We start from the raw sequence: 115,343 nt of genomic DNA on the forward strand, positions 1-115,343 counted from the left end.
ACGTCACAGCGCTCGCCCCCGCCACCGCCACACCGGGTGAGCGGACGCCCGCGTACGGCTCGTCCCGGCCGCGCGTCACCCGGGCCGGGTGATATCCGGAAGGCCGACGGCGGCGGTCACAGGCAGCCTTCGAACTGGGGCACCTCGACGATGGGGCGCCGGTCGAGCCCGGTGCCGCCGAACCACTTGCGCAGCAGCGCGGCGGTGGTCCCGTCCTGGTACATGCGGGTGATGGCGCCGTTGAGCGCCTCGCAGCCGTCGGGGTCGCCGCGGCGCATTCCGATTCCGCTGTTCTGCTCGCTGATCTGCGCGCCGATCAGCCGCATTCCCCCGCCCGCGCGTTTGGCCAGTCCCGCGAGGATCACGTCGTTGGTGGTGATCGCGTCGACGCCGTTCGCGCGGATCAGGGACATGCAGCGGTCGTAGTCCTTGGCGGGGACGAGCGCGGCGGTCATTCCCCGGACCGCCATCAGCCGTTTGGTGGTGTCCGAGCCCTCCACCGCGCAGAATCTGCGGCCCTTCAGGTCGCGCAGTCCGGTGACGCCTCTCATGTCGTCGCGTACCAGGACGTCCTGGTAGGAGGTGAGGTAGGGGCCGGCGAAGGCGATCCGGGTCTTGCGTTCGGGCGTGACCGAAAGGGTGGCGAGCACCAGGTCGGCCTTTTTCGTTTCCAGCGCCGGAATGCGGTCGGCGGCCAGCACCGGGACGAAGGTGACCATCCGACCCAGGTCGCGGGCGATATACCGGGCCACGTCGATGTCGAATCCCTCGAACGTGCCGTCCGGTCGCCGCAGCCCCAGCCCCGGCAGGTCGGGCCGCACGCCGACCACCCAGGTCTTCTTGTGGAGCAGCGACTCGCCGCCGCCGTTCCCGCACGCGGACAGCAGCGCACCCGCCAGCGCGGTCAGCAGGACGATCAGCGTCGGCAGGCGCACTCCGGCCTCCAGTAAAGGTCACGCCGGCGTACCAGGGGCCGGGGGCATGAGTGATGATTCCCGTTCCACGGCCGCAGTCAAGCCCCTGGCCGATCATGGACGGCCGTCGTGGCGGCCGGGGCGCGCGGAAGGCGGCCGCGCGCGGCGGGGACGCGCGGCCGCCCGCGCGTCACGTGCGGAACGGTCCGGTGACGCAGTAGGTGATGCCGCCGGACGAGGACCCCGACGTGCCGCGCTGGGAGGAGAAGTACAGGCGGTCGCCGGCGGGGTTGAAGGCCGGTCCGGTGATCTCCGAGCCGCTCTGCCCGTTGATCCGCAGGAACACCGAGATGGTGTCGTCCGGCGTGATCACGCAGATCTCCATGTTGCCGCCGTCCTCGGCCACGTACAGGTCCCCGAAGGACGATCCGGTGACGTTGTCGACGCCGGTCAGCGGCGCGGGGCCGGGGTTGACGAGGTTGTCGTCGTAGGCCAGGTCGTAGGTGCCGCCGGCCAGGTCGAGCTGCCAGACGCGGTTGTCGCCCTTGGTGGTGAACCAGACCGTGTCGTCGGCGTAGTAGCAGCCCTCGCCTCCGTTGAACACCTTCGCTCCCGGCACCTGGTAGCGGGTGGCGGTGGGAGAGCCGTCGGGGTCGGGCACGTTCGCCCAGGAGAACGAGCCGGACGTCGCGGAGCCCGCCACGAGGACCTGCAGGGTGCCCGACGACAGGTCGCCCCAGGTGGACGGGACGAACCGGTAGAACCGTCCGTCGCTCTTGTCCTCGGTCATGTAGATGACCTTCCGCACCGGGTCGGCGGCGGCGGCCTCGTGGGTGAAGCGGCCCATCGCCGGACGCGCCACGGCCGTGCCGCCGAAGGGGTAGGTCTCCCAGACCTGCCCGTTGGAGACCTCCTCGCACGACAGCCAGGTGTTCCAGGGCGTGGCGCCGCCCGCGCAGTTGGTGTTGGTGCCGCCGAGCAGGCGGTAGGCGGAGGTGACGTTGCCGCCGGCGTCGAAGCGCAGGGCGGAGGCGCCGCCGGCGCCGCCGCCGACCTCGGAGTTGGACACGTAGATCCAGCCGGTGCCGTCGGCGAAGCAGGCGCCGCCGTCAGGGGCGTCGTGCCAGGTGTAGGAGGTGCCCGGCACCGTCTGCCTGGACCGGGCCACCACCCGGCTGGTGAACCCGGCGGGGAGCTGGATGCCGTTGGCGTCGGCGGCCTGCAGCGGGCCGTAGGGGCCGGCGGCGTTCTGCGCGGGGGCGGCGAGCGCGGCGTTCTGCCAGAGCCCGCCGGAGAAGGCGACGGCTCCGGCCCCGGCCACCGTGGCGCGGAGGAATGTGCGACGTTCCATGGACGATGTCTCCTCAAAGGGGGGTTGCGAAGACGATCTGCTGCCGCGGCCTCGCCGAGTGTAAGCCGGGCGCGGCGAAATTCCGGTGGCCGCTTCGATGAACGCCGCCTGTACCAGGAATGGCCGATCCTCATCGCGGCTTTTCCACCGCTCTTCTCTCCGTCCGCCGGTACCGAATTCCGTCCTCACCGCACGAATTGGCCAGCGAAAAGACGCCCGGCACACCCCGTCCTTCCAAGGCCATTCCCGCGATCGCACCCGCCGGATTGATCACCTGCCGGCGAACGTGTTACGGCGAGGCTGATCACGACGCGGTCGGCGAATCGCCGAATGCCCCGGTATGTCCCGATCCGTCCGCCGACGCCCCCGTGGGCGCCCGGCAGCAGGCGCCCCCTGCCCGGAAGACGGCCCGTGCGACCTTCCGCGAGCGGCGGCGGACACACGGCCGTAATGGCTATAGTCTCTCTTGACCGGTTACAGTGACGGAGAATCCGCGACCATGAACATCCCCCTCAGCGACTACACGACCGGCGCGACCGTGGCGTCCGACCTGGTCAACACCTCCCCCACGGTGCGCGTCACCACCGGCGACGCCCTCCCCGACACCGCCGCGCTCGCGCGGTTCCTCGCCGAGCACGACGTGCGGCTCGACGCGCCGCCGCCGACCGACGACGACCTCCGCCTGGTGCACGTGCTGCGCATGCAGATACGCGTCATCCTGGAGACCGAGACCGAGGAGCATGCCGTCGCGGGCGCGTCCGTGCTGGTCAGGCGCGCCGCCCTCGCCCCGGTGCTGCACCGCGACGACGACGGCCGGTGGCAGTGGCACGTCCCGACGGCCCCCGGCGCCCCGCTGGCCGACGAACTGGCGGCGCTCGTCGGCGTCGGGCTGTTCGGCGTCGTCCGCACGCTGGGCCGCGAGCGTTTCCGTTCCTGCGCCGCCCCGGGCTGCCGCGGCGTGTTCGTCGACACCAGCCGGGCCGGGAAACGCCGCTACTGCATGCCCGACCTGTGCGGCAACCGTCTCAACGTCGCCAACCACCGCGCCCGGCGGCGCCTGGGGAGCGTGGCCCGGTGAACGCCCCGCGACTGCACGGCGCCATCCGGCTCCCCGACGGCACGTGGATCCGCGGCCGCGGACTGCGCCACCCCGCGCCCGACGGCCCACCGCCCGACTTCGGCCTGTACCTGGGCACGTCCCGCCTGCGCCGCCGTCACGAGGACCTGCTGACGTGGCCGTCCCACTGGATCGACTGGCCCGACTTCCTGCTCCCCCGCGACCGCGACGACGCCGTCCGGCGGATCCGCGCGCTGCACGAACGGGCACGCGCGGGCGAGGCCGTGGAGGTCGCCTGCGGTGGCGGCGTCGGCCGCACCGGCACCGTCATCGCCTGCCTGGCCGTCCTGGCCGGTCTCCCCCCGTCCGACGCCGTCCCCTGGACGCGCGAGCACCACCACCCCCGCGCCGTCGAAACCCCCTGGCAACGCCGCTGGGTGACGCGGTTCCCCCGTTGAGGACCAGCCGGTCCGGCGCGGTGGCGCGCCGCCGCGCCGGACCGGTAGAAACGGGCGGGACGCTTTGATCACCGGGACGGACGGGAGCCGGGTCATGGAGGCGCTCGCCGCGCAGGATCCTCGCAGCATCGGCCGCTACCGCCTGCAGGCCAGGCTGGGCGCCGGCGGCATGGGCCGGGTGTATCTCGGCCACTCCCCCGGCGGCCGGGCCGTCGCCGTCAAGGTCGTCCACCCGGACCTTGCCGCCGACCCGCAGTTCCGCCGCCGCTTCGCCGCCGAGGTGCAGGCCGCGCGCACCGTGGGCGGTTTCCACACCACGCCCGTCGTGGACGCCGACCCCGACGCCGACCCGCCGTGGCTGGTCACCGCCTACATCGCCGGCCCGTCGCTGGCCGAAGTCCTCTCCGTCCACGGTCCGCTGCCCGAACCCACGGTGCGGCGGCTGGGCGCCGGACTGGCCGAAGCCCTGGAGGCCATCCACGCCGCCGGGCTGGTGCACCGCGACCTCAAACCGTCCAACATCCTGCTCGCCGACGACGGGCCCCGCGTCATCGACTTCGGCATCGCCCGCGCCCTGGACGCCACCGCGCTCACCCGCCCCGGCGCGGTGCCCGGCACCCCCGGTTACCTGGCCCCCGAGCAACTCACCGACGGGCCGGCGGGCCCGCCCGCCGACGTGTTCGCCCTCGGCACCGTCCTGTGCCACGCCGCGGGCGTCCAGCCCTTCGGTGACGGCCCCGTCCACGCGCTGCTGTACCGCACCGTCCACCAGGAACCCGCGCTGGACGGCGTGCCCGCCTCCCTGCGCGACGTCGTGGCGGCATGCCTGGCCAAGGACCCCGACCACCGTCCCACGGCCGCGCAGGTCCTCGGCCGCCTGTCAACGGCCCCGCCCGCGGAGACGCCGACGGCCTGGCTGCCCGGCCCGATACGCACCATGGTCACCGAACGGATCACCCCGGTGCCGCCCTCGGATGAACCCGCCGGGACGCGTCAGATCACCGAACCGCCCCGCGAGCCCGCCCCGGCGGGCCCGGCCCCTTCTCCGCGACCGCCCACTCCCGAATGGGTCAGCCTCACAGGACGCAAGGCGGCGCAGGCGATGAGCCTGACCGGGTCCCTGGTGCTGATCGGCCTCTGCGCGTTCATCCTCGTGGCCGGGCTGGTGAACAACCCGGACTGGACGCCCCCGGAGCTGATCCTCGCGGCCGTCTTCGTGGTGGGGCTGGCCGGCGGCCTGCGCAGCGCCATCTACCACCTGGCCGCCGTGACGCAGCCGTACGAACTGCACGTCGGCACACCCGGTATCCAGGTGCAATACGGCGGACGCACCACCTTCTACGGCTGGGAGCATCTCGCCCAGGTGTCGGTGCGGCGCGGCGGTGTCGGCGGAACCGGCCCCTGGGCGCTGGCGGTGGTGCCCGCGCCGGGCGTCCGCACCCCCCGCCACCGCACCCCCCTCGTCCGCCCGTACACGCACATCTACCGCACGGGCCTGGAACGCAGGTGGGTGGTGCTCGCCCACGTCCGCGAACTCCACCGCGACCACGACCACGTCGCCCGGATCGTCCGCGCCTACGCCGGCACCCGCTGGCGGACCTGACCCCCGTCCTCCCGACCAGAGAGCGTGCGGGCGGTCCGGGTCTGGCAGTCGTCGTTGGTGCTGTCGGAGGCGCCGGAGGGTTTCGGCTCCCACCGCATGGCGCTCGACGGAAGGAAGGCGTAGGTCTCGCCCGCTGCGGTAGTGCTCAGCGGGCGCCGGGCCAGGGGCCTGGGGGGTGGTGGGGCAGGGCCTCGGTTTCGACCTTGGTGTCGTAGAGGCGGAAGCCGCGGGACTGGTAGTTGCGCAGGGCGGCGGGGCCGTCGAGGGAGCAGGTGTGCAGCCAGACGCGGGTGGTGGGTTTGCGGTCGGGCCAGCGGTCGGCCAGGTCCCAGGCGCGGGAGGCGGCGACGGTCAGCAGGTGGCCGCCGAGGCCCTGGCCGAGGAAGGGGCGCAGGAGGCCGAAGTAGGCGATCTCGACCTGGCCGTCGGGCTGCGGGTCGAGTTCGGCGAAGCCGGCGGGGGTGCCGCGGACGTAGGCGATCCAGGTCTCGACGCCGGGGCGTTCGAGCCAGTTGCGCCACTGCTCGTACGTCCAGGACAGGCGGTCGATCCAGTACCAGTCGCCGCCGACGGCGCTGTAGAGGAAGCGGCTCAGTTCGGGGAGGACGACCTCGGCGCGGACGATGTCGGCGGAGGTCTCGGGGGCGGGACACAGGTCGCCGGGGTCGCGCTGCTCCAGGTACCAGGTGGTGACGTCGATCCGGCGGCTCGGCATGCGGTTCCCCCCTTCGTGGCGCGACCATGGTTGAGGCCGGCCCCGGGCGCCGGGGCCGGCCTCGAACGTTTCCTACCCGATGGTACGTGAAACTTTTACGCGATTGGACGCGCGGTCGGGGGGATCGGGTACGGCAGCGTCGTGTCGCCGGACAGGTACTTGTCGACGCCGTGCGCGGCGGCACGGCCCTCGGCGATCGCCCAGACGATGAGGGACTGGCCGCGGCCCATGTCGCCGGCGGCGAACACGCCGTCCACGGAGGTGGCGTAGTCGGCGTTCCGGACGACGTTGCCGCGCTGGTCGAGCTCGACGCCGAGCTGCTCCAGCAGGCCCTCGCGCTGCGGGCCGAGGAAGCCCATGGCGAGGGTGACCAGCTCGGCGGGGATCTCCCGCTCGGTGCCGGGGATCGGCTTGAACCCGCTCTGCGGGCCCTCCACCTCGACCAGGCGCAGGGCGCGGACGTTGCCGTCCTCGTCGCCGAGGAACTCCTGGGTCGACATGGCGTACAGCCGGTCGCCGCCCATGTCGGCGAGCTCCTCGTGGGCGCTCTCCATCTTGAACAGCATCGGGTACGTCGGCCACGGCTGGTGGCCGGGCCGCGTGGCGGGCGGCTGCGGCATGATCTCCAGCTGGGTGATCGAGCGCGCCCCCTGGCGGATCGCGGTGCCGATGCAGTCGGCGCCGGTGTCACCGCCACCGATGACGACGACGTGCTTGTCCTTGGCCGTGATGGGCGACTCCGCCAGGTCGCCCTCCTGCACCTTGTTGGCCAGGGGCAGGTACTCCATGGCCTGGTAGATGCCCTTGAGCTCGCGGCCGGGGACGGGCAGGTCGCGCCAGGCGGTGGCGCCGCCCGCCAGCACCACCGCGTCGTACTGCGAGCGCAGCTCGTCGGCGGTGATGTCGACGCCGACGTTCACCGAGGTCTTGAAGTCGGTGCCCTCGGCGCGCATCTGGGCGATGCGGCGGTCCAGGTGCCGCTTCTCCATCTTGAACTCGGGGATGCCGTAGCGCAGCAGCCCGCCGACGCGGTCGGCGCGCTCGTACACGCGGACCTCGTGCCCGGCGCGGGTGAGCTGCTGGGCGGCGGCCAGGCCCGCCGGGCCCGACCCGATGACGGCGACCTTCCTGCCGGTCTTCACCGGCGGGGGCAGCGGGCGCACCCAGCCCTCGGCCCAGGCGCGGTCGATGATCTCGACCTCGACCCGCTTGATGGTGACCGGGTCCTGGTTGATGCCCAGCACGCAGGCGCTCTCGCAGGGGGCCGGGCACAGCCGCCCGGTGAACTCGGGGAAGTTGTTGGTGGCGTGCAGGCGCTCGATCGCCTCCTGCCAGTCCCGCTTGTACACCAGATCGTTCCACTCGGGGATGAGGTTGCCGAGCGGGCAGCCCTGGTGGCAGAACGGGATGCCGCAGTCCATGCAGCGGCTGGCCTGCTTCTCCAGGCGGTCGCGGCCGAAGTCCTCGTAGACCTCGCGCCAGCTCTTGATGCGCACGTCGACCGGGCGGCGCTTCGGGAGCTCCCGCTGGACGGTCAGGAAACCCTTCGGGTCTGCCATGTGGTGGAAACCCCCTTCCTCAGGCCTTGGCGGCGGCCATGACGGCCTCGTCGACGTCGCGTCCCTCGGCCTCGGCCTTGGCCATGGCCTCCAGGACGCGCCGGTAGTCACGCGGCATGATCTTGGTGAACCGGGCGGCGGAGCCCTCCCAGTCGGCCAGCAGCTTCTCGGCCACCGTGGAGCCGGTCTCGGCCAGATGCCTCTCGACGAGGCCGCGGACGAAGTCGGAGTCCTCGGCGGTGAGCGGTTCCAGGTCGACCATCTCCGGGTTGACCAGCTGCGGGTCCAGGTCCAGGACGTAGCCGATGCCGCCGGACATGCCGGCCGCCAGGTTGCGTCCGGTGCGGCCGAGGATGACCGCGCGGCCGCCGGTCATGTACTCCAGGGCGTGGTCGCCGACGCCCTCCACCACGGCGGTGGCGCCGGAGTTGCGCACGCAGAACCGCTCGCCGACGACGCCGCGGGCGAACAGCTCGCCGGACGTCGCCCCGTACAGCAGGACGTTGCCCGCGATGATCTGGTCCTCGGCGGCGAACGGCGCGTCGGGGTGCGGCCGCACCGTGATGCGTCCGCCCGACAGGCCCTTGCCGACGTAGTCGTTGGCGTCGCCCACCAGCCGCAGCGTGATGCCGCGCGGCACGAACGCGCCGAACGACTGCCCGGCCGAGCCGGTGAAGGTGATGTCGATCGTGTCGTCGGGCAGGCCGTCGGCGCCGCGCGCCCGCGTCACCTCGTGGCCGAGCATGGTGCCGACGGTGCGGTTGACGTTGCGGATCGGCATCTCCAGGCGTACCTGGCGGCCGTGCTCGATGGCGCCCTCGGCGAGCTGGATCAGCGTGTTGTCCAGGGCCTTCTCCAGGCCGTGGTCCTGCTGGACGACCTGCCGCAGCGCGGTGCCCTCGGGCAGCTCGGGCCGGTGCAGGATCGGCGACAGGTCCAGGCCCGAGGCCTTCCAGTGCTCGACGGCGCGGGTGGTGTCGAGCAGCTCGACGTGCCCGATCGCCTCGTCCAGCGAGCGGAAGCCCAGGGCGGCCAGGTACTCGCGGACCTCCTCGGCGATGAACTCGAAGAAGTTGACCACGAACTCGGGCTTGCCGTTGAACCGCTTGCGCAGCACCGGGTTCTGGGTGGCCACGCCGACCGGGCAGGTGTCCAGGTGGCACACCCGCATCATCACGCAGCCGGACACCACCAGCGGCGCGGTGGCGAAGCCGTACTCCTCGGCGCCGAGCAGCGCGGCGATGACCACGTCGCGGCCGGTCTTCATCTGCCCGTCGGTCTGCACGACGATGCGGTCGCGCAGGCCGTTGAGCAGCAGCGTCTGCTGCGTCTCGGCCAGGCCCAGCTCCCACGGCGCGCCCGCGTGCTTGATGGAGGTCAGCGGGGACGCGCCGGTGCCGCCGTCGTGCCCGGAGATCAGCACCACGTCGGCGTGCGCCTTGGACACCCCGGCCGCGACGGTGCCGACGCCGACCTCGGCGACCAGCTTGACGTGCACCCGCGCGGACGGGTTGGAGTTCTTCAGGTCGTGGATGAGCTGCGCCAGGTCCTCGATCGAGTAGATGTCGTGGTGCGGCGGCGGCGAGATCAGGCCCACGCCCGGGGTGGAGTGCCGGGTCTTGGCGATCCACGGGTAGACCTTGTGGCCGGGCAGCTGGCCGCCCTCGCCGGGCTTGGCGCCCTGCGCCATCTTGATCTGCAGGTCGTCGGCGTTGGTCAGGTACTCCGAGGTCACGCCGAACCGGCCGGACGCCACCTGCTTGATGGCGCTGCGCCGCAGGTCGCCGTTGGGGTCGGGGGTGAACCGCTCGGGGTCCTCGCCGCCCTCGCCGGTGTTGGACTTGCCGCCCAGGCGGTTCATGGCGATGGCCAGGGTCTCGTGCGCCTCGGCCGAGATGGACCCGTAGGACATCGCGCCGGTGGAGAACCGCTTGACGATCTCGCTGACCGGCTCGACCTCCTCGATCGGCACCGGCGGCCGCTCGCCCTCGCGCAGCCGGAACAGCCCGCGCAGGGTCATCAGCTTCTCGGCCTGGGAGTCGACCCTGCTGGTGTACTCCTTGAAGATCTCGTAGCGGCGGGTGCGGGTGGCGTGCTGGAGCTTGAACACCGTCTCGGGGTTGAACAGGTGCTCCTCGCCCTCGCGGCGCCACTGGTACTCGCCGCCGACCTCCAGGGTGCGGTGCGCGGGCTCGACGCCGCGCGGCGGGTAGGCGCGGCGGTGCCGCTCGGCGACCTCGCGGGCCAGCACATCGAAACCGACGCCGCCGAGGCGGGAGGTGGTGCCGGTGAAGCACCGGTCGATCACCTCGGCGCCCAGGCCGATCGCCTCGAAGATCTGCGCGCCGGTGTACGACGCGACCGTGGACACGCCCATCTTCGACATGACCTTCAGGATGCCCTTGCCGTACGCCTTGATCAGGTTGCGCACGGCGGTGGCCGTGTCCAGGGCGATGTCACCGGTGCGGACCAGGTCCTCGACGGTCTCGATGGCCAGGTACGGGTTGATCGCGGACGCGCCGTACCCGATGAGCAGCGCCATGTGGTGGCACTCGCGGGCCTCGGCGGTCTCCACGACCAGGCCGACACGGGTGCGGGACTTCTCCCGGATCAGGTGGTGGTGCACCGCGCCGGTGAGCAGCAGCGCCGGGATCGGCGCGCGGGCCGAGTCGGCGCCGCGGTCCGACAGCACGATGAGGCGGGCGCCGGCGGCGATCGCGCGCGACACCTCGGCGCAGATCTCCTCCAGGCGGGCCTGCAGGGCCTCCCCGCCGCCGCTCACCTCGTACAGGCCGTGCACGACGTGGGCCTGCAGATGCGGCAGGGCGCCCTCGTCGTTGATGTGGATGATCTTGGCGAGCTCGCCGTTGTCCAGGATCGGGGTGGGCAGCACGAGCCGGCGGCAGGAGTCCGGGCCGGGCTCGAGCAGGTTGCCCTCGGGGCCGAGCGTGGACTGCAGGGACGTCACCAGCTCCTCGCGGATCGCGTCCAGCGGAGGGTTGGTGACCTGCGCGAACAGCTGCTTGAAGTAGTCGAACAGCAGGCGCGGCCGCTGCGAGAGCACCGCCAGGGGCGTGTCGGTGCCCATGGAGCCGATCGGCTCGGCGCCGGTGCGGGCCATCGGGGTGAGGATGATCCGCTGCTCTTCGAGGGTGTAGCCGAAGGTCTGCTGCCGCTTGACCAGCGTCTCGTGGGTCGGGACCTCGCGCTGGCGGGCGGGCAGCTCCTCGAACCGCACCAGGCCCTCGTGCAGCCACTGCCCGTAGGGGTGCTGGGCGGCCAGTTCGGCCTTGACCTCGTCGTCCTCGATGATCCGCCCGGCCTCGGTGTCGACCAGGAAGATCCGGCCCGGCTGCAGGCGGCCCTTGCGGACGACCTTGTCGGCGGGGATGTCCAGCACGCCCGCCTCGCTGGCCAGCACGACCAGGCCGTCGTCGGTGACCCAGTAGCGGCCGGGGCGCAGGCCGTTGCGGTCCAGCACCGCGCCGACCACGGTGCCGTCGGTGAACGACACGCTGGCCGGGCCGTCCCACGCCTCCATCAGCGTGGAGTGGAACTCGTAGAACGCGCGGCGGTCGGGGTCCATCCCGGTGTGGTTCTCCCACGCCTCCGGGATCATCATCAGCACCGCGTGCGGCAGCGACCGGCCGCCCAGGTGCAGCAGCTCCAGGCACTCGTCGAACGAGGCGGTGTCACTGGCCTCGATGTCGATCACCGGGTAGACGCGGGACAGGTCGCCGGGGATCAGGTCGGACTTCAGCAGCGCCTCACGGGCCCGCATCCAGTTCCGGTTGCCCTTGACGGTGTTGATCTCGCCGTTGTGCGCGATGAACCGGTAGGGGTGGGCCAGTTCCCACGCCGGGAAGGTGTTGGTGGAGAACCGCGAGTGCACCAGCGCGATGGCGCTGGAGAACCGGCGGTCGGACAGGTCGGGGAAGAACGGCTCCAGCTGCGGGGTGGTGAGCATCCCCTTGTAGACGATCGTCCGCGCCGACAGGCTGGGGAAGTAGACCTTGACGTCCTGCTCGGCGCGCTCGCGCATGCAGAACACCACGCGGTCCAGCTCGATGCCGGTCTTGCCGGCGTGCTCGCCGCCCTCGGCGGCGGTCACGAACAGCTGGGCGAAGTGCGGCATGACGCGGCGCGAGGCGGGCCCGGCGAAGGTCGGGTCGTGCGGCAGCGCACGCCAGCCGAGGACGGTCAGGCCCTCCTCCACGCACAGCGTCTCGACGTGCGCGACGGCCGCGGCCCGCTCCTCGGGGTCGGTGGGCAGGAACGCGATGCCCGCCGCGTACGCGCCGGCCGGGGGCAGCGCGAAGTCGCAGACCTCGCGGAAGAACGCGTCGGGGATCTGGGTGAGGATGCCGACGCCGTCGCCGTCGTCGGGCTCGGCGCCCACGGCGCCGCGGTGGTCCAGGTTCTTCAGGACGGTCAGGGCCTTGCGAACGATGTCATGGCTCTTGCGACCGTGCAGGTCGGCCACCATGCCGACGCCACAGGCGTCGTGCTCATAAGACCGGTCGTACAACCCCTGGTTCTGGGGCGCACCCGGTGTGAGCGCAGCAGCAGCCATCAACCCTCCCGTCGTCGTCGTGTCACTGCTAAGGCGTCAGTGCAGGCTCGGGACGACGTTGGCCCTGCTGCGGTGAGATGACATTACATCACTGTCGGGATCATGCCCGACACGCCCTGATCGCGAAACTTCTCTGTGTCCGCGTTCCCGGAGCGTCCGTGAGTAGTCAGTTCAACCAAGGATACCGGCGACATACCACCACAAATCGCCCGCATCGCGGTGATGATCATCACCGGATCCGGATGTTTCAGGTGGTGAACGCCGCAACACCCCGGCAATCCGCATCATTCCCCATGAAAGCGGTGCCGAACCATGTGCGTGCCGGGCTTTCCGGCCGTCGCCCCGCCGTCACCGGCCCGTGACGGAGGATTCTCCCGCAGGTCACGGGCCGGGCGGCGGCGACGGCCGGTCGGCCCGCGCGAGGCGGGGCGGACGGGCCCGCGCGAGGCGGGGCGGACGGGCCCGCGCGAGGGCGGGCGGGTCAGGAGGCGCGGGCCGCGCGGCCGAGCGGACCCGGGGCCTTGCCGCCCTCGATCAGCAGCGACAGCAGCGTCTCGTCGGTCTCGTCGCCCTTGCCGTCCAGGCGCTGCGCCCAGGCCACCACCGCGTAGTGCCCCATCGCCAGGCCCCGGGCCATGCCGAAGCCCTGGCCGAAGCGGTCCAGCGGCGACGCGGCGGGCAGCGGGCGCACGAACCCGCCGCCGCGTCCCTGGCCGATCTCGTCGACGAACCGGTCGGCGTCCGAGGCGGTGTTCAGGTTGAAGACCGTGACCGACAGCGCGTACTCGCCGTCGTCGTCGGCGTACAGCGTCCGGGCCGCCTGGGTGCAGCCGTGTTCGCGCAGCTGCCCGCCCATGCTGGTGCCCCACACCGCGAGGGAGCAGTCGGTGTCCAGGCTCTTGACCTTCAGGGTCAGCCGCTTCGTCCCGGCGTCCTGGACGGTGATCTTGTTGGCGGACTCGGGGAACGCCTCGCCCACGGTCAGCGGCGCCCGGTCGGCCGAACGCTGCGCGATGCCCCGGTACGCCTCGGTCGACGGCGAGCTCGAGTAGGACGCGGGCGCCGGTCCGCTGACGGCCGGGCTGCGGCCCATGCTCTGCGGGGCCTGCCGCCCGTCCGGGCCGCCGTCGTCGCCGCCGCCCACGACCACCACGGCCAGCGCCCCCACCAGGAAGATCACGGCGAGGGCGCCGGCGGCGCCGTAGAAGACCCGGGGCGGCAACGACCCCATCCGCGCCGCCAGTCCCGCGTTCTTCGGCCGCTGTGCTCCGGACGGGTCGAGGACCGGCCCGTCCGGCCCTCGCGCGGGACGTTCGGCGTCCGTCCGGCCCGCCGGCCCTCGCCGGCGCCCGGCGCGCTCACGCCCCTTACCCCGGGGCCGCTTCTTCGCCGGCTCGTCGGGCGCGGCGTCCTGGCGTCCGCCGCCGTCCGGCCCGTCCTGCCACTCGGCCGCGTCCTGCCACCCGGCCCCGGCGTCCTGCCACCCGGCGGGCGCCTCCTGCCACTGTTCGTCCTGGCCCGCCCACTCCGCGGCCGTCTGCTGCCAGTCCGGGACGGGCTGCCCTCCGGTGGTCCGCCAGTCCTCCGCCTGGCCGCGCCACTGCTCGTCGGCCTCCTGCCAGTCGGCGGGTGCTCCCTGGCCGTGGGGCGCGTGGCCCTGCCATTCGTCCGTCTGCCCGTGCCATTCGTCGTGGGGCGCCTGCGCGGCGGCCTGGGCGTCGGGTTCCTGCCGCTTCCTGCCCCAGCGGCGCTCGCGGCCCGCGGCCCCGGCCTCCGGGGCGGGCGTCCGGTCGCGTGACCGGCGCTTCTTCGGGTCCGCGGCGGGCGGCCGGCCTTGCGCGCCGCGTGGACGGCGGTCGCGGCCGGGAGCCTGGCGGGGGTCCCGCTCGGGGCCCGGCTCGGCGGCGCGCGGCCGGGCGGCGGGCTTGGCCGGACGCTTGCCCGAAGCGGGCGGACGGGCGCCGTCACGGGCGGCGCGGTCACGGCCGGGGCCGGGCCGTTCGCCCGGGGCGGGAGCCTTGCCGCGTGAGCGCCGTCCGAGGCCGAACGGGATCCGGGCGTCCTGGTCCGGCCCCGGCTCGGCCGGGGACTGCCGCCGGTCCCGCCGGTCGGCCGCGGCGGGCGGGCGGCCCGGACGGGCCCTGCGGTCGGGCGGCTGCTGCGGCTGCCGGGGGCCGCCGGACCGCCGCTCGCCCCGCGGGGGCTGGCGCTCCCCCCGCGGAGGCTGGCGGTCGTCGGGGCGGCCCGGCCGCTCACCGCGCGGCGGCGGCCGCTCCTCCCGGGGCGGCCGCTCCTCCCGGGGCGGCCGCTCCTCCCGGGGCGGCCGCTGCCCCGCGGCGGGGCGGCGTTCGCGCGGGCCGGGACGTCCGTCGGCGGGACGGGGCTGGCGGGAACCTGAGCGGGGAGCCGCGCCGGGCCGTCGGGGGCCCGGGACGCGGCCGGGTTCTTGGCGGTCCACGAGGGCGCAGACTAACGTCCGCGCGCCGGTCGCGGGGCCGTTCCGGGCCGAACCGCCGGTCCGCGCCGCGTCAACGCCCGTTCCCCTCGTCGGGCAGGCGGCCCCACACGAAGTCGGCGGGCTTCTCGACGGCCAGGCTGATGTCGATCATCTCGTTGAGGGAGGCGGGCCTGGCGCCGCCCGCGCGCTGCACCCAGGTGACGATCGTGTAGTGCCCGTACGCCTGGGCGTAGGCGGCGCTGAACCCGCCGCCGAACTTCGGCGCGCCCGGCGCGACCAGCGGCAGCACGAAACCGGCCTTGGTGGCCGGGTCCATCACCCGCACGATCTGGTCGGCGCCCTCCTGGCTGGCCAGGTTGATCGCGGCGAACTGCCCGACGTACTTGCGGTCCTGGCTGACGTACGTGCCGCGGGCGATCTGCGAGCAGCCCGCCTTGGCCAGGTCGTCGTGCAGCCGCTGCCCCCAGGTGACCGACTTGCAGTCCCCGGACAGCTGCGCCCCCGCCAGCGTGAACGAATAGTTCTGGTAGGTGACCGTCTTGGTCTCGCCCGAGAAGACCTCGCCCTGCGTCATCGGCCGCTGGTCGGCCGAACGCTGGGCGATGCGGGCCATCTGACGGTCGGCCATCTGCGGGGTGTAGGCGGTCGGCAGCACGCCGGGCCCGTTGCTCAGCCCGGTCGCGGCGCCCTCCTCGTCGTCGCCGCCGGTCAGCACCACCACGCCCGCGGCGGCCGCCGCCACGACGGCCACCGCTCCCGCGACGGCGCCCCACAGCAGTTTGGGACTGCGCTTCTTCTTCCTCCTGCCGCCGGGCTTGCTGTCGTCCTCCGGCCAGAAGTCCCGCCCACCGGCCGGACGACCGGTCTCCGGCGCACCTGTGTCACGAGCCTCGATCACAGCACGCGAGCCTATCGACTACACCGCCTCCCGCGGGGGCAAACGAGCGGTTCCTCACCGTTTGTCGTTCGATCCCGCCGGGCCCCCAGCTAGGAGACGCCGCCCGCTCCGATCAGCGAGCCGACCACGTAGGTGACCCCCGCCGCGGCGGCGCCGAAGCCCAGCTGGCGCAGCCCGCCGAACCACCAGCTGCGCGTGGTCAGCCGCGACACCACCGCGCCCGCGGCGAACAGCCCGACGGCCGCGATGACGGCGGCGGGCCACAGGCTGGCGGCGCCGAACGCGTACGGCAGCACCGGCAGCACGGCGCCGACCGCGAACGACAGGAACGACGACACCGCCGCCAGCAGCGGGGACGGCAGGTCGTCCGGCGTCACCCCGAGCTCGGCGCGGGCGTGCACCTTCAGGGCCTGGTCCGGGTCGCGCGACAGCTGCCGCGCGACCTCGGCCGCCAGCTCGGGGTCGACGCCGCGCTCGACGTACAGGCCCGCCAGCTCGGCCTGCTCGGCGCTCGGATGGCGGGCCAGCTCCCGGCGCTCCACCTCGATCTCGGCCTCGGCCAGCTCCGCCTGCGAGGCCACCGAGACGTACTCGCCCGCGGCCATGGAGAACGCGCCCGCCACCAGGCCCGCCAGCCCGGCCAGCAGCACGACCTGCCGGCTCGCCTGACCGCCCGCCACCCCGGCGATCAGCGCGAAGTTGGAGACCAGGCCGTCCATGGCCCCGAACACCGCGGGCCGCAGCCAGCCGCCGGTGACGTCACGGTGCTGATGATGGATCTCCGCGGGCACCCCGGTCCCCTCGCCGTCCTACTTCGCGTCCTTGACGGCCTCCGCCTTGCCCCGCTCGCCGGCGTCCTCGGCGCCCTCGGTCTCCTTCGGTTCCTCGGGCTTCTCGGCCTTGACGGGCTCGTCGGCCTTCTCGGCCGTCCCCGCCGTGCCGGGCTCGGCGTCCTCGGCGTCCGCCTCCGGGTCGTCCGCTTCGGTGGTCTTGGCGTCGGTTTCACGGTCATTCTGCCGGGACGCCTGGTCCGCACCGTCGCCGGGGTCGTCCGCTCCGGCCGCCTCGGTGGATCCGGACGGCTCGTCCTCGGCGGCGTCCTTCTCCACCGTGTCGTGCGGCCGCTCGTCCTGCTCGGGCGCGTCCGCTCGCGGTTCGGCCGCCTCCTCGGCCTCCTTGGCGGGCGTCGCGGTCTCTTCGGCGTCCTCGGCCGCCTCGGCCTTCGCTGGGGGCTCGGCGTCCTCGGGGTCCTCCGCCTTCTCGGCGGGCTCGGCGGGCTTCGCGGGCGTGCCGCTCTCCGGGACGCTCTCCGGGGCGCTCTCCGGGGCCTCGGCGGTCTCGGCGGGGGCGGGCGGGGTCGCGGCGGGCGCCGCGTCCGGGCCCACGGTGACGGTCTCGGGGCCGGTCTTGGTCCGCGTCAGGTACAGGTACGCGACGGCGCCCAGGAAGACGACCAGCGCCGTCCAGTCGTTGAGACGCATGCCGAGGACGTGGTGGGCGTCGTCGATGCGCAGGGCCTCGATCCAGAACCGCCCGACCGTGTACGCGGCGACGTACAGGGCGAACACCCGCCCGTGCGCCAGCTTGAAGCGGCGCTGGGCCCAGATGACCAGGATCGCCACACCGACGCACCACAGCGACTCGTACAGGAACGTGGGGTGGTAGGTGGCGACGTCGGCGTAGCGGGGGTCCAGGTTGCCGTTCTCGAGGCGCGGCCGGTGCCCCTGGTCGATCTCCAGCGCCCAGAACGCGTCCAGCGGCCGCCCGTACAGCTCCTGGTTCCAGTAGTTGCCCCATCGGCCGATGGCCTGGGCCAGCGCGATGCCGGGCGCCACCGTGTCGGCCATCGCCGACACCGAGATCCCGCGCCGGCGGCAGCCGATCACCGCGCCCAGCGCGCCGAGCAGGATGGCGCCCCAGATGCCGAGGCCGCCCTCCCAGATCTTCAGCGCGTCCACCGGGTTGCGTCCGGAGCCGAAGTAGCGCTGGTAGTCGGTGATCACGTGGTAGAGCCGCCCGCCGAGCAGGCCGAACGGCACCGCCCAGATGGCGATGTCCATGACGACGCCCGGCGTCCCGCCGCGGGCGGCCCAGCGCCGCTCGCCCAGCCAGACCGCGACGACGATGCCAATGATGATCATCAGGGCGTAGGCGCGGATCGGGACGGGTCCGAGGTGCCAGACGCCCTGGGAAGGACTCGGTATGAAGGCCACCGGCTGCATGTCCGTTGACGTTACCGCCTCCGGCGTCCCCGAGTGCCCCGGAAGCCCCGGTAACCCGATATGCCGTGCCGGAAGGCCTGCCCTGACGGCGCGGTCAGCCGCGGCCCGCGTCGAGTACGGCCCGTTCGAGCGCCCCGGCGTCGAGCAGCTGGGCCTGCAGGTCCAGGGCGCGGCCGTTCAGGAACACGGTCGGAGTGGCGTCCACCTTCCGGGTCCGGGTGGCGTACCGCGTCATCACATCGACCTGGGCGGCCTTCTGCATTCTCTCGACGCAGGCGGCGAAGCCGGCGTCGGTGATGCCGGTCTCGCGGCCCCAGGCGACGAGCTGGGCCGGTTCGAAGCCGGCGACGCCCTCCTCCGGCTGGTGGGCGTACAGCGTGTCGTGGTAGGCGGGCCAGCGGTCGACCGGGGCGCACAGGGCGGCGTTGGCGGCCCGGCGGCTGTTGGACGCCAGCGGTTCGCTGCCGGGGCCGCGGAACAGCTGGAACGGCCAGTAGACGACCCTGACCCTGCCCTCGGCGGCCAGTTTCTTGATCGTCGGGCCGACGATGTGCTCCATGGCCCGGCACACGGGGCACTGGAAGTCCTCGAAGATCTCCAGCACCGGCCGGGTCACCCCGGCCCGGGTCATGACGGTGGCGCCGTCCGGGGTGCGGGACGCGGGCGCCAGCGGCCCCCGGTAGGTGCCGGGGCCGGTGGACTCCCCGCGGCCGTCACGGCCCCGCAGCGCCACGACCACCGCCACGGCCACGGCGATCACCGCGACGGCGCCGAGGACGGCCAGCAGCACCCGCTGCCGCCGCCGGCCCTCGGCCGTCCGGCCCGCCCTGTCCATCGCTCCCCCGATCGACGACGGCCACCTCCCCCGGAGTCGCCGGTAGAGACGCTACCGAGGGAACGTTCCAGGGCAGGTAAAACGACACCGTGGACCCGCACAGGGGGTCCACGGTGCTCGTCGTCGGCGCGGGACGGGCGCCCGCGGGGTCAGCGGCCGGACTGGGCGGCGGACTCGATCGCCTGGCGCAGGGTCTCGCCGCTGCCGATCTCGTTCTCCAGCTTGCGGCCGTCGAGGAAGACGGTGGGCGTGCCGGTGACCTTGCGGTCGTCCAGCGCGTACTTGGTCATCTCGTCGACCTGCGACTTCTTCTGCTGGTCGGTGACGCACTTGTCGAAGTTCGGGTCGGTGACGCCCACGTCCTTGCCCCAGGCGACCAGGTCGTCGGTGGCGAAGCCGTCCCGGCCCTCCACCGGCTGGAACTTGAACAGCGCGTCGTGGTACGACAGCCACTGCGCGGCCGGGACGCACAGCGCCGCCGCGGCCGACCGCAGCGAGTTCGACCTGATCGGGTCGCGCTGCTGGCCGAACAGGTGGAACGGCCGGTAGACGACCTTGACCTTGCCCTCGGCGGCCAGCTGCTTGACGGTCTTGCCGGTGGACTCCTCGAACTGCTTGCAGGCCGGGCACTGGAAGTCCTCGAAGATCTCCAGCACCGGCTTGGTCACACCCTGCTTGGCCATGACGATGGAACCGTCGGCCTCGCGGGTCACCGGCGCCTGCGGGCCGGTGTAGGCGACCGCCTTCTGGTCGCGCCGGCCCTGCTGGTCAACGATGATCACGATCGCCGCCACGACCGCCGCCACCGCGACCACCGCGCCCAGCACGACAGCCAGCAGCCGCCGCTGGCGCTGCCGCGCCTGCTCGCGCTTGCGCTGCTCGGCCAGGCGCTCGCGCGCGGACCGCTCCCGTGCGGCCTTGCTCATCAGCTCTCTCCTCGGCGGGAACGCCGCGGGCGCGCCGTGGCGCCGCGCGGCCGGGCGGACCTAGTCGACCTGACCGGCCCGCCGGTATTCATCGAACAGGACAAGTGCGAACAGCAGGATAGTGACGATGTGCACACCGGTGCACCACTGGCAATACTTGTGCAGGATCGCCGCCTCGACGGTCACCAGGTAGACCACGAACAGCACGCCGACGCAGACCGACAGCAGCCGTCCCCACCGCAGCGGGGGCCACGGCGATCTCAGCGCGGGCGGGCTGACCAGCGCGGCGAACCCGACGAAGAACGCCAGCCCCAGCCACGGCAGCGGGATGCCCAGCAGTTCAGAGTACTTGCTGCTGGTCACCGAGTGGCAGTCCAGCTTGCCGCTGGTGGTGCACAGCAGGGCGCCGTCGTCGTAGTGCGCGTAGACCAGGTAGCCCGAGATGCCCAGGCCGACCAGCGTGAGCACCCACACGGTGGGCGCGAACCACGGCGGCCGCGACGGCACGGCGGGCGCCGCCTCGCCGTGCCGCGTCTCGACGGATTCCTGCACGATCCTGATCCTTCCGCCACGGACGTCGTCCAGGGGCCGGGTCGCGGGCGGAGCTGGTCACGCGTCCGCCCGGACGCGACGCGACTTCACCTTAGAGGACGACGCATAAGTTGGGCGTTGGAAAGCGGCCTCGACGCGGCGCTTCCACACCGGACGGCGGCCCGCGGACGGGCCGGCCGTGTCAGCGCGGGTTGCGGACGCCGTCGGCCAGCTCGGCGGCGAGGGCGCGGACGGCCTCGACGCCGGTGCGCTCGTCGGGCGCGTCCAGCAGGCGGCGGATGAACGCCGAGCCCACGATGACGCCGTCGGCGAAACCGGCGACCTCGGCGGCCTGCGCCCCGTCGCTGACGCCCAGGCCCAGCCCGACCGGCAGCGTGGCCCCCCGCGCGTCCAGGACGGCGCGGGTGCGCTCCACCAGGCGGGGAGCGCCGGTGTCGACGGCGGCGCGGGCGCCGGTGACGCCCATCAGCGACGCGGCGTACACGAATCCCCGGCACACCCGGGTGATCTTGTCGAGGCGCTCGTCGGTGGAGCTGAGCGCGACGAGGAACACCCGGTCGAGGTCGTGGGCGTCGGACGCGGCGAGCCAGGGCCCGGCCTCTTCGGGGGTGAGGTCGGGGGTGATGAGGCCGGCGCCGCCCGCGGACTTCAGGTCGCGGGCGAAGGCGTCGGCGCCGTAGTGGTCGACGGGGTTCCAGTACGTCATCACCAGGGTGTGCGCGCCGGTGGCGGCGACGGCCTCCACGGTGCGGAAAACGTCGGCGATGCGGATGCCGCCGACCAGCGCCCGGTGCACGGCGTCCTGGATGGTGGGGCCGTCCATCATCGGGTCGGAGTAGGGCAGGCCGATCTCGATGACGTCGCAGCCCGCCTCGACCATCGCGGTGGCGGCGGCCACGGCGCCGTCGAAGCTGGGGAACCCGGCCGGCAGGTAGCCGACGAGCGCGGCCCGGCCCTCGGCCTTGGCCTTCTCGAACGCGATCTGGACGCTCACTTGCCCTCTCCTTCCGGCATGAGCCCGAAGAACTGGGCGGCGGTGTGCATGTCCTTGTCGCCGCGGCCGGACAGGCACACGACGATCGTGGCGTCCGGGCCGAGCTCCCGGCCGACCTTGAGGGCGCCGGCCAGGGCGTGCGCGGACTCGATGGCGGGGATGATGCCCTCGGTGCGGCACAGCAGCGCGAAGGCGTCCATGGCCTCGGCGTCGGTGATGTCCCGGTACTCGGCGCGGCCGGTGTCGCGCAGCCAGGAGTGCTCGGGGCCGACGCCGGGGTAGTCCAGCCCGGCGGAGATCGAGTGGGTCTCCAGGGTCTGGCCGTCGTCGTCCTGCAGCAGGTAGGTGCGCATGCCGTGGATGACGCCGAGCGACCCGCCGACCAGGGTGGCGGCGTGCCGGCCGGTGGCCACGCCGTCGCCGCCGGCCTCGAACCCGTACAGCTTCACGGACTCGTCCGGGACGAAGGCGTGGAAGGTGCCGATGGCGTTGGAGCCGCCGCCGACGCAGGCCACGACGGCGTCGGGCAGCCGTCCGGTCATCCGCAGGCACTGCTCGCGCGCCTCGACGCCGATGACGCGCTGGAAGTCGCGCACCATCATCGGGAACGGGTGCGGGCCCATGACCGAGCCGATGCAGTAGTGGGTGTGGTCGACGGAGGCGACCCAGTCGCGGAACGCCTCGTTGCAGGCGTCCTTGAGGGTGCGGCTGCCGGTGCGGACGGGGATCACCTCGGCGCCCAGCATCCGCATCCGCGCGACGTTGAGGGCCTGCCGCTCGGTGTCGACCTCGCCCATGTAGACGGTGCACTCCAGGCCGAGCAGGGCGGCGGCGGTGGCGGTGGCCACGCCGTGCTGCCCGGCGCCGGTCTCGGCGATGACGCGGCGCTTGCCCATGCGGCGGGTCAGCAGCGCCTGCCCCAGCACGTTGTTGATCTTGTGGGAGCCGGTGTGGTTGAGGTCCTCGCGCTTGAGCAGGACGCGGGCGCCGCCCGCGTGCTCGGCGAAGCGGCGGGCCTCGGTCAGCCGGCTGGGCCGTCCGGCGTACTCGGCCAGCAGGCGGTCCAGCTCGCCGGTGAAGGCGGGGTCCCGCCGGGCGGCCTCGTACTCGCGGGTCAGCTCGTCGAGGGCGGCCATGAGGGCCTCGGGGGCGAAGCGTCCGCCGAACACGCCGAAGTGGCCGGTGGCGTCGGGCACGACGGCACCGTTCGAGGTGGTGGCGATGGTCATGGGGATCCTGTCGTGGGAGAAGGGCTCATCCGGGCTGCTGGGTCGTCGGCCGAGCGCGCCATCGTTCGCGCAGGGTCTCGACGGGAGCCCCGGACGGGCCCGCTCCCAGGGACGGCTCTCTCCGCATGACGCTCACCCTATCGCGATCGCGTCAGCCGCTCTGCCGCAGGGCCGGATGCGCGCCCGCGGCCACCAGGTCGGCGACGGCGCCGCGCGGGTCGCGGCCCATCACCAGGCTCTCGCCCACCAGCACCGCGTCGGCGCCCGCCGAGGCGTAGGCGAGCAGGTCGTGCGGGCCGCGCACGCCCGACTCGGCGATCTTGACGACGTCCTTGGGGATCAGCGGGGCCAGCCGGGCGAACACGCCGCGGTCGACGCGCAGGGTCTTCAGGTCGCGCGCGTTGACCCCGATGACCTTGGCGCCCGCGTCGACCGCGCGGGTCACCTCCTCCTCGGTGTGCACCTCGACCAGCGGGGTGAGCCCGATCGACTCGGCCCGCTCGACCAGCGACACCAGCGCGTCCTGCTCCAGCGCGGCCACGATCAGCAGGGCGAGGTCGGCGCCGTAGGCGCGGGCCTCCCACAGCTGGTAGGAGGTGACGATGAAGTCCTTGCGCAGCACCGCCACGTCGACGTCGGCGCGCACGGCGGCCAGGTCGTCCAGGCTGCCGCCGAACCGGCGCCGCTCGGTCAGCACGCTGATCACCTTGGCGCCGCCCGCCTCGTAGTCGCGGGCCAGCGCGGCCGGGTCGGCGATGGCGGCCAGCGCGCCCTTGGACGGGCTGCTGCGCTTGACCTCGGCGATGACGGACACGCCCGGGGAGCGCAGCGCCGCGAGCGCGTCGCGCGGCGGCTCGGCCCGCTCGGCCTTGGCCTTGAGGTCGTCGAGCGTCACCGTGCGCTGCCGGTCGGCCAGATCTGCCCGGACGCCGTCGATGATCTCGTTCAGCACGCTCACGACCTGACCCCCGCTCCCCTACGCACCGTGCTCACGGCGCGGCCTTCCTTCCTTGCGGGCCGGTCGGTCCCGGCGGCGCGCCACTCCGGCGCGCTCACGCCGCAGCGCTCGGGCTCGCTCACGGGAAGGCCCCCTATATTCCGGTCGATCCGTGCACCGATCGTAGCCGCAGCCGCCGACGGCCCTCGAACCCGGGCCGGTCTCAGGACGCCCGAAACCGCGTCATGGGGCCAGCGCGTGAGCGAACGGCAGGTTCCGGACGATCCAGTACACGACGATGAGCCCGAGGAACGGGTAGATCACGCGCGGCCGCACCAGGGCCGAGGCGAACGGCACGCCCTTGGCCGCGCAGGCCGTCCAGCGCGCCCACAGGTAGGCGAAGACGGGCAGCAGAAGGAAGACCATGGGGTTGAGCCCGAACGCCTCCCAGACGCGGCCGTGCGTCAGCGAGTTCACCATGCGCATGCCCCCGCAGCCGGGGCAGTACAGGCCGGTTGCCCACAGGAACGGGCAGGTCGGGTAGTGGCCGGGCTCGTGCGGGTCGACGACGCTGACCAGCGTCACACCGGCGGCGGTCGCGGCCAGGACGATGCCGGGGCCGGCCAGCGCCCGCCTGCGGCGGCGCTGTTCCGCCGGGGCGGACGCGCACGGGTGCGGGGGCGGCTGCGTGGCGTGGGCGGGTGCGCCGGTCGCGTCGTCCACCGTGGGGTTCCTCTCCGGGAGCTCAGGGGTCAAGGACGTAGCCGACGCCGCGGACGGTGCGGATCGGGCTGCCGTCGCCCAGCTTGCTGCGCAACTGGGCGATGTGCACGTCCACCGTGCGGCTTCCGGCCCCGGCGCCCGGGCCCCAGGCGGCGTCGAGGAGCTGTTCGCGCGTGAAGACCCGGCCGGGGTTGCTCATCAGGAACTCCAGCAGGTCGAACTCGGTCACGGTAAGGGCCACGGCGCGGTCGCCCACGCTGACGGCGCGTCCCTGCGGGTCGAGGCTCACCCGGCCGGCCCGCAGCGGCCCCGGGTCGTGGTCGCCGGTGCCGTGGCGCAGCGCCTCGGCCACCGCGCCGACCAGGACACGGGGGCCGAACGGCCGCGTCACCTGGTGCTCGCCCAGCGCGCGCCGCGTGAGCGCGTCGATCGGCCCGGTCACGGCCACGACGGGCGCGGGACGGGCCGCCTCCGCCACCCGGCGGTACAGCTCGGCGGGCAGCGGGGTGTCGGACACGTCCAGCACCACCGCGTCGGGGCGGACGCGGGCCACGGCGGCGGCCGCACGCGAGGGGTCCGGTTCGATCTCGACGGCGAAGCCCTCGCGGGCGAGGTAGCGCCGCTCCAGTTCCGCCACGTCGGGTTCGTGCTCGGCGACCAGGATGAGCCCGCCGCCGTCGGCGCCCGTCGCGCGGCTCACGGCCGCTCCGTACGTCCGCGTCCGGTCTCCTGGGATACGGGGGCGTCCCCCTCCGCGGGCCGCGTGGGGTCAGCAGGAGGGTCGGCGGGGGCGGTGGGGTCCTCGCCGCGGTCGAGGGACTTCCACAGGCTGGAGGGGTCGTCGGCCCTGGGCGGGGTGCGGGGGGCGGCCGTGACGGGGCGTTCGTAGCGGGCCGACATGCCGGGCCAGCGCGCGCCGCGCAGCAGCGTCACGAGCCCCGCGGCCAGCAGCAGCAGGCCGCCGGCGAGGGACACGACCCACCACAGGTTGACGTCGACGGACGGGTGCGCGGCCAGCCGCAGCAGGGCGCTCTTCTCGTCCGCCGCCGCCCGGACGTGGGAGGCGCGCACGGACGCCACGGAGGCGTAGCCGATGGCGGCGCCGAACAGCACAAGCAGCACGCCGACCCCGGCCCGTACCTTGCCGCGGGTGGCGAACAGGGCCGCCAGCCCCGCAAGCCCGGCCCAGCCCAGGGCGCCCGCCGCTCCGCCCAGGTCACGCCCTGTGAGCTCCTGTGTGAACGGGGTGATGGCGCCGGTGGCCCGCACGTGCGCCCAGGCGCGCCCCGCGGCCAGCAGGGTCAGCGCGGCACCGGCCGCGCACAGCAGGGCGGCCAGGGCGCGTTCCCGGGCGGGGGTCACGAGCCTGCGGCGGGCCGTTCCCCGACGACGACGTCCAGCACGTCGGCGTCCCAGCAGGTGCGGTCGCCGGTGTGGCAGGCGGCGCCGACCTGGTCGACCTTCACCAGGATCGCGTCGCCGTCGCAGTCCAGGGCGACCGACTTGACCCACTGCTGGTGGCCGGAGCTCTCGCCCTTCACCCAGTACTCCTGGCGGCTGCGGGACCAGTAGGTGGCGCGGCCGGTGGTGAGGGTGCGGTGCAGGGCCTCGTCGTCCATCCACGCCAGCATGAGCACCTCTCCGGTGTCGTACTGCTGGGCGATGGCGGGCACGAGGCCGTCGGGCGTGCGCTTGAGACGTTCGGCGATCTTGGGGTCCAGGTTGGACGGGCGAGCGGACATGTGCTCCATTCTGCCGGGTCGGAGCGCGAGCCCCGTACCGGGTTCCCATCCGCCCGCGACGCCCGGGCCCGGCACCGGGCCCGGGAAACCACAGGGCCCGCACCCCTGGCGTGGGGAACGGGCCCGGCGGTACGACTACGGGTTACGAGAGGGGGACGACGTTGTCGGCCTGCGGGCCGCGCTGACCCTGCGTCACCTCGAACTCGACGCGCTGGTTCTCGTCGAGGGTGCGGTAGCCGGACGACTGGATGGCCGTGTAGTGCACGAACACGTCGGCGCCACCGCCGTCCACGGCGATGAAGCCGTAGCCCTTCTCGGCGTTGAACCACTTCACGGTGCCCTGCTGGGGCATGTCTTTCTCCTTGCGGCAAAACTCGGGCCCACACCGCGCGGGTCCCGCGCCGGTCGCTGCGGGACGTCTTCGCCCCCGGCACTGCCCCGGAAAAGCCAAAACGCCCGCTGCCATCAGTCCGCGGGCGTTCCTTACAAACGATCGAGAACCACGACTGCAACCGACCGCTCCACCGTATCACCGGATCCGCGTAAACCCCAGGAGCTACAACCCTCCCGATTCTCCTGTGGGCGAAGTGACGCGTTAATGGCCGCGGGCCGCGCCGCGGGGGGCCTCGCGGGCCCCGGGACGCCCGCGGCGGCCCGCCGCGGCGGGCTCCGCGGCCGCCGCGGCCGCCGCGCGCGGACGCCGCCGTCCGGCCCGCCGGGCGGGATGGCGGCCGATGATTTTCGGGCGTGCGAATCAGGTGATTTTGAACAAAGAACGCCGCCGTGTTGACGATTTCCTCGCCGCCGGACGGTGCGTACACGGAAAACCGGGGCGGGCTGGAACGAATCGGCTCCGATCACCCTCCACGGTCCGGCGGCGGGGCGGCCGCTGCGCCCGCCGTGCGCTCTGGCGGGCGCGGGCGGCCCGGCCGCGGGCCGCCCGGCGCGCGCGTGTTCCGCAGAGGGGGGAATCACCTGACTTCGGCAGCTCGTCCGAGTATGCCCGGGAATAAGCGATCAGTACGGATGGTAGGCATTGGGCGAGCCCGCCGGCCCCGGTGGTTCCTCCCATCGGGGTGTGCGGGCGCCGCCGTCTACAAGGAGATGCCGTGCCATCAGGGTCGACACGCGCCAGCCGCCGTCATGGGGCCCGCCCCCGGGCCAGCCGCCGTCCTGATGGAGAGCATCCTCTGAGACCCCGCGTCACCCCCGGCGTCCTGCGCGAGGGGATGCGGGTGCTGTGGGTCGCGGTCAAGGCCGAGCCGCGGGTGTTCACCCTGTCGGTGCTGGCCAGCGGGCTGTACGCGGCGATGACCGTGGGCACCGCGCAGGTGCTGGGCTGGGTCACCGAGGAGGTGGTGCTCCCGGTGTTCCGCTCCGGCGACACCACGGCGGGCGCGCTGGCCGGGGCCGCGACGGCGATCCTCGCGGTCGCGCTGTTCAAGGCGCTCGGCGTGGCGGGCCGCCGGTTCTACGCTGGGCTCATGCAGTACCGCATGCAGGCCCGCTACCGGCGGGCGGTCACCCGCCAGTACCTGCGGCTCCCCCTGGCCTGGCACCACCGCCACCCCACCGGGCAGCTGCTGTCGAACGCCAACGCGGACGTGGAGGCGGTGTGGGCGCCGATCGCGCCGCTGCCGATGGCGGTCGGCGTGGTGTTCATGCTGCTGATCGCGGCCGTGTCGATCCTGCTCACGGACGTGATGGTGGCCGTCGTCGGCTTCCTGGTCTTTCCGGCGGTGGCGCTGCTGAACGTCCTGTACCAGCGGCGTCTGTCGCCCGTCGCCACCCGCGCCCAGCAGCTGCGCGCCGAGGTCAGCGAGGTCGCGCACGAGAGCTTCGAGGGCGGCCTGGTGGTCAAGACGCTGGGGCGCGAGCAGGACGAGACGGAGCGGTTCGCCGAGCGCGCGCGGGCGCTGCGCGACGCCAACGTGGCGGTCGGCCGCATCCGGGGGCTGTTCGATCCGGTGCTGGAGGCGCTGCCCAACCTGGGGGTGCTGGCGGTGCTGCTGGTGGGGTCGATCCGTCTGGAGGCCAGGGCCATGACGGAGGGCGACCTGGTGCACGTGGCGTATCTGTTCACGTTGCTGGCCTGGCCGATCCGCGCGCTGGGCTGGGTACTGGCCGAGGTGCCGCGCAGCGTCGTCGGCTGGAAGCGTGTCCGGGGGGTGCTGGACGCCACCGGTTCCCTGCCGTACGGCGACCGTTCCCTGGGCCAGGGCAACGCGGCGGCGCTGGAGGTGCGCGACGTCCGCTTCGCCTATGAGTCCGCAGACGAGGACGGGGACGCCTCCGTCAACGTGCTGCACGACGTGTCGTTCTCCGCCGCCCCCGGCCGGACGCTCGCCGTGGTCGGCCCCACGGGTTCGGGCAAGTCGACCCTGACGTCCCTGCTGGTACGGCTGGTCGACCCGGCCGACGGGTCGGTGCTGCTGGACGGCGTGGACGCCCGCGACCTGCGACGCGGCGGCGTGGCCGAGACGGCGGCCCTGGTGCCGCAGCAGACGTTCCTGTTCGACGACACCGTGCGCGGCAACGTCACCCTGGGACTGGACGTACCGGACGAGCGCGTGTGGGAGGCGCTGCGTCTCGCCCAAGCCGACGGCTTCGTCGCGGCCCTTCCCGACGGTCTCGACACCCGCGTGGGGGAACGCGGAGCGACCCTGTCGGGCGGGCAACGGCAACGTCTGGCGCTGGCACGTGCCGTGGTGCGGCGCCCCCGGCTTCTGGTGCTGGACGACGCGACGTCCAGCGTCGACCCACAGGTGGAGGCGCGGATCCTGGGGGCGCTGCGGGACGCGCAGTCGGCCGGCGGGAGCGGCGCGACCGTGGTGGTGGTCGCCTACCGCAAGGCCACGATCGCGCTCGCCGACGAGGTCGTCTACGTCGAGCACGGCCGCGTCGCCGCCCGGGGCACCCACGCCGAGCTGCTGGAACGCTCCGAGGGCTACCGCGCGCTCGTCAACGCCTACGAGCGCGCCGAGGTCGAGCACCAGCTCATGGGCGAGCAGGCCGGCCCCGGGGAGGCCGACAGCGAGGAGGCTGTGGCGTGACCACGCTCAACGAGACGGCCGTCGGCGAGGGCGCCCTGACCACGCTGCGCCGCGGACTGCGGCTCAGCCCCGAGTTCCGCGCGGGCCTGGCCGGGACGCTGCTGCTGGCGCTGCTGGCGACGGCGGGCCGGGTGGTGGTGCCGATCGCGGTGCAGCAGACGATCGACAAGGGGCTGGGCGGGCCCGACGGCCCCGACATCGGGTTCGTCCGCACCGCCGTGCTGGCGTGCGCGCTGGCGGTGGCCGTGACGGCGCTGAGCGCGTACGCGATGAACGTGCGGCTCTACCGGACCACCGAGTCCGGGCTGGCCACGCTGCGGATCAAGGCGTTCCGGCACGTGCACGACCTGTCCATGCTCACCCAGAGCTCCGAGCGGCGCGGGGCGCTGGTGTCGCGGGTGACCGGCGACGTGGACCAGATCAGCCAGTTCATGCAGTGGGGCGGGCTGCTGATCATCGTGTCGACGGGGCAGCTGGTGGTCGCCAGCGTGCTCATGGCGGTGTACTCCTGGCCGCTGGCGCTGCTGGTGTGGGCGGCGTTCGTGCCGCTGGCGTTCGCGCTGCGCCGCTTCCAGCGGCTGATCTCCGGCGCCTACACCCGGGTCCGGGAGCGGATGGGCGACCTGCTGGCCGTGGTGAGCGAGGCGGTGGTGGGCGCCTCGGTGATCCGCGCCTACGCGGCCGAGGACCGCACCGCCCGCCGCGTCGACGAGACCGTCGAGGAGCACCGGCGGGCGCAGACCCGGGCGCAGGGCCTGGTGGCGCTGACGTTCCCGTCCAGCGAGCTGGTGGCGGCCGTGGCGACCGCCGCCGTCGTCGTGGCGGGGACGCTGCTGGGCGTGGGCGGCGACCTGACCGCCGGGGAGCTGGTGGCGTTCCTGTTCCTGGTCACCCTGTTCGTCAGCCCGATGCAGACCGCCACGGAGGTGCTCAACGAGGCGCAGAACGCGATCGCCGGGTGGCGGCGGGTGCTGGGCGTGCTGGACACCGTGCCGGACGTGGCCGACCCGGGCGGCGAGGGCGAGGTGCTGCCGCGCGGGCCCATCGAGGTGCGGTTCGAGGACGTCGAGTTCGCCTACCCCGGCGGGCCGCCCGTACTGCACGACGTGAACGTGGACATCGCCCCCCGCAGCCGCGTCGCGGTCGTGGGCGAGACGGGCTCGGGCAAGACGACGTTCGCCAAGCTGCTGACCCGGCTCATGGACCCGACGTCCGGGCGCGTGCTGGTGGACGGCGTGCCCCTGGACCGGGTGCGGTTCTCCTCCCTGCGCGAGCGCATCGTCATGGTGCCGCAGGACGGCTTCCTGTTCGACGCCACCCTCGGCGACAACATCCGCTACGGGCGGCCGGACGCCACCGACGAGGAGGTGCTGCGGGCGCTGACGGAGCTGGGCCTGGGCGACTGGCTGGAGGGCCTGCCCCGCGGCCTGGACACGCCCGTGGGGCAGCGCGGCGAGTCCCTGTCGGCGGGCGAGCGGCAGCTGGTGGCGCTGGCGCGCGCCTACATCGCCGACCCGGATCTGCTGGTGCTGGACGAGGCCACGTCCGCCGTCGACCCGGCCACCGAGGTGCGCATCCAGCGCGCGCTGGACGGGGTGACGCGGGGCCGCACGGCCATCTCCATCGCCCACCGGCTGTCCACGGCCGAGGCCGCCGACGAGGTGCTGGTGTTCGACGCGGGACGGATCGTCCAGCGCGGCCCCCACGCCGAGCTGGTCGCCGTCCCCGGCGTCTACGCCGACCTGCACGCGTCCTGGATCGCCCAGCGCCGCATCTAGCCGTACCGAGCCGGAGGGCCGCCGCGGTCCGCTCCCGCGGTGGCCGGCGATTCGCCGAGGTAAAGCACTTGCCGGTTTTGTGGTCGGGTGCGCATTCTGCTTGGGTGAGCAACGAGGTCGTGTTGGAATCAGCTGGCACGCTGCACGGACAACTGCAGCGGGGCCTGGGACGGGCCGCGCGTCGCGCGGCCGACAAGCCGGGTGCGGGCGAGTTCGTCTACGACTGCATACGCCGGGACCCACGCTGGGACCCGCTCTGTGAAGCACGCGGCCTCTATTACGCGCGTTTGATGGTGGACCTGGAACTGCCCGTCGGCCCGGTGGCCGAGCACCTGTTCGACCCGTCCGACCATACCGACGGCGACGGCCGGCGGGTGCAGCTGGCGCTGGACGTGCTGGCGGACCTGGTGCGGCTCAGCCGCCGGGAGGCGGCGTCGGCGCTGTACCGGTACGCCGAGGAGGGCACCCACTGGTTCGACGCCATCGACACGCTGGTCGACCTGGGCGATCCGGCGTTGACGCACGGCCTGGACGAGCTGGTGACGGCGCGGTGCAACGAGTCCGCGCTGGACGCCCTGGTGGCGGGCCCGCACAATCCGGTGATCGAGAGCTGGGCGGCGCGGCAGCCGCGGATCGCCGACGCCCTGGCCCGGCGCCGCGAGACCGGCCGTGCCCGCCGCCCCGGGGTCGGCGGCGACCGGGCCCAGCGGACCGAGGCCGAGCTTCTGGAGGCCGCCCGGCGGCGCGACGACGGGGCCGTGGCGGCCATATTCGAGCTCGGCCGCAGACGCGCCCCGGCCCTGCTGGACCTGGCCGAGGAGCTGCTGCCGCAGCGGCCGAGCCGATGGGGCGGGGCGGTGTGCCGGGCGTTGCGCGAGTACGGCCCCGAGGCGGTGCCTCGGGCGCGGGCGTGGGCGACGGCCCGCGGCGGGTGCCAGGACATGGCGCTGGACATCCTGGCCCGCTACGGCACCCGCCAGGACATCCCGTTGTTGATGAGCGAGCTGCGCGACGCCCTGGACCGGCGCGACTGGGGCGACGCGGCCGGGCCTATCGAGGGCCTGGGCAGGTTGCGCGCCGGTGAGGCCGTGCCGTTGCTGAAGACCGCTTGGACCGAGTCGACCTACGCGTTCCTGCGTCCGCGCGTGCTGACCGCCTTGACCCGTACCGCGCCGCACACCGCCGAGTCCTACACCGTCGAGGGGCTGTGGGACTGCGAGGAGGGCGTGCGCCAGGTCGCCGCCGAAACCGTCCCCCTCACCCGTGAGACCCGCATCCGCCTGCAGCGCCTCCATCACGACGCCGCCGAGGAACCCTCCGTGCGCGCCTCCGCCGCCGGGCGTCTCATGACCTGAACCACCACGCCCCCTCCCCCGGCCACGGCTGAACCCCGTGGAAGCGTCCACCCGTACCTGTGGGCGAATCGCTCAACTCTTCCCGGGGAGGACGGGCCATGGTCTCCGACAATCACCGATCGCCCTTGAGGGCCGCCCTGCTGTGCGGTGCCGCCGCGGTCCTGCTGCCGCTGGCGGCCGGCTGCACGGGGCAGGCGGACGGCAGCGAGGCGGGCGGGCAGGGCCAGGTGAAGCAGGCCCAGCCCGCCACCGCCGAGCAGCTCGCCCAGCAGACAGGGTGCACGCTGAGCGGCGTCCGCAAGGTGGCGGACCTGTCCCAGGGCGCCTGCCAGACGGGCAAGGGACGCTTCACGGTGGTCAGCTTCACCACCGACCAGGGGCAGCAGGCCTGGCTGGAGGAGGCCAAGCCCTGGGGCGGGTCGTACCTGGTGGGGCCGCGGTGGGTCGTCGTCAGCACCGAGCAGACGCTGAAGTCGCTGCAGGAGGACCTGGGCGGGCAGATCCAGCACGGCGCCGACCACAGCGGCGGAGGCCACCAGGGCGGCGGCGCGGGCCACCAGGGCGGCTGACACGCCAGGGCTGGCGCACAGGGGCTCGCGGGAAGGCGCGGGCATCGCCGCCGGGTACTACTTTCGGCCTCGGGGAGTTCACTCTCCAGGAGGGGCGGCGGGCGGGGGCCCGGCGCCTAGACTCACGGGCATGTTCCCCTCTGTTCGGCGAGCACTGACCGTACTGCCGTTCGCGCTGCTGCCCCTGACCGCCGTGGCGGCGTGCAGCAGCGAGGGCGCCACGACCGACTGCAACGTGAACTCCTGCACCATCACCTTCGACCGCGGTGTCGAGGCCAGCGCGTCCATCCTGGGCGTCAAGGCGGAACTGGTGAGCGTGCAGGGCGACACCGTCACGCTCAAGGTGGCCGGCCAGCAGATCACCGTGCCCCGGGGCGAGGCCGAGCAGGCCGAAGGCTTCGACGTCTCCATCCAGTCGGTCACCCAGGACAAGGTCGTCGTCAAGATCTCCAACAACGGCTGACACGACGGCGGGGCGGGCCGGCCTCCGGCGGATGTCGGTCCCGCCCCCTAGGATCCGCTCATGCGTTCGATGACCCGTTCGATGGGGGATGCCGCGCGCCGCGCGCGGGCGGCGGCACGGCACCGGCTGGCCCCGGCGGCGCGCACCGACGACGTCGCCGAGATCGCCCGGTCCCTCGTGGCGCTGCACGCCACCGACCCGGCCACGGTGTTCCTGTCGGTGGCCGCGCGCAGCCGCACCGCGACGCACGAGGCGGTGGAGAAGGCCCTCTACGACGACCGGACGCTGCTGCGGATGCTGGCGATGCGCCGCACCATGTTCGTCGTCCCCGTCGAGCTGGTCCCGGCGCTGCAGGCGTCCTGCGCCACGCCCCTGGCCGCCAAGCAGCGCCGCACCTACAGCCGCATCATCGAGCGGGCCGGGGTCGTCGACGACGTGGACGCCTGGTTCGGCGAGGTGCTGGAGGCGGCGCACCGCGCGCTGCTGGCGCGCGGCGAGGCGACCGGGGCGCAGCTCAGCGCCGACGAGCCGCGCCTGCGCACGCAGGTCGACCCGGCGCCGGGCAAGTCGTACTCGCGTCCCACCAGCATCACCACGTGGGTGCTGGTCACGCTGGGCTGCGAGGGACGGGTCGTGCGGGGCCGCCCCAACGGTTCGTGGATCAGCAGCCAGTACGTGTGGTCGCCCGTCGAGACGTGGCTGCCCGGCGGCATCCCCGAGATGCCCGCGGACGACGCGCGCGCCGAGCTGGTCGCCCGCTGGCTGCGGTCGTTCGGCCCCGCCCCCGTCTCCGACCTGAAGTGGTGGACGGGCTGGACCGCGGGCGAGGTGAAGAAGACCCTGGCCAGCCTGGACGTCGTCGAGGTCGGCCTGGACGGCGGCGGCACCGGCGTCATGCTGGCCGCCGACGCCGACGCCGACGCGCCCGCCGGGGGCCGGGACGCCGACCCGTGGGCGGCGCTGCTGCCCGCCCTGGACCCCACCCCCATGGGCTGGCAGGAGCGCGGCTGGTTCCTCGGCGGGCACGCGCCGATGCTGTTCGACCGCAGCGGCAACATCGGCCCCACGGTCTGGTGGGACGGCCGCGTCGTCGGCGGCTGGGCGCAGCGGCCGGACGGGGAGGTCGTCACGCGCCTGCTGGAGGACGTGGGCGCCGACGCCCGCGCCGCGATCGACGCCGAGGCCGCCCGCATCGCCGCCTTCCTCGGCGACGTGCGGGTCACTCCGCGTTTCCGCACGCCGCTGGAGCGTGAACTCTCGTCCTGACGGGGGCCGCAGGGGGCCGCCCCCCTCACCGAACGCGCGGATGATCCGTCAAGATGGGGGCATGCCCGCCGAACGCATGCTTCCCACTCCCGAGGCCGAGGACCTCCTCGCGCTGACCCGCGAGATCGTCCGCAAGGAACTGGCGCCGCGCGCCGCGCCCGCCGAGGAGGCAGAGGACTTCCCGCGCGAGATCTTCCGGCTGCTCGGCAGGTCCGGGCTGCTGGGCCTGCCCTACCCGGAGGAGGTCGGCGGCGGAGGCCAGCCGTACGAGGTCTACCTGCAGGTGCTGGAGGAGATCGCGGCGGTGTGGGCGTCGGTGGCGGTGGGCGTCAGCGTGCACACGCTGTCGTGCTACCCGCTGGCGGTGTTCGGCACCGACGAGCAGCGCAAGCGGCTGCCCGAGCTGCTCGGCGGCGAGCTGCTGGGCGGGTACGCGCTGTCGGAGGCGCACGCCGGCTCGGACGCGGGCGCGCTGAGCACCCGGGCCGTGCCGGACGAGGACGGCGCGGCCTACCGCGTCACCGGCACCAAGACCTGGATCACCCACGGCGGCGAGGCCGACTTCTACACGCTGTTCGCCCGCACCTCCGACACGGGCTCGCGCGGCATCAGCTGCTTCCTGGTCGAGGGGCGGATGCCGGGCCTGACGTTCGGGCCGCCCGAGCGCAAGATGGGGCTGACCGGCTCCACCACCGCGCAGCTGCACTTCGACGACGTGCGGGTGCCGGCGGAGCGGCGGGTCGGCGACGAGGGCCAGGGGTTCCCGATCGCGCTGTCGGCGCTGGACTCGGGCCGCCTGGGCATCGCCGCCTGCGCGGTCGGCCTGGCGCAGGGCGCCCTGGACCACGCGGTCGGGTACGCGGCGCGGCGCGAGCAGTTCGGCCGTCCCGTCATCGCCAACCAGGGGCTGGCGTTCATGCTGGCCGACATGGCGGCCGCGGTGGAGTCGGCGCGGGCCACGTACCTGGAGGCGGCCCGCCGCCGCGACCGGGGCCTGCCGTTCTCCCGCCAGGCGTCGGTGGCCAAGCTGGTGGCGACGGACGCGGCGATGCGCGTCACCACCGACGCGGTGCAGGTGCTCGGCGGGTACGGCTACACCCGCGACTTCCCGGTCGAGCGGTACATGCGCGAGGCCAAGGTCATGCAGATCTTCGAGGGCACCAACCAGATCCAGCGCATGGTGATCGGCCGTCACCTGGCCCGCACGGCGGCGCTGCACGACGCGACGTGACGGCGCCGGCACCGGCGACGGCACCGGCGGCGGCCCGCCGATGCGGGGCTCAGGGCATGCCGTAGAACAGGCGGCGCCGGGTGAGACGACGCCGCACGAAGATCACCACGAGGCTCACCGCGCCGGCGCCGGCCAGGGCCATGGCCGCCAGGGCGGCCAGTCCCAGCAGGCCGTGCACGGCGTCGTCCGGCGCGATCATGAGGCGGGAGACGGCGCCCGCGCAGGTGAGCCGGGTCGGCCCGGACGCCGGAGCCCGGAACGAGGCGACGAAGCGGTAGCCGTGCCGGCGGGTGGCGCTCCACGGGTCCGTCCTGGTCAGCGCGAGCGGCACCGACCACGCGCCGACGGTGGCCGCGCACGAGGCGGGCTCCGGCGTCCCGCTCGGGACGTACAGCAGGTAGCGGCGTCCGGCGGCCAGGTCGGGCCGCATCGTGCCGCGCCCGTCGACGACGACCGGGTCGGCCTGGGCGGCCTCGGAGGCGTCCCAGGTGGCGGCGATCACGGCCGTCATCCCGATGACCGCGGCCAGCAGCAGCACGACGGGCAGGGCGTACCAGCCGGCGGCCGGGCGGACCGGCGGCGGGCCCGCGCTCCGCAGCGCCCCGCGCGCACGCGGCCCTGTCGGCGAGTAGTGCCCGGCCCACATTGTCGGCCCTCCCCGTACCCGTGATCGCCCGATGCCAGCCGTCGGGACCCCTGCCTCCGTGTTGACCTGCCCGAATTCACGGTCACGTCACGTAAGGAAATGATGGCGAAGCGTCGCCGCGCGGGCCTCGGCGGGGGTCCTGGCCAGGAGAAGGGCGGCCATGGCCAGACACCGCGCGAGCGGCTACCGTTATTACCAGGTAGTAGCCACGAGATGCGGAGTTCCCATGGCCCTCAGGGACCGCCTGGATCGACTGCCGCCGCCGCCGATCCGCCTGACCCGCTCCCTCCCCCGCTACACCGTCGAGCGCGACATCCCGGTCGCCATGCCGGACGGGGTGACGCTGCTGGCCGACCGGTACGTCCCGCGCGGCGTGCGCTCCGCGCCCACCATCCTGGTGCGGACGCCGTACGGGCGGCGCGGCCCCGCCGCCGTGCTGAACGGCCTGCCGTTCGTGCCGTTCGGGTTCCAGCTGCTGGTGCAGAGCGTGCGCGGCACGTTCGGGTCGGGGGGCGAGTTCGACCCGCTCGGCAACGAGCGGGAGGACGGGCTGGCCACGGTCGCCTGGCTGCGCGAGCAGCCGTGGTTCGACGGGTCGTTCGCCACCTACGGGGCCAGCTACCTGGGCTACTCGGCGTGGGCGCTGGCGGCCGAGGCCGGGCCCGGGCTGAAGGCGATGGCCCTGCAGATCACCGCGTCGTCGTTCCGGGAGGCCGCGTACGTGGGCGGCTCCTTCGCCCTGGAGTCCACGCTGGGCTGGACGGAGCTGACCCGCCGCCAGACCTCGACGCTCGGCCTGCTCACCGCGCCGCTGCTGTCGCGGCGCCGCGCCCTGCGCGCGGCCCGCTCGCTGCGCCCGCTGTCGGAGCTGGACGTGCTGGCGGGCGGCGAGCCGATGCGCTTCTACCGCGACCTGCTGGCCAACCACGAGTCCGGTGCCGACTACTGGCGGCGCCGCGACTTCAGCGGCACGGTCGGGCAGGTCGGGGCGCCCGTCACGCTGCTGGGCGGCTGGTACGACGTGTTCCTGCCCTGGGAGATCAAGGACTACCTGGCGCTGCGGGCCGCGGGGCACCGCCCGTACCTGACCATCGGGCCGTGGTGGCACGCCGACGCCCGGCACAACCTGGTGTCGTTCCGCGAGGCGCTGGCCTGGTTCAAGGCGCACCTGCGCGGCGACTTCTCCGCCGTGCGCGCCAACCCCGTCCGCCTTTACGTGACGGGGTCGCGCGAGTGGCGCGACTACCGCGACTGGCCGCCCCCCGGGATGCGGCAGGAACGCTGGCACCTGCACGGGGGCGGGGGGCTCGGCGAGGACGGCCCCCAGGACATCCGGCCCAGCGCCTACCGCTTCGACCCGTCCGACCCCACGCCCGCCCTGGGCGGCCCCTCGCTGCTGGGTTCGTCCAAGCCGGTCGACAACCGGCCCCTGGAGAAGCGGCGGGACGTGCTGGTGTTCACCTCGGCCGTGCTGAGGAAGGACCTGGATCTCATCGGGCCCGTCGTCGCGGACCTGTTCGTGCGGTCCAGCCGCGAGCACACCGACTTCCTGGTCCGGCTGTGCGATGTGGCGCCCGACGGCACGTCGCGCAACGTCTGCGAGGGCGGGCTGCGCCTCGATCCGGACCATCCGGTCGCCGACAAGCCGGTGGGGACGGAGGGCGTGCGGCGGGTGGCGATCGACCTGTGGCCGATCGGACACCGCTTCTGCCGCGGCCACCGCGTCCGGGTGCACGTCACCAGCGGCGCCTACCCGAAGGTGGCCGTCAATCCCGGCACGGGCGAGCCGCTGGCCACCGCGGCGGCCCCCGGCGTCCCCGCCGACCAGGAGGTCTTCCACGACCCCGACCACCCGTCGGCGATCCTGCTGCCCGTCGTGGAACGCTCCCCCGAGGCCGCCGTCTCCGACCCCGGAGCCGAGGATTCGTCCGACTTTGGGGCGTGTTGATATTCTTGCGTGTTGTGATCGGTTCGACGACGTCGCTGCGCATGGTGCTGTTCACCATGACGCTGGCCTGCGTCGACGACGGCCTGTGTCGCGCCTGACCGCGATCCCCGCCGTCCCCGCCCGCTGAACCGAAACCCGATCTTCTTCCCCATCCCCCGGCCGCGTGTGCTCCCCTACGTCCGCGCGCTTGGGAAACCCCTGGAGTTCGCACTGTGACGACCCTCGCTCCGTCCCGCCTGCTGTCCCCCGCCGTCACCGCCTCCCCGCCCCCGGACGCCGAGCCCGCCCCGCCCGTACGCCGCGTACCGCTCCTGGTCGCGTCCCTCATCTCGGTGGCGCTCACCACGTACGTGTGGGCGCGGCACGGGGCCAAGCCCGGCGTCCTGCTGCTGCTGGGCCTGGGCCTCGGGCTGGCCCTGTTCCACTCCCGTTTCGGGTTCACCTCGGCCTGGCGGCAGCTGGTGGCCGTGGGCAACGGCACCGGCCTGCGCGCCCACGCCCTGCTGCTCGGCACCACCGCCACGCTGTTCGCCCTGATCATCGGCACGGGCACCGGGCTGTTCGGGTCGGTCCCGGCCCCGTCGTCGGGCGACCTGGGCGTCGGCGTGGTCGCCGGGGCGTTCCTGTTCGGCGTCGGCATGCAGCTCGGCGGCGCCTGCGCGTCCGGCACGCTGTTCGCCGTCGGCTCCGGGCAGTCGGCGGTCCTGCTCACCCTCGGCGGGTTCGTCGCCGGGTCGGTGCTCTACACCTGGCAGTACGACCTGGTCGACGACCTGCCCGCCGTGCCGGGCGTGGTGCTGGCCGACCACATCGGCTGGTTCGGGTCCTGGGCGGTCACGATCGCGGCGCTGGCGGGCATCGTCGCGCTGACCCGGGTGGTGCAGGCCCGCCGCAACCCGCCGCCGGTCGGCGCGCCGCCCACCGCGCGCGGGGCGCTGCGGATCGTCCGCGGGTCCTGGCCGCTGGCCGCCGGAGCGGTCGCGCTGGCCGTGCTCGGCGCGGGCGTGCTGCTGGTCTCCGGCGGCGCCTGGGGGATCACCAGCGCGTTCGCGCTGTGGGGCGCCAGGATCCTGCAGGCGGTCGGCCTGCACCCCGAGCACTGGACGTACTGGCAGGAGGCCAGGAACGCCAAGATGCTCGCAGGGCCGGTCCTGGCCGACAAGAACAGCCTCACCGACATCGGCATCATCCTCGGCGCGGCCGTGGCCTCCGCCGCCGCGGGCGCCTGGACGCTGCACCGCGGCCTGCCGTGGCGCACCGCCGTCGCCTCGGTCCTGGGCGGCGTGCTGATGGGCGTCGGCGCCCGGCTGGCGGGCGGCTGCAACATCGGCGCCTACCTGGCGGGCATCGCCTCCGGCAGCCTGCACGGCTGGCTGTGGGGCGTGGTCGCCCTCGGCGGCACGTGGGTCGGCCTGCGCGCCCGCACCCTGTTCTCCCTGCCCAACCCCACGCCCCGCGACAGCGTCTGCTGACGCCGCCGCGCCGGGCCGGCGGAACGTCCGCCGGCCCGCGGGCTCGGCGGACGCGCGGCTCAGCGGACGGCGTGGCCGGCGGCGCGCAGGGCGTCCTTGACGGCGGAGATCTTCAGGTCGCCGAAGTGGAAGACGCTGGCGGCCAGCACGGCGTCGGCGCCGGCGTCGACGGCGGGGGCGAAATGCTCCAGCGCCCCGGCGCCGCCGCTGGCGATCACCGGCACGGAGACCGCCTCGCGGACCCGGCGCAGCATGTCCAGGTCGAACCCGGACTTGGTGCCGTCGGCGTCCATGGAGTTGAGCAGGATCTCCCCCACGCCCAGCTCCTCGCCGCGCCGCGCCCACTCCAGCGCGTCGATGCCGGTGCCGCGGCGGCCGCCGTGCGTGGTCACCTCGAACCCCGACGGGGTGCCCTCGGCGCGGCGGGCGTCCACCGACAGCACCACGCACTGCGACCCGAAGCGGTGCGCGGCCTCGCGCAGGAACTCCGGACGGGCGATCGCGGCGGTGTTCACCGACACCTTGTCGGCGCCCGCGCGCAGCAGCCGGTCCACGTCGTCGACGGTGCGCACGCCGCCGCCGACGGTCAGCGGGATGAACACCTGCTCGGCGGTGCGCCGCACCACGTCGTAGGTGGTGGACCGGTCGGCGCTGGACGCGGTGATGTCCAGGAAGGTCAGCTCGTCGGCGCCCTCGGCGTCGTAGCGGCGGGCCAGCTCGACCGGGTCGCCCGCGTCGCGCAGGTTCTGGAAGTTGACGCCCTTCACCACGCGCCCGGCGTCCACGTCCAGGCACGGGATGACGCGCACCGCGACCTTGCTCGCCTGCGGGCTCATCTGACCGCCTCCAGGGCCTCCTCCAGCGTGAACGCCCCCGCGTACAGCGCCTTGCCCACGATCGCGCCCTCTACGCCCTCGGGGACGAGGGCGGCGATGTCGCGCAGGTCGTCCAGGGACGAGACGCCGCCGGAGGCGATGACGGGCTTGTCGGTGCGGGCGCACACGCGGCGCAGCAGGTCGACGTTGGGGCCGCGCAGGGTGCCGTCCTTGGTGACGTCGGTGACGACGTAACGCGGGCAGCCGTCGTCCTCCAGCCGGTCGAGCACCTCCCACAGGTCGCCGCCCTCGCGGGTCCAGCCGCGCGCGGCCAGCACGTCGCCGCGCACGTCCAGCCCCACCGCGATCTTCTCGCCGTGCGAGGCGATGATCTTGCGGCACCACTCGGGGTTCTCCAGCGCGGCCGTGCCGATGTTGACGCGGGCGCAGCCGGTCGCCAGGGCCGCCTCCAGGGACGCGTCGTCGCGGATGCCGCCCGACAGCTCCACCCGCACGTCCAGCCGCCCGACCACCTCGGCCAGCAGCTCGCGGTTGGAGCCGCGGCCGAACGCCGCGTCCAGGTCGACCAGATGGATCCACTCCGCTCCCGCCTTCTGCCAGGCCAGGGCGGCCTCCAGCGGGGCGCCGTAGGAGGTCTCGGTGCCCGCCTCGCCCTGGACCAGGCGGACGGCCTGGCCGTCGGCGACGTCGACTGCGGGAAGGAGCGTGAGAGTCATGAACGAAACCCTATCGGTGCAGGTGAAACGCGGCGTTCGGGGGAACGCGGCGGACCGGGCGGTCAGCCCAGCGTGGACAGCCAGTTGCGCAGCAGCTCGGCGCCCGCGTCACCGGACTTCTCCGGGTGGAACTGCGTGGCGCACAGCGGCCCGTTCTCCACGGCGGCCACGAACCGGTCGCCGTGCTCGGACCAGGTCACCAGCGGCGGCGCGAGCCGTCCCGTCGGGTCGGGCTCCAGCTCCCAGCGGCGCACCGCGTAGGAGTGCACGAAGTAGAACCGGGTGCCGGGGTCCATGCCGCGGAACAGCACGGTGCCGGCGGGAGCCTCGACGGTGTTCCAGCCCATGTGCGGCACGACGGGGGCGTCCAGCCGGTCGACCGTGCCGGGCCACTCGCCGCAGCCCTCGGTGGTGACGCCGTGCTCGATGCCCTTGGCGAACAGGATCTGCATGCCGACGCAGATGCCCAGCACGGGACGGCCGCCCGCCAGCCGCCGCCCGATGATCTGCTCGCCGCGCACCGACCGCAGCCCGGCCATGCAGGCGGCGAACGCGCCGACGCCCGGCACGACCAGCCCGTCGGCGGCGAGGGCGGCGTCCCAGTCGGCGGAGACCTCGACGTCCACGCCGTGCCGGGCGACCGCGCGCTCGGCCGAACGCAGGTTGCCCGAGCCGTAGTCCAGAATGACGATCTTGTGGGTCACAGGTACAGCACCCCCGCGGTGGCGGCGAGCGCCATCAGCACGAACACCACCCCGGCGGCGACCTTGAGCCCCTGCCGGAGGAAGCTGATGACGCCCATGAGCAGGAAGACGGCCAGCCCGAAGAGCGCGACGTTGCCGTAGGTGAAGTGCAGGCCGCCGACCTCCACGGCTACAGAGCCCCCTTGGTGGACGGGATGCCGTGCACCTTCGGGTCGAACGCGACCGCGTCGCGCAGCGCCCGGGCCAGGGCCTTGAACTGGGCCTCGACGATGTGGTGGGCGTTGCGGCCGTACGGCACGTGCACGTGCAGGCAGATCTGGGCGTTGGCGACGAACGACTCCAGGACGTGCCGGGTCATCGTGGTGTCGTACTCCGGCCCGATCATCGGCGCCATGCCGTCCGGTTCGGAGTGCACCAGGTACGGGCGGCCCGCGATGTCCACGGTGACCTGGGCGAGCGCCTCGTCCAGCGGAACGGAGGCGTTGGCGAAACGGCGGATGCCCGCCTTGTCGCCGAGCGCCTGCCGGAACGCCTGGCCGAGCGCGATCGCGGTGTCCTCGATCGTGTGGTGGCTGTCGATGTGCAGGTCACCGCTGGTCTTGACGGTCAGGTCGAACGACCCGTGCTTGCCGAGCTGGGCCAGCATGTGGTCGAAGAACCCGACGCCGGTGGCCACGTCGACGCGGCCCGTGCCGTCCAGGTCGATCTCGACCAGGACCTCGGTCTCCTTGGTCCCGCGTTCGACACGTCCAGTACGGGCAGTCACAGAATCTCCTTGAGTGCGGTGCGGAAGGCGGCCATCTCCTCGGGGGTGCCCACGCTGACCCGCAGCCATTCGGGCGGGCCCACCTCGCGGATCAGCACGCCCCGGTCGAGCAGGCCCTGCCAGACCCGCCGCCGGTCGGGGAAGGTGCCGAACAACACGAAGTTGGCGTCGGAGTCGGCCACCGTGAGGCCCTCGCGGCGCAGCCAGGCCACCAGGTCGTCGCGCTCGCGGCGCAGCAGCTCCACGGTGGCCAGCAGCTCGTCGCCGTGCGCGACGGCGGCGCGCGCCACCGCCTGCGTCACCGCCGACAGGTGGTACGGCAGCCGCACCAGCAGCAGGGCGTCGATCACGGCGGGATCGGCGGCCAGGTAGCCCAGGCGGGTGCCGGCCATCGCGAACGCCTTGGACATGGTCCGGGTGACGATCAGCCGCGGGTTGCCGGGCAGCAGCGTCAGCGCCGAGGGGGTGCCCTCGCGACGGAACTCGGCGTACGCCTCGTCCACCACCACCATGCCCGGCGCGGCCGCCAGCACCGCCTCGATCACCCGCGGCGGCAGCGCGGTGCCGGTCGGGTTGTTGGGCGAGGTCAGGAACACCACGTCCGGCCGGTGCTCCTCGATCGCCGCGACGGCGCCGTCCGGATCGATGCCGAAGTCGGCGTCGCGGTGCGCGTTCACCCAGGTGGTGGCGGTGACGCGGGTGATGATCGGGTGCATCGAGTACGACGGCTCGAAGCCCAGCGCGGTGCGGCCCGGCCCGCCGAACGCCTGCAGGATCTGCTGGATGATCTCGTTGGAGCCGTTGGCGGCCCACACGTGCCGCACGGTCAGCCCGGCGCCGGGGGTGTCGGCGTTGAGGAACGCCGCCAGGTCCTCGCGCAGGGCCGTCGCGTCGCGGTCGGGGTAGCGGTTCAGGCCCGCGGCGACCCCGGCGGCGGCCTCGCCGATCGCCTTCACCAGCCGCTCGGACGGCGGATAGGGGTTCTCGTTGGTGTTGAGCGCGACGGGCACGTCCAGCTGCGGCGCACCGTAGGGCTCCTGGCCGCGCAGGTCGTCGCGGATGGGCAGGTCGGACAGCGACGTCACCGGCCCTCCCCCGGGATCTGCCAGCCGAAGCGGGCCTTGAGGGCGGCGCCGTGCGCGGGCAGGTCCTCGGCCTCGGCCAGCGCGACGACGCGCGCGGTGGCCTCGGCCAGGGCGTCGCGGTCGTACTCGACGACGTGGACGCCGCGCAGGAACGACTGCACCGACAGCCCCGAGGAGTGGCAGGCGCAGCCGCCGGTGGGCAGCACGTGGTTGGACCCGGCCAGGTAGTCGCCCAGCGACACCGGCGCGTGCGTCCCGATGAAGATCGCGCCGGCGTTGCGGACGCGCGCGGCGACCTGCCGGGCGTCGGCGGTGTGGATCTCCAGGTGCTCGGCGGCGTAGGCGTCGACCACCCGCAGACCGGCGTCGACGTCGTCGACCAGGACGATGCCGGACTGCCGCCCGGCCAGCGCCTCGGTGATCCGCTCGACGTGGCGGGTGCGGGCGACCTGCGCCTTCAGCTCCCGCTCCACCGCGTCGGCCAGCTCGGGCGCGGTGGTGACCAGCACGGCGGCGGCGAGCGTGTCGTGCTCGGCCTGGCTGATCAGGTCGGCGGCCACGTGCACCGGGTCGGCGGTGCCGTCGGCGAGGATCGCGATCTCGGTCGGGCCCGCCTCGGAGTCGATGCCGATCACGCCCTTGAGCAGCCGCTTGGCCGCCGCGACGTACACGTTGCCGGGCCCGGTGACCAGGTCGGCGCGGGGGCACTCGGCGGTGCCGTAGGCGAACATCGCGATCGCCTGGGCGCCGCCAACCGCGTAGACCTCGTCCACGCCCAGCAGCGCGCACGCCGCCAGGATCGCCGGGTGCGGGCGGCCGCCATACTCGCGCTGCGCGGGCGAGGTCACCGCCAGCGACTCGACCCCGGCCTCCTGGGCGGGGACCACGTTCATGACCACGCTGGACGGGTAGACGGCCCGCCCGCCCGGCACGTACAGCCCGACGCGTCCCACCGGCACCCACCGCTCGGTGACGGTGCCGCCGGGCACGACCTGCGTGGTGACGTCGGTGCGGCGCTGGTCGCGGTGCACCAGGCGGGCACGGCGGATCGACTCCTCCAGCGCGTCCCGCACGGCCGGGTCGAGCGCCTCCAGCGCCTCGCCGATCGCCTCGACCGGGACGCGGGCGGACTCCAGGTCGACCCCGTCGAAGGCCTTGGTGTACTCCCGTACCGCCGCCGAGCCCCTATGCCGCACGTCCTCGCAGATCGGCCGCACCTTCTCCAGGGCGGCCTCGACGTCGAGATCGGCGCGGGGCAGCACGTCGCGCAGGTCGCCGGGCAGCGAGCCGCGCAGGTCGATACGGGAAATCACCCGTCCAGTCTACGGAGTGCCGCAGGCCCCTCGCGCAACGTCTCACGCAACGAGACGCCCAGGTCAGCGACCTTCCGAGGGTCCGGACGGGTGGCCGACATCACGCCCGGAGCGTGCCGTCGAGGACGGTGACGGCGCGCCCGCCCAACATCACCCGGTCGCCGCGGACGACGGTCCGGACGTCGCCGCCGCGCTCGGACGCCTGGTGGCCGAGCAGGGCGTCGCGGCCGAGCTCGGCGCTCCAGTACGGGGCGAGCGCGCAGTGGGCGGAGCCGGTCACCGGGTCCTCGTCGACGCCGACCGCCGGGCCGAACACGCGGGACACGAAGTCGTGCGGGGCGTCCGGGTCGGCGGGGGCCGTGACGATGACGGCCCGCGCGTCGAGGCGGGCGAGCGCGGCGATGTCGGGGGCGAGCTTGCGGACGGTGGCCTCGTCCGCCACCCGCACCAGCAGGTCGGGCTGGTCGTTGCGGCCCACCCAGGAGAACGGCGTGCCGAGCGCCTCGGCGAGCCCTTCGGGCGCGTCCACCGGTTCCGGCGGCGCGGCGGGGAAGTCCATGCCGAGCGCGCCGTCGTCGGCGCGCGTGACGGTGAGCACACCACTGTGCAGGGTGCGGAACCGGATGGGCCGGTCGCCGGGGACCGTGCCCGTCTCGTACAGGGCGTGCCCGCTCGCCAGGGTGGCGTGGCCGCACAGCGCCACCTCCACCTGCGGCGTGAACCACCGCAGCTCGAACTCCTCGCCGACGGGGCGGACGAACGCCGTCTCCGAGTGCCTCATCTCCGCCGCCACCCGCTGCATCCAGGCGGGGTCGGCCGCCTCGTCCAGCAGGCAGACCCCGGCGGGGTTCCCGGCGAACGGGCGATCGGTGAACGCGTCGACAACCAGCATCCTCATACCGCCGACGCTAACCACCGCGCGCGGGACGGCGGCAGAGCCAATCGCGACCAGTGGCCCGCCCGGTCGCCGCGCGGCGGGGCAGGGCGGCGGGGCGGCAGGGCGGCAGGGCGGCGATCCGGCGGCCGGGCCCGGTGCCGGGCGTCGCGGCGCCGGGCTTCAGACTGTGACAATCCCGGCCTTCTTGATCATCGGCGCCGGACGTACCCTGACGCCGTGGGCGCCGCACGGCGTCGGGGGCGCGAACCACGACAGCCCCGAGGGGGCCGCAGGCGACCGGGAGGAGCGGTGACCGAACGGCTTCCACTGTTCCCGCTGGGCACGGTGCTGTTCCCCGGCCTGGTGCTGCCGCTGCACCTGTTCGAGGAGCGCTACCGCCTGCTCGTCCGCGACCTGCTGGAGCGCCCCGAGCCGCGGCGGTTCGGCGTGGTCGGCATCGAGCTCGGCCACGAGGTGGGCGCCGAGTCGGCGCGCCGCCTGGCGGACGTCGGCTGCGTCGCCGAGGTGCACAGCGTGACCCCGCACCCCGACGGGCGCTACGACATCGTCACCGTCGGCGGCCGCCGCTTCCGGCTCAAGCGGGTCGACCGGTCGCTGCCCTACCTGCGCGGCGACGTGGAGTTCCTGCCCGAGGAGGCGGGCGCGGACGCCGAACCGCTGGCGCACCGGGTGCGGCTGCTGTACCAGCTGTACCGGCACCGGCTGGCCGCCGCGGGCGCCGAGATCGCCGAGCCGGTGGACCTGCCCGAGGACCCGGTGCGGCTGTCGTACCTGATCGCCGCCGCCGTCGTGCTGGACGGCCCCGACAAGCAGCGGCTGCTGGAGGCCGAGGACGCGGCGCGGCGGCTGCGCGCCGAACGCGAACTGCTGGTCCGCGAGACGCGGCTGCTGGACATGCTGCCGACCGTGCCCGCCGGGCAGTTCCTGGACGGCGCGTTCAACCCGAACTGAGCCCCCCGCGCCGACCCGCGCGCCGAAACCGGCGTGCGCTCGTGCGGCGCGGTCGGCACACTGGCCGCATGAGCCCAGCCAAGTCCCCGTCCAGGAAGAAGGCCAAGGCCGGCGGCACGCCCGCGACCGTGGCGGCCGCACAGGCCGAGATCGACTTCACCCTGCACGCCTACGAGGTCGACCCCGAGGCCGACAACTACGGGCAGGCCGCGGCCGACGCCCTGGGCGTACCGCACGAACGGCTGTTCAAGACCCTGGTGGCCGAGGTGGACGGGAGGCTGACCGTGGCCGTGGTGCCGGTGTCGGCCACGCTCGACCTCAAGGCGCTCGCCGCCGCGGCCGGCGGCAAGAAGGCCCGCATGGCCGACCCCGCCGACGCCGAACGCGCCACCGGGTACGTCGTGGGCGGCATCAGCCCGCTGGGCCAGCGGCGCCGGCTGCCGACCGTGGTGGACGACTCCGCGTCAGGGTTCGCGACCGTCTACGTCTCGGCCGGCCGGCGCGGCCTGCAGATCGAGCTGTCCCCGGACGATCTCCTCCGGCTCACCGGCGCCGAGGTCGCCCCGGTCGCGCGCGCCGGGTAGCCGGCGGACGACCAGCTCGGCCACGCCGTAGGCGGCCACGGCCAGCAGTGGCCAGAACACCAGCACGCCGGTGGCGCGCAGGTCGGCCACGCCGGTGACGGTGCGCCCGTCCTGGGCGGCGCGCACCGCGCGCTCGTACTCGGCCAGGCCCACCTGGTGGCCGACCCGCCAGGCCAGCAGCGAGGCGGCCAGCCCGCCCGCGGTCAGGCCGAGCAGCAGCGGGACGTCGTTGCCGCGTCCCCCGGCCAGGTAGGCCAGCAAGCCGCAGACCAGCCCGGCCACGACCGCGACGAGCGCGAACGTCCCGTCGACGGCGATGGGGCCCTGCCCCTCGGGGTCGAGCGGCAGCGCCTGACCGCGGATGACGACGAAGCTCACGTCGGGGGCGAGCCAGGCCCACAGCAGCCCGGCGGGCACTCCGAGGACCGCCACGAGGAGAGTGATGACCGCACAGGTCCGCAAGGCACTCCCCGTCGGTCGCCGCACCTCGTACGCTCCCTGGTATGGCCGTGCGTCCCCTTGCGAGACGTGATGTCTCCTGACAGCGAAAGCCTAGCCTGCCCAGGTCAGCCGATCGACTGCCGTGTGGTGTCCGATTCCCGCCCCAGAGCGGCCGTTTCCTTGGGATAATGTGCCCGACATGTCCGGATTCAGCCCCGCCTTCCAGCGCCTCGGCGCCGCCCTTGCCGCGGTCGTCCTCCAGCAGCAGGAGACCCTCGCCGAGTTCCTCCCCCGTGAGGACTGGAGCGCCGACCTGACCGCCCGCACCTACACCAGCGGCGGCGTCACGGTCCGGGTCTCGCTGCTCGGCAGCTACGCCGCCCGCGAGCGCACCTGGCTGTGGGGCTGGGCCAACCCCCAGTTCGGCGACGACCACCCGTCCGTCGAGCCGACCCTGGTCATCCGCGGTCTCGGCGAGCGGCTCGGCATCCCCGAGTTCACCACGCCCGAGATCGACCTGTCCTGGTACACCGGCCCGGCCGGGCACGGCGGCGAGCTGATCGCCATGGCCGCCGGGGGCGTCCTCGGCGGAGGCGGCTACATCGGCGCGGGCTACGACGGCGGTTCGGCCTACCTGCACGTCGACGACCCGCAGGCGCCCCCCGCCACGTGGGATCCGGTGCCGGTGCCGCGGCTGCTGATGAACGCCGTCAGCCTGTTCCCGCACCACCCGCAGCTCACCCTCGCGCGGCTGCTCAGCCACCACCGCGTCCCCTTCCGCGAGACGGCCGGCACGACCGAGGCCCGCCTTCCCGGCGGCGGCGTGGCCCGCGCCCGCTTCGACGACCTGGGCCGCTTCATGGACTGGCACGCCGAACACCCGGCCCCCGCCCCGCCCAAGACCCCGGTCACCCCGTAACCCCGCCCCCCGGGCGGCACATGCGAAAGAGGCCCCTGTCCGCAAGCCGAAGACTTGCGAACCGGGGCCTCCGCCGTGCGGGGGTTCCAGGGGGTCGCCCCCCTGGGGGATGCAGGCGAAGAGGCCCCGGGAAGCAAGCCGGAGGCTTGCGAACAGGGGCCTCCCCCTCGCAGCGGGTCTCAGCCCAGGCAGGAGGGGCCGAGGAGCTGCTTGAGGTCGCCCATCAGGGCCGGGGACGGGGCGACGCGCAGCCGGTCGTCCAGGCGGACGACCGTGGTGCGCGGGCCGTTCTGCACGTGCAGGTGGACCTCGGACGTGCCCGGGTGGTCGGTGAGGACCTCCTTCAGGCGCGCCACCACCGGCGGCGTGCAGCGGGCGATCGGCATGGTGACGGCCAGCGGGCCCGTGCCCTCGGTGATGGTCAGGTCCGGCTGGGTCACCTCCATCGCGATGATCTTGGCGACGTCCTCGCGCTTGTCGACGCGTCCCTTGACCACCAGGATGGCGTCCTCGGCCAGCAGCGTGGAGCACAGCTGGTAGGTGGACGGGAAGCACATCACCTCGATGGACCCGCCCAGGTCCTCCAGCTGGAACATGGCCCACGAGTTGCCCTGCTTGGTGACCTTGCGCTGCAGGCCCGACAGCAGACCCGCCACGATCACCACCTGGCCGTCGGGCCGCTCGCCCTCGCTCAGCGCGGCGATCGTGCAGTCGGCCTCGCGTTCCAGGATGTGCTCGACGCCCAGCAGCGGGTGGTCGGAGACGTACAGGCCGAGCATCTCGCGTTCGAACGACAGCAGCGTGGTCTTGTCCCACTCGTCGCCGTCGGGGATGGCCACGGCGAACGCGCCGCCGCCGGAGTCCTCCTCCAGGGCCCCGAACAGCGAGTCCTGGCCGATGGCCTCCTTGCGCTTGATGTCGATGACCGAGTCGATGGCCTGCTCGTGCACCATCAGCAGCGACCGGCGCCGGTGCTTGAGCTCGTCGAACGCGCCCGCCTTGATCAGCGACTCGACGACCCGCTTGTTGCACACGTGCGGCGGGACCTTGTTGAGGAAGTCGTTGAAGTCGGTGTACGCGCCCTTCTCCCTGCGCGCCGCGATGATGCCCTCGACGACGTTGGTGCCGACGTTGCGGACCGCCGACAGGCCGAAGCGGATCTCCTTGTCGCCCATCGGGGTGAAGTCGGCGTCGGAGGTGTTGACGTCGGGCGGCAGGACGGTCAGGCCCATGCGGCGGCACTCGTTGAGGTACAGGGCGCTCTTGTCCTTGTCGTCGCCGACGGAGGTCAGCAGCGCCGCCATGTACTCGGCCGGGTAGTTGGCCTTCAGGTACGCCGTCCAGTACGACACCAGGCCGTAGGCGGCGCTGTGCGCCTTGTTGAACGCGTAGTCGGAGAACGGGACCAGGATGTCCCACAGCGTCTTGATCGCCTCGTCGGAGTAGCCGCGCTCGCGCATGCCCTCGGAGAACGGCTTGAACTCCTTGTCGAGGACCTCCTTCTTCTTCTTGCCCATGGCCCGGCGCAGCAGGTCCGCCTGTCCCAGCGTGTACCCGGCGACCTTCTGGGCGATGGACATGACCTGCTCCTGATAGACGATCAGGCCGTAGGTCGTGCCGAGGATGTCCTTGAGCGGTTCCTCCAGCTCGGGGTGGATCGGGGTGATCTCCTGCTGGCCGTTCTTGCGCAGCGCGTAGTTGGTGTGGGAGTTGGCGCCCATCGGACCCGGCCGGTACAGCGCGCCGACCGCGGAGATGTCCTCGAAGTTGTCGGGCTTCATCAGCCGCAGCAGCGCCCGCATCGGCCCGCCGTCGAACTGGAACACCCCGAGGGTGTCGCCGCGGCCGAGCAGCTCGTAGGTCTTGGGGTCGTCCAGCGGCAGTTCGAGCAGGTTGACGTCGATGCCCTTGTTGAGCTTGATGCCCTTGAGCGCGTCGTCGATGATCGTCAGGTTGCGCAGGCCCAGGAAGTCCATCTTCAGCAGGCCCAGCGTCTCGCAGGTCGGGTAGTCGAACTGCGTGATGATCGCGCCGTCGGAGTCGCGGCGCATGATCGGGACGTGGTCGGTGATCGTCTCGCCGCTCATGATGATCCCGGCGGCGTGCACGCCGGTCTGGCGGATCAGGCCCTCCAGACCCTGCGCCAGGTCCATGATCTGCTTGACGTCGGGCTCTTCCTCGTAGAGCTTGCGCAGCTCCCCCGCCTCGCTGTAGCGGGGGTGCTTGTCGTCGAAGATGCCCGAGAGCGGGATGTCCTTGCCCATGACGGCGGGCGGGAACGCCTTGGAGATCCGGTCGCCCAGCGCGTACGGGAAGCCCAGGACGCGCCCGGCGTCCTTGATGGCGGCCTTCGCCTTGATGGTGCCGAACGTGGCGATGAAGGCGACCTTGTCCTCGCCCCACTTCTCGGTGGTGTACCGGATGACCTCGGCGCGCCGATCTTCAGGGAAGTCGATGTCGATGTCGGGCATGGACGCGCGCTCGGGATTGAGGAACCGCTCGAAGATCAGCCCGTGCGGAAGGGGGTCCAGGTCGGTGATGCCCATCGCGTAGGCCACCAGCGACCCCGCGGCGCTGCCTCGGCCCGGCCCGACCAGGATGCCGTTGTTCTTCGCCCACATGATGAAGTCGGCGACGACCAGGAAGTACGACGGGTACCCCTTGGCGAGGATGACGCCCATCTCGTACTCGGCCTGCTCGCGGTACCGGTCCGGGATGCCGTCGGGGAAACGCCGCTCCAGGCCCTTCCAGACCTCCTTGCGGAACCAGGTCTCCTCGGTCTCGCCCTCGGGCACCGGGAAGCGCGGCATCAGGTCGTGGTGCTCGAACATCCCCGCCGTGTCGACCTTCTCGGCGATGAGCAGGGTGTTGCGGCAGCCCTCGGCCCAGATGTCGGAGCCGTCCAGGGCGCGCATCTCGTCCGGCGACTTGATGTAGTAGCCGCTGCCGTCGAACCGGAACCGATCCGGGTCGGCCAGTTGCTTGCCGACCTGGACGCACAGCAGGGCGTCGTGCGCGGTCGCCTCGCTCTCATGGGTGTAGTGCGAGTCGTTGGTGACCACCGGCGGGATGTTCAGCTTCCTGCCGATCTCGACCAGGCCGTCGCGGACGCGGCGCTCGATCTCCAGGCCATGGTCCATCAGCTCCAGGAAGTAGTTCTCCTTGCCGAAGATGTCCTGGAAGGTGGCGGCCGCCTTGAGCGCCTCGTCGAACTGCCCCAGCCGCAACCGCGTCTGGATCTTGCCGGACGGGCAGCCGGTGGTGGCCATCAGCCCGTCGGCGTGCTCGGCCAGCAACTCCTCGTCCATACGGGCGTACTTGAAGACGAAGCCCTCGGTGTAGGAGCGGCTGGACAGCTTGAACAGGTTGTGCAGCCCGGTCCGGTTACGCGCCCAGATGGTCTTGTGGTTGATCAGGCCGCCGCCGGACACGTCGTCGCGCTTCTGGCTGGGCTCGCCCCACTGGACCTTCTTCTTGTGGAAGCGCGACTCGGGCGCCATGTACGCCTCGATGCCGATCACGGGAGTGACGCCGGCGTCCTTGGCGTGCTTCCAGAAGTCGTAGGCGCCGTGCATGTTGCCGTGGTCGGTCATGGCGATCGCGGGCATCTTCTGCCGCTGGACCTCGTCGAACAGCTGCTTGAGCCGCGCGGCCCCGTCCAGCATGGAGTACTCGGTATGAACATGTAGATGGACGAACGAGTCCGCCATGCCCGCTGCGCCTCCTGGTTGCACGCGACCGCGCACGCACCTGCCGGTGCGTGGCTGTGTTATCCGTTCCGGGGGAAGATCGCCGCCCGGGTGAGCGCCCGGGACGACGCGGCTCTGAGAGCCTAACCCGCCCCCGGGACACCTCGCGCCTCGACACTCCGGGATGCCCGCTCACCCCATGTTCGCCCTGCCACGTCCCTAACCTGCCCTTATGGCGCTGATCAGCCGGATGCCGCGCCCGCGCCCCGTGGAGACGGTCAGGACCGGGCGGCACCCCGGGCGTGCTGGTAGGCGCCGGGCGGAACGCCGACGACACGTTTGAAATGACGGGTGAGGTGGGCCTGGTCGGCGAAACCCGTGCGGGCGGCCACCTCGGCCGGGCGCAGCCCCCTGTCGAGCAGCCCGCGTGCGCGCCGGACGCGCACCTGGTTGAGGTAGGCGTGGGGCGGCAGGCCCGTGGCGGCCCTGAACGCCCGGATGAGGCGGAACGGGCGCGTGCCCACGGTCTCGGCCAGCTCCTCCAGCGTGGGCGGGTCCACCAGGCGGTCGTGCAGGATGTCGCGGGCGGCGCGCACGGACGGAGACAGGGCCGTCCCGTACTCGGCGGGCATGTCGCGGGCGTGGTGGCGCAGCAGGGCCCCCAGGGCCGTGCGCAACAGCGACGAGGCCGCCAGGGCGTCGCCGCCCTCACCGGCGCGGTGGGCGGCGCGGACCAGGGCGGCGGCGGGCGTCCGCTCGATGACGGTCTCGGGGAAGTAGGGCGTGCCCGCCCGCGCGCCCAGTTCGGCGGCGACGTCGGCGACGACGTCCACCGCCGGGTACAGGACCCGGTAAGCCCACCCCTCGGGCGCGCCCGCGTACCCGGTGTGCACCACGTCGGGGTTGACCACGATGAGGGCGCCCTCGGGGGCGCGCTCGGTGCTGCCCGCGTGCTCGAACGCCTCCACTCCGGCCTCGATGAGGGCGACGACGTACCCGTCGTGGGTGTGACGGCCGAAGCGGTGGGTGACGTAGCGGGCCCGCAGCAGGTCCACATCGGGCTGAGCGGGATGTCGCCAGTAATGAGCGACCTCCTGTGACACGACTGAAATCATAGGAGGATGCATATCTCGCTGGTCACCGGCCCACAGGAGCGGGCCGCCGCCGAGGAGATCCGGTTGCGGGTCTTCGTCGGCGAGCAGGGCGTGCCGCCGGAACTGGAACTGGACGAGCACGACGCGGACGCCGACCACTTCCTGGCCCGCCTGGAGGGCCGTCCCGTGGGCACGGCGCGGATGCTGCGCCGCGACGGCTGCGGCGTGCTGGGGCGGCTGGCGGTGCTGCCGGAGACGCGGGGCACCGGCCTGGGCGCCGCCCTGGTGCGGGCGGTCGAGCAGCGCGCGCGGGAGGCGGGGCTGCGGTCGGTGGAGCTGCACGCGCAGACGGCGGTGCGCGCGTTCTACGAGCGGCTCGGGTACGAGGCGTACGGCGAGGAGGACATCGAGGCGGGCATCCCGCACATCTGGATGCGCAAACCCCTCTAAGTCGTCTCAACATGCGAGATGTTCGTTCCGTCCATTGGCGTGTCGGTGACGGCGGAGCCTACGATGACAAGCGTGAACCGTCGCTATCCCGTGTTTATGCAGCCGGCTCCGGGCGAGCCGGTCGGCGCGGGCTGACCCGGCGACGACCCCGGAGCCGGCGAAGGCAGAGCCCCAGAGGGCTCTGCCTTTTCGCGTTCAGAGCGCGGCCCGGGTACGGACGGCATCACCTTCCCTGACGCGGGCCGCCACCGCAGAAGGGAACCGGACATGCCAGACCAGACGCTCCAGACCGAGACGTTCCAGACCGACGCACTCCGCAACGAGGCGCTCGAGAACGAGGCGCTTCAGCACGAGGAACTGCGCGTCACGATCCCGCGCCCCGACAGGCTCTCCACGGTGGAGGAGGCGCGCGCGGCCATCGACGGGATCGACGCGGCGCTGGCCGCGCTGCTCGAACGGCGCGCCGCCGTGGCGGGCGTCGTGCAGCGCCTGAAACCGGTCGGGGGCTTCGCGGGCCGCTGCCCCGACCGTGAGCGGGAGATCGTCGCGGCGATGGCCGAGCGCGCCCCGACGCTGGGGCCCGAGCGCCTGGCCCGCATCATGAACGTCGTCATCGAGGCGGGTCTCGAGGTCTCCGAACGTGACCGCAAGAACGTTCAAGACGGTTCCCGGGCCCGCTGACTAGCGTCCATGCCCATGACGGTGACGGAATCGGATGTCGGGACCGCTCAGCGGCGTTCCGCGGCCATGCGGGACGGGCTGGGCGTGGGCCTGGGAGTGGGGGTGTCCGGGCTTGCCTTCGGGGCGGCCGCGGTCACGGCGGGACTGTCGGTGGCGCAGGCGTGCGTGCTGAGCCTGGTGGCCTTCACCGGCGCGTCGCAGTTCGCCCTGGTGGGCGTGATCGGCAGCGGGGGCGCGCTGGCGACCGGGGCGCTGGGCGCGGTGCTGCTGGGCGGCCGTAACGCGCTGTACGGGCTGCGCCTGGCGGACCTGCTGCGGGTGCGGGGCTGGCGCCGCCTGGCGACCGCCCATGTCGTCATCGACGAGACCGCGGCCGTGGCGACCGCCCAGCCGGACCGCGCCTCGGCCCGTACCGGCTTCTACGTGACCGCGGTCAGCCTCTACCTGGCCTGGAACCTGACGACGCTGCTGGGGGCGCTCGGCGCCGCCCGGGTGGGCGACCCCACGGCCTTCGGCCTGGACACGCTGGGGCCCGCGGCGTTCCTGGCGCTGCTGTGGCCCCGGCTGACCGCGGGCGGCACGGAATGCTGGGTGGCGGCGGCCGCCGCCGTCATCGCCGTCGGGGCGACGCCGTTGCTGCCGGCCGGCGTGCCCGTGATGCTGGCCGCCGCCGCGGCCCTGCCCGCGCTGCTGCGGCCCAGGCGCGGCGCCCGCCCGGACGCACAGGAGCGGCCGTGAACGTGTGGATCGCCGTGATCGCCACCGGCGTCGGCTGCTACGCGCTCAAGCTGGGCGGGCTGGTCACGCCCCAGCGGGTGCTGGAGGACCCCCGGGTGCGCCGGTTCGCCGACCTCATCCCGGTCGCGTTGCTGACCGCGCTGATCGCCGTGCAGGCCCTGGCCCAGAACGGGCCCCTGGAACTGGACGGGCCGCGCCTGGCCGGGCTGGGCGCCGCCGTGGCCGCGCTGCTGCTGCGCGCCCCGTTCCTGGTGGTGCTGGTCGTGGCCGCCGGCGTGACCGCCGCCCTGCGCCTGTTCTAGGCGGTCACGTTCCAGGCGGTCACGTCCGGCGGATCCCGGCGCGGCGGTCAGGACCCGGCGGTCAGGACTCGGCGTCGACGATCTCCAGGGCGCGCGCGAGGTCGTCCGGGTACGGGCTCTCGAACTCCACCCAGTCCCCCTGGGTGGGGTGCTCGAACCCCAGGCGCACCGCGTGCAGCCACTGGCGGGTCATGCCGAGCCGGGCGGCGAGCGTCGGGTCGGCTCCGTAGGCCAGGTCGCCGACGCACGGGTGCCGGATCGCCGACATGTGCACGCGGATCTGGTGGGTGCGGCCGGTCTCCAGGTTGATGTCGAGCAGGGTGGCCGCGCGGAACGCCTCCACCGTGTCGTAGTGGGTGACCGACGGCTTGCCCCCGGCCACCACGGCGAAACGGCCGTCGCCGGACGGGTGCCGGTCGATGGGCGCGTCCACCGTGCCGCGGAACGGGTCCGGGTGGCCCTGCACCAGGGCGTGGTAGCGCTTGTCGACGCGGCGCTCCTTGAAGGCCCGCTTCAGGCGCGAGTACGCGACCTCGCTCTTGGCCACGACCATCGCCCCGGTGGTGTTGGCGTCCAGCCGGTGCACGATGCCCTGCCGTTCGGCAGCGCCGCTGGTGGCCACGGTGTGCCCGGCGCCAAGCAGCCCGCCGAGGACGGTCGGGCCGGTCCACCCCGTGGTGGGGTGGGCGGCGACCCCGACGGGCTTGTCGACGACGACGATGTCGGCGTCCTCGTACAGGATTCCCATTCCGGGCACGGGTTCGGCGACCGGGGCGGGGGCGGTGGGCGGGGGCGGCAGGGTCACCTCCAGCCAGGCCCCGGCGTGCAGCCGCTCGGACTTGGCGACCTCGCGGCCGTCCAGCAGCACGTCACCGGCGGCGATGATGTCGGCGGCCCGACCGCGCGACAGCCCGAACAGCCGTGCCAGCGCGGCGTCCACGCGCTCGCCCTCCAGGCCGTCGGGGACGGGGAGACTGCGTACGTCGGCCATCAGGACTTCTCCTCCGGAGCCGCGGACCCGCGGGCGCCCGGCCCGGCGGCCGTCCCGCCCTCCTCGGCCGGCCCGTGCTCGGCCGACGCGGCGGGCTCGTCGCCGCCGCGGCCGTCAGAGCCACCGTCGGCGGCGCTCGCCGCCCTCTCGGACGCGGGAGCCGCGTCGGCGGGGACGCGGCCCGCAGGCGCCTCCTCACGCGCTCCGGCGGCCCCTTCTCGCGCGGCCGGGTCACCGGCGGCGTCGCCCTCGCCCGTCACGGCGCCGGACGCGCCCGAACCGGACGCGTCGGAGCCGGACGTGTCGGGTTCGTCGGGTTCGCCGGGCTCCTCCTCGCCCAGGCGGGTGCCGTCGAGCTGGAGGCCGCGCGCGGCCAGCACGACCGCGAGCACGCCGCCGCACACGATCGCCGAGTCGGCGAGGTTGAAGACCGGCCAGTACGGCAGCTCGATCCAGTCGACCACGTGCCCCTTCAGCGGCGCGGGCGCGCGCAGCATCCGGTCGGCCAGGTTGCCCACCGCGCCGCCCAGCAGCAGGCCCAGGCACACCGCCCACGGCAGGCTGCGCAGGTTGCGGGCGGTGCGCAGGATCGCCACGACCACCCCGCAGGCGATCAGCGTGAAGACGATCGTGTAGCCGGTGCCGATGGAGAACGCGGCCCCGCTGTTGCGCGTCTCGCGCAGCGTCAGCAGCCCGCCCAGCAGCCGGATCGGTTCGCGGTCGGACAGGGTGGCCACCACGACGACCTTCGTGACCACGTCCAGGGCCAGCGCGGTCAGCGCGACCGCGACCAGGGTGCCCACACGGCGCGGCCGAGGCGATCCGGACGATCCCTCGGCCCCGCTCGTCGACGACTTCTTCGTGTCGCTCAGCGACGTTCCTCGCGTTGTTTGCATCTCACACATAGGGTCGCACGCGGGAACGCCTGGAGGCGCGCCTTGCCGATCGGCCTGCCGCACGACTCGCAGATCCCGTACGTGCCCGCGTCCATCCGCTGGACGGCCCGCTCGTTCTGGGCGAGCAGGTCACGCGCATTGTAGGTCAGCGCCAGCTCGTGCTCGCGCGCGTACGTCTTGGCCCCCGCGTCGGCCTGGTCGTCACCCGCCGATGCGGTGGAGTCGCCGTCGGCGATGTGCGTGGTGGTGGCCGCGATCTCCGCCTCCAGCGCGCTGCTCTCCTCGCGCAGCCGCGAGCGGACCTCGGCCAGCTCCTCCTCGGTCCAGCGTTCCTCGTCCTCACGGACCGGCAGCTCGGCCGCCTTGGCCGCGGCGCCCCCCGCGCCCTCGCCCGGCGCCGTCCTGGCCGGGGCCTTGGCGGTGTTCTTGGACGACGTGGCCGCCCCGTCCTTGGCCGCGGCCCTCGACGCGGCCCTGGTCGTCGTGCCCGTCGTGCCGGCCGGGTTCGCCGGGCCCGTGGCGCCCGCCGCCCCTTCGGACGGGGCGTCCGCCCGCCGGGTGACGGCGTCGGCCGTCCGGTCCTTGGGGCCCTTGGTGCCCGCGGGTTTCCTGCCAGGGGCGCGCGCGTCCGTCCCGGAGGACGGGGCCGCACCGGAGACGTTCCCCGAGGCCGCGCGTCCACCGCGGGCGCGCCCACCGGGAGGCTTGTCCCCCTTCGCCGCGCCGGCCATTTCGGCCCCCCTCGCGCTGATGTCCTCCACACGCAGTGCGGGCAGCATAGGTCCCCTTTCGCGGGACGGCAAACGACGTGCGCCGACGCCCCAGAGACGCCGGCGAAGATTACTGACCGCATATGCCCCGTCACGACCGCACGGGAACCTCCCGCCGGCCAGATCGCAAGAGTGACCTACGCCACATTCTCGTGGCCGTGGGTGGGGCCGGTGGCGCGGAGGGAAGAGATTCGGGCCAGGGTGCGTTACGGTCACAGCAAGCGGCCTCATCGGCACGGCCTTGATGGGGACACCTGCCGCCGAAGGCAGCCATGAGCGACCCGGGGACGGTGCGAGCCCGGGGGCGGGCCCGGCGGCCAGATCACCCCGGAGCCGCCGGAAGAACCGCCCGCCCGCGCCCCGGCGGGACGCACGCGTCCCACGGCGACCGGACGGGCCCAGTAGACCCGGCAGTCGAGAGGTGAACGAAGCGGGTCGCGCCCAGGGCGCGGCCAAGGAGGGTGGTACCGCGGGGCCCCATGGCGCCTCGTCCCTCCGGTCCACGTGCCGTCACATGTGAGCATCCGGAGGTCCGCCCCGTGAGTCGTCGGTTCCGCCCGCTGCCCGCGCAGGTCGACCTGCCCGCCCTGGAGCGGGAGATGCTGCGCCGCTGGCAGGAGAACAAGGTCTTCGAACGGTCCCTGGAGCGCACCGCGTCCGGGCCGCGCTGGACGTTCTACGAGGGCCCGCCCACCGCCAACGGCATGCCGGGCGTGCACCACGTGGAGGCCCGCGTCTTCAAGGACGTCTTCCCCCGGTTCAAGACGATGAAGGGCTTCCACGTCCCCCGCAAGGCCGGGTGGGACTGCCACGGCCTGCCCGTCGAGGTGGCGGTGGAGAGGGAGCTCGGCCTGTCCGGCAAAAAGGACATCGAGGCCTACGGCGTCGCGGAGTTCAACCGGCGGTGCCGCGAGTCCGTGCTGCGCCATGTGGACGCCTTCGAGGAGATGTCCGACCGGCTGGGCTTCTGGGTGGACACCGCCCAGGCGTACCGCACCATGGACCCCGAGTACGTGGAGTCCGTGTGGTGGTCCCTGAAGGTGGTGTTCGACAAGGGGCTGCTGTTCCGCGACTTCCGCATCACCCCCTACTGCCCCCGCTGCGGCACCGGCCTGTCCGACCACGAGCTCGGCCAGCCCGGCGGGTACGAGACCGTCACCAGCCCGTCGGTGTACGTGCGCATGCCCGTCACGTCCGGCCCCCTGGCCGACATGGGCGCGTCCCTGCTCATCTGGACCACCACCCCCTGGACGCTGGTGTCCAACACCGCGGTCGCCGTCCATCCGGACGTCGTCTATGTCGCGGCCCGTCCCGCCGGTTCCAACGAGGTGCTCGTCGTCGCCGAGCCGCTCCTGGAGCAGGTGCTGGGCGAGGGGGCGGACCGGGTCGCCACCTTCCGGGGCACCGATCTGGAACGCACCTCCTACCGGCGCCCGTTCGACCTGGTCGACATCCCCGACGCCCACTACGTGGTGCTGGGCGACTACGTCACCGTGGAGGACGGCACCGGTCTCGTCCACCAGGCCCCCGCGTTCGGCGCGGACGACATGACCGTCTGCCGCGCCTACGGCATGCCCGTCGTCAACCCGATCGGCCCGGACGGACGCTTCCTGCGCGAGGTCCCCCTGGTGGGCGGCAGGTTCTTCAAGAACGCCGACGAACCCCTCACCGCCGACCTGCGGGAGCGCGGCCTGCTCTACCGGAACGGGGAGCTGGAGCACAGCTATCCGCACTGCTGGCGCTGCCACACGCCGCTGCTCTACTACGCGCTGCCCGCCTGGTACATCCGCACGACCCAGATCAAGCAGCGGCTGCTGGAGGAGAACGAGAAGACCAGCTGGTTCCCCGAGACCGTCAAGTACGGCCGCTACGGCGAATGGCTGCGCAACAACGTCGACTGGGCGCTGTCCCGCAGCCGCTACTGGGGCACGCCCCTTCCGCTGTGGGTGTGCGAAGCCGACGACGACCACATCACGTGCGTGGGCTCCCTGGCCGAACTCGGGGAACTGGCCGGCCGCGACCTGTCCGCCCTGGACCCGCACCGCCCCTATGTGGACGACGTCACCTTCCCCTGCCCGCAGTGCGGTGCGCAGGCACGCCGCGTGCCCGACGTCATCGACGCCTGGTACGACTCCGGCTCCATGCCGTTCGCGCAGTGGGGCGCCCCCCACCGCAACAAGGAGGTCTTCGAGTCCTCCTACCCCGCCCAGTACATCTGCGAGGCGCAGGACCAGACGCGCGGCTGGTTCTACTCTCTGATGGCCGTCGGCACCCTGGTCTTCGACCGCTCGTCCTACGAGAACGTGCTGTGCCTGGGGCTCATCCTGGCCGAGGACGGCCGCAAGATGAGCAAGCACCTGGGCAACATGCTGGAGCCCATCCCGCTGATGGAACAGCACGGCGCCGACGCGCTGCGCTGGTTCATGCTCGCCAGCGGCATGCCGTGGGCCTCGCGCCGGGTCGGCCACAACGCGCTGGAGGAGATCGTCCGCAAGGTGCTCCTCACCTACTGGAACACCGCGTCGTTCCTGGTGCTGTACGCCGGCGCCGCCGCGTCCCAGGGCGGACGCCCGTGGACGCCGGAGCGGATGGACGAGGCCCCCGCCCCCGCCGACCGGCCCCTGCTGGACCGCTGGGCCCTGGCCGAACTGCACCGCACCGTCGGTGAGGTGGACGCGGCCCTGGAGCGGTTCGACTCGGCCGCGGCGGGACGCCGTCTCGCCGAGTTCGTCGACGACCTGTCCAACTGGTACGTGCGGCGCTCCCGGCGGCGCTTCTGGGAGGGCCCGGACACCCCCGCCGGGGCCGCCGCGTTCGCCACCCTGTACGAGTGCCTGGAGACCCTGACCCGGCTCATGGCGCCGATGGTGCCGTTCGTCACCGACTACGTCTGGGACGTCATCCGTCCCGCCGACGGCCCCGAGTCGGTGCACCTGGCCGACTGGCCCACCGTCCGCGAGGACCTGCTCGACCCCGGGCTGACCGCGCGGATGGGGCTCGTCCGGCGGCTGGTGGAGCTGGGACGGTCCGCGCGGGCCGCCAGCGGCGTGCGCACCCGCCAGCCCCTCGGCCGCGCCCTGGTCGGCGCGCCCGGCTGGCCGGACCTGCCCGAGGAGCTGCGCGCCCAGATCGCCGAGGAGCTGAACGTCGCGGCGCTGCAGGACCTGTCGTCGATCGGCGGCGACCTCGTCCACTACCAGGTCAAACCCAACTTCCGTGAGCTGGGCCGCCGGTTCGCCAAGGACACCCCCAAGGTCGCCGGGGCCGTCGCGGCCGCCGACCCCGCCGCGCTCGTCGCCGCGCTGCGCGCCGACGGCACGGCCACCGTCGAGGTTCCCGGGATCGGCGCCGTGGCCCTGTCCCCCGCCGAGGTCATCGTCACCGAACGGCCGCGCACCGGCTGGGCCGTGGAGAGCGCCGCCGGCGAGACCGTCGCGCTCGACCTGACCGTCACGCCCGAGCTGCGGCGCGCCGGTCAGGTCCGGGAGGTCGTCCGGCTCCTGCAGGACGCCCGCAAGGCCGCGGGCCTGGACGTCACCGACCGGGTCGCCCTGTGGTGGCGGGCCTCCGGCGACGACCTCGCCGAGGCCCTGCGCGAGCACGGCCCGGAGATCGCCGCCGAGGTGCTGGCCGTCGAGTTCCACGAGGGCCGCCCGGACGGGGACCTGCCCGCCCGCCGCGACGACGAGCTGGGCCTGACGTTCTGGCTGCGCCGCTCCACCGCCTGACGGGCCGGTCGACCGCCTGACGGGCCGGTCGTGAGGAAAGGGTTCTTCGCGACACATCGCGTTTGCGATGATGGCGATGTGAACCTGCCCGAACCTCCCTCTTCCTCCGATCCGGCCCCGTCCGGGCCCGTTCCCTCCAAGCCCGTTCCGTCCGAGCCCGTTCCGTCCGAGCCCGTTCCCTCTGAGCCCGTTCGCTCCGAGCCCACACCCGCGGGGGTCGTGTCCGCGGAGGCCGACGCCACGGCGGACCCGGCGCTCATGCGGGCCTCGGACGCCGACCGCGACCGGATCGCCGACCTGCTGCGCGAGGCCCTCGCCGAGGGCCGCATCACCGCCGAGGAGCACGCCGAGCGGATCGACGCGGTGTACCGGGCCAAGACCTACGCCGAGCTGGTGCCCCTGGTGGCGGACATCCCGGGGGCCGCCGAGCGGGCCCCCGTCCCGCCGGGCGCGGCCCAGCCCCGCGTCAACCTGCGCAAGGAGATCGCCCCGGACCTGCCGCCGCCCGAGCGGCAGCCCTCGGCCGTCGTGGCGATCTTCTCCGGGGCGCAGCGGCGGGGCCGCTGGCTGGCCGAGCCCACCACCCACGTCAACTGCGTGTTCGGCGGGGCCGAGCTGGACTTCCGGCAGGCCGTGCTGGCACAGGCGGAGGTGACCGTCAACGTGTCCTGCGTCTTCGGCGGCGTGGAGATCACGGTGCCGCCGGGCGTGCGGGTGACCAACTCCACCGCGGCGATCTTCGGCGGGGTGGAGCTGCCGGACGACGATCCGCTGGAGCCGGACGCGCCCGTCATCCGGCTCACCGGGTTCGTGCTGTTCGGCGGCGTCAACGTCAAACGCCGGGAGCTGGACGGCACCCGCGCCGACCGCAGGCGGCGGCGCCGGGAGCTGCGCGAACGGCAACGGGAGGTCGGCGACGAACGGCGCGCCCACCTGCGCGAGTCACGCGACACGCGCCACCGCGGCCACCTGGGGCACTGACCCCGGGCGTCCCGGCGTCCGGAGCCCGGGCGTTACGAGGAGGCCTGGTCGCGGTCGGGCTGGCAGACCAGGCAGGGCGTGCAGCCCCGCGCCACGGCCTCCGCCCGGGACAGGGTCTCCAGGTCCTCGGCCTCGTCGCCGATGTCCTCGATCAGCGCGCAGTCGACGCGGTGGTAGCGCTTGGTGCCGCTGAGGATGCGCACCTGCGGGCCGTCGCCGTCGCCCGCCGCGGGCGCGTCCGCGTGCGCCTCGCCTCGCGCGGGCCCGTCCCCCTGGGGGGCCGTGGGCGAGATGGGCCGCGTCGTCGTCGTGTCGGCGGGGGAAGCGTCAGCCGTGCCGCCCTCGGCGGCCCGTGACGGAGCGTCCTTGGCGGACCCGTCCTTCGCCGGCGTGGTCGGGGCGGCCTCCTGTGCGGAGGCGCCGTCGGACGGACGCGCAGCGGCGGAGGATGCGGAGGCCGTCCCCGGAACGGGCCATGCCGACGGCGGCGCGCCCGCCCCGGCCGCGGGCTTGCCGGCCGCGGGCTTGTCCGGGGCCGGCTTGACGGGGGCGGTCTCGGCGGACGCGGACGCCGTCGCGGACGACGCCGAGGAGCGGCCGGATCCGGCCACGCTCTCGGCCGGCGAGGCCGACGAAGAGGAGCGGCCCTGCGCACCGGACCGTGCGGGCACCGACACCGCGGCGCGCGCCGCCAGAGCGGTGTCGGGCATGCAGGCCGTGCAGGGGCTGAACCCCTCCTCCTTGGCCTCGATGTAGGTCAGCTCGTCCTTGTCGCGTCCCGCGAGCTGGCGGCAGGTGTCCAGGTGGTAGCGGCGACGGCCGCGCACCACGTACACCAGGGCGTCGTCGGGGACGTTCGCCGGCTGGACGGGAATGTCCAGGGGCTCGTCGGCGGGCGGGGCACCGGCGTCCTTGCCGGGGGCCGCCGAGCCGGCGGGGGCTGCGGTGGGCGCCGGGGCGGTCGAGGACCGGCCGAACGTGGCGCCCTTCTTCTTCTCCTTCTTGTCCTTACGGCCGGACCTGGCCTTGCGCGGCGGGGCCGCGGCGGGGGCGGGGACCGCGCCGAACAGCTCCTTGCGCCGCAGGAAGACCCCGATGGCCAGGCACAGGAACGACACCAGGCTGACGGCGATCGAGGTGTAGATCACCACCAGCGCGTCCACGCCGAGCACCTGTGCGCTGTCTCCGCTGCCCGCGACGATGCCCGCGACCAGCAGGGCGATCGCCACCACCACGAGGACGCCACTGAGGATGATCAAGGGTCTCTCCCCTTCCAGGGCCGGGCGCTCTCCGGAGCACGTCGCTCCGGACGGCCTTCACCGACGTACCGGAACGCCGCCGGAACGGCTTCGGCCCGCGCGGTCGCCGCGACGGACCGGCCGCGCGACGCGGCGGTCGGGAAGACACTATCGCCTGCGGGCCGGGGCTCAGCGCCTCTCGTGCGGCGGGTTGTCAGCCGCGTGGAAGGCGCCGGTCGCCGAGTGCTGGACCTGCTGGGCGTGCTGGGCCGGCTCGGCGGGCGGAGGGAAGGGGGTGGGTCCGGTGGGGGCGGAGCCGCCGGGGGCGCCGGTGCGGCCGTCGTGGGCGAGGGTGCTCTGCGGGCCGGTGGCGGTCGGGGCGGGCTGCGCGGGGGCGCCGGGCTGGAACGCGCCGGTCTCGGTGCTGCCGGCCTCCAGGTCGCGCAGCTGTCCCTCCAGGTAGACCTTCAGGCGGCTGCGGTACTCGCGTTCGAAGGCGCGCAGGTTGTCGACCTCGCGTTCGAGCTCCTCGCGCTGCTGCACCAGCGAGCCCATGACCTGGCGGTGCCGCTCCTGGGCGTCCCGGTCGAGGGCCTCGGCGCGGGAGCGGGCCTCGCTGACGATCTGGTCGGCCTGGCGGCGGGCCTTGCCGAGGATCTCCTCGGCCTCGCGGCGGGCCCGGCCGAGCGTCTCGTCGGCCTCCCGGCGGGCGTCGGCGATCGCCTGGTCGGCGGTCTGCTGCGCCAGCGCCAGCACGCGCGCCGCGGTGTCCATGTTGTCCTCGCCGGAGGGGGCGGGGGCCATGCCGAGGCCGCCGCCGAGGCCGCCGCCGAGCGGGGCGGGCTCCGGCTCGGGCTGGGGCTGCGGCTCGGGCCGGGGCGGCTCGGGGATCTGCGGCACGTCCGGCTTGGGCTCGACGATCGGCGCGGCCATGGCGGGGACCTTGCCGCGCAGGCACTCGGCCAGCTTCGCCCGCAGCTCCTCGTTCTCCTGGATGAGGCGGTCGAGCTCGGCCTCGACCTCGTCGAGGAAGGCGTCCACCTCCTCTTCGTCATAACCCGGCCTCAGCCTGGTGGTACTGAACTGCTTGTTCCGCACGTCGGCGGGTGTCAGTGGCATGTCGTCTCCTTGGCGCGCTTGGAGTCTGTCCGCTAGGACGGTATCCGATCAGAGCCTCTGCACGAAGATGATCATGACCCAGACCACAAGGATGAGGACCGTGAAGCTGAGGTCCAGGGCCACGTTACCCAGCCGTATCGGTGGGATGAAACGCCTCAGCAGTTTCAGTGGCGGATCGGTGATGGTGTAGGTGGTCTCGGCGATCACCAGCACCAGCCCCGTGGGACGCCATGACCGGGCGAACGACTGCAGCACCTCCAGGATCAGTCTCCCGATGAGGAACAGCAGGAAGATGTACAGCACCGCGCTGAGCACGGATCCAACGATGGTCACGAAGTATCAGTCTCTCGCATGTTCGCCGTCAGCTCTGGTTGAAGAACCCTCGTTCTGCCATCCGGGCCTTGTCCTCGGCCGTCACCTCGACGTTGGCGGGCGACAGCAGGAACACCTTGTTCGTAACACGCTCGATGCTCCCGTGCAGGCCGAATACCAGACCCGCCGCGAAGTCGACCAGGCGCTTGGCGTCGCTGTCGACCATCTCGGTCAGATTCATGATCACTGGTGTGCCCTCACGGAAGTGCTCCCCGATGGTCCTCGCCTCGTTGTAGGTCCTGGGATGCAGGGTAGTGATGCGCGCGAGGTCGGTGGAACCGCTCTCGTACAGTGCCACGGAGCGTCGGTCGCCCGGTGACGCGCTGTGATGATCGCGTTCCCGCTCCGCGGCGTCCTCGGCCCGTGTAAGCTGGCCGCCGGACTCCTCGTCGCGTCCGGTACGGCGGCCGGTGAGGGTGTCGGCGTCGTCGTCGTAGACCTCGTACTCGTCGTACTCGTCATACTTGCCGTACTTGTCGTCGTAGCGGTCGTCCTCCACAAGGCCGAGGTAGACCGCCATCTTGCGCATCGCGCTGGCCATACGCCCCTCCGTCGTCCTGTGGCCGCGGCACCGGCGCCTCGACGCCGCCTCGGACCGCCCGTCCGTATACCCCGCCGTTTCGGCAGGTACCCCTGGGGGGACATTACCTGACGATTGCCCGCCTGCCGCCGAGCAACGCCGTACCGACACGCACATGTGTCGCGCCGCACGTGACGGCCTGCTCCAGATCGCCGCTCATCCCTGCCGACATCACGGTGGCCCCCGGATGCTCCCGCCGCAGGTCCGCGGCAATCCGGGCCAACCGGGCGAACGCGACGGAAGGGTCGCCGCCCAGCGGGGCGACCGCCATGACGCCGTCCAGCTCCAGTCCGTCCGCCGTGGCGATCGCGTCGGCCAGCGCGGGAACGTCGGCCGGGTCGGCGCCGCCGCGCGTCCCGGCGGCCGGGCCGCGCCCGCCCTGCCCGGGCTCCGGCTCGTCCAGCGACACCTGGATCAGGCAGCGCAGCGTCCGTCCCGCGCGGGTCGCGGCGTCCGACAGCGCCCGCACCAGCCGCACCCGGTCGACCGACTGCACCACGTCGGCGTAGGCGGCCACCGAACGCGCCTTGTTGGTCTGCAACTGCCCGACGAAGTGCCAGCGCAGCGGCAGCCCCGCGCAGTCCTCCGCCTTGGGGCGGGCCTCCTGGTCGCGGTTCTCCGCGACGTCGGTCACGCCGAGCTCGGCCAGCAGCCGGACGTCGGAGGCGGGGAACGTCTTGGTGACCGCGACCAGCGTCACCTCGCCGGCGTCGCGTCCGGCCGCCGCGCAGGCGGCCGCGATGCGCTTGCGGACCTCGGCGAGGTTGGCGGCCAGCTCCTCCCGGCGCGCCTCGCCCCCGGCCACCGCGTCACCCATGACCGGCCTCCGCCGCGTCGTCGGTGAGCCAGACGAAACCGGCGAAGCGGCCGGTGCGCCCCTCGCGGCGGTACGAGAACAGCTCGGGCGTCTCGATCGTGCAGCGCGGGTCGACGCGGATGTCGGCGACGCCGTCGGACTTGAGCTGCCCGACGATCCCGGCGCGGATGTCCAGGCCCGGCGTGCCCGCCCGCGTCGTCGCGTAGGCCTCGGGCACCCGTGCGGCGACCTCGTCGCGCATCGCGGCGGGCACCTCGTAGCAGCCGCCGCACGCCGCCGGGCCGATCGCCGCGGCGATCCGCGCCGGCTCGGCGCCGTGCTCGCGCATCCGCGCCACCAGCGCGCGGACGACGCCCAGGGCCGTTCCGGGGCGGCCGGAGTGCGCGGCGCCCACCACGCGGGCGACCGGGTCGGCCAGCAAGACGGGCGCGCAGTCGGCGACCAGCACCGCCAGCGCGAGCCCGGGTTCGGTCGTCACGACCGCGTCCACGCCGGGCGCCGGGTCGCCCGTGAACGGACGGGTGACGAACGCCACGTCGGCGCCGTGCACCTGGCGCATCCAGACGGTGCGCTCGGGGTCGACGCCCAGCGCCGCGGCGACGCGGCGGCGGTTGTCGCGGACGGCGGCGGGGTCGTCGCCGACGGCGCCGCCGAGATTGAGGCCGTCGAACGGGGCGGCGCTGCGGCCGCCGGCGCGGCCGGTGAACGCGGCGCCCACGCCCGCGCCCAGGGGGACGGTCGTGATCACTGCACCGATCACTTCAGGAAGTCGGGCACGTCGAGATCGTCGTCCTCGTCGAACACCACGGGGCGGCGGCGCTGGCCGGCCGGGCCGGAGCCGGGCTCGCCCTCCCCGCCCGGCCCGCGGCCGGAGGACGAGTCGGGGGCGGGACGCGGCGCGGGCGGACGGATCGACGGCTCCTCGCCCCGCCCGGCGTCGCGGTCGGACGCCGGAGCGAGACCGGGGCCGCCGGTGTCGCCGCCGTCCTGGGCCGACGGGCTGTGCGCACCCGGACCGCCGCCGTCGGCGCGTTCGCCGCCGGACGCGGAACGGCCGCCGGACCGTTCCCCCTCGTCGGAGGACGGGCCGCCGGCCTGCGGGCGCTCCTGCTCGGGCCGCGGTGGCGGCGGGGGCGGCGCGGCGGGCTGCGCCGCGGCGGCCTGCGCCACGGTCGTGGGCGGCGGGTCGGACCGGCCGACCCGGCTGGGGATCGGGTTGCCGCCCGTGGCGCCGGGCGGCGGCGGGGCCGGACGCGGCGGCGGGGGCAGCCGGCGGGTGTCCGGCTCGGGCGCGGGCTTGCTGGGACGGCCCTCGTCGAACCCGGCCGCGATCACCGTGACCCGCACCTCGTCGCCGAGGGCGTCGTCGATGACCGCGCCGAAGATGATGTTGGCGTCGGGCGCGGCGGCGTTGGACACCAGCTGGGCCGCCTCGTTGATCTCGAACAGGCCCAGGTCGGACCCGCCGGAGATGGACAGCAGCACCCCGTGCGCGCCGTCGATGCTGGCCTCCAGCAGCGGGCTGGAGATCGCCATCTCGGCGGCGGCCACCGAGCGGTCGTCGCCGCGCGCCGAGCCGATGCCCATCAGCGCCGACCCGGCGCCGGACATGACCGACTTGACGTCGGCGAAGTCCAGGTTGATCAGGCCCGGGGTGGTGATCAGGTCGGTGATGCCCTGGACACCGGACAGCAGCACCTGGTCGGCGGCCTTGAACGCGTCCAGCACGCTGACCTGCCGGTCGGAGATCGACAGCAGCCGGTCGTTGGGGATGACGATGAGGGTGTCGACCTCGTCGCGCAGCGTCTCGATGCCGGCCTCGGCCTGCATGGCGCGCCGCTTGCCCTCGAAGCTGAACGGGCGGGTGACCACGCCGATGGTCAGCGCGCCCAGCGAGCGGGCGATGTTGGCCACCACGGGCGCGCCGCCGGTGCCGGTGCCGCCGCCCTCGCCCGCCGTGACGAAGACCATGTCGGCGCCCTTGAGCACCTCCTCGATCTCCTCGCGGTGGTCCTCGGCGGCCTTGCGGCCCACGTCGGGGTTGGCGCCCGCGCCGAGGCCCCGGGTGAGCTCGCGGCCCACGTCCAGCTTGACGTCGGCGTCACTCATCAGCAGCGCCTGGGCGTCGGTGTTGATCGCGATGAACTCGACGCCCTTGAGTCCCTCTTCGATCATCCGGTTGACGGCGTTGACACCGCCGCCGCCGATGCCGACGACCTTGATGACCGCGAGGTAGTTCTGCGGTGCTGCCACTACGAGGGGCCTTTCCGCTCGCTCTATCGGACCGGACGACCCGGTTCGGCGAACCGGGTCGCTGCGGTGCTCTGGACCTGATGTCTGTGTGGTTGTCGCCTGCCGCCTCCGTCGCGGGTGCGGCCGGTGCCGCGGGCCGTGGACGGCGGCGGTGCCGTCCGGACAAACCCTCACCCTCAACTTGAGGCTTACAGTTATGTCAACCTGCTGACTGATACGGACAGTAGGGCGGCCCAACCGCCAGGGTCAACTAACCCCCGGCCAACCGATCCGGCGTGTCGCGGTGAGTCCCGCTTGCCCCGGTTGGCGAAGCACGCCAGGCCTTCCATGCTCCCAGCGTGCCCCATCGGGCGCCCGGAATCGCCCCGACACACGCACCGCCGCGGTTTCACCGGGTGGTGACGACCTCGGGCGAGCTGACGTCGATGATCCGCGCCGAGCGTCCCGCGGCCGTGCGCCGCAGGGCCTCCAGCAGCCGCGCCTTCTCCTCGGTGCGCTCGGCCGAGCCCCACACGACCAGGGGCCCGCCCGTGAGCCGCAGCGTCACCGACTCGGCGCCCGTCGCCCGCACCTCGGCGACCCGCGGGGCGAGGCGGCCGGGCAGCTCCCCCAGCACGCGCAGCGCCGCCAGCGTCGCCGGATCCGACGGCCCCGGCGACCCCGTGACCAGCTCGGGCAGCCCCGACGGCCGGGACGCGCCGTCGGCGACGGCCACCCCGTGCCGGTCGAGCCGGTAGTACCGGCCGCCGCGCTGCACCACCGCGACCGGGACGCGTTCGCGCACCACGATCCGCACGGTGGTGGGCCAGCGCCGCTCCACCGTGGCCGACTCGACCTCGCGCAGCCGCTCCAGCCGCGCCCGCGCCTCCTCGGTGCCCAGCCGCACCATCGGCACGCCCAGGCGCACCCCGGCGGCGGCCACGATCCGGTCGCGCGGGGCGAGCTCGGTACCGGTGATCTCGACGGTGCGCACCACCAGCAGCCGCGAGCCCAGCAGTACCCAGCCCACCGCGCCGAGCACCCCGAACACCAGCAGCGTGACGAACGCCACCTTCCAGCGGCCCGGGTGGCCGCGCCGCGTTCCCGTCTGCCCGCCGACGTTGGTCATGCCGTCCAGGATGGCCGCGCCGGCCGGCGATTCCGGGGATCCCACGCCCGGCAACGACGAAACTCCCCAAAGATCACACTCTGGGGCGTCCGTCCCAGAGCGCGCGGAACGCTCCCTTCAGGACGTGCGGGCGGCGAGGCCCTCCAGAATGCGCGGGCCCAGGTCGGTGACGTTGCCCGCGCCCAGGGTGATCACCACGTCGCCGGGCCGCGCCAGATCCGCCACGAGGGCGGGAACCTCGTCGAACACCGGCGCGTACACGGTGCGCGTCGCCTCGGGCACGGCGTCGGCCACCAGGGCGCCGGTCACGCCGGGCTCGGGATCCTCCCGGGCGCCGTACACGTCCAGCACCACCGCGACCTCGGCCAGCCCCAGCGCGGCGCCGAACTCGGCGGCGAAGAAGCGGGTGCGGCTGTACAGGTGCGGCTGGAACACCGCGACGATCCGGCCGCCGCCCTTCTGCTCCACGTAGTCGCGGGTGGCGCGCAGGTCGGCGGTCAGCTCGGTCGGGTGGTGGGCGTAGCTGTCGAACACCTCGACGCCCGCCGCCTCGCCCTTGGGCTCCAGGCGGCGCATCGCCCCGCCGAACGAGGCCAGCCCGTCCAGCACCCCGGCCAGGTCGGCGCCCAGCGCCCGCGCCACGGCGAGCACGGCGGTGGCGTTGAGCGCGTTGTGCAGGCCGGGCACGGTCAGCGCCACGTCGCCGACGCCCTCGACGTGGAACCGGGAGCCCAGGCCGCGCGGGGTGAAACCCGTGACGCGCAGGTCGGCGCCGGGCGCCTCGCCGTAGGTGCGCACCGTCAGGCCGCGTTCGCGCGCCCGCCCGGCCAGCTCCATCGCCACCGGGTCGTCGGCCCCGGCCACCAGCGTCCCGCCGGGCTCGATCCGGTCGACGAACCGGACGAAGTTCTCCTTGACCTTCTCGAACCCGCCGTAGTTGTCCAGATGGTCGGCCTCGACGTTGGTGACCACCGCCACCCGCGGGCTGTAGGCCAGGAACGAGCCGTCGCTCTCGTCGGCCTCGGCGACGAACACGTCCCCGGAGCCCTCGTCGGCGCCCAGCCCCGTGGTGACCAGCTGCCCGCCGATGCAGTACGACGGGTCGGCGCCGACCCGCTGCAACGCGACCGTGAGCATCGAGGTGGTGGTGGTCTTGCCGTGGGTGCCCGCCACCGCCACCGCGCGGCGCCCCGCCATCAGCGACGCCAGCGCCGCCGACCGGTGCAGCACCCGCAGCCCGCGCCGGCGCGCCGCCACCAGCTCGGGGTTGGTGTCGCGGATCGCCGTGGACACCACCACGGTGTCGGCGTCGCCCAGGTGGGCGGCGTCGTGCCCGACGAACACCTTGGCCCCCAGCTCGCCGAGCTGCGCCAGCAGCTCGGAGTCCCGGGCGTCGCTGCCGGAGACGGGAATGCCGCGCCGCAACATGATCCGCGCGACGCCGGACATGCCGGCGCCGCCGATCGCGATGAAGTGGACCTTGCCCAGCTCCCCCGCCGGCACGACCTCACCAGGACTGATCAGACTCATCGGGCGGTGCCCGTCCCCTCGTTGCCCGTCCTCTCGCCGCGCGCCGTGGCCACGCCGGCGGCGTCGGGGGCGCCCGCGGCCCGCCGCGTCACCGGTGGCCCGCCGCGCGGACGACGTCGTACACCATCTGCGCCAGCGCCTGGTCGGCGTCGCGGCGGCCCAGCCGCCCGGCGGCCTCGGACATGGCCGCGACACGGCCCGGGTCGGCCAGCACCGGCAGCAGCTGGTGCACGATCCACTCCGGGGTGAGCTCGGCGTCGTCGACCAGCAGGCCGCCGCCGCCCGCCACCACCGGCTCGGCGTTCAGCCGCTGCTCGCCGTTGCCGTGCGGCAGCGGCACGTACACCGCGGGCAGCCCCACGGCGGTCAGCTCGGCGCAGGTCATCGCGCCCGCCCGGCACATGGCCATGTCGGCGGCGGCGTAGGCCAGGTCCATCCGGTCGCAGTAGGGGATGGTGACGTACTGCGGGCCGCCGGCGGCGGGCTCGGGCTCCTCGGTGTTCTTGGGCCCGACGATGTGCAGCACCTGGATGCCCGCCTGCCGGAACGCCGGGGCGGCGGCCACCGCGGCGCGGTTGAGCGAGCGCGCCCCCTGCGAGCCGCCGAAGATCAGCAGCGTGGGCAGGTCGGGCAGCAGCCCGAAGTAGGAGCGGGCCTTGTCCCCCATCGCCAGCCGGTCCAGCGTGGCGATCTCCCGGCGCAGCGGGATCCCGACGAACCGGGCGTTCGGCAGCGGCGAGTCGGCGTGCGAGACGGCCACGTGCTCGGTGAACCGGGCGCCCAGCTTGTTGGCCAGGCCCGGCTTGGGGTTGGCCTCGTGCACGATGATCGGGATCTTGCGCTTGCGGGCGGCCAGGTAGCCGGGGGTGGCCACGTACCCGCCGAACCCGACCAGCACGTCCGCCTGCGCCTGGTCCAGGACGCCCGCGGCCGCGTTGATGGCGCCGCGCAGCCGGCCCGGGACGGTCAGCAGCTGCGGCGTCAGGGTGCGGGGCAGCGGCACCGGCGGGATCAGCGCGAGCTGGTAGCCCCGCTGCGGGACCAGCCGGGTCTCCAGGCCCCGCTCGGTACCGAGGCAGGTGATCCCTGTGTTGGGATCGATGCGCCGCAGCGCGTCGGCGAGGGCCAGCGCGGGCTCGATGTGTCCGGCGGTGCCGCCGCCGGCCAGGACAACCCTCATGCTCGCTTACATCTCCTCAGCATGTTCGTGACGGGGGGACTCACTGACGCCGTGCCAGGCCAAGCCAGCTTAGGGCGCGGGCGACCGGCCCGGGACCCCGGGCGGCCAGCGCCTGGCGGGCGCCGGGCTCGCGTTTGGCGAAGGCCAGCAGCATGCCGAGCGCGATCAGGGTCGGGATCAGCGCCGACCCCCCGTAGGAGACCAGCGGCAACGGGATCCCGGTGATGGGAAGCACACCGATCACGGCTCCGATGTTGACGATCGCCTGCACCACCACCCACGCCGTGGCCCCGGCCGCGGCCAGGCGGGTGAAGGGATCGCGGACCCGCCGGGCGATGCGCAGCCCGGCGTAGGCCAGCAGCCCGAACAGGCTCAGCACCACGAGGGTACCCACCAGCCCGAGCTCCTCTCCGATGATCGCGAAGATGAAGTCGGTCTCGGCGTGCGGCAGGAAGTCCCACTTGGCCCGGCCCTCGCCCAGGCCGGTGCCCAGCCAGCCGCCGGAGGCGATCGCCAGCTGACCCTGGGTGCCCTGGTAGTTGGTGGTGTACTGGTTCTGGGACGGGTCCAGGTAGCCGGTGAGCCGCTGCAGCCGGTACGGCTCGACGATGATCAGGATCGCCACCAGCAGGCACACCAGCCCGGCCATGCCGACGAACAGCCGGCCCGGGGCCCCGACCACCCACAGCAGCGCCAGGAAGATCGTCAGCAGCACGAGGGTGGTGCCGAGGTCGCTGCCGAGCATCACCATCAGCACCAGCATCCCGGCGCCGGGCAGCAGCGGCACCAGCAGCGGCCGCCACTCGTTGAGCTGGCCGAGCCGCTCCTTGCGGGCCAGCAGGTCGGCGCCCCACAGCACCAGCGCCAGCTTCGCGGGCTCGGACGGCTGCACCAGCAACGGCCCGAGGCTGATCCAGCGGGTCGCGCCGCCCGCCGAGTGGCCGAGGCCGGGCACCAGCACCAGGCCGAGCGCCACGATCGACAGCAGCAGCAGCGGATAGGCGAACGCGCGGAACGTGCGCACCGGCAGCCGCGAGGCCAGCCACATCAGCGGCAGCCCGATCGCCATCCACATGGCCTGCTTCTGGAACAGCGTGTACGCCGACCCGGTCGCCTGGATCTGCTGGACCAGCGACGCCGACAGCACCATGGTCAGCCCCAGCGCCAGCAGCATGATCGAGCAGCCGAGCACCAGGTAGTACGAGGTCAGCGGGCGGTCCAGCAGGCCGACGGCGGCGGCGACGTGCTCGCGCGGCCCGGCCCGGCGCGGGCGTTCCTCCCGGCCGTCGCCCGCCGGCGCCGACGGCACGGCGGCGTTCATGCTCGCGCTCCCCTCCTCTTTCGCGCTGCGCCGGACCCGCGCCTCCCGCCGCGCCCTACCGGGACTCGGCGAGCCGCCGCACGGCCGCGGCGAAGGCGTCGCCGCGCGCCCCGTAACTGGCGAACATGTCGAACGACGCGCCCGCGGGGGCCAGCAGCACCGTGTCACCCGGCCGGGCCAGCCCGGCGGCGGCGGACACGACGCGGTCCATCGCCCCAGTGTCGGTGTCGGGAACGTCCACCACCGGGACATCCGGCGCGTGTCGCGCAAGTGACTCCGCGATCCGTGCGCGGTCGGCGCCCAGCAGCACCACGCCGCGCAGCCGGTCGGCGCACGCGCGGACCAGGTCGTCGACGTCGGCGCCCTTGAGCAGGCCGCCCGCGATCCACACCGCCGACCGGCAGGACGCCAGCGACGCGGCGGCGGCGTGCGGGTTGGTGGCCTTGGAGTCGTCGACGTAGTCGACGCCGTCCACGTTCGCCACGTGGGCGATGCGGTGCGGGTCGGGGGTGAACGCGCGCAGCCCCTCCCGTACGGCCTCGGGCGGGACGCCGTAGGCGCGGGCCAGGGCCGCGGCGGCCAGGGCGTTGGCGACGTTGTGCGGGGCATAGGGCCGCACGTCCGACAGTTCGGCCAGTTCCACGGCCTCGCGCCGCGGGTCGGGCACGAACGCGCGGTCGACGAGCAGGTCCTCGACCACGCCGAGCTGCCCGGGGGCGGGCGTGCCGAGAGTGAAGCCCTTGGCGCCGGGGCCGCCGAGCCGCGTGGACACCGGGTCGTCGGCGTTGACGATCGCCACCGTGCCGGGCGCGTAGATCCTGCCCTTGTCGGCCGCGTACGCCTCGAACGAGCCGTGCCAGTCGATGTGGTCGGGCGCCACGTTCAGCACCGCCGCCGCGTAGGGCGCCACCGTGCTGGACCAGTGCAGCTGGTAGCTCGACAGCTCCACGGCGAGCACGTCGTACTTGTCCAGCACCGCCTCGACGATGGGCGTGCCCACGTTGCCGACGGCGACGGCGCGGTGTCCGGCGGCGGTGAGCATGCACGCCAGCATCCGCACCGCCGTGGTCTTGCCGTTGGTGCCGGTCAGCGCCAGCCACGGCGCCGCCCCGTGTCCGCCTGCCCCGCCCTGTTGTTCCAGGGGGGACGACCCCCCAGAACGCACGGCATCCCTTGCTTCGCTGCGGGTGCCGTGCGCGAGCCGCCACGCGAGTTCGACCTCGCCGATGATCTCGATGCCGGCGGACGCGGCGGCCGACAGCAGCGGCACGTCGGGCCGCCAGCCGGGCGAGGTGACCACCAGGTCGGTGCCGGCGGGCAGGGTGTCGCCGTCGCCGAGGCGGACGGTCACGCCCGCGTCGGCGCGCAGCCGTTCGGCCCGGTCGCGCAGCGCGTCGTCGTCGCGGGCCTCCACGACGGTGACGCGGGCGCCGCGCTCGGCCAGGACCCGGGCCGCGGCCCGGCCCGACACGCCGAGGCCCGCCACGCACACCGCGCGGTCGCGCCAGTCACCCATCGAGCCGCTCACCCCTTGGGCATCCATTCCAGGTAGAACAGGCCGAGACCGATCGCGGTGAACAGCGCCGACATCAGCCAGAACCGGACGACGATGGTGGTCTCGGCCCAGCCGGACAGCTCGAAGTGGTGCTGCAGCGGGGCCATCTTGAACACCCGTTTCTTGGTCATCTTGAACCAGCTGACCTGGATCATCACCGACAGGGTGATCATCACGATCAGGCCGCACAGGATGGCCAGCAGGAACTGGGTGCGGGTGAGGATGGCCAGGCCCACCAGGACGCCGCCCAGGGCCAGCGACCCGGTGTCGCCCATGAAGATCTTCGCGGGCGGGGCGTTCCACCACAGGAACCCGAACACGCCGCCGAGCACCGCGGCGGCGACCACCGCCAGGTCCAGCGGGTCGCGCACGCTGTAGCAGTTGGGCGCCAGCGCGAAGTCGTAGCAGCTGTTGCGCAGCTGCCAGTTGCCGATGATGACATAGGCGCCCAGCACCATCGCGGCGGGACCGGCGGCCAGGCCGTCCAGCCCGTCGGTCAGGTTCACGCCGTTGGACGTCGCGGCGATCAGCAGCAGCGCCCACACCACGAACAGGTAGGGACCGATGTACGGCCCGAAGTCGCGCAGGAACGACAGCTGCGGGTAGGCGGGGGTCACGTCGTAGCCGTTGGGGAAGTTCAGCGAGCCGACCGCGAACACCACACCGACGATCACGATGCCGATCATCTTGGCGCCGCTGCGCAGGCCCAGGCTGCGCTGCTTGAACACCTTGATGAAGTCGTCGACGAAGCCGACCAGGCCGAGCCCGGCCATCAGGAACAGCACCAGCGCGCCGGAGATCGTCGGCGCGGTCCCGGTGAACAGGTGGGCCGCGCCGTACCCGACCAGGGAGCCGACGATGAACACCGCGCCGCCCATGGTGGGCGTGCCGCGCTTGGTCAGGTGCGCCTCGGGGCCCTCGTCGCGGATCATCTGGCCGTAGCCGAGCCGCCGGACGATCCGGATCCACACCGGGGTGCCGAGCATGCCGAACACCAGGGCCACCCCGGCGGCGATGATGATATTGGTCACGCCCGGTCACCCTCCGGCCCACCGGAGAGCAGAGCCTCGGCGGCCCGCTCCAGCCCCGCGACGCGAGAGCCCTTCACCAGCACGACGTCCCGCGGCCGCAGCCGCTCGCGGAGCGCGGTCACGGCCGCGCCGACGTCATCCACCTGTACGCACTCTCCCGTCCATGACCCCACTCGCTCGGCCCCCTCGGCCATCGCCGCCGCGTTCCCGCCGACCACGACGAGCCCGGCGAACCCCCGTTCGGCGACGTGCTGTCCGATCTTGGCATGTTCCGCGGCGGAAGAAGGGCCGAGCTCGGCCATTTCCCCCAGTACCGCCCACGCCCGGCGCCCCCGGGCCATGTGCGCGGCGGCGTCGATCGCGGCCCGCATCGACTCGGGGTTGGCGTTGTAGGCGTCGTTGACGACGGTCACGCCGTCGGGCCGCTCGGTCACCTCCATGCGCCAGCGGCTGGCCGGGGCGGCGTCCGACAGCGCCGCGGCGACCTCGGCGACGCCCATGCCGGCCTCCCGGGCCACGGCGGCCGCCGCCAGCGCGTTCAGCACGGCGTGGGCGCCGTGCAGGCGCAGCTCCACCGGCGCCGACCCCTCCGGGGTGACCAGGGTGAACCGCGGGCGCCCGGTGTCGTCCAGGCGCTCGTCGGCGGCCCGCACGTCGGCGCCGGCGGACCGGCCGAACGTCACGACGCGGGCGCGGGTGCGGGCGGCCATGGCGCGCACCAGCGGGTCGTCGGCGTTCAGCACCGCCGCGCCGTCCGCGGGCACCGCCTCCACCAGCTCGCCCTTCGCCTCGGCGATCTTCTCGCGGCTGCCGAACTCGCCGACGTGCGCGGTGCCGACGTTCAGCACCACGCCGACGCGCGGCCGGGCGATGCCGGTGAGGTAGGCGATGTGGCCGGCGCCGCGGGCGCCCATCTCCAGCACCAGGTGGCGGGTGGACTCCTCGGCGCGCAGCACGGTCAGCGGCAGGCCGATCTCGTTGTTGAACGAGCCCGGCGGCCACACCGTCGGCCCGGCGCGCCCGACGACCTGGGCGATCAGGTCCTTGGTGGAGGTCTTGCCGGCCGACCCGGTGACCGCGATGACGGTGGTGCCGGGCAGCCGCGCCAGCACCCCGGCCGCCAGCCGCCCCAGCGCGGCCCGCACGTCGTCGACGACGACGGCGGGCCCGCCGACCGGGCGCTCGGCGAGCACCCCGGCGGCCCCCGCGGCCAGCGCGGCGGCGGCGAAGTCGTGGCCGTCGACGCGTTCGCCGCGCAGCGCGGCGAACAGCGCGCCGGGCTCCACGGCCCGTGAGTCGATGACGACGGGGCCGCGGACCACGGCGTCCGCGCCGTCCCCGTGGGCGACGCCGCCGGTCAGCTCCGCGATCGTCGTCAGCGGAAGTGGGATCACGCCTGCGTCCTGTCTCCTCGTGCGTTCTCGACGTTGGACGCGCCCGCGGCGGCCTGCGTTCGGCGCAGCGCCGCGCGCAGGACCTCCCGGTCGTCGAACGGCAGCACCTCGCCGGCGACGTACTGGCCCAGCTCGTGGCCCTTGCCGGCCACCACCAGGACGTCGCCGCGGCGGGCGCGGGCGACGGCGAGCTCGATCGCGGCTGCGCGGTCGGGCTCCACCACCACATGGGCGCGCTGCCCCTGCGGCACCTTCAGCCCGCCCTCGACCATAGCGGCGAGGATGGCCAGGGGGTCCTCGGACCGGGGGTTGTCGTTGGTGAAGTACGCCATGTCGGCCAGCCGCGCGGCGGCCTCGCCCATCAGCGGGCGCTTGCCGCGGTCGCGGTCGCCGCCGCAGCCCAGCACCACGGCCAGCCGTCCCTCGGTGAGCGGGCGCAGCGCGGTCAGCACCGCCTCGACCGCGCCCGGCTTGTGCGAGTAGTCGACCAGGGCGACGAAGTCCTGGCCCTCGTCGACGCGTTCCAGGCGGCCGGGCACGCCGGTCAGCGACGCCACGCCGTGCACCGCGGCGGGCAGCGTCAGCCCCGCCTCCACCAGCGCCACGATCGCGGCCAGCGCGTTGGCGACGTTGAACGGCCCGGGGAGCTGGACGGCGGCGTCGGCCTCGATGCCGCCGGGGCCGACCACGCGGAAGACGCTGCCGTCGGCGCCGACCCGCACGTCCTCGGCCCGCCAGTCGGCCGCCGGGTCGCCGGTCGCCGAGTAGGTGGTCAGCGGGATGGTCGCGACCTCCACCAGCTCGCGGCCCCACTCGTCGTCGAGGTTGACCACGCCGACCCGCGCGTACTCGGGGGTGAACAGCCTGGCCTTGGCGGCGAAGTAGTCCCGCATGGTCGGGTGGTAGTCCAGGTGGTCCTGGGACAGGTTGGTGAAGATCGCCACCTCGTAGTGGGCGCCGCCGACCCGGCCCTGGTCGAGCGCGTGGCTGGAGACCTCCATGGCCGCCGCGCCCACCCCGCGCTCGCGCATCGCGGCGAACAGCGCGTGCAGGTCGGTGGACTCGGGGGTGGTCAGCGCGGCGGGCACCCGCTCGTCGCCGATCCGCACCTCCACGGTGCCGATCACGGCGGTGTCCACCCCGGCCGCGCGCAGCCCCGCCTCCAGCAGGTACACGGTGGTGGTCTTGCCGCTGGTGCCGGTGACGCCGATGAGGGCCAGGTCGCGGGCCGGCTCCCCGTACACCCAGGCGGCGGCCTGGCCGAGCCGGGCCCGCACGTCGTCGACCACGAGCACGGGCAGGCCGGCGGCGGCGGCCCGGTCGCGTCCGGCGGGGTCGGTGAGGATCGCCGCCGCGCCCGCGGCGGCGGCCTGCCGGGCGAAGTCGGCGCCGTGCGCGCGGGCGCCGGGCAGCGCCGCGTACAGGTCGCCCGGCAGCACCCGCCGGGAGTCGTGGGTGATGCCGGTCACCGACACTCCCGCCGGGTCCCGGCCGTCCCCGGCGTCCGCGACCCCCAGCAGCGCCGCCAGCCCGGACAGCGGCCGGGCCGGAGTGGTCGTCGGGCGCATGGCGTGTCTTTCGGTACGGGACGTTCGGGCGGACGTCTGGACGGACGTTCGGGCGGACGAGGGTGCCGATGCTGAACTCACGGCGAGAGAGGGTACTCGCTGCGGTCAGTCCCGGGCGTAGATCTTGACGGTCGGCGGTTTGCTTCCCGTCGGCGGAATCTTCCGGGTCTGCAGCGCGAAGCTCATCACGTCCCTGAACACCGGCGCGGCCGCATCGCCACCATAGTGGCTTCCCCGCCGCGGGTCCTGCAGGACCACCTGAACGACCAACTGAGGGTCGTCGGCGGGCGCGAATCCGGCAAAGGAGGCGGTGTAGCCGCCGCCCCGGTAACATCCGCAGGCGGGGTTGACGATCTCCGCGGTGCCGGTCTTGCCCGCCACCCGGTAGCCCTTGATGCGCGCCTTGGGAGCGGTGCCCTCCTTGGACGTGACGCCCTCCAGCATGTCGCGCAGCTTGCGGGCGGTGTCGGCGCTGATCACCTGGCGGCGTTCGGGCGCCGCCGCCGGGGTGAACGAGCCGTCGCCGCCGGTGCTGCCCAGGATCAGGTTGGGGGCGACCCGGACGCCGCCGTTGGCGATGGTGGCGTAGACGCTGGCCATCTGCAGCGCGTTCACCGACACCGTCTGCCCGAACGAGATCGGGTAGCGGTCGGTGCCCGACCACTTGCTCGGCGGGCTGAGCTGCCCGGGGGTCTCGCCCGGCAGCCCGATGTCGGTCTTCTCCCCGAACCCGAAGGCGCGCAGGAACTGGTAGAGCGTCTGCTGGGAGATCCGCTCACTGGCCAGGATGGTGCCGACGTTGCTGGAGGTGGCCAGCACGCCGGCGAACGTCAGCCGCTGTGTGGGGTGGTGGTGCGAGTCGTGGAACGTCCGGTCGTACCTGGTGATGCTGTAGGGCACGGTGAACGGCGTGTCCGGCGTGACGCCGCCCTTCTCCATGACGGCGGCCGCGGTGATCACCTTGTTGGTGCTGCCGGGCTCGTAGGCCTCCCGGACGATGGGGCTGTTCCAGTGCTTCTGCGACGAGCGGCCGTACTCGTTGGGGTCGTAGCCGGGCGCCGACGCCAGCGCCAGCAGCTGCCCGGTGCGCACGTCCATGACGATGACGCTGCCGTTGCGGGCGCCGGTCTCCCGCACCCGCTCCTCGATCGCCTCCTGCGCCTTGAACTGCAGGTCGCGCAGCAGCGTCAGGCGCAGCCCGCGGCCGGGCACCGAGGGCCGCTTCTGGGCCTCGCCCATGGGGATGTGCTGGCCCTCGGGGCTGATCTCCACCTTCTGCCACCCGGGCCGGCCGGCCAGCTGCTTGTTCATGGAGTACTCCAGCCCGGCGCCGCCCTCGCCCTCGGCGTTGACGAACCCGATGACGCCCGCGGCCAAGTCGTCGTTGGGGTACTCGCGCCGGTACTCCGGCTTCGTGCCGATGCCGGGCAGCTTCTCGGCGAGGACCAGCCGGGCCCGGTCGGGCCGCACCCCGTGCGCCAGGTACTCGAACCGGCTGCCCGGCTTGCTGATCACCTTCATGACGTCCGCCGGGTCCAGGCCCAGCATCGGCGCCAGCGTGGACACCACCTTCTGCCGGTCCTTGGGCTCGATCATGAGGGGGTCGGCGAAGACGGCGCGCGCCTCGACGGTCATGGCCAGCGCGTTGCCCTGGGCGTCGGTGATGTCGCCGCGCACCGCCGGCAGGTCGATGTCCTGGAGCCGCTGCCGCTTGGCCCGTTCGGTGTAGGCGGCCGACTCGATCGTCTGCAGCTGCACCAGCCGCCCGGCGAACAGCGACAGCACGAACGCCACCACCAGCAGCCCCGCGTTCAGCCGCTTGATCGGGTCGCGGCGGTGGAACGGGATGCGCGGCCGGGGCCGTTTCGGCGGACGCGGCGGACCCGGCGGCCTGCCGCCCTTCCTGGGCCGTCCCGCGCCGTCGGCCTTGGGCGCGCCCTTGGCGGCCCCCTTTGCGGTGCCCTTGGGCGCGCTTTTGGAGGACGGACGCGTCGTCCTGGTCGCCGTCCTGGCCGCGGGCTTGGCCGGCTTGGCGGTCTTTCCGCCCGGCTCCCTGTCCTTGTTCCTGTCGCGGGGAGGGGTGCGCTTGGGGACGGCGTCGCCCGGCTCGCCCTTGCGGGGCGGCGGCACGGCGGCTCCGCGCGCGGGGCGCCGGGGCGTGCCCGCCGATCCGCCCGCACCCGGTGCCTTCGGCGCGCCGCCCGCCGGGCGCCCGGACGCGCGCGCCCCGCCCGGGCCGCTCTTCTCGCTCCTGTCCTCCGGGCGCGCCCCCGACCCGCGGGAACCGCGTCCCTGCGGGCCGCCCCGGCGGCCGGGCGGCGGCCCCGCCGTACCGCGTCCCGGCCGAGCCGTCACCGCGTCACTCCCTCGGTGTGCCCCGTGCTCACGGCGCCCCGGTGGGCTCGCCGGGCCGCTGCGCGGACGGCTGCCGCGCCTGCCCGTTCTGCGTCTGGCCGGTGCCGCCCTGGTCGTCGGCGGCGCCCGTGCCGGGGGCGGTCGGCACGCCCTCGCCCGGCACCACGGCGCCGGGGATGCCGACCACGCCCGCGGCGCCCGCGGTGGCGGCCGCGGCGTGCGGCACCGGACGCACCGGCCCGCCGATCACCCGGCCGGTGGGCTCGTCGAGGTAGGCGACCTGCGTGGGCCGCACCATGCCGAGCGCCTCGGCCCGCTGCGCCAGGATCGCGGGCGACTCCTCGCGCGCGATGTCCTCCTGCAGCGCCTGCTTCTGCTGGGCGAGCATCTTGTTGTTCTTCTGCAGCCGGGTCAGGGTGAACGCGTCCTCGGCCAGCACCGTGTTCAGCAGCAGCAGGCTCACCAGCGCCCCGCCCAGCAGCCCGACGATCAGCAGCACGAACGGCGTGCGCGGCGGCGCCGTGCTCCGCCGGGCGGCGGGACGCGGCGCGGCGGACTCGGCGTGCTCGGCGGCGGGCGCCGCGGCCGCCGCCCGCGACGCCCCCGCGGGCTTGGCTGGCTTGGCGGTCTTGGCTGGCTTGGCGGCCCTGGACGGCTGTGCCGGCTTGGCGCCGGTCTTGGGCGCCTTGGGCGCCTTGGCGGCGCGGGACGGGGCGGCCGGGCGAGGACGCGCCTTGCCCGCCGCAGGCCCCGCGGACGCGCCGGACGGCCGGCCCTGCCTGCGGGCCCGGCCGGACGTGGCGGGCTCGGTGGTCGCGTCGTCGGCGGGCTTCTTCGACGTTCTCCCCTTTCGCGCGGCCGGCGTGCCGTTCCCGGCGGCCGGCGTGCCGGCGTCGCGGTCGGCGGCGCGGCCCCGGCGCCCCCTGCCCGGCGGTTTGGCGGCCCCCGGCGGGCGCGTGGTCGTGGTCATCTCGCCTCCCTGCGGCTGCCCGGGGGATCCCCCGCCCCCGGTGATTCACGCACCCGCTCGGCGGCGCGCAGCCGGACCGAGGCGGCACGCGGGTTGGTCGTGGTCTCCTCGTCGGACGGCAGTTCGGCCCCGCGCGTCAGCAGCCGGAACCGCGGCCGGTGCTCGGGCAGCGGGACGGGCAGGCCGGGCGGGGTGGTGTCGGCCGACTGCTCGGCCAGGATCCGCTTGGTGATGCGGTCCTCCAGCGAGTGGTAGCTGAGCACGACGACGCGGCCGCCGACGCGCAGCGCGTCCAGCGCGGCCGGCAGCGCCCGCCGCCAGGTGTCCAGCTCGCCGTTCACCTCGATGCGCAGGGCCTGGAAGGTGCGCTTGGCCGGGTTGCCCCCGGTACGCCGTGTCGCCGCCGGGATCGCCGAGCGCACCAGGTCGGCCAGGTGCTTGGTGGACTCCAGCGGGGCGCGCTGACGCTCGCGCACGATCGCGGCCGCGATGCGCTGGGCGAACCGCTCCTCCCCGTACTCGCGCAGGATGCGGGCCAGTTCGGCGGGCGGGTAGCCGTTGACGACCTCGGCCGCGGTCAGGCTCTGGGTGCGGTCCATCCGCATGTCCAGGGGGGCGTCGTAGGAATAGGCGAAGCCGCGTTCGGCCTCGTCGAGCTGCGGGGAGGACACCCCCAGGTCGAACAGCACCGCGTCGACCGCGGGCACGCCCAGCCGGCGCAGCACCTCGGGCACGGCGTCGTAGACGGCGTGCTCCAGGGCGATGACGCGGTCGCCGAAGGGGGCCAGCCGCCGCGCGGAGCGCTCCAGCGCGGTGGTGTCGCGGTCGATCCCGATCAGGTGCAGCCCGGGATGGGCGCGCAGCATGGCCTCGGCGTGACCGCCCAGGCCCAGGGTCGCGTCGACGTAGACGGGCGCGCCGACCGGTTCCCCACCGGCGCCGCCCTCGGCGGCCGGGCCGGTGACCTGGACGGCGGGCCCGAGCAGTTCCAGCACGCGATCGAGCATGACCGGTACGTGACCGGCCATGGTCGCGTTGTCGCCCGCGTCCATGCTCACCCCCTTGCGCCACCTCGCTCGCGGACTACGTGGCTTTCGTCGGTCGAACCTCTCCCGGCTCCCCCGCCCAGGAGTTCCGGCGATCGTCTCCCCAAGGAAAACCCCGGCAAACCGGCCATAGGCCAGAAGGCGGGAACTCGCCCCCGAAAGGGGCCCTGCCGTCCCCGCGACCTGCCCAAAAGCCGCTGGACAAGGACCGCACCCCGTACTTCCGAAGGGCTGCTCCCTCCGGAACATCCGGCCCCTGACCAAAGCCCGATGACCAGGCCCCGCACCCCTGACGGTCGCGCGGCCCCCGCCGAGCCAGGCCGAAGGCCGACGAGCGCGAAATTCCAGGCCCACCAAGCAGTCGCCCCCTGCGGAACACCGGCGGACCCGGAGCCCGGCCGAAAGGCCGGCGAACAGGTCCCGCACCCCTGCGGTCGCGCGGACCCCGCGAGCCTGGCCGAAGACCGGCCAGCGCGAATTCCGCGCCCCGAGAGTTCCAAGCAGTCGTCCCCTTGCGAAACACCGCGGGCCCCGCGAAACCGGCCGATAGGCCGGTGAGCAGACCCCGCGCCCCAGCGGTGCGCGGTCCCGCGAGCCGGGCCGAAGGCCTGGCGAGCGCGGACCGCGCCTCGGGGGGTTCCGAAGGGTCGCCCCCCCGGGAGACACTGCGGGCCCCCGCGAAACTGGCCGAAGGCCAGTGAGTAGGGGTGCCCGCCCCGGCCTCGCCCGGCCAGGTCCCCATCCGCTGCCCTGGAGGAAGAACCGCGGTGTCGCGGGGGGTCGCCCTCTGGCACCGGGGAAGCTGCGCCAGATGGCACCGGAGAGCGGCTGGAGACCTGGCCGAACGCGGGCCGACCGCCGTTTCGGGGTTCCAGGGGTGGTCCCTGGAGAACACTGCGGACCCCGGCTGAACCGGCTGGGAGCCGGTGCGCACGGACCCGTGCCCGGTCGGCGGACCGACGTGTGGAACGTCACAGGATCCCGGGCAACACCTCCTCCGAGATCTCGGCGAACGCCTGCTCCTCCTTCTCGAGGTAGCTCTCCCACGCGCGCGTGTCCCAGATCTCCAGGCGCGTGTTGGCCCCGATCACGGTGCAGTCGCGTGTGAGCCCCGCGTAAGCGCGCAGCGGCGGCGGGATGGTGATGCGTCCCTGCTTGTCGGGGACCTCGTCGGAAGCGCTGGCGAAGAAGACCCGGCTGTAGGCCCGCACGGACCTCTCGGTGACCGGTGCCGCACGCAGAGCCTCGGTGATGCGCTGGAACTCCGCCATGGGGAAGACGTAGAGGCAGCGTTCCTGGCCCTTCGTGATCACCAATCCCCCCGACAGCTCCTCGCGGTACTTCGCCGGCAGGAACAGTCGTCCCTTGTCGTCGAGGCGCGGCGTGTGGGTGCCGAGGAACATCGGGCCCCCACCTCCCCGCGCCGTGCGGGGCGCTGACACCCCCCACGGCGCCCCACTCTACTCCACTCTTCCCCACCGTCAACTAGTTGAACACGCTTCTCGAGCCAGAATCGCGAGCAAATGCGCAGGTCACAGGGGTGGAGCGGAGTGGGGGGCGGCGCGGGGCGCCGCCGCGCCGGGCGGCGGGGCGGAGCGACCCGACGGGCCGGCGCGGCATTGGGAGGGCTCCGGGGCGGCGCCGGGAAGGCACCGTCGCGGGCGTCTTTATGTCGTCTTGTCAAGTGCCCGGCGATGCTGTGTGGGGAGAAGTGGAGGGGGCGGCTCGTGTCGATGTGACTCCGTAGCGTGACGCCGCCGCCGCGCGTGCGCAACCTCACGCGGCGGCCGCGATGGGAGCGGGCAACCCGTTCCACACGAACATCGCGACGCGAGGCCCGAGGACGTACTGTCAGGGGTTGGGCAAGTCAATAGAACGTCGCACCGGCCGCGCACAGCCTGGCGTCCGTACCACTCGGCGGAGCCCGGGCGGACACCGCGAGGCCGGACGGCTGAGGAGGGTTGTTGGTGGCAGTAGGCACTCACGGCGAGTCGTATATGCAAGCCCCTACCGGCTCCGGAGAACCGGCCTCAGCCGACCGCCCGAGCCCTTCCCGGTCGTCCTCGCCTTCCGACGGTGACGGGAGCGGACCGGGCCTGGACGGGCTCGCGCAGGTCGCCAACAAGATCCGCGACGCCGTCGAGTCGGTCATCGAGGGCAAGCCCGGCGTGGTGCGGCTGGCGCTGACCGTGCTGCTGGCCGAGGGGCACCTGCTGATCGAGGACGTGCCCGGCGTCGGCAAGACGATGCTGGCCAAGGCGCTGGCCCGGTCGGTGGACTGCTCGGTGCGCCGGGTGCAGTTCACCCCCGACCTGCTGCCCAGCGACATCACCGGGGTGAGCGCCTACAACCAGGAGCTGCGCGAGTTCGAGTTCAAGCCGGGCCCGGTGTTCGCCAACATCGTGGTCGGCGACGAGATCAACCGGGCGTCCCCCAAGACCCAGTCGGCCCTGCTGGAGTGCATGGAGGAACGCCAGGTCACGGTGGACGGCGTCACCTACCCCCTGGACCGCCCGTTCATGGTGATCTCCACGCAGAACCCGGTGGAGATGGAGGGCACCTACCCGCTGCCCGAGGCGCAGCGCGACCGGTTCACCGCCCGCATCTCGATGGGCTACCCCGACCCGGCCGCCGAGCTGGACATGCTGGACGCGCACGGGCAGTCGTCCCCGCTGGACCGGCTCACCCCCGTCGCCGACGCCGCCGACGTGCGCGCCCTGATCGATGTCGTCCGGCGCCAGCACGTGTCGCCGGGCGTGCGGCAGTACGCGATCGACCTGGTGACCGCCACCCGCAACCATCCCGACCTGCGGCTGGGCGCCTCGCCGCGCGCCACCCTGCACCTGGTGCGGGCGGCCCGCGCGTACGCGGCGCTGGACGACCGCGACTACGTGCTGCCCGACGACATCCAGGACCTGGCGGTGCCCGTGCTGGCGCACCGGCTGCTGCCCACCGCCGAGGCGCAGGTGGAGCGGCGCCGTCCCGAGCACGTGGTGACCGAGCTGGTGAACCGGCTGCCGGTGCCGTCCTCCGGGAAGTGACGTTGAGACGTGCGCTGTCCGGCCTGACCACCCGGGGGCGGTCCTTCGTGGCCGCCGGGGCCACCGCGATCGTGTGCGCGTTCGTGCTCGGCGAGCGCGACCTGCTGCGGGCCGGCATGCTCGTCCTGGTGCTGCCGCTGCTGTCCACGCTGGCGGTGTCGCGCACCCGCTACCGGCTGGCGTGCGCCCGGCGGCTGGAGCCCGCGCGGCTGCCGGTGGGCCACGAGGCCCGCGTCGACCTGCGGCTGGAGAACGTGTCGCGGCTGCCGAGCGGCCTGCTGATGGTGGAGGACCAGGTTCCGCACACCCTCGGCGGCCGGGCCCGGTTCGTGCTCGACCGGCTGGAGTCGAACGGCTCGCGGGAGCTCGGCTACCGCGTCCGGTCCGACCGGCGCGGCCGGTACCGGGTCGGGCCGCTGGTGGTGCGGCTGGCCGACCCGTTCGGCATGGTGGAGATGGTGCGCTCGTTCAGCATGGCGGACACCCTGACGGTCACGCCGCTGATCGTGCCGCTGCCGCCGGGACGGCCGGCCGGGGCGTGGGCGGGCGGCGGCGACAGCCTGGCGCACGCCGTGGCCACCGCCGGCGAGGACGACGTGACCCCCCGCGAGTACCGGCACGGCGACGACCTGCGCCGGGTGCACTGGCGGTCCACCGCGCGGCGCGGTGAGCTGATGGTGCGGCGCGAGGAGCAGCAGCTGCAGAGCAGCGGAACCCTGTTCCTGGACACCCGCCGCGCCGCCCACGTGGGGGACGGCCCGCTGTCGTCGTTCGAGCAGGCCGTGTCGGTGGTCGCGTCGGTCGGCGTGCATCTGGGGCAGGCCGGGATGGGCCTGCGGCTGGTCACCGACGCCGGTGAGCGGCTGCCCAGGACGCCCGATGCCCAGGGCGCGGCGGAAGGACTGCTGCTGGACGTGCTGGCGACGGTCCGGCACTCCTCCGAGCGGTCGCTGACCCGCGGCATGGCCGCGCTGCGCGGGCCGAACGGCGAGGGCGACGGGCTGGTCGTCGCGGCGTTCGGGGCGCTGACGGCCGAGGAGGCGCGGACGGTGGCGGCGGCGCGGCGCGGCACCGGCACGTTCGTCGCCGTCCTGGTCGACGGCGACGAGGACGTCGACACGGGCACCGATCCGGCGGCGACGGCGCGGCTGCTGGGCTCGGCGGGCTGGCGGGTGGTGCGCCTGCGGACCGCCGCGGAACTGGCCGGCGCGTGGTCGGCGGCCGCCGAGGCCTCCGAGGACCCGGCGCGGACATTTCGCATGACGGACGGCGCATGAGACTTCGCATGACGATCATGGCGGCGCTGGCCGCCCTGGCGGGTTCGGTGGCCCTGTACCCGCTGTTCTCCGGCCGCGGCTGGTTCTGGTCCGGGCTGGGCGCGGTCGCGGTGGTCGCCGCGGCCGGGCTGCTGACGCGGCACTTCCGCTGGCCCGCGGTGTTCGGCGCGGTCGGCGGGCTGGCCGCGCTGCACCTGTACCTGACCGCGCGGTTCACCGCGTCCGAGGCGTTCCTCGGCGTGGTGCCGACCCCCGAGTCGTTGCGGCGGCTCGGCGACCTGATGCGGGAGGGGTGGGACGCGGCCAACCAGTACGCCGCGCCCGTGCCGCCGGTGCCGGGCATCATGCTGCTGGCCGTCGCCGGGATCGGCCTGGTCGCGGTGCTGGTGGACCTGCTGGCGGTGCGGCTGCGCCGTGCCGCGCCCGCCGGGCTGCCGCTGCTGGCGATGTACAGCGTGCCCGCCGCCGTGCGGGAGGACAGCGTCAGCTGGGTCGCGTTCGGCGTCGGCGCGCTGGGCTACCTGGCGCTGCTGGCCGCCGACAACCACGAGCAGGTCGGCGGGTGGGGCCACGTGGTGTTCAGGTCCCCGAACGCCCCGGCGCGTCCCGACACCGGCGCGATGGCGGCCGCGGGGCGCCGCATCGGCGTGGCCGCCGTGGCCGTGGCCGTGCTGGTCCCGGCGGTGACGCCCGGCATCCACTCGCGCGGGATGTTCGGCATGGGCAGCGGCGGCGGGCGCGGCGGCACGCAGACCGTCACCACCCCCGACCCGCTGGTCAGCCTCAAGCGGGAGCTGACCCGCCCGGACGACCTGCTGGTGCTGCGTTACCGCAGCGACGACTCCGACCGCCCCGACTACCTGCGGCTGTACTCGCTGGACCGGTTCGACGGCGACCGCTGGACCTACTCCTCGCTGCAGAGCACGGCCCGGGACCGGCTGTCGGACCGCCGCCTGCCCGAACCGCCCGGCCTGAGCGCGGTGCCCACCCGGCAGGTCACCACGCGGATCACGGTGCGGCGGCAGGTGCGGAACCTGTCGTTCCTGCCGGCCCCGTACGCGCCGTCCCGCGTGTCGATCGAGGGCGACTGGCGGGTGCACGTCCCGTCGCTGATGATCTACTCGCTGCGCGACTCGGCGGGGGGCCGCTCCTACACCGTCACCAGCACCCGGGCCCGGCCGACGGCGTCCCAGCTGAGGGTCGCCGGGCGCACCCCGACCGATCTCTACAACCGCTACACGTTCGTTCCGGACCGCATCCCGCGCGAGGTGCGCCGGCTGGCGCACGAGGTCACCGCCGGGGCGGCCACCGCCTACGACCAGGCGGTGATGCTGCAGCGCTGGTTCACCCAGAACGGCGGGTTCCAGTACGACCTGACGGCCCAGCCCCCGCAGCGCGGCAGCGACCTGGTCGACTTCCTGATCAACAACAAGAGGGGGTACTGCGAGCAGTTCGCCGCCTCGATGGCCCTGCTGGCGCGGGTCCTGGGCATCCCCGCCCGGGTCGCGATGGGCTACACCCCCGGCACGCAGGTCACCCCGGGGGTGTGGGAGGTCCGCACCCGCGACGCGCACGCCTGGCCCGAGCTGTACTTCGAGGGCGCGGGCTGGGTGCGGTTCGAGCCCACGCCCAGCGGCGCCGCAGGGCAGGGCACCGCGGCCACCCCGGACTACTCCGAGCCCACCGTCTCCAGCAACGCCGGAAGCACGCAGGAGCAGGACACCAGCGCCCCGGAGACCAGCCCGGAGACCTCGGACTCGGCGTCGCCGTCGGCGACCGCGCGGCGTCAGGACGACCTCGGCGCGGACGCCGGCACCGACGGCGGGCAGTCCGGCGGCGGTGGCGCGCCCATCGGCTGGATCGTCGGGGTGCTGCTGGCGCTGCTGCTCCTGGCCGCCCCCATGGCGGCCCGGCACGTGACCCGCCGCGTGCGGTGGGCGAGCGTGGCGCCGCGCTCCGGCGGCGCCGGCGGCGCCTCGCCCGACCCGGGGGAGGCCGCGCACACCGCGTGGCGCGAGATGCGCGCCGACGCCCTGGACCACGGTCTGGAGTGGCGTCCCAGCGACACGCCCCGTGCGGCCGCCCGGCGCCTGGGCGAGCTGCTGGAGCTGGACGCTCCCGCGACGCAGGCGCTGGGACGCATCGCGCACGCCGAGGAGCTGGCCCGCTACGCCCCGTCCCGTCCCCAGACGCCGCCCGAGACGCTGCGGGCGGACGTCCGTACCGTCCGGGAGGCGATCGCGGCGTCCGTGGGGCGCCGTGCCCGCCTGCGCGCCCGCCTGCTGCCGGCGTCCACCATGGGTTCCGTCAGGTCCGTGAGCCGTGCGGCCGGGGGCCGCCTGGCCGACGCGGTGTCCCGGGCGGAGGCCCTGACCCGGCGCCTGCTCCCCCGCCGCCCCCGCTGACGCTTTCCGGCGGGCGTCCCGCCGGAAACAGCAACGCCCCACCCGCGAGGGTGGGGCGTTTGTGTGCGCGTGTGCGGACGGTGGGTCCGCGGACAGCGCGGAGACGTTGAGGCGTCGGGGGCGCGGAAGGGCCGCCAAGGCCGCGCGGGGGCGCGGCGGAGGGCCGCGTGAAGATCAGGATGCGGCCGGGGGAAGGTACGGGGGCCGGGGGCGGCCCCCGGGGGTCACTCGCCTTCGGTGCGGCGGCGCCAGCGCTCCTCCATGCGCTCCATGAAGGTCGCCTTGGGCTTGGCCTGGCGCCTGGGCTGCTGCTGTTGCTGTGCCTCGGTGCCGATGCCCGTCATGCGCTTCCAGCTGGACAGGGCCCAGACGCAGCAGACGACCATCAGCAGGAAGCCGGTCACGCTGATCGCGATGGTGACCGAGCCCTTGTTGATCACGAGCCCCGCCATCAGCGCGCAGACGCCCACCACGAAACCGAGGGCGGCCTTGACGATGCGGCGCTTGTAATGAACCTGCGGGTTGGTCGAGCGGACCGCGTGAGCGAACTTCGGATCCTCGGCGTACAACGCCTGCTCGATTTGGTCGAGCATGCGCTGCTCGTGCTCAGAGAGCGGCACGGCGCCTCCCAACGACAGCCCCGCGACGGGGTATCCGATGCAGGACGGGAACCTCAACGGTGATATGCCCAGAATACGAGGCGCGCCGGGCGGACGAAAGCGAACGGCCGACCGCGTGGCGGATGCCGGTCATCTCGATGTCACCTCGTGTCCCCCTCGTCTCGCCCTCCGGTGGCATCGGCGCGCCGCACCAGGGCCGCCGGGCGTACGGCGCCGCTGCCGAAACGCCTGCTCACCTGGTCCACCGCGCGTTCGGCCTCGCGCCAGCCGGTCTCCGGTTCGTCCAGGGTCGGCTGGCGGACGGCCTGGTCGGCCGGGACCAGATTCTCCACCCGGACCCCCACCAGACGCAGGCGTACCCGGTCGAGTCCGGACGCCTCGTACAACTCGCACGCTGTGACATAGATCATACGGGCGACGTCGGTGGGTTCACGGAGCGTGCGCGACCGGGTGAGCGTGGTGAAGTCGGACCGGCGCAACTTGACGCTGACCGTGCGGCCCACGTGCCCGGCGGCGCGCAGCCGGGCGCCGACCTTCTCCGACAGCCGCAGCAGCTCCCGCCGGATCGTCTCGGGGTCGTCGACGTCGGTGTCGAAGGTCTCCTCGGCCCCGATGCTCTTGTCGGGGCTGCGCGGCACGACGGGCCGGGGGTCGCGGCCCCAGGCCAGCTCGTGCAGATGGGCGCCGAGGGCGTTGCCCAGCTCGCGCTGGAGCGTGGCCGGCGGCACCTGGGCGAGCTGCCCCACGGTGCGCAGGCCGAGGCGGAGCAGGGCCTCCTCGGTGCGGTCGCCGACGCCCCACAGGGCGGCCACGGGCAGCGGGTGCAGGAACTCCTGGACGCCGTCGGCGGGCACGACCAGCATTCCGTCCGGTTTGCACTGCGTGGAGGCCAGCTTGGCGACGAACTTGGTACTGGCCACGCCGACCGAGCAGGTCAGGCCCTGCTGTTCGGCGACCTGCGCGCGGATCATCTGGGCGATCTCGGCGGGGCGGCCGAGGCGGCGGCGGGCCCCGGCGACGTCCAGGAACGCCTCGTCCAGGGCCAGCGGCTCGACCAGCGGGGTCACCGACCGGAAGATCTCCATGACGGCGGCCGACACCCGGGCGTAGCGGTCGTGCCGGGGCGGCAGCACCACCGCGCGCGGGCACAGCCGCCGGGCCCGGCTCATCGGCATGGCCGAGTGCACGCCGTACGCTCGGGCCTCGTAGGACGCCGAGGACACCACCCCGCGCGTGCCGGTGCCGCCCACGATCACGGGACGGCCGCGCAACTCGGGCCGTTCCAGCAGCTCCACGCCGACGAAGAAGGCGTCCATGTCGACGTGCAGGATGGCGCAGCCGGTGTCGTCGGCGGGCGGGCCGGGTGGCGGGCCGGGCCGGTGCAGCTGCTGCTTACGGCTCACGGCCGCCCTCAGGCGTCCTTGTGGGCCAGCAGGTGCAGCTGCGTGGCCAGCTCCCGCAGCACCGGGTGGACGGCCGCGACCTGCTCCAGGGCGATCAGCGCGGCGGCCGCGTCCTGTTCGCCGTCGAGCATCGCGTCCGGCACCAGGTCGGCGAAGATCCGCACGCCGTGCAGCTCGCCGACCCGCAGCCCGGCCTTGTCCACCAGGTCCGACAGCGTCTGCCGGGTGAAGCGGCGGGGGGTGCGGTCGCGCTCGCCCCACCGGCCGTCCGGGTCGGTCAGGGCGCGCCGGGCGTCGTCGAAGTGCCCGTGCACGGCCCGGTGCAGCGCCGCGCCGATCTGCCCGGCGACCAGCACGCTGACCGAGCCGCCGGGGCGCACGGCGGCGGTCAGCGCCGCCATGGCCGCCTCGGGGTCGTCGACGTACTCCAGCACGTTGTGGCACAGCACCAGGTCGGCGGTGCCGGTGCCGAGCAGGTCGGGCAGGTCGACCGCGTCGCCCTGCACCGCCCGCACGGTGACGCCGGACTCGGCGGCGCGCCGCTCCAGCGCGGCCAGCGCGTCGGGGCTGGAGTCGACGACGGTGACCCGGTGGCCCAGCTCGGCCATCGGCACCGCGAACCCGCCGGTGCCGCCGCCGACGTCCACCACGTCGCTCGGCCCGGACTCGGGTGCGATGCGGTCGAGGACGGCGCGCAGCGCGTCCCACAGCACGGCGGTGCGCGGCCCGCTCCCCCGCGCGCGTTTCGGCTGCCGCCCGTCCATCATGGTTCCACCCTAGTGGCCGGGCCTACAGCGCGAGCGACGGCTTGAGCCGCTGCAGCCGCGACAGCAGCCCGTTGACGAAGCGCGGGGACTCCTCGGTGGACAGCTCGGTGGCCAGCGCGACCGCCTCGCTGACCGCCACGCCGTCGGGCACGTCGTCCACCCACAGCAGCTCGAACGCGCCCATCCGCAGGATGTTGCGGTCGACGGCGGGCATGCGGTCCAGCGTCCAGCCGGTCGCGTAGGTGGACAGCAGCTCGTCGATGCGCTCGCGGTGCTCCTGCACGCCCTCGATCAGCCGGACCGCGTGCCCGTACTCGGCCAGCTCGTCCTGGTTGGGCCGCCCGCGCGCGCCCAGCACGTCGGTCGGCCGCTCCTCGCGCAGCTCGGCGGCGAACAGGATGTCCAGCGCCAGCTTGCGCGCCTTCGTCCTAGCGCTCATTGCCTCGCTCCGCTCGGCGGCTCGCAGCCGTCTTCACACGACGGCTTCCCTCGTCGCTCCGGTCGCAAGCTCCCTGCGCTCCTCAGTCCAGCCGTCGTGCGTCTGCTCGCGGCCGCCATCAGCCGCGGCCGAGGTACTCGCCCGAGCGGGTGTCGACCTTGACCTTCTCGCCGGTGGTGATGAACAGCGGGACCTGGATCTGCGCGCCGGTCTCCAGCGTCGCGGGCTTGGTGCCGCCGGTGGAGCGGTCGCCCTGCAGGCCCGGCTCGGTCTCGGTGATCTCCAGCACCACGGCCGCGGGCAGCTCGACGTACAGCGGGTCCTCGCCGTGGAAGGCGATGGTGGCCATCTGCTCGGGGAGCAGGTAGTCGGCGGCCTGGCCGACGACCGCCGCGGGGATGTGCGGCTGGTCGTAGGTCTGGGTGTCCATGAAGACGAAGTCCTCGCCCTCGCGGTAGAGGTACTGCATCTCCCGCTTGTCGACGCTGGCCACCTCGACCTTGGTGCCGGCGTTGAAGGTCTTGTCGACCACCTTGCCCGACAGCACGTGCTTGATCTTGGTGCGCACGAACGCGCCGCCCTTGCCGGGCTTGACGTGCTGGAACTCCAGGACCGTCCACAGCTCGCCGTCCAGCCTCAGCGTCATGCCGTTCTTGAGGTCGTTCGTCGTCGCCACAGCGTCCTCTCCTGCCCCCTGACGGGGCCGTCCCCGCCTCGGTTCGTGGTCGTGTCTCAAAGGGTGGGGGGAGATCCCCCGCACCCCCCGGTTGTCAAGGTCGGACTCGCACGCCCCGTGGGTTCACAGGTCGAGCAGGTCCTTGGTGGTCGTGGTGAGAAGCTCCGGACCGCCCGTGCGGGCCACCAGGGTGTCCTCGATGCGGACCCCGCCGCGCCCGGCGAGATAGACCCCCGGCTCGGCGGTGATCGGAACCCGGTCCACCAGCTTACCGGTCCTGTCGTAGCCCATGAGCGGAGCCTCGTGGATCTCCAGGCCGACGCCGTGTCCGAGGCCGTGGGTGAAGTCGTCGCCGTGCCCGGCGGCCTTGATGATGTCGCGGGCGGCGGCGTCCACGGCCATGGTCTCGGCGCCGGGGCGGGCGGCGTCCACCGCGGCCTGCTGGGCGCGGCGCACCAGGTCGTACAGGTCGCGCTGCCAGCCGGCGACGGCGCCGATCGCGACGGTGCGGGTCATGTCGGCGTGGTAGCCGCCGTACAGGGCGCCGAAGTCCATGGTGACCAGGTCGCCGCGGGCCAGCGGCCGGTCGCCGGGCTGGTGGTGCGGGATCGCGCCGTTGGGCCCGGAGGCCACGATCGAGTCGAACGCGGGCCGTTCGGCGCCCAGGTCGACCATGCGCCGCTCCAGCGCGATGGCGATCTCCCGTTCGGTCACGCCGGGGCGGAGCAGGGGCAGGACGGCGTCGAACGCCCGGTCGGTGATCGCGCACGCCTCGGCCAGCAGCGCCAGTTCGGCGTCGTCCTTGACCGTGCGCAGCTCCTCGACGGGGCGTCCCGCGGGCCGCAGCTCCAGCCCCTCGGCGGCCCTGCCGGTGAGCTCGGTGTGCCGCTCGACGGTGACCGCGTGGGGCTCGAAGCCGAGCCGCCGCGCCCCGGCCCCGCCCGCCCGCTCCAGCAGCGTCTCGGCGGTGTGCCGGTCGATGACGGCCTCCAGCTCGGGGCACACGCGGGCGGCGGTGCCGGCGTAGCGTCCGTCGGTGGCCAGCAGCGGGGGCCCGTCGGCGGGCACGAGCAGCGCGGCGTTCGAGCTGTCCAGACCGGTCAGGTACCGCACGTTGACGAGCCGGGTGACCAACAGGGCGTCCAGGTCGTGGGCGGCCGTCCACGCGGCCAGCCGCTCGCGCCGTGCGCGGCGGATTTCCTCCATGGCCAGGACTGTAGTCCACCGCCGACAAAGCCCGACAGGGCGGACATTCCGCCTGACCTGGTGGACCGGTCCCGGCGCCGCGGGGCGCGTCGTCCGGGCACCGCCGGTCCGGCGCCGCCGTTCCGGTGGCGGCTAGTCCAGGTCGGCGGCCATCTCCTTGATCTTCTCGACGAGCGCGAGGCGGCCCTTGTGGTCGCCCGCGATCGGGGTGACGTTCAGCGTGGTGACGCCGGACTCCTTCATCGCCGCGAGCCGCTCGCGCACGTGGCCCTCGGACCCGATCAGCGACATCTTCTGCAGCAGCTCGTAGGGGACCTTGGCCGCGGCCTCGTCCTTCTTGCCGTCCAGGTAGAGGTCCTGGATCTCCTCGGCCTCCTTCTCCCAGCCGTAGCGGCGGCACAGGTCGTTGTAGAAGTTCTTGCCCTTGGCGCCCATGCCGCCGATGTAGAGGGCGGCCATGGGACGGCCGAACTCCAGGTAGCCGTCCACGTCGTCGCCGATGGCCAGCGGCGCCTGCCCGACCACGTCCAGATCGCCGAGCGCCGGGTCGCGCCGGGCCCGGCCCGCCGCCAGCGCCGGCCCCCACACCTCGGCGGCCTTCTCGGGGACGTAGAAGATCGGCTCCCAGCCGTTGGCGATCTCGGCGGTGAGCTCGACGTTCTTGGGTCCGATCGCGGCGACCAGCACCGGGATGTCGGCCCGCACCGGACGGTTGATGATCTTCAGTGGCTTGCCGAGGCCCGTGCCCTGCCCCTCCGGCAGCGGCATGGCGTAGTGCCTGCCGCTGTGTTCGAGCCGCTCGCGCCGCCACACCTTGCGGCAGATCTCGATGACCTCGCGGGTGCGGCCGAGCGGGGCGGTGTACGGCACGCCGTGGAAGCCCTCGATCACCTGCGGGCCGGACGCGCCGATGCCCAGGGTGAAGCGCCCCTCCGACACGTAGTCCAGGCCCGCGGCGGTCATCGCCAGCAGCGTGGGCGTGCGCGAGTAGATCGGCAGGATCCCGGAGGCGATCTGCAGCCGTTCGGTCCTGGCGGCGATGTAGCCGAGCTGGCTCACCGCGTCGAAGCTGTAGGCCTCGGCGACGAACACGATGTCGAGCCCGGCCTTCTCGAAGTCGGCCAGCTCCTCCACGGTCTCCTTGAAGCCGCCCGCGTAGTTGAGCGCCATCCCGATGCGCATCGGCATCCCCTCCACGAACCGAACTGGATTCTGTCGACGGTAACGCACGCGGCCGGGCCGTCCGCGGCCGAGCCGCCCCTAGCCCAGGGCGGGGCCGCGCAGAGCCTCGATGACCTGGGCGTACATCCCGGTGCGGATGCCGCGCACCACCGTGCCGTTCTTGCCCGCCAGCGAGGCGGCCAGCTCGACGGCGGCGGGCAGCACGTCCGCCTCGGCGGCGGTGCGGTGCACGATCCCGGCCCGCTCGGCCTGCTCGGCGGTGTAGCGGCGGCCGGTGAGCATCGCCTCGTGGGCGGTGCCCGGGGACAGCCGCGCCTGGATCACCGCGCGCATGCCCGGCGAGAACGTCATGCCCAGGTCGACCTCGGGCAGGCAGAAGTAGCCGCGGTCGGTGCGCATGACGGTGAGGTCGTGGCACAGCGTCAGCATCGCGCCCGCGGCGAACGCGTGCCCGTTGACGGCCGCAACCGTCGGCATCGGCAGCTCCAGCAGCCGCGCGTACATCTCGTGGACGCGGCCCAGGTACTCCTCCAGCCGGTCGGGATTGGCGCCGAGCCAGTCGAGGTCGAGGCCGTTGGAGTAGAACTTGCCGGTGCCGACGGTCACCAGCGCGGCACCGGGGCCGTCGTGCTTCTCCAGGGACGCCAGGACCTGGTCCATGCCGTCCAGGAACCGCGGGCCGAACCGGTTCTCCCCCGCGTCGAACCGCAGGACGTGGACCTGCCCGTCACGACTCAGATCGATCACCGGGTTCTCCTTCACCGTACCTAGGTATGACGTCCGGCATACACCACCAACCGTCCCTATGACATGCGTCATGGTCAACCCGCGAAGCTTATGATGAATGTCATAATCGGTGCCATGGGCAGGGACAGCCGGGAACGCATGGTGCGCAGCGCGGCCTACCTCTTCCGCGAGCGCGGCTACAGCGGCACGGGGTTCCGCGAGGTCATCAGGCACAGCGGCGCGCCGCGCGGGTCGATCTACCACCACTTCCCCGGCGGCAAGGCGCAGCTGGCCGAGGAGGCGGTCCGCTACGCCGGGGAGTTCCTCAACTCGGGCATCCAGGCGGCCGTCGAAGGCGGCGACCCGGCCTCGGCCGTGGACGCGTTCGTCGCGTGGTGGCGGCGCGTCCTGGTCAAGAGCGACTTCCGGGCGGGCTGCCCCGTCGTGGCGGTCACCGTGGAGTCGCACGAGGACGCCCCGCAGCTGGCCGCGGCCGCCGCCGCCGTGTTCGACCGCTGGCAGGACACCCTGGCCACGGGCCTGGCCAATGCCGGCGTGCCCGACGAGCGCGCCGGCCGCCTGGCCCGCCTCATCGTGGCCGCCGTGGAGGGCGCCACGATCATGTGCCGCGCCCAGCGCGACCTGAGCCCCCTCGACGACGTGATCGCCGAACTGAAGGAGCTCGCCCACACCGCCTCCGCCACCGCCTGAGCGGCGCGGACGGCGGCGCGCGTGACGCGCGTCAGGACTTCGCCGCGTCCTGGGCGATCAGCTCGGCCACGGCCTGCAGCGCCAGCACGTACGACAGCATCCCGAACCCGGCGATCGTGCCCGTCGCCACGCCCGCCACCACCGAGGTGTGCCGGAACTCCTCGCGGGCCGCGGGATTGGAGATGTGCACCTCGACGAGCGGCGCGGTGCGCTGCGCCAGCGCGTCGCGCAGCCCGTAGGAGTAGTGCGTGAACGCCGCCGGGTTGATCACCACCGGCAGCCGTTCGTCGGCCGCCTCGTGCACCCAGCGGATCATCTCCGCCTCGTCGTCGGTCTGCCGCACCTCGACGTGCAGGTCCAGGCGCCGCCCCGTCTCCCGGCACAGCGCCACCAGGTCGTCGAACGTGGACGCCCCGTACACGTCCGGCTCCCGCGTCCCCAGCCGCCGCAGGTTCGGCCCGTTCAGCACCAGCACCCGGCTGCTCATCGGCTGACCTCCCGGTAGGCGGCGGTGAGGAGGTCCTCGGCGGGGGCCTCCAGGCGGCCGGGCTCGGCCAGGCCGTCCAGGACGACGAAGCGCAGCGTGGCGCCGCGGGCCTTCTTGTCGATCGACATGGCGGCGCGCAACCGCGGCCAGGCGTCGGCGCGGTAGGCGGTGGGCAGGCCGACCGAGGCCAGCACCGAGCGGTGCCGCGCCACCAGGTCGGCGGGCAGGCGGCCCGCCAGGCGGGCCAGCTCGGCGGCGTACACCATGCCGATCGCCACGGCGTGCCCGTGCCGGAAGCGGTACTCCTCGACCTTCTCGATGGCGTGGCCGAGGGTGTGGCCGTAGTTGAGGATCTCCCGCAGGCCGCTCTCCTTCAGGTCGGCCGACACCACGGCCGCCTTGACGCGGACGGAGCGTTCGACCAGCTCGCGGGTGTGCGGGCCGTCCGGGGAGGCGGCGCCCTCGGGGTCGTCCTCCACCAGGTCCAGGATCTTGGGATCGGCGATGAACCCCGCCTTGATCACCTCGGCCAGGCCGCTGACGTAGTCCTGGCGCGGCACGGTGACGAGGGTGGCCAGGTCGCACAGCACGCCCGCCGGGGGGTGGAAGGCGCCGACCAGGTTCTTGCCCTCGGGGATGTTGATGCCTGTCTTGCCGCCGACCGCGGCGTCCACCATGCCCAGCAGCGTGGTGGGCAGCAGCACGACGCGCACCCCGCGCAGCCACGACGCGGCGGCGAACCCGGCCAGGTCGGTGGTGGCGCCGCCGCCCACGCCGACGACGGCGTCCGAGCGGGTCATGCCGAGCTGGGCGAACCGCGACCACAGCCCGGCCAGCACGCCGACCTCCTTGGCCGCCTCGCCGTCCGGGACGGGCAGGGCGTGCACGATCAGGCCCGCCTGCTCCAGCGCCCCGCAGACGGGACGGGCGATCTCCGGCAGCCCCTCGGCGTGCACGACCGCGACGGTGCGCACCCCCTCGCCGAGCAGGGCGGGCAGCTCGCCGAGCACGCCGGTGCCGATGACGACGTCGTAGTCCTGCCCGACGGGCACCCGCACCGCGGTCACGGGATCTCCTTGACGATCTGTTCGACGATCTCCTCGGGGGCGCGGCCCTCGGTGTCGACGTGCAGGGTGCCGAGCCGCTCGTAGATGGGCAGCCGCTCGTTCAGCAGCCTGCGCAGCTGGCTGCGCGGGTTGAGCACCAGCAGGGGACGCGCGGTGGCCAGGCCGACCCGCTTGACCGCCTCCGACAGGCCGACCTTCAGGTACACCACGGTGTGCCCGGCCAGCAGCTCCTGCGTCTCGGCGGCCAGGACCGCGCCGCCGCCCAGCGCGACGACGCCGTCGTGCTCGGCGAGGGCGGCCCGCACGGCGGCGCGTTCCAGCTCGCGGAACCGCTCCTCGCCGTCGTCGATGAAGATCTCGCTGATCGGGCGGCCCGCGGCGGCCTCGACGTCGGAGTCGGTGTCGCGCAGCGTGACGCCGAGGCGCTCGGCCAGGGCCGCGCCGACGGTGGACTTGCCCGATCCGGGCGGGCCGATGAGCACGGCCTTGGGCTGGGTCATCGTCGGCGCTCCCTACTTGACGGCCAGGGACGACAGGTAGCCCTGCGCGTTGCGGGCGGTCTCCTCGGCCGAGTCGCCGCCGAACTTCTCCAGCGCCGCGTCGGCGAGCACCAGCGCGACCATGGCCTCGGCGACCACCCCGGCGGCGGGCACGGCGGTGACGTCGCTGCGCTGGTTGATGGCCTTGGCGGGCTCGCCGGTGCGCACGTCGATGGTGTCCAGGCGGCGCGGCACGGTGGAGATCGGCTTCATCGCGGCGCGCACCCGCAGCACCTCGCCGGTGGTCATGCCGCCCTCGACGCCCCCGGCGCGGTTGGTGCGGCGGCGCACGCCCTCGGGCGTGCCCTCGATCTCGTCGTGGGCGCGGGAGCCGGGGCGGCGCGCGGTGGTGAAGCCGTCGCCGAGCTCCACGCCCTTGATCGCCTGGATGCCCATGAGGGCGCCGGCCAGCCGCGAGTCCAGGCGGCGGTCCCAGTGCACGTGGCTGCCCAGGCCGGGCGGCAGGCCGTAGGCGAGCACCTCGACGACGCCGCCGAGGGTGTCGCCCGCCTTCTTCAGCGCGTCGATGTGCGCGACCATCGCGGCGGAGGCGCCGGCGTCGAAGCAGCGCACCGGGTCGTCGTCCACGCGCGCCAGGTCGCCGGGCGCGGGCAGCGGCGCGTCGTCGGGCACGCCGATCTCGCCGAGCGCGATGACGTGGCTGAGGATCTCCACGCCGAGCGCCTGGCGCAGGAACGCCTTGGCGACGGCGCCGAGGGCGACGCGGGCGGCGGTCTCGCGTGCGCTGGCGCGTTCGAGCACCGGACGCGCGTCGTCGAAGCCGTACTTCTGGATGCCGACCAGGTCGGCGTGCCCGGGCCGCGGCTGCGTCAGCGGCGCGTTGCGGGCCTGCGCGGCGAGCACGTCGGGGTCGACGGGGTCGGCGGACATCACCGTCTCCCACTTGGGCCACTCGGTGTTGGCCACCTCGACCGCGACGGGGCCGCCCAGCGTCACGCCGTGGCGGACGCCGCCGACGACCGTGACCTTGTCCTGCTCGAACTTCATACGGGCGCCCCGCCCGTGGCCGAGCCGGCGGCGGCGCAGCTCCTCGGCGATGCCGGCCGAGGTCACGCGCACGCCCGCCGGAAGGCCCTCCACGATCGCGGTGAGGGCCGGGCCATGGGACTCCCCCGCGGTCAACCAGCGCAGCATGCTGACGATCCTATTAACTCGCCGCTCCCCGCCGTGCCCCCGTCCACTGTCTGAGACCGGAGCTCAGGTGATCTCGCGCCAGTCCAGGACGGGGGCCACCAGGTCGCGGACGGCGGCCAGCAAGCCCAGGCGGTTGGCGCGGACGGCGGGGTCCTTCGCCATCACCATGACGTCGTCGAAGTAGGCGTCGACGGGCGCGGCCAGCGGCAGCGCCGCGTCGGTGAACTCCGGCAGGGTGGGCGTACGGCCCGCCAGGCCGGCGCGCACGCGGGTGAACGCCTCCTCCAGCCGGTGCTCGGCGGGCTCGGTGAACAGCTCGGGGTCGTACCCGGCCGCCGTGTCCTCCGGGATGATCCGCAGGACTCGCTGCAACGCCGTGACGAGCCGGTCGAAGCGTTCGGTGCGCAGCAGCCCGGCCAGGTCGGCGGCGGCGCGTTCGGCGTACGCGGGCGATCCGGCGTGCGGCAGGACGGCCCGGACGACGCGCACCGGGTGGCCGTCGTCGAGCAGCGCCTGTTCCAGCCGCCGCGCGACGAACCGTTCGGTCTCGGCCAGGGCCTCGGCGGTCACCTCGACCGGCTGGTGCCGCGCGGCGATCTCCAGCCCGTCCCGCACGGTGACCGGCGCCAGCCGCGGCACGGCGCGCAGGATCGCGGTGAGGCCGAGCGCGGCGCGGCGCAGCCCGAACGGGTCGGAGCTGCCGGTGGGCGCGGACCCGACGGCGAACAGGCCGGCGAGCAGGTCGAGCCGGTCGGCGGCGGCCAGCAGCGCGCCCGCCACGCTCGACGGCGGCTCGTCGCCCGCCGACCGGGGCAGCTCCATCTCGTACAGGGCGCGGGCGACGGCCTCGTCCTCGCCCGCGCGCCGCGCGTACTCGCGGGCCATGGTCCCGGCCAGCGACGACAGCTCGATCACCATGGACGAGGCGAGGTCGAACTTGGCCAGCTCCCCGGCCCGGCGCAGCGCGGCGGCCTCACTCGCGGTGAGGTCGCCGCCGAGCAGGCCGGCGAGGTCGGCGGCGATCGCGCGGATGCGGGCGGCGCGGTCGGCCATCGACCCGAGGCGGTCGGCGAAGGTGAGCCGGTCCAGGCCGCGGCCGATCTCCTCGGGCGTGGCGCGCAGGTCGTGCCGGAAGAAGAACGCCGCGTCCTCGAACCGGGCGCGCAGCACCGCCTCGTTGCCGGCGCGGACCGCGGCGTGGTCGCAGGCGCCGTTGGCGACCGCGACGAAGTGCGGGGCGAGCGACCCGTCGCGGCGCCGCACCGGCAGGTAGCGCTGGTGCTTGCGCATGACGGTGGTGAGGATCTCCTGCGGCAGCTCCAGGTAGGCCGGGTCGAACGAGCCGAGGATCGCCACCGGCTCCTCGACCAGGTGGACGATCTCCTCGATCAGGGGCTGCTCGCCCGCCGCGTCGACGGCGCCGCCGGCCTCGCGGGCGGCCAGGGCCTGCGCCTCCTCGACGATCCGCTCGCGGCGGCGGGCCGGGTCGGGCTCGATCCCGTGGGCGCGCAGCGTCTCCGGCAGCGCGGCGGCGGACGGCACGGGCACCAGCGGCTCGCCGGCGGTGCGGTGCACGCGGGTGACGCGGCCCGCCGTCAGGCCCGCCGCCGTCACCGGCAGCTCGTGCTCGTCCAGCAGCGCGACCAGCCAGCGGATCGGGCGGGCGTAGGCCAGGCCGGGAGCGTTCCACCGCATGTTCTTGTCGGCGCGCAGCCCGCGCACCACGCGGGCGACGAGCTCGGCGAGCACCTCGGCGGCCGGGCGTCCGGGGACCGTGCGGGTCAGCCCCGCGTACCGGCCGCCGCCGACCGTGACCGTCCCGACCTGCTCCGGGTCGACGCCCTGGGAGCGGGCGAAGCCGAGCAGCGCCCGGGTCGGGCCGCCGGCCTCGTCGTAGGCGGCGGCCAGGCGCGGCCCCTTGACCACCTGCTCGGTGTCGGGTTCGCGCGGCTCCAGCCGCCGGATCACGACGACGAGGCGGCGCGGGGTGCCGTACTCGTCGACCTGAGTGTCGTCGGCGTACAGGCCCGCCTCCCGCAGGCCCTGGACGAGGGTGTCGGCGACGTACCGGACGGCGCGCGGCACCTCGCGCGGCGGCAGCTCCTCCATGCCGATCTCCAGCGCGAACGTGCCCGGCGCGGTGATCTGCGGCAACGCGGCGGGCTCGGCGGCTGCGGCCGGGCGGGTGGCGGCGTCGCCGAGCGGATGCCCCAGCTCGGCGCGGCGCTCGGTCCACAGCTCGGCGGCCTCGCGGGCCAGGTCGCGCATGCGGGCGAAGGCGCGGGCCCGTTCGGTGGTGCCGATCGCGCCGCGCGCGTCGAGCACGTTGAAGGCGTGCGAGCACTTCAGGACGTGCAGGTGGGCGGGCACCGGCAGCCGCGCGTCCAGCATCCGCCGGGCCTCGGCCGCGTACGCCTCGAACAGCTCCCGGCCGGTGGCGATGTCGGCGTTGTCCAGGTAGTACCGGCTCATCTCGTACTCGGCCTGCCCGAACGCCTCGCCGTAGGACACCCCGGGGGCGTAGGCGATGTCCTTGAAGTGGGTGACCTCCTGGAGCGCCATCATGATCCGCTCCATGCCGTAGGTGATCTCCACCGACACCGGGTCCAGGGTCAGCCCGCCGGACTGCTGGAAGTAGGTGAACTGGGTGATCTCCAGCCCGTCCAGCCACACCTCCCAGCCGAGGCCCCAGGCGCCGAGGGCCGGGGACGCCCAGTCGTCCTCGACGAACCGCACGTCGTGGGCGCGCAGGTCGACGCCGAGGGCGGCCAGGCTGCCCAGGTACAGATCCTGGGCGTCGCCGGGCTCCGGCTTGAGGATCACCTGGAACTGGGTGTGGGTCTGCAGCCGGTTGGGGTTGTCGCCGTAGCGGGCGTCGTCGGGGCGCACGCTCGGCTCGACGTACGCGACCCGCCACGGCTCGGGGCCGAGCACCCGCAGCGCGGTGGCCGGGTTGAGGGTGCCCGCGCCGACCTCGGTGTTCATCGGCTGGACGATCAGGCAGCCGCGCCCGGCCCAGTAGTCGGTGAGCCGGAGCAGCGCCTCCTGCATCGTCGGCACGGTGGCCACGGCTTTCTCCTCGGTGACGGTTCGACGGCGGGGTGCCTGGAACGCCGAGCGTACGTCGCGGACGACGCTCAGCGCCCGAGACCTCGCCGGATCGCCGTCTCCACCGGGGAGTAGGCCCCGTCGGGCCGTTCCAGCCGCAGCGGTTCCCTCGGGTACAGCGGCGGCTGCGCCATGAAGCGCGGCTCGGTGCCGTGGTGCGGCTGCGCGGAGTGCACGACGAACGGATGGCACAGGTAGACGTCCCCGGCGCGCCCCGTGGCCAGGGCGACCGGCCGGTGCTCGGTCGCCGGTACGGCCTTCTGCGCCGCCTCCATGAACGACAGGCCCTCCTCCCCGGCGGGCTCCAGGATCGGCGCCACGTCCAGATGCGAGCCGACGCGGATCTTGGTGGGCGCGTCCAGTTCGCCGACGTCGGAGAACAGGAACAGCATCAGCAGCGCCCGCCCCTTGGACGACACGTTCAGCCGCGCGCCCATGAAGTCGTCCGGGTCGTCCCCCGGGAAGCTGGCCTCGACGTGCCAGCCCGCGTCGCCGGGGTCGTCCTCGCTGGGGAACCGCACCGGGACGGTGCCGAGACCGGGCCGCGGCACCCACCGGCCGCGGCCGACGAGGGCGTCGAACGCGGCGTGCAGCTTCGGCGTGTTGGCGGCCACGCGGAACGGTTCCTGCTCGTAGTGCCACAGCCGCACCACGGGCTTGGTCCAGGTGGACGGGTCGTCGGGGTCGCAGCCGGTGTCCGGCCACATGATCGCGCGGCAGGCGTCGGCGACCTCGCGGGGGAACGCCTCCGGCACGCGCACGAAGCCGTTGTCGATGAAGGCGGTCACCTTCGCGTCGTCGAAGATCTCCGGCATGCGCCCCAGCATGTCCAACGCGCCCGGGCCCCCGCGAACCATTTACCGGGTGCCGGGCGGTGCGTTCAGCGGCGGACGACGGTGAGCTCGACGCCGCCGACGATGCGGCCGCGCAGCATCTCGGCGAGGCGGTCGGAGACGCGGCGCACGGCGTCGCGCTCGTCGTGCCCGGGCCGCACGGCGAAGCTGATGGCCAGCTCGGCCTCGCCGCCGCGGCCGACGCGCACGCCGCTGACCGCCTCCTCGGGGCCGAACGCGGCCTCCACGGCGGCCAGCACGTCCGGGTCCTCGTGCGGCGGCGGGACGGGACGGCCCTCGGCCAGCAGGTGCAGCCGGATGCCGTCCACGGCGAACGGCACCGGACCCGCCACGTCCAGCACCAGCGCCTGCGCGCCCTCGTCCAGTGCGGCCTGGCACGCCTGCCGGGCGTGCACCGCGACCGGGCGGGCGTCGGGCCGCCACGCCTTGAGGGTGTCGGCGCTGGTGAAGCCGAGCACGCCGCGGCGGCCGTCCGCGCCGACCAGCGTGGGCAGCGCCATGTCGCTGGACTTCTCGCGGCGCAGCTCGCCGGGGGCGACGTCCTCCTCCTCGGTGAGCACGGCGACGACCGGGATCAGCAGCCGCGCGCCGGCCAGCTCCCGCAGCACCGCGTGCTCGCCGAGACGGCCCTCGGCGTATCCGGCCAGCGCCTCGCGCAGCCGCGGGTCGGCGGAGCCGTCGTCGCCGGGGAACTGGGGTTCGGGAATGGTCAGGTCGCGCACGGCCACGAGGCTATAGCCTCCGGCGACCACCCAGTGCGGTTATCGGCTCACCGGTCGTGATCACCTCAGCCCAGGTCGGCGATGGCCGCCACGGTGCCGCCGCCGGACGGGCCCTGGTGCACGGCGGCGACGGACACGAACACCGCCGGGTCGCCGGTGACCGACGCGGCCACCCCGCCCACGCACGCCTTGATCTGCCGGTGCCAGTGCACGTCGGAGTCGTCCAGCATGATGTTGCGGCGCCCGCGCACCCGCCCGGACGGGTCGGCCTCGCACTTGATGAACACGTTGACCAGGCGGCCGTCCAGGTCGCCGGGATGGGGCCGGTCGGGCAGGTCCAGCCCGGACGAGCGGACCGCGGCCCAGATCCCGTCGGCGTCCAGCGCGTCCCGCATGACCGCGTGCCCGGCCCGGTACCGGCCGCCGATGCCGCGCACGTTGCCGACCACGACGATCTGGGCGCGGTCCAGCTCCACGCCGGACGAGCACGACGCCACCGACGAGTACAGCGTCAGGTCGCGGTGGATCTGCTCGGGCCGGGGCGGCTCGATCTCGCCGAGCGCGACCGCGATGCCGAGGGCCGTGGTCGAGTTGGAGATGTCCATCGACTTCAGCGTGTCCTCGGTGACCACGTCCCGGCCGCGCGAGCGCGCGTCGTTGATGGTGTCGAGGGTGAGCAGCGGCGTCTTGGTCTGGACGTAGTGGACGTCGGCCGGGTCGTCGATGCCGGCGGTCTTCATGGCATCGCGCACCCCGGCGGCGACCTTGTCGACCATGGCGGGACGGCCGATGTCCTCGGGCAGGATGACCTCGCTCATCGCCACCCCGACCGACAGGCGCGGCTCGTCGGTGGCGGGCACGGTCGCCGGGTCGACGGTGGCGAACACGGTGGCGTGCGGGCTGAGCACCCCGTCGGTGCCGCCGGACCACACCAGCGGGACGTTCCGCACCTCCTCCTCGGTGCGGGTGCCGCGGGCGACCAGCACCTCGCGGAACGCCCGGTCGGCCAGCAGGCGGGTGTAGTCGTTGACGCCGCCGTTGCCCTCGGTCTTGCCCACCACGGCCAGCACCCGGTCGGCCTCCAGCACGCCGTCGTCGATCAGCCGGGCCAGCCCGGAGGCGTCGGTCACGCTCTCGATGGGGATCTTGCGGACTTCGATCGGGTCGGGCACGTCGCCGCTCCTCGCTCTCCAGTCGTGTTCTCGCCGCCTGCTCAGTGGGCGGAGGGCCCGCCGCCGGCTCCGGTGCGCTCGCCGGGTTCCACGACGGTTCCGGCCTTGCCGCGGACCGCGTCGGTGATCCGGTCGAGCGAGGTGATCGCGGCGCGGCGGCCGCCCCCCTCGACGAACCGGCACGCCGCCGCCACCTTCGGCCCCATGCTGCCCCCGGCGAAGTGCCCGGCGGCGGCGAGGGTGCGCAGCTCGCGCGCGGCGGTGCGGTGCAGCGGACGTTCACGGGGGGTGCCGTACCCCACCAGGACGTGCTCCACGTCGGTGGCGATCACCAGGGTGGTGGCGCCCAGCCGCCGGGCCAGCAGCGCCGCCGCCAGGTCCTTGTCGACGACCGCCTCCACGCCGCGCAGGGCGCCGTCGGCGTTCCCCTCCGCCCGCGCGCCCTCGCCGCCGGCGGCGCGGACGACGGGCACGCCCCCGCCGCCGGCGGCGACGACGATGTGGCCGGCGTCCAGCAGCAGGGCGGCGGCCCCGGCGTCGAGGATCTCCAGCGGCTCGGGCGAGGGCACCACGCGCCGCCAGCCGCGCGGCCCGTAGGAGCGCCACGCCTGCCCGAGCGCCATGAACCGTTCGGCCTCGGCCCGCGGGAAGTAGCGGCCCACCGGCTTGACCGGGTCGGCGAACGCGCGGTCGGCGGCGTCCACCAGCGTGCGGGTGACGATCGCGGTGACCGGACGGGCGGCGCCGCGGGCGGCCAGGGCCCGCTCCAGCGCGTTCATGATCAGCACGCCGACGGTGGCCTGGGTCTGGGCGCCGCACCAGTCCAGCGGCACCGGCGGCACCACGTCGGCGGCCAGCTGGTTCTTGATCAGCAGGTTGCCGACCTGCGGGCCGTTGCCGTGGGTCAGCGCGACCCGGGCGCCCGCCGCCACCAGGTCGGCCACGTGCTCCATGGCCGCCTCGACCGCCGCGCGCTGGGCGTGCGGGGCGGCGCTGCCGTCGGGCGCGGTCATGGCGTTGCCGCCCAGCGCGATCAGGACCCGCTCGCCGTCGAACGGTCCCGCTGCGTGCCTGCTCACGGCCCGACCGTAGCCCCGAAACGACGGCTCCGCCTGGGCGAAATTCGCCCAGGCGGAGCCGTATGTTCGGCAGATGTGGCCGGTTCGGCGCGCGTTCGGGCGCCGGGGCCGGGCGTCCGGCTAGGGACGCGCGTCGAGCCGGTCGACCCAGCCCATGTCCAGGTACGTCACCGACGAGCCGCGGGCCCCGGGCGTGTCGCCGGTGCGGTTCTCGGCGGCCAGCAGACGCCCCGTCCCCGGGTCGACGATCAGGCGGAGGCTGTAGCCCTCGCCGCTCATCGACACGGCGACGCCCGCCCGGCCGAGCGGGTCGGTGGTCCTGCCCTCGGTGCGGATGCCGGGCTGCTCGGCCAGCACCCGGTAGAAGGCGGCCTTGGTGCCCGGTGTGATCGGCCCCGCCAGCAGGCTCTCCGCCGTGCTCCACACGAAGTACTCGAAGGGGCCCGCGATGTCCTCGCCCGACCGCCGCACGTCCCGCTTGTACCTGCGCTTCAGGTCGGCGGTGAGCGCGTCGGCGTCCGTGGGCAGCTTCAGCAGGGCGTCGACCGTCACCGGCTCGTTGGCGACGATCTCCCCGAACTTCTGGTGGTCGTCGAGCACCCTCGGCTTGGAGCCGTGCGGGCCGGTCAGGCGCGGCGCGCCCGTGCTGCGCCACTTCGCCTCGTCCTGCGGGGTCGGGAAGTCGACCTTGTCGTCGATGCCGGTGATCGAGCGCGAGCGGTCGCGGCCGGTGCGCGACAGCCAGCGCTCCTCGGTCGTGGTGCGGCGGTAGGTGTACGGCAGTTTGGCCTTCCGCTGGTCGCCGCTGGGGGTCAACCTGATGTTGCTCAGCGTCTGCATGCGCCACTTGGTGTACCAGTAGCGGCCGGGCGTCTCCTTGGTCCGTTCGACGGTCTGGGCGCTGGCCAGCAGGACGCCGCGGGCGTCCGTGGGCCCGGACGGGCGCTGCGTCGTCACCGAGCGCGGCGCGTCGTCCCGCGCGGCCGAGACGACGACCATGCCCGCGACGGTGGCGCAGGCCGTCGCGACGCTCGCGACCAGCAGGGTCGGCCGCCGCAACGGGCGCGGCCGGGCCGCCCGCGCGGGTTCGCCCGACCGCGTGATCTCGTCGATGTCGGCGTCGCGGCGCCGGGCGTAGGCGTCCTCGGCGAGCGCGTCGAGGGCGGCGGGCCGCAACGCGGAGAACGTCCGGTCGATGTCTGCCGGGGTGCGCTTCATGTCGGCTCCGATGGTCATCGGGTCGCCTCCTCGGCGACTCTGCGGTTCACGGGGCGGGACGGCGCGGCCGGTGGGCCGTTCTCCAGGGCGCGCGCGAGGCGTTTGCGGGCCCGGTGCAGGCGGACGAACAGCGCCGCCGACGAGCAGCCGACGACCCTGGCGGCCTGCCGGGGCTCCAGGCCGTGCCAGGTGACCAGGGCGAGGACCTCCAGGTCCCGCTCGGGCAGCCCGGCGACGGCGGCCAGCGCGCTCTCGCGTTCGACGACGTGCTCGGCGACGTCCCAGGCGGCCTGGTCGGCGGGGGTGGCGAGCGCGGCGACCCGCTCGGCCAGGGCGCGTCTTCGCCGTCCGCCGTCGCGTTGTTTCCGCAGCATGTTGCGGGCGACGCCGAGCAGCCACGGCAGCGCGGGGTCGCGCACCTCGCCGAGCCGCCGCCAGGCGATCAGGAACGTCTCGCTGGCGACGTCCTCGGCGGTGTGCGGTTCGGCGTGGGTGAGCGCGTACGCCAGGACCCGCCGGTAGTTCTCGTCGTACAGCCTCGTGAACCGCGCCGCGGGATCATCCACGAAGGCCCTCCCTCGGGCTCGGGGGATCGTTGTCGTCACGTAGTCCCGGGAGGGCCGCCGGATTTACAGCCGGCGTTCGGGTTTCTCAGCCGAGGCGGCGCAGGCGTTCGACGGCCTCGTCGATGACCTCGTCCTTCTTGCAGAAGGCGAACCGGACGAAATGCGATCCGGCCGCGGCGTCGTCGTAGAACACCTGGGTGGGGATGGCGACGACGCCGGCCTTCTCCGGCAGGGCCAGGGCCAGTTCCATGCCGTCGGTGAAGCCGAGCGGGCGGATGTCGGCCTGCACGAAGTAGGTGCCCTGCGGGCGGACGGTCGCGAAGCCCGCCGCCTCCAGGCCGGTGACGAGCCGGTCGCGCTTGGCCTGGAGCGAGTCGCGCAGCCGGGCCACCCAGTCGAGCTCGTTGCTCAGGGCGTAGGCGGCGGCGCGCTGCCAGGGGCCGCCGACCGCGTACGTCATGAACTGCTTGACCGTCTGCACGGCCCGCACGTACGGGGCGGGCGCGGTGACCCAGCCGGTCTTCCAGCCGGTGACCGAGAACGTCTTGCCCGCCGACGACACCGCGACGGTGCGTTCGCGCATGCCGTCCAGGGTCGCCAGGGGGATGTGCTCGGCGCCGTCGAACGTCAGGTACTCGTAGACCTCGTCGGTGACCGCGATCAGGTCGTGCTCGCGGCACAGCGCGGCGATCGTCTCCAGCTCCGCGCGGGTGAACACGGTGCCCGCCGGGTTGTGCGGGGAGTTCACCAGGATGATGCGGGTGCGGGGGCCGACGGCGGCGCGCAGCTCGTCCGGGTCGAAGGTGAAGCGGCCGCCGTCCGGGCGCAGCGTCACGGGCCGCCGCACCGCCCCGGCCAGCGCGATGGTGGCGGCGTAGGAGTCGTAGTACGGCTCGAAGACGATCACCTCGTCGCCGGGGTTCGCCAGCGCCAGCATGGCGGCGGCGATGCCCTCGGTGGCGCCGACGGTGACGTAGACCTCGGTGTCGGGGTCGTAGTCCAGGCCGTAGCGTTCGCGCCGCTGCGCGGCCACGGCCCGGCGCAGCTCGGGCAGTCCGGGGCCGGGCGGGTACTGGTTGCCGCCGGAGCGGATCGCCTCGACGGCCGTCTCCAGCATCCGCGGCGGGCCGTCGGTGTCCGGGAAGCCCTGGCCGAGGTTGATCGACCCGGTCCGCACCGCGAGCGCGGACATCTCCGCGAAGATCGTCGTCCCGAATCCCTGCATGCGAGGTACGAGCGGCTCAGTCACGTGCACCATCATCCCGGGTCCCGGACACGGGCGTGCCCCCGGCCGGGGCCGGGGGCACGCGGACGGCTCAGCGGGTGCCCTGCCGCCGGCCGGCGGTCACGGCGCTCCAGTGCAGCGAGCGGGCGACCTGGGCGAACATGCCCTTGGGGTGGTTGCGGAACAGCGGCTCGGTGCCGAACAGCGCCACCGCGGCGCCGCGCTCGTCGACGCCCCGGATCACGGTGGCCTGCCCGGCGGCGGCGTTCTGCCCGCCGGTGCCGTCGGCGTTGGGCCGCCAGTGGCCCGAGATCAGGGGGCCCTGGGCGGCGTAGCGCTGCTCCACGGTGACCTCGGGGCCGAGGCCGGTGAACCAGCGCGGCGAGTAGACGAACGAGGCGCCGGGCGCGCGCGAGGTGAGCGCGCCGCCGCTGTTGGACACGGCGACGACGCCGTTGGCGTCGGAACGTCCCGCCACGGAGGTCGCGGTGAGCAGCCCGGCGGCGCTGTTGAACGACGCGCCGGTGGAGCCGCGCCCGACGACGCCGCCCTTGGCGAGGAAGGCGTTCAGGGCGGTCCGGGCCTGCTCGTTGAGCTGGGCGTAGCTCAGGCCGCTGGACACGTACAGCACGTCCACGCCGCTCCAGTCGAAGCCGGCGTTGAGCGTCGCGGTGGACACCGCCGTGACGTCGAAGCCCATCTCCTGCAGGGAGAACGCGTCGTCACTGCTGGCGGCCGCCGCGACCCTCAGCTTGCGCAGCGGCGCGGCGCCCTTGGCGGCGGCCCGCTCGAACCGGACGCCGTAGCGGTCGGCCATGGTGCGGGCGGCGGCCCGCGCGGACGCGGGGATGACGGCGGTGCCGTCGTCGGCCCAGGCGGCCTTGACGCCCTCGTCCAGCAGCGCGTTGAGGGCGGTGACGTCCTTGGCGTCGTCCAGCCGCAGGGCCAGGTCGCCGGTGGGCGCGACGTAGCCGGTCGGCGCGGCGGCCTTCACCTCGCGGGCGGGCACGCCGCGCAGGTCGCCGGAGGTCACCGGGGTGACGGTGGCGCCCCACAGGTAGGCGTGGCTCCAGCCGGAGATGTCGTACATGGCGTCGACCTTGTCGGTGATGTCGCCGCCCGCCTCCAGCATGACGTTGGCCAGCCCGCGCTTGGGCTGGTGCATGTCCACGACGTACGAGCCGGCCGGATAGGCGGTGCCGCCGAGCCTGAAGCCGCGGGTGGCGCGCGTGACCCGGACGTCGTTGGCGATCAGGTGGTCGACCAGGCGCGCCGCCGCCGTGGCCGAGCGCTGCCCGGTGCCGGCCGGGATGACGTACGCGCGCGGGAACCGGGTGGTGTAGACGTCCTCGGGCCCGAACCCGGGCACCCAGCCGGCCGGCGCGGGCCGCTGCCGCTCACCGGCGGCGCTCCGGCGGAACACCTCGATCTGGTCGGCGATCAGGGAGGTCCGGCGCTGCCCGACGAACGAGACCGTCGAGCTGATCGCGGCCTCGGCCACCGCGGTGTTGATCTTCGAGCGGCGGCGCAGCTCGTCCACCGGCAGGTTGGTGTAGTCGGCGTTGTTGACCCGCAGCGGGATCTCCACGGTGCTGGAGGCCACGGCGCCGTGGAACGGCGCGTACTGCGGGGTGAAGATCGGCGGCCAGTCGTCCCAGCCCTCGTCCCAGTCGCGGAACGGGATCTGCGGCGGCTGCACGCCGTCCCTGTCGGGCGTGTACCCGAGCGCCTTGATCGCGGCCTCCATGTTCAGGCCGTTGGCGTAGGTGTTGCGGATGAACAGGTCGTACTCGTAGTTCTGCCCGTGCGGCGGCGTCGTCGGCTCGATCAGCGTGCCGTTGACGTACCCGTGCAGGTCGATCATCATCAGCGGCTGCGTGTCGATCATGACCTGCCGCATCGCCCGGGTCTCCGGCTGGGAGGCGGTGATGAAGTCGCGGTTCAGGTCGAACCCGGCGGCGTTCGCCCGGACGCCGCCGGCCCGCCCGTCGGGGTTGGCGGTGACGTTGAAGTACAGCCGGGTGGAGCCGAGCAGCTTCGTGGTGGCGGCGTCCTTGGCGGTGGCGAGCCGCTCGATGACGCGCAGGGCGGCGTCGGTGCCCTCCCACTCGTTGCCGTGGATGTTGTTGTTGACGAACAGCGGCGCCTTGTAGGAGCGCTTGATCTGCGGGTCGCGCGCCGCCTTCGCCGGGTGGTTCTCGATCTCCTCGCGCATGCGCTCCTGCCGGGCCGCCTCGCCGCGGCTCTCGGGAGCGGTCACGGTGACCAGGTACAGGTCGCGGCCCTGGTGGCTCCTGCCGATGACCTCGACGCTGACGCGGTCGCTGGCCTTCTGCAGGGCGTTCAGCTTGGGCGCGATGCCGTGGTAGGGCATCAGCCCCAGCTTGATGGACTTGTCGTCGGGGTTCACGGGGGGCTCGGGCAGCTTCGTCTGCCGCGGATACCCTTCCGTCCGCGCGTGGCCGTAGTGCGCGCCGGCACCGCGCGCCTTCAGCTGGGCGGCCAGCTCGCGTCCGGGCGAGGCGGCGGAGTTGCGCTCCGGGCCGTTGCCGAACTCGCGCACGGGCGGGGTCCGGTGCGGCCGGGGCTCGGGGTCCGCCGCCGCGGACGTCACGGGGACCAGCAGGGACACCAGCAGCGCCCCACCGGCGATCGGATGTGAAAGCCTCTTCATTCATGCCCTCCGTCAGGCGTGTCCTCAGCTGTCTAACGGCGTGAGATCGCGCCACAAGAGGGACCATGTGACAATTCAGCCCCAACTTCGTACGGACGCCCCTTTGGTCGTGCGGTCGCGTCCGGCCGCACGCCGATTCGGGGACCACGCGCCGTCCTAGGCCGCCCGTGCGGGCACCGGCACGTCACGGTGAGGCGTGGCCGGCAGCGCGACGAGGGTCGCGCCCTTGCGCCCGCGCACGGTCCCGGCGGTCAGCAGCCCGATCGGGACGGGCGCCCAGTGCGACACGGCCCGGAAGATCAGCACGGCCGTCAGCGCCGGGGCCGCCGGGACGCCCGCGGCGGCCAGCAGGGCGACCAGCGCCGCCTCGGTCGAGCCCAGGCCGCCCGGCCCCGGGACCAGGCCGCCCGCCGCCGCGCCGGCCATGTAGACGACGATCAGCGTGCCGAACTGGCCCGGCGTCACGGCGGCGCCGGGGACGGCCAGCACGCTCAGCGCGAACGCCACGGCCATGACGAACGTCGTCG

At 74.0% G+C, this 115,343-nt stretch carries 101 protein-coding genes (1 of these 101 only partly in view); 25 read left to right on the top strand and 76 right to left on the bottom strand.

Annotated elements, in window-relative coordinates; all coding sequences use genetic code 11:
• Positions 1-116: 116 nt before the first annotated feature.
• On the bottom strand, positions 117-935 hold the full coding sequence (locus tag ABZ801_RS06030) for a transporter substrate-binding domain-containing protein (protein WP_360693465.1): 819 nt from the start codon (positions 933-935) through the stop codon (positions 117-119).
• 169 nt (positions 936-1,104) lie between these two features.
• Entirely contained in the window at positions 1,105-2,265 is a 1,161-nt protein-coding gene (locus ABZ801_RS06035) for an alkaline phosphatase PhoX (RefSeq protein ID WP_360693468.1), read from the bottom strand.
• Positions 2,266-2,764: 499 nt separating this feature from the next.
• Here ABZ801_RS06035 and ABZ801_RS06040 point away from each other — a divergent pair, with 499 nt between their 5' ends.
• The 3 genes from ABZ801_RS06040 to ABZ801_RS06050 all read left to right on the top strand — a co-directional run bounded on the left by ABZ801_RS06040 (position 2,765) and on the right by ABZ801_RS06050 (position 5,383).
• A complete protein-coding gene (locus ABZ801_RS06040; protein WP_360693471.1) occupies positions 2,765-3,343 on the top strand; it encodes a CGNR zinc finger domain-containing protein in 579 nt (192 codons plus the stop codon).
• Complete coding sequence (locus tag ABZ801_RS06045; RefSeq protein WP_360693474.1) at positions 3,340-3,780, top strand: protein-tyrosine phosphatase family protein; 441 nt, start codon at positions 3,340-3,342, stop codon at positions 3,778-3,780. Before ABZ801_RS06040 ends, ABZ801_RS06045 begins: the two co-directional genes overlap by 4 nt.
• Before the next feature lie 94 nt (positions 3,781-3,874).
• Positions 3,875-5,383: a serine/threonine-protein kinase gene (locus ABZ801_RS06050; protein WP_360693477.1), complete on the top strand. Its 1,509-nt coding sequence runs from the start codon at positions 3,875-3,877 to the stop codon at positions 5,381-5,383.
• A 145-nt stretch (positions 5,384-5,528) separates the two neighbouring features.
• Here ABZ801_RS06050 and ABZ801_RS06055 read toward each other — a convergent pair whose 3' ends face one another.
• From ABZ801_RS06055 to ABZ801_RS06140, 18 genes are all read right to left on the bottom strand, one after another.
• Entirely contained in the window at positions 5,529-6,098 is a 570-nt protein-coding gene (locus tag ABZ801_RS06055) for a GNAT family N-acetyltransferase (RefSeq protein WP_344952106.1), read from the bottom strand.
• A gap of 95 nt (positions 6,099-6,193) precedes the next feature.
• The gene (locus ABZ801_RS06060) at positions 6,194-7,657 is read right to left on the bottom strand and encodes a glutamate synthase subunit beta (protein WP_344952109.1); all 1,464 of its coding nucleotides are present in this window, start codon (positions 7,655-7,657) and stop codon (positions 6,194-6,196) included.
• A gap of 19 nt (positions 7,658-7,676) precedes the next feature.
• Complete coding sequence (gene gltB / locus ABZ801_RS06065; protein ID WP_360693481.1) at positions 7,677-12,230, bottom strand: glutamate synthase large subunit; 4,554 nt, start codon at positions 12,228-12,230, stop codon at positions 7,677-7,679.
• Positions 12,231-12,711: 481 nt separating this feature from the next.
• Entirely contained in the window at positions 12,712-14,688 is a 1,977-nt protein-coding gene (locus ABZ801_RS06070; protein ID WP_360693484.1) for a hypothetical protein, read from the bottom strand.
• A 70-nt stretch (positions 14,689-14,758) separates the two neighbouring features.
• Positions 14,759-15,586 carry a hypothetical protein gene (locus tag ABZ801_RS06075; protein ID WP_344958059.1) on the bottom strand — a complete coding sequence of 276 codons (828 nt, stop codon included), beginning with the start codon at positions 15,584-15,586 and terminating at the stop codon, positions 14,759-14,761.
• A gap of 89 nt (positions 15,587-15,675) precedes the next feature.
• A complete protein-coding gene (locus ABZ801_RS06080) occupies positions 15,676-16,377 on the bottom strand; it encodes a VIT1/CCC1 transporter family protein (protein WP_360693489.1) in 702 nt (233 codons plus the stop codon).
• A gap of 18 nt (positions 16,378-16,395) precedes the next feature.
• Complete coding sequence (gene lgt / locus ABZ801_RS06085) at positions 16,396-17,808, bottom strand: prolipoprotein diacylglyceryl transferase (protein ID WP_360693492.1); 1,413 nt, start codon at positions 17,806-17,808, stop codon at positions 16,396-16,398.
• A 94-nt stretch (positions 17,809-17,902) separates the two neighbouring features.
• On the bottom strand, positions 17,903-18,643 hold the full coding sequence (locus tag ABZ801_RS06090) for a thioredoxin domain-containing protein (protein ID WP_360693495.1): 741 nt from the start codon (positions 18,641-18,643) through the stop codon (positions 17,903-17,905).
• A 149-nt stretch (positions 18,644-18,792) separates the two neighbouring features.
• Positions 18,793-19,569, bottom strand: a complete 777-nt coding sequence (locus tag ABZ801_RS06095) for a thioredoxin domain-containing protein (protein WP_344958067.1) — start codon at positions 19,567-19,569, stop codon at positions 18,793-18,795.
• 60 nt (positions 19,570-19,629) lie between these two features.
• Complete coding sequence (locus ABZ801_RS06100; RefSeq protein WP_344958069.1) at positions 19,630-20,121, bottom strand: vitamin K epoxide reductase family protein; 492 nt, start codon at positions 20,119-20,121, stop codon at positions 19,630-19,632.
• Between the two features lie 181 nt (positions 20,122-20,302).
• The gene (gene trpA / locus ABZ801_RS06105) at positions 20,303-21,115 is read right to left on the bottom strand and encodes a tryptophan synthase subunit alpha (protein WP_360693500.1); all 813 of its coding nucleotides are present in this window, start codon (positions 21,113-21,115) and stop codon (positions 20,303-20,305) included.
• A complete protein-coding gene (trpB, locus tag ABZ801_RS06110) occupies positions 21,112-22,344 on the bottom strand; it encodes a tryptophan synthase subunit beta (protein ID WP_360693503.1) in 1,233 nt (410 codons plus the stop codon). The genes trpA and trpB overlap by 4 nt, the downstream gene beginning before the upstream one ends.
• A gap of 151 nt (positions 22,345-22,495) precedes the next feature.
• The gene (trpC, locus tag ABZ801_RS06115; protein WP_360693505.1) at positions 22,496-23,302 is read right to left on the bottom strand and encodes an indole-3-glycerol phosphate synthase TrpC; all 807 of its coding nucleotides are present in this window, start codon (positions 23,300-23,302) and stop codon (positions 22,496-22,498) included.
• 222 nt (positions 23,303-23,524) lie between these two features.
• The gene (locus ABZ801_RS06120) at positions 23,525-24,004 is read right to left on the bottom strand and encodes a DUF2752 domain-containing protein (protein ID WP_360693508.1); all 480 of its coding nucleotides are present in this window, start codon (positions 24,002-24,004) and stop codon (positions 23,525-23,527) included.
• Positions 24,005-24,026: 22 nt separating this feature from the next.
• Entirely contained in the window at positions 24,027-24,704 is a 678-nt protein-coding gene (locus ABZ801_RS06125; protein ID WP_360693511.1) for a response regulator transcription factor, read from the bottom strand.
• Positions 24,701-25,366: a Trp biosynthesis-associated membrane protein gene (locus ABZ801_RS06130; protein ID WP_360693514.1), complete on the bottom strand. Its 666-nt coding sequence runs from the start codon at positions 25,364-25,366 to the stop codon at positions 24,701-24,703. Before ABZ801_RS06130 ends, ABZ801_RS06125 begins: the two co-directional genes overlap by 4 nt.
• The gene (hisI, locus tag ABZ801_RS06135; RefSeq protein WP_360693517.1) at positions 25,363-25,746 is read right to left on the bottom strand and encodes a phosphoribosyl-AMP cyclohydrolase; all 384 of its coding nucleotides are present in this window, start codon (positions 25,744-25,746) and stop codon (positions 25,363-25,365) included. Before hisI ends, ABZ801_RS06130 begins: the two co-directional genes overlap by 4 nt.
• A 142-nt stretch (positions 25,747-25,888) precedes the next feature.
• Positions 25,889-26,098 carry a cold-shock protein gene (locus tag ABZ801_RS06140; protein WP_285492631.1) on the bottom strand — a complete coding sequence of 70 codons (210 nt, stop codon included), beginning with the start codon at positions 26,096-26,098 and terminating at the stop codon, positions 25,889-25,891.
• An 877-nt stretch (positions 26,099-26,975) separates the two neighbouring features.
• Here ABZ801_RS06140 and ABZ801_RS06145 point away from each other — a divergent pair.
• From ABZ801_RS06145 to ABZ801_RS06175, 7 genes are all read left to right on the top strand, one after another.
• Positions 26,976-28,799 carry an ABC transporter ATP-binding protein gene (locus tag ABZ801_RS06145; RefSeq protein ID WP_360693521.1) on the top strand — a complete coding sequence of 608 codons (1,824 nt, stop codon included), beginning with the start codon at positions 26,976-26,978 and terminating at the stop codon, positions 28,797-28,799.
• The gene (locus tag ABZ801_RS06150; RefSeq protein WP_360693524.1) at positions 28,796-30,577 is read left to right on the top strand and encodes an ABC transporter ATP-binding protein; all 1,782 of its coding nucleotides are present in this window, start codon (positions 28,796-28,798) and stop codon (positions 30,575-30,577) included. Before ABZ801_RS06145 ends, ABZ801_RS06150 begins: the two co-directional genes overlap by 4 nt.
• Before the next feature lie 104 nt (positions 30,578-30,681).
• On the top strand, positions 30,682-31,932 hold the full coding sequence (locus tag ABZ801_RS06155; protein ID WP_344958030.1) for a hypothetical protein: 1,251 nt from the start codon (positions 30,682-30,684) through the stop codon (positions 31,930-31,932).
• Positions 31,933-32,057: 125 nt separating this feature from the next.
• Positions 32,058-32,501 (top strand): hypothetical protein, encoded by a 444-nt coding sequence (locus ABZ801_RS06160; protein ID WP_360693527.1) that lies wholly within the window; start codon positions 32,058-32,060, stop codon positions 32,499-32,501.
• A 130-nt stretch (positions 32,502-32,631) separates the two neighbouring features.
• Positions 32,632-32,964, top strand: coding sequence for a hypothetical protein (locus tag ABZ801_RS06165; protein ID WP_360693530.1), 333 nt, complete (start codon positions 32,632-32,634; stop codon positions 32,962-32,964).
• Positions 32,965-33,024: 60 nt separating this feature from the next.
• A complete protein-coding gene (locus ABZ801_RS06170; RefSeq protein ID WP_360693533.1) occupies positions 33,025-34,230 on the top strand; it encodes a winged helix DNA-binding domain-containing protein in 1,206 nt (401 codons plus the stop codon).
• A gap of 61 nt (positions 34,231-34,291) precedes the next feature.
• Positions 34,292-35,461: an acyl-CoA dehydrogenase family protein gene (locus ABZ801_RS06175; RefSeq protein WP_344958022.1), complete on the top strand. Its 1,170-nt coding sequence runs from the start codon at positions 34,292-34,294 to the stop codon at positions 35,459-35,461.
• Positions 35,462-35,510: 49 nt separating this feature from the next.
• Here ABZ801_RS06175 and ABZ801_RS06180 read toward each other — a convergent pair whose 3' ends face one another.
• Entirely contained in the window at positions 35,511-36,107 is a 597-nt protein-coding gene (locus tag ABZ801_RS06180; RefSeq protein ID WP_360693536.1) for a hypothetical protein, read from the bottom strand.
• A gap of 226 nt (positions 36,108-36,333) precedes the next feature.
• Here ABZ801_RS06180 and ABZ801_RS06185 point away from each other — a divergent pair, with 226 nt between their 5' ends.
• Together ABZ801_RS06185 and ABZ801_RS06190 are read left to right on the top strand one after the other, a co-directional pair.
• Positions 36,334-38,055 carry a CocE/NonD family hydrolase gene (locus ABZ801_RS06185; RefSeq protein ID WP_360693539.1) on the top strand — a complete coding sequence of 574 codons (1,722 nt, stop codon included), beginning with the start codon at positions 36,334-36,336 and terminating at the stop codon, positions 38,053-38,055.
• A gap of 212 nt (positions 38,056-38,267) precedes the next feature.
• Positions 38,268-39,527 (top strand): YeeE/YedE family protein, encoded by a 1,260-nt coding sequence (locus ABZ801_RS06190; RefSeq protein WP_360693542.1) that lies wholly within the window; start codon positions 38,268-38,270, stop codon positions 39,525-39,527.
• 59 nt (positions 39,528-39,586) lie between these two features.
• On the opposite strand, the gene hisF is transcribed toward ABZ801_RS06190, so the two are convergent.
• From hisF to ABZ801_RS06230, 8 genes are all read right to left on the bottom strand, one after another.
• Positions 39,587-40,363, bottom strand: coding sequence for an imidazole glycerol phosphate synthase subunit HisF (gene hisF / locus ABZ801_RS06195; protein WP_360693545.1), 777 nt, complete (start codon positions 40,361-40,363; stop codon positions 39,587-39,589).
• On the bottom strand, positions 40,360-41,079 hold the full coding sequence (gene priA / locus ABZ801_RS06200) for a bifunctional 1-(5-phosphoribosyl)-5-((5-phosphoribosylamino)methylideneamino)imidazole-4-carboxamide isomerase/phosphoribosylanthranilate isomerase PriA (protein ID WP_344958012.1): 720 nt from the start codon (positions 41,077-41,079) through the stop codon (positions 40,360-40,362). Before priA ends, hisF begins: the two co-directional genes overlap by 4 nt.
• Positions 41,080-41,141: 62 nt before the next feature.
• Entirely contained in the window at positions 41,142-41,783 is a 642-nt protein-coding gene (gene hisH / locus ABZ801_RS06205; RefSeq protein WP_360693550.1) for an imidazole glycerol phosphate synthase subunit HisH, read from the bottom strand.
• Positions 41,780-41,950: a hypothetical protein gene (locus ABZ801_RS06210; RefSeq protein WP_344958008.1), complete on the bottom strand. Its 171-nt coding sequence runs from the start codon at positions 41,948-41,950 to the stop codon at positions 41,780-41,782. Before ABZ801_RS06210 ends, hisH begins: the two co-directional genes overlap by 4 nt.
• A 2-nt stretch (positions 41,951-41,952) precedes the next feature.
• Positions 41,953-42,618, bottom strand: a complete 666-nt coding sequence (hisB, locus tag ABZ801_RS06215; protein WP_344958006.1) for an imidazoleglycerol-phosphate dehydratase HisB — start codon at positions 42,616-42,618, stop codon at positions 41,953-41,955.
• The gene (locus ABZ801_RS06220) at positions 42,546-43,634 is read right to left on the bottom strand and encodes a histidinol-phosphate transaminase (protein WP_360693553.1); all 1,089 of its coding nucleotides are present in this window, start codon (positions 43,632-43,634) and stop codon (positions 42,546-42,548) included. Before ABZ801_RS06220 ends, hisB begins: the two co-directional genes overlap by 73 nt.
• Positions 43,631-44,947, bottom strand: coding sequence for a histidinol dehydrogenase (hisD, locus tag ABZ801_RS06225; RefSeq protein WP_360693556.1), 1,317 nt, complete (start codon positions 44,945-44,947; stop codon positions 43,631-43,633). Before hisD ends, ABZ801_RS06220 begins: the two co-directional genes overlap by 4 nt.
• Before the next feature lie 100 nt (positions 44,948-45,047).
• Positions 45,048-45,845, bottom strand: a complete 798-nt coding sequence (locus ABZ801_RS06230) for a PhzF family phenazine biosynthesis protein (protein ID WP_344958000.1) — start codon at positions 45,843-45,845, stop codon at positions 45,048-45,050.
• 288 nt (positions 45,846-46,133) lie between these two features.
• Here ABZ801_RS06230 and ABZ801_RS06235 point away from each other — a divergent pair, with 288 nt between their 5' ends.
• Positions 46,134-46,796: an LON peptidase substrate-binding domain-containing protein gene (locus ABZ801_RS06235; protein WP_360693560.1), complete on the top strand. Its 663-nt coding sequence runs from the start codon at positions 46,134-46,136 to the stop codon at positions 46,794-46,796.
• A 68-nt stretch (positions 46,797-46,864) separates the two neighbouring features.
• Positions 46,865-47,380, top strand: coding sequence for a Cys-tRNA(Pro) deacylase (gene ybaK, locus ABZ801_RS06240; protein WP_360693563.1), 516 nt, complete (start codon positions 46,865-46,867; stop codon positions 47,378-47,380).
• Here ybaK and ABZ801_RS06245 read toward each other — a convergent pair.
• Complete coding sequence (locus tag ABZ801_RS06245) at positions 47,261-47,812, bottom strand: hypothetical protein (RefSeq protein ID WP_360693566.1); 552 nt, start codon at positions 47,810-47,812, stop codon at positions 47,261-47,263. The genes ybaK and ABZ801_RS06245 overlap by 120 nt on opposite strands.
• Before the next feature lie 208 nt (positions 47,813-48,020).
• On the opposite strand from ABZ801_RS06245, the gene ABZ801_RS06250 reads away from it, so the two are divergent.
• On the top strand, positions 48,021-48,740 hold the full coding sequence (locus ABZ801_RS06250; protein ID WP_344957992.1) for a DUF6882 domain-containing protein: 720 nt from the start codon (positions 48,021-48,023) through the stop codon (positions 48,738-48,740).
• Positions 48,741-48,919: 179 nt separating this feature from the next.
• Here the strand turns inward: ABZ801_RS06250 and dnaE are convergent, their stop codons facing one another.
• Entirely contained in the window at positions 48,920-52,450 is a 3,531-nt protein-coding gene (gene dnaE, locus ABZ801_RS06255; protein WP_360693569.1) for a DNA polymerase III subunit alpha, read from the bottom strand.
• Between the two features lie 257 nt (positions 52,451-52,707).
• The gene (locus tag ABZ801_RS06260; RefSeq protein ID WP_344957988.1) at positions 52,708-53,532 is read right to left on the bottom strand and encodes an AraC family transcriptional regulator; all 825 of its coding nucleotides are present in this window, start codon (positions 53,530-53,532) and stop codon (positions 52,708-52,710) included.
• Positions 53,533-53,550: 18 nt separating this feature from the next.
• Here ABZ801_RS06260 and ABZ801_RS06265 point away from each other — a divergent pair, with 18 nt between their 5' ends.
• The 4 genes from ABZ801_RS06265 to ABZ801_RS06280 all read left to right on the top strand — a co-directional run bounded on the left by ABZ801_RS06265 (position 53,551) and on the right by ABZ801_RS06280 (position 55,694).
• On the top strand, positions 53,551-53,973 hold the full coding sequence (locus tag ABZ801_RS06265; protein ID WP_344957987.1) for a GNAT family N-acetyltransferase: 423 nt from the start codon (positions 53,551-53,553) through the stop codon (positions 53,971-53,973).
• Between the two features lie 267 nt (positions 53,974-54,240).
• Complete coding sequence (locus ABZ801_RS06270) at positions 54,241-54,654, top strand: chorismate mutase (RefSeq protein ID WP_360693574.1); 414 nt, start codon at positions 54,241-54,243, stop codon at positions 54,652-54,654.
• Positions 54,655-54,720: 66 nt separating this feature from the next.
• Positions 54,721-55,392, top strand: a complete 672-nt coding sequence (locus ABZ801_RS06275; RefSeq protein ID WP_360694148.1) for an AzlC family ABC transporter permease — start codon at positions 54,721-54,723, stop codon at positions 55,390-55,392.
• Positions 55,389-55,694: an AzlD domain-containing protein gene (locus tag ABZ801_RS06280; protein ID WP_360693577.1), complete on the top strand. Its 306-nt coding sequence runs from the start codon at positions 55,389-55,391 to the stop codon at positions 55,692-55,694. The genes ABZ801_RS06275 and ABZ801_RS06280 overlap by 4 nt, the downstream gene beginning before the upstream one ends.
• A gap of 61 nt (positions 55,695-55,755) precedes the next feature.
• On the opposite strand, the gene ABZ801_RS06285 is transcribed toward ABZ801_RS06280, so the two are convergent.
• From ABZ801_RS06285 to ABZ801_RS06295, 3 genes are all read right to left on the bottom strand, one after another.
• The gene (locus tag ABZ801_RS06285) at positions 55,756-56,685 is read right to left on the bottom strand and encodes an RluA family pseudouridine synthase (protein ID WP_344957982.1); all 930 of its coding nucleotides are present in this window, start codon (positions 56,683-56,685) and stop codon (positions 55,756-55,758) included.
• Positions 56,685-57,488, bottom strand: coding sequence for a signal peptidase II (locus tag ABZ801_RS06290; protein WP_360693580.1), 804 nt, complete (start codon positions 57,486-57,488; stop codon positions 56,685-56,687). The genes ABZ801_RS06285 and ABZ801_RS06290 overlap by 1 nt, the downstream gene beginning before the upstream one ends.
• Positions 57,489-57,553: 65 nt before the next feature.
• Positions 57,554-57,934 (bottom strand): TraR/DksA C4-type zinc finger protein, encoded by a 381-nt coding sequence (locus ABZ801_RS06295; RefSeq protein ID WP_344958036.1) that lies wholly within the window; start codon positions 57,932-57,934, stop codon positions 57,554-57,556.
• A 956-nt stretch (positions 57,935-58,890) separates the two neighbouring features.
• On the opposite strand from ABZ801_RS06295, the gene ileS reads away from it, so the two are divergent.
• Both ileS and ABZ801_RS06305 read left to right on the top strand, forming a co-directional pair.
• Positions 58,891-62,079 (top strand): isoleucine--tRNA ligase, encoded by a 3,189-nt coding sequence (gene ileS, locus ABZ801_RS06300; protein WP_360693583.1) that lies wholly within the window; start codon positions 58,891-58,893, stop codon positions 62,077-62,079.
• 219 nt (positions 62,080-62,298) lie between these two features.
• Positions 62,299-63,060, top strand: a complete 762-nt coding sequence (locus ABZ801_RS06305; RefSeq protein ID WP_360693586.1) for a DUF1707 domain-containing protein — start codon at positions 62,299-62,301, stop codon at positions 63,058-63,060.
• A gap of 32 nt (positions 63,061-63,092) precedes the next feature.
• Here ABZ801_RS06305 and ABZ801_RS06310 read toward each other — a convergent pair whose 3' ends face one another.
• From ABZ801_RS06310 to mraZ, 19 genes are all read right to left on the bottom strand, one after another.
• Positions 63,093-64,319: a hypothetical protein gene (locus tag ABZ801_RS06310; RefSeq protein WP_360693589.1), complete on the bottom strand. Its 1,227-nt coding sequence runs from the start codon at positions 64,317-64,319 to the stop codon at positions 63,093-63,095.
• 168 nt (positions 64,320-64,487) lie between these two features.
• The gene (locus ABZ801_RS06315) at positions 64,488-65,417 is read right to left on the bottom strand and encodes a DivIVA domain-containing protein (protein WP_360693592.1); all 930 of its coding nucleotides are present in this window, start codon (positions 65,415-65,417) and stop codon (positions 64,488-64,490) included.
• A 48-nt stretch (positions 65,418-65,465) separates the two neighbouring features.
• Positions 65,466-65,750 carry a YggT family protein gene (locus ABZ801_RS06320; protein WP_344957969.1) on the bottom strand — a complete coding sequence of 95 codons (285 nt, stop codon included), beginning with the start codon at positions 65,748-65,750 and terminating at the stop codon, positions 65,466-65,468.
• 28 nt (positions 65,751-65,778) lie between these two features.
• Positions 65,779-66,330, bottom strand: coding sequence for a cell division protein SepF (gene sepF, locus ABZ801_RS06325; protein WP_344957967.1), 552 nt, complete (start codon positions 66,328-66,330; stop codon positions 65,779-65,781).
• A gap of 103 nt (positions 66,331-66,433) precedes the next feature.
• Positions 66,434-67,186 (bottom strand): YggS family pyridoxal phosphate-dependent enzyme, encoded by a 753-nt coding sequence (locus ABZ801_RS06330; RefSeq protein WP_360693597.1) that lies wholly within the window; start codon positions 67,184-67,186, stop codon positions 66,434-66,436.
• Positions 67,179-67,934 carry a peptidoglycan editing factor PgeF gene (gene pgeF, locus ABZ801_RS06335; protein ID WP_360693600.1) on the bottom strand — a complete coding sequence of 252 codons (756 nt, stop codon included), beginning with the start codon at positions 67,932-67,934 and terminating at the stop codon, positions 67,179-67,181. The genes ABZ801_RS06330 and pgeF overlap by 8 nt, the downstream gene beginning before the upstream one ends.
• 8 nt (positions 67,935-67,942) lie before the next feature.
• The gene (ftsZ, locus tag ABZ801_RS06340; protein ID WP_360693603.1) at positions 67,943-69,439 is read right to left on the bottom strand and encodes a cell division protein FtsZ; all 1,497 of its coding nucleotides are present in this window, start codon (positions 69,437-69,439) and stop codon (positions 67,943-67,945) included.
• Between the two features lie 388 nt (positions 69,440-69,827).
• Entirely contained in the window at positions 69,828-70,547 is a 720-nt protein-coding gene (locus ABZ801_RS06345) for an FtsQ-type POTRA domain-containing protein (RefSeq protein WP_344958511.1), read from the bottom strand.
• A 117-nt stretch (positions 70,548-70,664) separates the two neighbouring features.
• A complete protein-coding gene (murC, locus tag ABZ801_RS06350) occupies positions 70,665-72,077 on the bottom strand; it encodes a UDP-N-acetylmuramate--L-alanine ligase (protein ID WP_360693606.1) in 1,413 nt (470 codons plus the stop codon).
• Between the two features lie 88 nt (positions 72,078-72,165).
• Positions 72,166-73,257: an undecaprenyldiphospho-muramoylpentapeptide beta-N-acetylglucosaminyltransferase gene (gene murG / locus ABZ801_RS06355; RefSeq protein ID WP_360693609.1), complete on the bottom strand. Its 1,092-nt coding sequence runs from the start codon at positions 73,255-73,257 to the stop codon at positions 72,166-72,168.
• Between the two features lie 40 nt (positions 73,258-73,297).
• Positions 73,298-74,578: a putative lipid II flippase FtsW gene (ftsW, locus tag ABZ801_RS06360; RefSeq protein ID WP_344958505.1), complete on the bottom strand. Its 1,281-nt coding sequence runs from the start codon at positions 74,576-74,578 to the stop codon at positions 73,298-73,300.
• 55 nt (positions 74,579-74,633) lie between these two features.
• Positions 74,634-76,094, bottom strand: coding sequence for a UDP-N-acetylmuramoyl-L-alanine--D-glutamate ligase (gene murD / locus ABZ801_RS06365; RefSeq protein ID WP_360694152.1), 1,461 nt, complete (start codon positions 76,092-76,094; stop codon positions 74,634-74,636).
• 8 nt (positions 76,095-76,102) lie between these two features.
• Positions 76,103-77,164, bottom strand: a complete 1,062-nt coding sequence (gene mraY / locus ABZ801_RS06370) for a phospho-N-acetylmuramoyl-pentapeptide-transferase (protein WP_360693612.1) — start codon at positions 77,162-77,164, stop codon at positions 76,103-76,105.
• Entirely contained in the window at positions 77,161-78,558 is a 1,398-nt protein-coding gene (gene murF / locus ABZ801_RS06375; protein ID WP_360693615.1) for a UDP-N-acetylmuramoyl-tripeptide--D-alanyl-D-alanine ligase, read from the bottom strand. The genes mraY and murF overlap by 4 nt, the downstream gene beginning before the upstream one ends.
• The gene (locus ABZ801_RS06380) at positions 78,555-80,126 is read right to left on the bottom strand and encodes a UDP-N-acetylmuramoyl-L-alanyl-D-glutamate--2,6-diaminopimelate ligase (protein WP_344958497.1); all 1,572 of its coding nucleotides are present in this window, start codon (positions 80,124-80,126) and stop codon (positions 78,555-78,557) included. The genes murF and ABZ801_RS06380 overlap by 4 nt, the downstream gene beginning before the upstream one ends.
• Before the next feature lie 105 nt (positions 80,127-80,231).
• Entirely contained in the window at positions 80,232-82,256 is a 2,025-nt protein-coding gene (locus ABZ801_RS06385) for a penicillin-binding protein 2 (protein ID WP_360693618.1), read from the bottom strand.
• Between the two features lie 253 nt (positions 82,257-82,509).
• Positions 82,510-83,451 carry a hypothetical protein gene (locus ABZ801_RS06390; RefSeq protein ID WP_360693621.1) on the bottom strand — a complete coding sequence of 314 codons (942 nt, stop codon included), beginning with the start codon at positions 83,449-83,451 and terminating at the stop codon, positions 82,510-82,512.
• The gene (gene rsmH, locus ABZ801_RS06395; protein WP_360693624.1) at positions 83,448-84,503 is read right to left on the bottom strand and encodes a 16S rRNA (cytosine(1402)-N(4))-methyltransferase RsmH; all 1,056 of its coding nucleotides are present in this window, start codon (positions 84,501-84,503) and stop codon (positions 83,448-83,450) included. Before rsmH ends, ABZ801_RS06390 begins: the two co-directional genes overlap by 4 nt.
• 965 nt (positions 84,504-85,468) lie before the next feature.
• Entirely contained in the window at positions 85,469-85,900 is a 432-nt protein-coding gene (gene mraZ, locus ABZ801_RS06400; RefSeq protein ID WP_360693627.1) for a division/cell wall cluster transcriptional repressor MraZ, read from the bottom strand.
• Positions 85,901-86,494: 594 nt separating this feature from the next.
• Here mraZ and ABZ801_RS06405 point away from each other — a divergent pair.
• From ABZ801_RS06405 to ABZ801_RS06415, 3 genes are read left to right on the top strand one after another with little or no spacing between them, the layout of a single operon-like run.
• Positions 86,495-87,538, top strand: a complete 1,044-nt coding sequence (locus ABZ801_RS06405) for a MoxR family ATPase (RefSeq protein WP_344955544.1) — start codon at positions 86,495-86,497, stop codon at positions 87,536-87,538.
• The gene (locus ABZ801_RS06410; protein WP_360693630.1) at positions 87,535-88,815 is read left to right on the top strand and encodes a DUF58 domain-containing protein; all 1,281 of its coding nucleotides are present in this window, start codon (positions 87,535-87,537) and stop codon (positions 88,813-88,815) included. Before ABZ801_RS06405 ends, ABZ801_RS06410 begins: the two co-directional genes overlap by 4 nt.
• On the top strand, positions 88,812-91,220 hold the full coding sequence (locus ABZ801_RS06415) for a DUF3488 and transglutaminase-like domain-containing protein (protein WP_360693633.1): 2,409 nt from the start codon (positions 88,812-88,814) through the stop codon (positions 91,218-91,220). The genes ABZ801_RS06410 and ABZ801_RS06415 overlap by 4 nt, the downstream gene beginning before the upstream one ends.
• A 224-nt stretch (positions 91,221-91,444) precedes the next feature.
• On the opposite strand, the gene ABZ801_RS06420 is transcribed toward ABZ801_RS06415, so the two are convergent.
• The 8 genes from ABZ801_RS06420 to ABZ801_RS06455 form a co-directional block, all read right to left on the bottom strand.
• Positions 91,445-91,840, bottom strand: coding sequence for a DUF3040 domain-containing protein (locus tag ABZ801_RS06420; protein WP_360693636.1), 396 nt, complete (start codon positions 91,838-91,840; stop codon positions 91,445-91,447).
• A gap of 140 nt (positions 91,841-91,980) precedes the next feature.
• On the bottom strand, positions 91,981-93,243 hold the full coding sequence (locus tag ABZ801_RS06425) for a DNA polymerase IV (protein WP_344955536.1): 1,263 nt from the start codon (positions 93,241-93,243) through the stop codon (positions 91,981-91,983).
• Positions 93,244-93,251: 8 nt separating this feature from the next.
• Positions 93,252-94,010 (bottom strand): methyltransferase domain-containing protein, encoded by a 759-nt coding sequence (locus ABZ801_RS06430; RefSeq protein WP_360693639.1) that lies wholly within the window; start codon positions 94,008-94,010, stop codon positions 93,252-93,254.
• A 22-nt stretch (positions 94,011-94,032) separates the two neighbouring features.
• On the bottom strand, positions 94,033-94,449 hold the full coding sequence (gene nusB / locus ABZ801_RS06435) for a transcription antitermination factor NusB (protein WP_344955532.1): 417 nt from the start codon (positions 94,447-94,449) through the stop codon (positions 94,033-94,035).
• A gap of 118 nt (positions 94,450-94,567) precedes the next feature.
• Entirely contained in the window at positions 94,568-95,125 is a 558-nt protein-coding gene (gene efp, locus ABZ801_RS06440; RefSeq protein WP_344955530.1) for an elongation factor P, read from the bottom strand.
• A gap of 123 nt (positions 95,126-95,248) precedes the next feature.
• Positions 95,249-96,331, bottom strand: coding sequence for an aminopeptidase P family protein (locus tag ABZ801_RS06445; RefSeq protein ID WP_360693644.1), 1,083 nt, complete (start codon positions 96,329-96,331; stop codon positions 95,249-95,251).
• 132 nt (positions 96,332-96,463) lie between these two features.
• Positions 96,464-97,513 (bottom strand): LLM class F420-dependent oxidoreductase, encoded by a 1,050-nt coding sequence (locus tag ABZ801_RS06450; RefSeq protein ID WP_360693647.1) that lies wholly within the window; start codon positions 97,511-97,513, stop codon positions 96,464-96,466.
• A gap of 78 nt (positions 97,514-97,591) precedes the next feature.
• Entirely contained in the window at positions 97,592-98,260 is a 669-nt protein-coding gene (locus ABZ801_RS06455) for an enoyl-CoA hydratase-related protein (protein WP_360693650.1), read from the bottom strand.
• Positions 98,261-98,374: 114 nt separating this feature from the next.
• On the opposite strand from ABZ801_RS06455, the gene ABZ801_RS06460 reads away from it, so the two are divergent.
• Positions 98,375-98,950, top strand: a complete 576-nt coding sequence (locus tag ABZ801_RS06460) for a TetR/AcrR family transcriptional regulator (RefSeq protein WP_344955522.1) — start codon at positions 98,375-98,377, stop codon at positions 98,948-98,950.
• 31 nt (positions 98,951-98,981) lie between these two features.
• On the opposite strand, the gene aroQ is transcribed toward ABZ801_RS06460, so the two are convergent.
• The 14 genes from aroQ to ABZ801_RS06530 all read right to left on the bottom strand — a co-directional run.
• Complete coding sequence (aroQ, locus tag ABZ801_RS06465; RefSeq protein ID WP_344955520.1) at positions 98,982-99,437, bottom strand: type II 3-dehydroquinate dehydratase; 456 nt, start codon at positions 99,435-99,437, stop codon at positions 98,982-98,984.
• A complete protein-coding gene (aroB, locus tag ABZ801_RS06470; RefSeq protein ID WP_344955518.1) occupies positions 99,434-100,504 on the bottom strand; it encodes a 3-dehydroquinate synthase in 1,071 nt (356 codons plus the stop codon). Before aroB ends, aroQ begins: the two co-directional genes overlap by 4 nt.
• Positions 100,501-101,004, bottom strand: coding sequence for a shikimate kinase (locus tag ABZ801_RS06475; RefSeq protein ID WP_360693655.1), 504 nt, complete (start codon positions 101,002-101,004; stop codon positions 100,501-100,503). Before ABZ801_RS06475 ends, aroB begins: the two co-directional genes overlap by 4 nt.
• Positions 101,005-101,016: 12 nt before the next feature.
• Complete coding sequence (aroC, locus tag ABZ801_RS06480) at positions 101,017-102,198, bottom strand: chorismate synthase (RefSeq protein WP_360693658.1); 1,182 nt, start codon at positions 102,196-102,198, stop codon at positions 101,017-101,019.
• Positions 102,199-102,261: 63 nt separating this feature from the next.
• The gene (locus ABZ801_RS06485) at positions 102,262-105,267 is read right to left on the bottom strand and encodes a glycine--tRNA ligase (protein ID WP_360693661.1); all 3,006 of its coding nucleotides are present in this window, start codon (positions 105,265-105,267) and stop codon (positions 102,262-102,264) included.
• Positions 105,268-105,335: 68 nt separating this feature from the next.
• Positions 105,336-106,121 carry a phytanoyl-CoA dioxygenase gene (locus ABZ801_RS06490; protein ID WP_360693663.1) on the bottom strand — a complete coding sequence of 262 codons (786 nt, stop codon included), beginning with the start codon at positions 106,119-106,121 and terminating at the stop codon, positions 105,336-105,338.
• 65 nt (positions 106,122-106,186) lie between these two features.
• The gene (locus tag ABZ801_RS06495; RefSeq protein ID WP_344955507.1) at positions 106,187-106,882 is read right to left on the bottom strand and encodes an SseB family protein; all 696 of its coding nucleotides are present in this window, start codon (positions 106,880-106,882) and stop codon (positions 106,187-106,189) included.
• Between the two features lie 65 nt (positions 106,883-106,947).
• Positions 106,948-108,054, bottom strand: a complete 1,107-nt coding sequence (locus ABZ801_RS06500) for a ring-opening amidohydrolase (RefSeq protein WP_360693666.1) — start codon at positions 108,052-108,054, stop codon at positions 106,948-106,950.
• 41 nt (positions 108,055-108,095) lie between these two features.
• Positions 108,096-109,133 carry a carbamate kinase gene (locus ABZ801_RS06505; protein WP_360693669.1) on the bottom strand — a complete coding sequence of 346 codons (1,038 nt, stop codon included), beginning with the start codon at positions 109,131-109,133 and terminating at the stop codon, positions 108,096-108,098.
• A gap of 120 nt (positions 109,134-109,253) precedes the next feature.
• Complete coding sequence (locus tag ABZ801_RS06510) at positions 109,254-110,369, bottom strand: CU044_5270 family protein (RefSeq protein ID WP_360693672.1); 1,116 nt, start codon at positions 110,367-110,369, stop codon at positions 109,254-109,256.
• On the bottom strand, positions 110,366-110,917 hold the full coding sequence (locus ABZ801_RS06515) for a sigma-70 family RNA polymerase sigma factor (RefSeq protein WP_344955500.1): 552 nt from the start codon (positions 110,915-110,917) through the stop codon (positions 110,366-110,368). Before ABZ801_RS06515 ends, ABZ801_RS06510 begins: the two co-directional genes overlap by 4 nt.
• An 85-nt stretch (positions 110,918-111,002) precedes the next feature.
• Positions 111,003-112,175 (bottom strand): pyridoxal phosphate-dependent aminotransferase, encoded by a 1,173-nt coding sequence (locus ABZ801_RS06520; protein ID WP_344955498.1) that lies wholly within the window; start codon positions 112,173-112,175, stop codon positions 111,003-111,005.
• 58 nt (positions 112,176-112,233) lie between these two features.
• Complete coding sequence (locus tag ABZ801_RS06525) at positions 112,234-114,816, bottom strand: M14 family zinc carboxypeptidase (RefSeq protein WP_360693676.1); 2,583 nt, start codon at positions 114,814-114,816, stop codon at positions 112,234-112,236.
• Between the two features lie 156 nt (positions 114,817-114,972).
• Positions 114,973-115,343, bottom strand: the final stretch of a protein-coding gene (locus ABZ801_RS06530; protein WP_360693679.1) for a lysylphosphatidylglycerol synthase domain-containing protein. Its footprint extends 676 nt past the window's final position; 371 of the gene's 1,047 nt are visible here — the last part of the coding sequence; its start codon lies off the right edge, out of view; it ends in the stop codon at positions 114,973-114,975.

Origin of the sequence: Actinomadura sp. NPDC047616, from assembly GCF_040642915.1 — a bacterium.
Classification (GTDB): Bacteria; Actinomycetota; Actinomycetes; order Streptosporangiales; family Streptosporangiaceae; genus Spirillospora; species Spirillospora miaoliensis.

Coding starts and splice junctions, on each gene's coding strand:
- ABZ801_RS06035 (WP_360693468.1), bottom strand. CDS start 2,265: ATGGAACGTCGCACATTCCTCCGCGCCACGGTGGCCGGGGCCGGAGCC.
- ABZ801_RS06040 (WP_360693471.1), top strand. CDS start 2,765: ATGAACATCCCCCTCAGCGACTACACGACCGGCGCGACCGTGGCGTCC.
- ABZ801_RS06050 (WP_360693477.1), top strand. CDS start 3,875: ATGGAGGCGCTCGCCGCGCAGGATCCTCGCAGCATCGGCCGCTACCGC.
- ABZ801_RS06055 (WP_344952106.1), bottom strand. CDS start 6,098: ATGCCGAGCCGCCGGATCGACGTCACCACCTGGTACCTGGAGCAGCGC.
- ABZ801_RS06060 (WP_344952109.1), bottom strand. CDS start 7,657: ATGGCAGACCCGAAGGGTTTCCTGACCGTCCAGCGGGAGCTCCCGAAG.
- gltB (WP_360693481.1), bottom strand. CDS start 12,230: ATGGCTGCTGCTGCGCTCACACCGGGTGCGCCCCAGAACCAGGGGTTG.
- lgt (WP_360693492.1), bottom strand. CDS start 17,808: ATGCAGCCGGTGGCCTTCATACCGAGTCCTTCCCAGGGCGTCTGGCAC.
- ABZ801_RS06090 (WP_360693495.1), bottom strand. CDS start 18,643: ATGGACAGGGCGGGCCGGACGGCCGAGGGCCGGCGGCGGCAGCGGGTG.
- ABZ801_RS06095 (WP_344958067.1), bottom strand. CDS start 19,569: ATGAGCAAGGCCGCACGGGAGCGGTCCGCGCGCGAGCGCCTGGCCGAG.
- trpB (WP_360693503.1), bottom strand. CDS start 22,344: ATGACCATCGCCACCACCTCGAACGGTGCCGTCGTGCCCGACGCCACC.
- hisI (WP_360693517.1), bottom strand. CDS start 25,746: ATGTCCGCTCGCCCGTCCAACCTGGACCCCAAGATCGCCGAACGTCTC.
- ABZ801_RS06140 (WP_285492631.1), bottom strand. CDS start 26,098: ATGCCCCAGCAGGGCACCGTGAAGTGGTTCAACGCCGAGAAGGGCTAC.
- ABZ801_RS06145 (WP_360693521.1), top strand. CDS start 26,976: ATGCGGGTGCTGTGGGTCGCGGTCAAGGCCGAGCCGCGGGTGTTCACC.
- ABZ801_RS06165 (WP_360693530.1), top strand. CDS start 32,632: ATGTTCCCCTCTGTTCGGCGAGCACTGACCGTACTGCCGTTCGCGCTG.
- ABZ801_RS06170 (WP_360693533.1), top strand. CDS start 33,025: ATGCGTTCGATGACCCGTTCGATGGGGGATGCCGCGCGCCGCGCGCGG.
- ABZ801_RS06175 (WP_344958022.1), top strand. CDS start 34,292: ATGCCCGCCGAACGCATGCTTCCCACTCCCGAGGCCGAGGACCTCCTC.
- ABZ801_RS06180 (WP_360693536.1), bottom strand. CDS start 36,107: ATGTGGGCCGGGCACTACTCGCCGACAGGGCCGCGTGCGCGCGGGGCG.
- ABZ801_RS06185 (WP_360693539.1), top strand. CDS start 36,334: ATGGCCCTCAGGGACCGCCTGGATCGACTGCCGCCGCCGCCGATCCGC.
- hisF (WP_360693545.1), bottom strand. CDS start 40,363: ATGAGCCCGCAGGCGAGCAAGGTCGCGGTGCGCGTCATCCCGTGCCTG.
- priA (WP_344958012.1), bottom strand. CDS start 41,079: ATGACTCTCACGCTCCTTCCCGCAGTCGACGTCGCCGACGGCCAGGCC.
- hisB (WP_344958006.1), bottom strand. CDS start 42,618: ATGGCTGCGGGTCAGCGTGGGCACCCCCGAGGAGATGGCCGCCTTCCG.
- ABZ801_RS06230 (WP_344958000.1), bottom strand. CDS start 45,845: ATGAGGATGCTGGTTGTCGACGCGTTCACCGATCGCCCGTTCGCCGGG.
- ybaK (WP_360693563.1), top strand. CDS start 46,865: ATGAGCCCAGCCAAGTCCCCGTCCAGGAAGAAGGCCAAGGCCGGCGGC.
- ABZ801_RS06250 (WP_344957992.1), top strand. CDS start 48,021: ATGTCCGGATTCAGCCCCGCCTTCCAGCGCCTCGGCGCCGCCCTTGCC.
- dnaE (WP_360693569.1), bottom strand. CDS start 52,450: ATGGCGGACTCGTTCGTCCATCTACATGTTCATACCGAGTACTCCATG.
- ABZ801_RS06265 (WP_344957987.1), top strand. CDS start 53,551: ATGCATATCTCGCTGGTCACCGGCCCACAGGAGCGGGCCGCCGCCGAG.
- ABZ801_RS06270 (WP_360693574.1), top strand. CDS start 54,241: ATGCCAGACCAGACGCTCCAGACCGAGACGTTCCAGACCGACGCACTC.
- ABZ801_RS06275 (WP_360694148.1), top strand. CDS start 54,721: ATGCGGGACGGGCTGGGCGTGGGCCTGGGAGTGGGGGTGTCCGGGCTT.
- ABZ801_RS06285 (WP_344957982.1), bottom strand. CDS start 56,685: ATGGCCGACGTACGCAGTCTCCCCGTCCCCGACGGCCTGGAGGGCGAG.
- ABZ801_RS06315 (WP_360693592.1), bottom strand. CDS start 65,417: ATGCCACTGACACCCGCCGACGTGCGGAACAAGCAGTTCAGTACCACC.
- sepF (WP_344957967.1), bottom strand. CDS start 66,330: ATGGCCAGCGCGATGCGCAAGATGGCGGTCTACCTCGGCCTTGTGGAG.
- ABZ801_RS06330 (WP_360693597.1), bottom strand. CDS start 67,186: ATGGGTGACGCGGTGGCCGGGGGCGAGGCGCGCCGGGAGGAGCTGGCC.
- ABZ801_RS06345 (WP_344958511.1), bottom strand. CDS start 70,547: ATGACCAACGTCGGCGGGCAGACGGGAACGCGGCGCGGCCACCCGGGC.
- murC (WP_360693606.1), bottom strand. CDS start 72,077: ATGAGTCTGATCAGTCCTGGTGAGGTCGTGCCGGCGGGGGAGCTGGGC.
- murG (WP_360693609.1), bottom strand. CDS start 73,257: ATGAGGGTTGTCCTGGCCGGCGGCGGCACCGCCGGACACATCGAGCCC.
- ftsW (WP_344958505.1), bottom strand. CDS start 74,578: ATGAACGCCGCCGTGCCGTCGGCGCCGGCGGGCGACGGCCGGGAGGAA.
- murD (WP_360694152.1), bottom strand. CDS start 76,094: ATGGGTGACTGGCGCGACCGCGCGGTGTGCGTGGCGGGCCTCGGCGTG.
- ABZ801_RS06380 (WP_344958497.1), bottom strand. CDS start 80,126: ATGCGCCCGACGACCACTCCGGCCCGGCCGCTGTCCGGGCTGGCGGCG.
- ABZ801_RS06390 (WP_360693621.1), bottom strand. CDS start 83,451: ATGACCACGACCACGCGCCCGCCGGGGGCCGCCAAACCGCCGGGCAGG.
- rsmH (WP_360693624.1), bottom strand. CDS start 84,503: ATGGACGCGGGCGACAACGCGACCATGGCCGGTCACGTACCGGTCATG.
- mraZ (WP_360693627.1), bottom strand. CDS start 85,900: ATGTTCCTCGGCACCCACACGCCGCGCCTCGACGACAAGGGACGACTG.
- ABZ801_RS06405 (WP_344955544.1), top strand. CDS start 86,495: ATGCAAGCCCCTACCGGCTCCGGAGAACCGGCCTCAGCCGACCGCCCG.
- ABZ801_RS06415 (WP_360693633.1), top strand. CDS start 88,812: ATGAGACTTCGCATGACGATCATGGCGGCGCTGGCCGCCCTGGCGGGT.
- ABZ801_RS06430 (WP_360693639.1), bottom strand. CDS start 94,010: ATGATGGACGGGCGGCAGCCGAAACGCGCGCGGGGGAGCGGGCCGCGC.
- nusB (WP_344955532.1), bottom strand. CDS start 94,449: ATGAGCGCTAGGACGAAGGCGCGCAAGCTGGCGCTGGACATCCTGTTC.
- ABZ801_RS06445 (WP_360693644.1), bottom strand. CDS start 96,331: ATGGAGGAAATCCGCCGCGCACGGCGCGAGCGGCTGGCCGCGTGGACG.
- ABZ801_RS06450 (WP_360693647.1), bottom strand. CDS start 97,513: ATGCGCATCGGGATGGCGCTCAACTACGCGGGCGGCTTCAAGGAGACC.
- ABZ801_RS06460 (WP_344955522.1), top strand. CDS start 98,375: ATGGGCAGGGACAGCCGGGAACGCATGGTGCGCAGCGCGGCCTACCTC.
- aroQ (WP_344955520.1), bottom strand. CDS start 99,437: ATGAGCAGCCGGGTGCTGGTGCTGAACGGGCCGAACCTGCGGCGGCTG.
- ABZ801_RS06475 (WP_360693655.1), bottom strand. CDS start 101,004: ATGACCCAGCCCAAGGCCGTGCTCATCGGCCCGCCCGGATCGGGCAAG.
- aroC (WP_360693658.1), bottom strand. CDS start 102,198: ATGCTGCGCTGGTTGACCGCGGGGGAGTCCCATGGCCCGGCCCTCACC.
- ABZ801_RS06490 (WP_360693663.1), bottom strand. CDS start 106,121: ATGCCGGAGATCTTCGACGACGCGAAGGTGACCGCCTTCATCGACAAC.
- ABZ801_RS06510 (WP_360693672.1), bottom strand. CDS start 110,369: ATGACCATCGGAGCCGACATGAAGCGCACCCCGGCAGACATCGACCGG.
- ABZ801_RS06520 (WP_344955498.1), bottom strand. CDS start 112,175: ATGGTGCACGTGACTGAGCCGCTCGTACCTCGCATGCAGGGATTCGGG.
- ABZ801_RS06525 (WP_360693676.1), bottom strand. CDS start 114,816: ATGAAGAGGCTTTCACATCCGATCGCCGGTGGGGCGCTGCTGGTGTCC.